Consider the following 112,895-nt stretch of genomic DNA (forward strand, 5'->3'; position numbering starts at 1 on the left):
CTTCTGGGCGACGGAAGCCGCCTTGGGCTTTGCGATGCTGGCCTACAACTTGATGAGCCTGTTTCGTCAGGCCGTGTTGCGTTCCCGAATCCAGCATACCCTCTCCACTCTGCATGGCCTGGTGTTGGCCATCGGCGGCTCTTGGCACCCGGATGTCAAACAGAACAAGCTGATGCTATCCGTACCCCGTCGAAAACGTGCTTGGTTCGCGGGTCTCTGGGCCAATGCATCCGCCCCGCCCGTCATTCATGGGCTGCATGCCGGCTAATGGACAATCTGGGTTCAATTCCCACTTCCCAATTCACCCTTCCCACTTCCTAAAAGTCCCTCCGCTCCCAGAGATCATCCTGCTTCTGCCGCCGGTCCTTGCCGGAGCGGCGCGGATCCTTCTCCGGCTCAAAGCGCACCATCTCACGCCGGTCCTTGCCGGAACGCCGGTCCTTGCCGGAGCGGCGCTCAGGACCCGCGTAGGTGTTGCCGTTGATGATGGGGCTGTCGTCGCTCATGTCAGGCTCCCTGGACGGGGATGCGCCGGCCGAGGGCGCGCAGGTTCTTGGGCAGGGTCACGGTGAGCACACCGTTGTGGTACTTGGCCCTGGCGCCCTGGGAATCCACGGGGATGGGCAGGGGGACCACCCGCTCGAAGCGCCCGTAGGCCCGCTCCATCACGTAGAAACGGCCCCGGGCCTGTTCCCGTTCAAGGTGCTTCTCGCCGCTGACCACCAGGTGATCATCCACCACCTGGATCTCGAAGTCCTTGGACTCCATGCCGGGGATCTCCAGGCCGATGATGAGTGCGTCATCGGTCTCGCGCACCTCCGAGGCCAGCAGGCCCCAGCGGGCCGCGTTGCGGGCCACGCCGGCCTCGACGCTCTCCACAGGACCTTCGGCGGAGCTGGGGTGGAAGCGGGTCAGCGCGCTGCCGGCGCGTTCGCGCAGCTGATGCCAGCCGCGGCTCAGGGTGTCGAGGGCATGGCCGAAGCCTTCTCTGATCTGGTCCAGTGTGCTCATGGGGACGCTCCTGTGTTGGCTCTACAGGGAGTGTAGCCCGGCGCGCCTGCGAATCGTAGGGGCATTACGACCGGGCACATGGCCTGGGCTGCCTATCCGGGCCTGCGCAGTTCTTCCCGCAGGGCCCGAATCTCCTCGCGCAGGGCGCGCAGGTCCTGGTGCAGCTGCTGGTTCTCGCTCTCCACCCGGGTCAGGTCCTGGTGCAGCTGTTCGCTCTCGGCGTGCACCACCGTGGTGATGGTCTTTTCCTCGAAACGCTGCTGCTCCTCGGCCAGGGTCTGCATGGTGTTGACGATGATGGCGATAAACAGGTTGAGGATGGTGAAGGTGGCCACCAGGATGAAGGGCACGAAGAACACCCAGGCGTAGGGATGGGTCTCCATCACCGGCCGGGCGATGCCCATGGACCAGCTTTCCAGGGTCATGACCTGGAAGAGGGTGTACATGGAACGGCCGATTGATCCGAACCAGTCCGGGTGCTGCTCGGCGAACAGGTTGGTGGCGATGACCGCGAACACGTAGAACAGGATGATCAGCAGGCCGAAGATGGAGGCGATGCCCGGGATCGCCCGCAGCAGGGCCTCCACCACGAAGCGCAGCTTGGGGACCATGGACACCAAGCGCAGCAGACGCAGGATACGCAGGACCGCGAAAGGACCCGAGGCCGGGAACAGGGCGATGCCCACCACGAAGAAGTCGAACACGTTCCAGGGATTGCGGAAGAAGCGCAGGCCCTGGGCGTAGAGCTTGATCAGGATCTCCACCACGAACACGCCCAGGATCACCCGGTCGGCGCCGATCAGCCAGTCGCCGATACGGGCCATGATGTCAGGGTCGGTCTCCAGGCCCAGGATGGCGGCGTTGATCAGGATCAGGGCGACGATGACCCGCTGCACCGGGCCGGATTCGATCCAGCGCCCGGCGCGTTCGCGCAGGCCCGGATTCACACCAGGGGTGTGGGACATGGTTGGGTGTCTCCAGAAGGGGGTCGGACTATAAGGCGGGCGGAAGGATAGGGGAAGGCAGTGGCTAGTCTCAAGTGGCTAGTGGCAAGGGGCCCCCACCCCAGCCCTCCCCCGCGTTGCGGGGGAGGGAGTACACCCTGTCTTCTCCCTCTCCCTCAGGGAGAGGGTCGGGGTGAGGGTGGTGTTCCTTGCCACTAGCCACTTGAGACTTGCCACTAGATCTCCATCCCCTCCAGGCTCTCCCGCAGTACGGCGGCCGAGGCATGCAGTCCATCCCGTTCCTCAACCGAGACCTCCGGCGGTACCCGGCATTCCACGCCCCGGGCGCCCACCACGCAGGGGATGCTCAGGCACAGCCCCGGCTCGATGCCGTAGGTTCCGGCCGGGTCCACGCTCACGGGCAGGACGCTCTTCTGGTCCTCCAGGATCACCCGAACCAGGTAGGCGATCACCAGGCCGATGGCGGTGTTGGTGTAGCCTTTGCGGGCGATGATGTCGTAGGCGGCGCCGCGTACCTGCTGGAAGATGCGTTCCATGGCCGCGGCGTCGAAGGGCTTGCAGCTGATCTCGTTGCCCATGATGGGCAGGCCGCCGATGCTGGCGCTGCTCCAGATGGCCACCTCGGAATCGCCGTGCTCGCCCAGGATATAGGCATGCACGGAGCGGGGATTCACGTCGTAGTGTTCCCCCAGCAGGGCGCGGAAGCGGGAGGTGTCCAGCATGGTGCCGGTGCCGATCACCGCCTCCGGCGGGCGCTTGCTCAGGCGCTGCATCACGGTGGTGAGGATGTCCACCGGGTTGGTGGCGATCACCAGCACCGCCTCCGGGGCGTGGCGATCCAGCTGTTCGGCGATCTCCCGGAACACCGCCGCGTTGCGATTGAGCAGGTCCAGGCGGGTCTCACCGGGCTTCTGGCCGACGCCCGCGCAGATCACGATCACCCGGCAGCCGGCCAGGTCCGCGTAGTCGCCGGCGCGCACCGTCACCCGGCCCACCAGGGCCTGGCCGTGCATCAGGTCCATGGCCTCGCCCTCAGCCCGGCGGGGGTCCTTGTCCACCAGCACCAGGCTGCTGGCGATCTGGCGCTGAAACAGGGCATAGGCCGCGGCAATGCCGACGTTGCCCGTGCCGATGATGCCAACCGCGTTCTTGGACATGAGGATTGCCTCCCTTGGGTTTGCGTGTAAAGATTCCGAGAGGTTTATCAGAAAGAACGTTGCAAACGCATGTTCTTGATCACTTGGCCGATTTTTTCTGCTTAAGTTCACAGAAAATGGCCTTTATCCGCGCGCATACTCTATCTCAGTGAGCAACTGAGGTAGGCCAAACGATGAAACACTTCATGCAGTCCTCCGACGACGGTTACAACGAGGCTTCACCGACCCAGCAGATCAGCGCAGAGCGCGTGCGGGCCATGTATGACCTCAGCGCGCGACTCTCCTTGAGCTATGAGGGTGTCGAGCACTGGTTCACGGCAAGCTCCCGGGTGTTCGTGGTGGGCCGCAACCTGGACTGCGATCTGGTGGTCGCGGTACCCGTGGCCTCCCGGCACCATGCCCGATTCATCTACCGCAAGGGCAAGTTCGTGGTCATTGACCAGAGTACCAATGGCACCTATGTGCAGCTCAAGGGCAATGACCAGGTCTGCCTGCTCAACGGTGAGGAGTTCCCCCTGGTGGGCGAGGGCGTGATCAGCCTGGGCCGTCCGGTGGAGGACGGTGACCCCCATCTGATCCATTTCCGCATCCCGGGCCGCTGAGGCGCAAACAGTATGGACACGCAAACGGGCCGCCCTTTGGGCGGCCCGTTTGCGTTGGAGGGGCGTAGGGTGGGGTTATTATTAACCCGGCCTTGAATAACGAGACCATCGCGCAAGCTCCGTAGGCCCGATAGAGCGCAAGCGGTATCGGGCAGCTTGTGCCGGACACCGCTGCGCTTTGTCCGGCCTACGATTCACCATAGGTGGCAAGGTGAGTGAATTAACCCGCATATTTCACCGGGACCGGTGAAATATGCGGGTTAAAGGGCCGCCTTAATAGGCCGAGGCCTTCCCGCCCAATACCGCCACGCCTTCCTCCCGCAGCATGCTTACCAGGGTGATCAGTGGCAGGCCGATCAGGGCGGTGGGATCATCGCCCTCCATGCGCTGGAACAGGGCGATGCCCAGGCCCTCGGACTTGAAGCTGCCGGCGCAGCCGTAGGGCTGCTCCCGGCGCAGGTAGTCCTCGATCATGGCCGAGTCCAGGGTGCGAAAGTGCACGGTGAACGGCACGGTGTGGATCTGGGCACGGCCGGTGTGTGCGTTGAACAGGCACAGGCCAGTGTGAAACACCACGGAGCGGCCCGAGGCGGCGCGCAGTTGCACCACGGCCCGCTCGTGGCTGCCGGGCTTGCCCAGGATACGACCGTCCAGCTCCGCCACCTGGTCGGAGCCGATGATCAGGGCCTCGGGGTGGTGCATGGCCACGGCCCGGGCCTTGTCCCGGGCAAGCCGGGCCACCAGGTCGGCGGGGGATTCGTCGGGCAGGGGGGTTTCGTCCACCTCGGGCGAGTGGCACTGAAACGGCAGTTGCAGGCGCTCCAGCAGTTCCCGTCGAAACGGCGAGGAGGAACCGAGGATCAGGGGGCTCACTCGATCTCCACCAGGGTCTCGTCCGGGTTGACGCTGTCGCCCTTGGCCACGTGCACCGCCTTGACGGTGCCGTCCACCGGGGCCTGTACCTCGGTCTCCATCTTCATGGCCTCGAGTACCAGCACCGCGTCGCCGGCCTTGACCGTCTCGCCTTCCTTGACCAACACGTCGGTGATGCTGCCGGGCATGGAGGTGCTCACGTGTCCGGGCTTGGTGGCCCGGGGGCGCTGGCTGCCCTTGCCGCGGGGGCGGGGCTGGGCGGTGTCGCCGCCCTCGGCGGACACCAGCAGTTCATCCAGGGTCTCCACCTGGATCTCTTCGGGCATGCCATCCACGGTGACGTAGAAGGGGCGCATGTCCTCGCGCTTGTGGCCGGTGCCGGTGACCTTGATGTGGTAGGTCTCGCCGTGCAGGGTGACGCGGAATTCCACCGGCGCGGCCTGTTCCTCCTTCTTGCCGCCGTTGGCAGGCAGTAGGGGTTCGGGCACCAGGTGGCCGTCGCGGCGCTGCTGCAGGAACTCCCGGCCCACCTCGGGGAACATGGCGTAGATCAGCACGTCCTCCTCGCTCTGGGCCAGCTCGCCGGCCTGCTCGCGCAGGTTATCCAGTTCGTCCTCCAGCAGGTCGGCAGGGCGGCAGTCGATCACCTCGGCGTTGCCGATGGCCTTCTGGCGCACCACCGCGTTCACCGTGCCCAGGGTGCGGCCGTAGCGGCCCTGGAGGTAGAGCTTCACCTCGTTGGTGATGGTCTTGTAGCGCTCGCCGGTGAGCACGTTCATCACCGCCTGGGTGCCCACGATCTGGGAGGTGGGGGTGACCAGGGGCGGGTAGCCCAGGTCCTCGCGCACCCGGGGGATCTCCTTCATCACCTGGTTCATCTTGTCCAGGGCGCCCTGTTCCCGCAGCTGGTTGGCCAGGTTGGAGATCATGCCGCCGGGTACCTGGGTGGTCTGTACACGGGTATCGATGCCGGTGAACTCGCTTTCGTACTGACGGTACTTCTTGCGCACCTCGTGGAAGTAGAAGCCGATCTCCTGCAGGGCCTCCAGGTCCAGGCCGGTGTCGTACGCCGTGCCCTTGAGGGCCGCCACCATGCTCTCGGTGGGCGCGTGGCTGGTGCCGCCGGCGAAGGCGGACATGGCGGTGTCGATCACGCTCACGCCGTGCTCGATGGCCTTGAGGTGGCACATCTCGGCGAGCCCCGAGGTGGCGTGGGTGTGCAGGTGCACGGGTACCTTGACCGCCGCCACCAGCTCGCTCACCAGTTCCGCGGTGGTGGACGGGGTCAGCAGGCCGGCCATGTCCTTGATGGCGATGCTGTCGCAGCCCATGTCCACCATCTCCCGGGCCATGGCAACGAACTGCGCGATGTTGTGCACCGGGCTGGTGGTGTAGCTGATGGTGCCCTGGGCGTGCTTGTTCTCCTGCTTCACCGCCTCGATGGACACGCGCAGATTGCGGGTGTCGTTCATGGCGTCGAAGATGCGGAATACGTCCATGCCGTTGGCGGCGGAGCGGGCCACGAAGCTGCGCACCACGTCGTCGGCGTAGTGGCGGTAGCCCAACAGGTTCTGCCCGCGCAGCAACATCTGCAGGCGGGTGTTGGGCAGGGCCTCGCGCAGCTTGCGCAGGCGTTCCCAGGGGTCTTCCTTGAGGAAGCGGACGCAGGCGTCGAAGGTGGCGCCGCCCCAGACCTCCATGGACCAGAAGCCGATCCGGTCCATGCGCTCGCATATCGGCAGCATGTCCTCGGTGCGCATGCGCGTGGCGATCAGGCTCTGGTGGCCGTCGCGCAGGGTGAGATCGGTGATCATGATCTTGGACATGGCGTTACCTTATGGCTTACAGGCCCTTGTGGGCGGCGATGGCGGCGGCGATCACGGCCGCCAGTTCACGGACCGGGCGGCGCACCGAGTAGTCGGTGAGTTCCGGGTGGGCCTCCACGAAGCCCGTGTCGAAGCGCCCCGACTGGAATTCCGCGTTGCCGAGGATCTCCAGGTGATAGGGGATGGTGGTCTTCACGCCGAACACACCGATGTCCTGCAGGGCCCGGCGGGCGCGGCGGATCAGGCTTTCCCAGTCCAGGGCCCAGACGATGAGCTTGGCGCACATGGAGTCGTAGTGGGGCGGAATGTGGTAACCGGTGTAGATGGCGCCATCGGTGCGCACGCCCGGGCCGCCCGGGGCGAAGTAGCGGGTGATGCGACCGAAGCTCGGCAGGAAGTCGTTCTTGGGATCTTCGGCGTTGATGCGGAACTCGATGGCAAAGCCGCGGCGCTGTACCTGCGCCTGGGCGTAGGTCATGGGCAGGCCCGAGGCGATGCGGATCTGTTCCTGGACGATGTCCACGCCGGTGATCATCTCGGTGACCGGGTGTTCCACCTGCAGGCGGGTGTTCATTTCCATGAAGTAGAAGTTGTCCTCGTGATCCATGAGGAACTCCACCGTGCCGGCGTTCTCGTAGCCCACCGCCCTGGCGGCGCGCACCGCCAGCTCGCCCACGTAGGCGCGTTGTGCATCGCTCAACTGGGGGGAGGGGGCGATCTCCACCAGCTTCTGGTGACGGCGCTGGATGGAACAGTCGCGCTCGAACAGGTGGATGGCGTTGCCGTGGCTGTCGGCCAGCACCTGCACCTCGATGTGGCGCGGGTTGATGATGGCCTTCTCCATGAAGATCTCGGTGTTGCCGAAGGCCTTGGTGGCCTCGGAGCGCACCCGCTCGTAGTTGCTGCGCAGCTGGGCCGGGTCGTCGCAGCGGCGGATGCCGCGCCCGCCGCCGCCGGTGGTGGCCTTGAGCATCACCGGGTAGCCGATCTGCTCGGCCAGGGCCAGGGCCTCGTCCACGTTGGCCAGGTTGCCCTCGCTGCCGGGCACCACCGGCACCCCGGCGGCGATCATGGAACGCCGCGCCTGGACCTTGTCGCCCATGGCGTGGATCACCTCCGCCGAGGGGCCGATGAAGCGCACCCCGCGCTGGGCGCAGGTGCGGGCGAACTGGGGGTTTTCCGACAGGAAGCCGTAGCCGGGGTGGATGGCATCGCAGCCCACGGCCCGGGCCACGTTGACCATGCGGTGCACGTTGAGATAGCCGGCCAGGGAATCGGGGCCGATGGAGTAGGCCTCGTTGGCCTTCTTCACATGCAGGCTGTGGCGGTCCGCGTCGGTGTACACGGCCACCGAGGTGATCCCCATTTCGGCGCAGGCACGGATGATGCGCACGGCGATCTCGCCGCGGTTGGCAATCAGGATCTTGCGTATCACGGGGTGCCGCCACCTTGGGAATACGGGGCCCGAAAACCGGGTGATCCCGGAGTATCCGTGATTTGCCGTCGGCATTTCAAGCCAAGCCCCGGATTCACAAGGCAAAATCAAGGCAAAATCGTCTTTGACAGCGGGCTGTCCCGGGGCGTAAAATTGCCGGCTTATGTTTGACGCCTTGCCCGACTGGATCGACTCGGCCCGGCTGTCTGCCAGGGCGGGCGAGGTGGCGGGTACGCTGCCCCTGTCACAGCTGACCCGGCTTGCCGGGGAACTGGTGGATACCGAGGGGGAGGCCAGTGTCCGTTTCCGCTTCGACAGGGCGCCCGGCGGCGGTGACCGGGTTCGAGGTCATGTCCGGGCCACCCTGCATCTGCGATGCCAGCGCTGTCTGGAGCGCATGGACCACCCGGTGGACCATGACTTCGAGGCCCGGCTGGTGGCCGATGAGAAGGCCCTGGAGGCACTGCCCGATGACCAGGACGCTGTCTGGGTGGAGGAACGGGGCCTGAGCCTGCACAGTCTCCTTGAAGAGGAGCTGCTGCTGGCACTACCGGTGGTGTCCCTGCATCCCCAGGGCAGCCCCTGCGCCGAGGGCGGATACCGGGAGTTCGCCGACGGGGACATCTCCCGCAGCCGGCGCGAAGTCGACAACCCATTCGCTGTCCTGAAGGGACTCAAGACAGACGAGAACAAACCCTAACCCGGTCACGTTGACCGGGGACTGGTTCAAGCAAACGCTTTACGGAGATCTTTATCATGGCAGTTCAACAGGCCCGTACCACCCCCTCGAAGCGCGGCATGCGTCGTTCCCACGATGCGCTCAAGAACGCTGCGCTCTCCATCGAGCCCACCACCGGTGAAGTGCACCGTCGGCACCACATCAGCCCCGATGGTTTCTACCGCGGGCGCCAGGTGATCAAGGCCAAGGAGCAGGACGAGGAGTAAAACCCTCGCCGCTTCGCTGAACGGGGGCACAGGCGCCCGTTCAGCGCCTCACGCAAGATGTAACCAGACATCGCGGGATGGACACATCCCGCGTCGTCATTTACGGGCAGGCGAAAATCGTCGACGACTGAATGAGCGGACTCTTCACCATCGCACTGGACGCCATGGGCGGTGATCACGGCCCGGGTGTCGTGGTCCCGGCCGCCGTCGGGGCACTGGGCAAATACCCCGATATCGAGCTGGTGCTGGTGGGTGATGAATCCATGCTCGGCGCCGAGATCGCCCGCCACCCCGGACAGTCTTCCGAGCGGCTTCGCATCCACCACGCCAGCCAGGTGGTGGGCATGGACGAGCCGCCCGCACAGGCCCTGCGCAACAAGAAAGACTCCTCCATGCGCGTGGCCATCAACCTGGTCAAGGACGGCAAGGCCCACGCCTGCGTGAGCGCCGGCAACACCGGCGCGCTCATGGCCACTGCCCGCTACGTGCTCAAGACCCTGCCCGGCATCGACCGCCCGGCCATCAGCACCGCCATCCCCTCCATCCACGGCCACACCCACATGCTGGACCTGGGCGCCAACGTAGACTGCACCGCGGAACACCTGTTCCAGTTCGCGGTGATGGGCTCGGTGCTGGTGAGTGCCGTGGACAACAATCCCAGCCCCAAGGTGGGACTGCTCAACATCGGCCAGGAAGAGATCAAGGGCAGCGACCAGATCAAGGAAGCAGGCCGTCTGCTGGAGGCCAGCAACCTCAACTACATCGGCTTCGTGGAAGGCGACGACATCTTCTGCGGCGACGTGGACGTGGTGGTCTGCGACGGCTTCGTGGGCAACGTCTCGCTGAAGACCAGCGAGGGTGTGGCGCGCATGGTGTCCCACTTCATCCGCGCCGAGTTCAAGCGCAACCTGTTCAGCCGCTTCGCCGCGTTGTTCGCCCTGCCAGTACTCGGCAACCTAAAGAAGCGCATCGATCCGCGCCTGTACAACGGTGCCAGCCTCCTGGGCCTGCAGGGCATCGTCATCAAGAGCCATGGCGGTGCCGACGCGTTTTCCTTTGAAAACGCCATCCGCATCGCCCGCCTCGAGGTGGAGAAGAACATCGCGCAACGCATCGACAAGCAGCTGGAACAGCTGCTGACGGAAAGGGAAGCATCGTGACCTACGCCCGGATCACCGGCACCGGGGGCTGTCTCCCGGAGAAAATCCTCACCAACCACGATCTGGAAAAGATGGTGGAGACCACGGATGAGTGGATCCAGGAGCGCACCGGCATCAAGAAGCGCCACGTGGCGGGCCCCGAGGAGACCACCTGCGACCTGGCCGAGCGGGCCGCGCGCCGCGCCATGGAGATGGCCGGGCGCGGCAGCGCCGACATCGACCTGATCATCGTCGCCACCACCACCCCGGATCGCGTGTTCCCCAGCACCGCCTGCCTGCTGCAGAAGCGCCTGGAGATCCACGGCTGCGCCGCCTTCGACGTGCAGGCGGTGTGCACCGGCTTCGTCTACGCCCTGGGCGTGGCCGATCGCTTCATCCGCACCGGCGGCGCGAAGTGTGCCCTGGTGGTGGGTGCCGAGACCCTGTCGCGCATCGTGGACTGGACCGACCGCACCACCTGCGTCCTGTTCGGCGACGGCGCCGGTGCCGTGGTCCTGGAGGCCAGCGAGGAGCAGGGCATCCTCTCCACCCACCTTCACGCCGACGGCCGCTTCGATAACCTGCTGCATGTACCCAAGGGGGTTTCCACCGCCTACAGCGAGGTGCTGGCGGGCGAGGCCTACATCGAGATGAAGGGCAACGAGGTCTTCAAGGTGGCGGTCAACACCCTGGGCCGAATCGTGGACGAGACCCTGGAATACAACGACATCGACCAGGCGGAGATCGACTGGCTGATCCCGCACCAGGCCAACATCCGCATCATCCAGGCCACCGCGCGCAAGCTGAAGATGCCCATGGACCGGGTGGTGGTCACCGTGGGTGAACACGGCAATACCTCCGCCGCCTCCATCCCCCTGGCCCTGGACGTGGCCGTGCGCGACGGGCGGGTGCGCCCCGGGGACCTGCTGATGATGGAGGCCTTCGGCGGCGGCTTCACCTGGGGTTCGGCCCTGCTGCGCTTCTGATCCTGGCGGCCAGCGGTTTCCCGCTGGCCGGATCAGGTAGAATGTCTGCCGTCCTGACCGGACCGCGACGGCCCGGCCAACACGAGACGATCCATGGGCCTGGAAATCGAACGCAAGTTTCTGGTGGTGGGTGAGAGCTGGAAGAAAAGCGTCTCTCGGCGCATCCACTTTCGTCAGGGTTACCTGTGCGGCAATCGCCACGCCTCCATCCGTGTGCGGGTGACCGACGAGGACGCCCGGCTCAACATCAAGAGCGCCACCCTGGGCGTTGAGCGTGAGGAGTTCGAGTATTCGATCCCGCCCGAAGAGGCCCGCCGCATGCTGGAGGCCCTGTGCGAAGGCCCGCTGATCGAAAAGACCCGGCACTTCGTGGAACATCAGGGGCATGTCTGGGAAGTGGACGTGTTCGAGGGCCGCAATGAGGGGCTGATCGTGGCCGAGATCGAGCTCACCGCCAGCGACGAGGTCTTCGAGCGACCGGACTGGGTCGGCGAGGAGGTCTCCCATGACCCGCGTTATTACAATACCAGCCTGGTCAAACATCCTTTCAGTGAATGGTGAACCGCCGACCGTGAATCGTCTCCCGGCAAACCGTCATCGAATCTCCAGCCGCCGCACCCCGGGTGCGCCGGGGGGCGGGGCATGATCGACGTCCTGCTGGTGGACGATCACGAACTGGTTCGCATGGGCATCCGCGGCCTGCTGGATGAGCGCGCCGCCGTGACCGGTATCCAGGTGGTGGGCGAGGCCTCCTCCGGCGAGGAGGCCCTGCTGGAGGCCAAGCGCCTCAAGCCGGACGTGGTGCTCATGGACATCAACATGCCGGGCATCGGCGGGCTCGTGGCCACCCGGCGCATCGTGGAGGCCCAGCCGTCGGTGAAGGTGCTGGTGCTCACGGCCATGGACGAAGGTCCCGTGCCCCGCTGGGTGCTGGAGGCCGGCGCCAGTGGCTATCTCACCAAGGGTTGCCGCATCGAGGAGATGATCGCCGCCATCCAGGGCGCCATGCAGGGTGAGCGCCACATCAGCCCGGCGGTGGCACAGCGCCTGGCCCTGGGCGGGATTGACAGGGACCAGGCCAACCCCTTTGACGAGCTCTCCGGACGGGAACGCCAGATCCTGTTGATGATCCTCCAGGGCCAGACACCCCAGGCCATCGCCACCGCCCTGAACATCAGTCCCAAGACGGTGAGCACCTACAAGTGCCGGGTGATGGGCAAGCTGGGTATCAGCAACGACCTGCAACTGGTGACCCTGGCCGCGCAGCACGGTCTGATCGCTTCCCGGGAAGTGGGCGACAACTAGCAGAAGTCCGTCCAAGGTCTTCTGCCCCGGCCGGCAGGTCCCACTGCCGTGGTAGCATGACGCCATGGAAACCCACTTCGATCCCCACTGCACCCGTTGCCCGCGCCTGAGCGATTTCCTGGCTGACCTGCGCCAGAAACACCCCGGGTATCACAATGCCCCCGTGGCGCCTTTCGGTGATCCCGAAGCCCGGCTGCTGATCGTCGGCCTGGCCCCGGGCATGCACGGCGCCAACGCCTCGGGACGGCCCTTCACCGGCGACTACGCCGGCATCCTGCTCTACGAGACCCTGCACCGCTTCGGCTTCGCCAGTCGCCCGGAATCGGTGTCCGCCGACGACGGGCTGGTGCTCAGTGATTGCCGCATCACCAATGCGGTGAAGTGCCTGCCACCGGCCAACAAGCCGGAGACCGGCGAGGTGGTGAGCTGCAACGATTACCTGGCCGTGGAACTCAAGGGCCTGCCCCGGGACGCGGTGGTGCTGGCCCTGGGCACCATCGCCCACAATGCCGTCCTGCGCGCCCTGGGGATCAAGGCCAGCGCGTACCGCTTCGGCCATGGCGCTGAACATGAACTCGACGGCCTGACCCTGATCGATTCCTACCACTGCAGCCGCTACAACACCCAGACCCGGCGCCTGACCCCCGAGATGTTCCAGGCGGTGTTCGCCCGTATCCGCGAGCGGCTGCCCGGGCCGCAGGTCCGGCAGCGGCGCGCCTGACAACCGACACCAGCGTCCATGAGCGAGCAGCACGAGGCCGCACCCTTCGATCCCGCCAGCTTCCTGCGCACCCTGACCCATCGTCCGGGGGTGTACCGGATGCTGGGCGGAGCGGGGGAGGTGCTCTACGTGGGCAAGGCCAAGGACCTGAAGAAACGGGTCGCCAGCTATTTCCGCAGCAACGTAAGCAGCGCGCGGATCCGCTCCATGGTGAGCCAGATCCACAACATCGAGGTCACCGTCACCCGCACCGAGGCCGAGGCCCTGCTGCTGGAGAGCAACCTCATCAAGGAGCACCGGCCCCGCTACAACGTGCTGCTGCGCGACGACAAGAGTTACCCCTACATCCTGGTCACCGACCACGCCTTCCCGCGCCTGACCTTCCACCGGGGCGCGCGCAAGCCCGGCGGCCGCTACTTCGGTCCCTATCCCTCGGCGGGGGCGGTGCGCGAGACCCTGAACCTGCTGCAGAAGCTGTTCCTGGTGCGCCAGTGCGAGGACAGCTTCTTCCAGAACCGCTCCCGGCCCTGCCTGCAGTACCAGATCCGGCGCTGCACCGCGCCCTGCGTGGGGCTTGTCAACGAGGCCACCTACCGGCAGGACGTGGAACACGCGGTGCAGTTCCTGGAGGGCAAGAGCGAGGCGGTGATCCGCGACCTGGTAGTGCGCATGGAGCAGGCCTCCGAGCGGCTCGCCTTCGAGGAGGCGGCCCGTTACCGGGACCAGATCACCCGGCTGCGCCAGATCTCCGAGCAGCAGTACATCAGCGGCGCGGGTGGCGACGTGGACATCATCGCCTGTCACCAGGCCTCCGGTCAGGCCTGCGTGCAGGTGTTCTTCGTGCGCGGCGGGCACCACCTGGGCAACAAGGCCCTGTTCCCCAGCGTGCCCGAGGACACCAGTGCCGAGGAACTGATCAGCGCCTTCCTGGCCCAGTATTACCTGAGCCGCGAGGTGCCCGCGGAGATCATCCTGAGCCATGCCCCGGAGGATGCCGAACTGCTCACGGAGGTGCTCGGCCAGCGCCGGGGCAGGGCGGTGGGCCTGAGCTGGAACGTGCGCGGCGAGCGCGCCCGCTGGCTGGAGATGGCCGAGCGCAACGCGGAACTGGCCCTGCGCACCCGGCTCGCCAGCCGCGCCGGCATGCGCGAGCGCCTGGAGGCCCTGGCCGAGGCCCTGGACCTGGACGAGTTGCCTTCGCGGATGGAGTGTTTCGACATCAGCCACACCCAGGGAGAGCTCACCGTGGCCTCCTGCGTGGTGTTCGATGCCGAGGGGCCGGTGAAGTCCGACTACCGGCGCTTCAACATCGAGGGCATCACCCCGGGGGATGACTATGCCGCCATGCGCCAGGCCCTGCAGCGGCGCTACACGCGCCTCAAGGAGGGCGAGGGGCGCCTGCCGGACGTGCTGTTCATCGACGGCGGCAAGGGCCAGGTGCGCCAGGCCCTGGAGGTGCTGGAGGAACTGCAGGTCCAGGGGGTGAGCGTGGTGGGCGTGGCCAAGGGGGCGGACCGCAAGCCGGGGCTCGAGACCCTCGTGTTGAGCGACTCCGAGCGCCCGACTATACTGCCGCCGGGCTCCAGTGCCCTGCATCTCATCCAACAGATCCGCGACGAGGCGCACCGATTCGCCATCACTGGCCACCGCCAGCGACGTGCCAAGGCGCGCACCACTTCTCCCCTGGAGCAGATCCCCGGCATGGGCCCGAAGCGTCGCCAGCAGTTACTCAAGCATTTCGGCGGGCTGCGCGGCGTGAGCCGGGCCGGCGTGGCCGAGCTGTCCAAGGTCCCGGGCATCAGCCGGAAGCTGGCACAGCAGATCTACGACAGCTTTCATGAAGGCTGAATCTCGATGACCTTGAACATACCCAACCTGCTCACCTGGCTGCGCATCGCCCTCATCCCCCTGATCGTGGTGGTGTTCTACCTGCCCGTGTCCTGGTCCGGGCCGGCCAGCGCCGCCATCTTCGCCCTGGCCGGCCTGACCGACTGGCTGGACGGGTACCTGGCGCGCAAGCTGGGCCAGACCTCCCGCTTCGGTGCCTTCCTCGATCCCGTGGCGGACAAGCTGATGGTGGCCGCGGCCCTGGTGCTGCTGGTGGATAAGATGGGCGGTGTGCTGCTGGCCGCCGCGGCCATCGTCATCATCGGCCGGGAGATCGCCATCTCCGCCCTGCGGGAATGGATGGCGGAGATCGGTCAGCGGGGCAAGGTAGCGGTCTCGAGCCTGGGCAAGGTGAAGACCACCGCGCAGATGGTGGCCATCTTCCTGCTGCTCTATCAGCAGCCGGTGCTGGGGTATGACCTACACACCCTGGGCCTGGTGCTGCTCTACGCGGCTGCTGCCCTGACCCTGTGGTCCATGATCCAGTACCTGCGCGCCGCACTGCACAGGGTAAATGCCGCCTGATGAGGTCAACCGTGCGTTTTTGCCTTCATCCTTCGTCCTTCATCCTTCATCCTTGTAAGAATCCCCCCTTGACACAAAACTGCAAGGATCCATAGAATACGCGCTCCCAAGCGGGAATAGCTCAGTTGGTAGAGCACAACCTTGCCAAGGTTGGGGTCGCGAGTTCGAGTCTCGTTTCCCGCTCCAGATTCTCAAACCTCGGTTCTGCCGAGGTTTTTTGTTTTCGGGACAGGGGTGCTATGATTTGCGCCTCTTCCCGCACCCGGCTGGGTGGCAGAGTGGTTATGCAGCGGCCTGCAAAGCCGTGTACGCCGGTTCGATTCCGACCCCAGCCTCCACTTTTCCCTGATGTCTTTCGCGCGGTCCGCTGCAAGCGGCTACAATGCCGTCTGCCTGCCTTTTCGATTCAGCCCGGATGGCGGAACTGGTAGACGCAGGGGACTTAAAATCCCCCGGCTTTTGCCGTGCCGGTTCGACTCCGGCTCCGGGCACCATTCCAACAAGCCATGACATGCGCCGTCTTTTCGGTCCCTGGTGGCATGATATAGTCGATGCACGGGCAGTTGCTGTACAGCGGCCCGCGATTGGCCCTATAGCTCCCTGCCCAAGGAATCGTCACAGCGTGGTATCTCGCGAGTACCGCCCAGAACCCTCGCCAAGGCGCCGACCCGCCCCCATGACCCTGTGTCAACCCGAGCCATGTCGTTGAAGGTCTCGCGCTGGTCCCTGTTGGCGGGTTGCCTTGCGGGCGGTCTGATGCTGCTGGTCCTATTCAGCCTGCTGCAGGTCTGGAAGCAGCGGGTCCAGGACGAGACCCGCACCGAGTTGGTGGGCCAACTGGGCAATCTCCGTGCCCGGCTCGAATCCGAACTCAATGCAGTGATCCACGTCACCGACGGTCTGGTCACCTACATCATGTTCAACCCGGACCTGGGCGAGACGGAGTTCGATGCCATCGCCTCCATGCTCATGGAACGCAGGCCGGGGCTGATCAGCCACTTCACCGCTGCGCCCGACAACGTCATCCGTTATCTGCATCCCCTGGAAGGCAACCGTGCGGCCCTGGGCCTGGATCTCATGAGCCACCCGGAGCAGTCCGCTTCGGTGCTGGACATGATCGAACGCCGCTCGACGGTGCTCGCCGGTCCCTGGGAACTGGTACAGGGCGGTCTGCGCCTGATCATCCGCACGCCTATCTTCGTGCCTGCCCACGTGGCCGGGACCGAGGACGACCGCTACTGGGGCCTGGTCTCCATCCCCGTGGACATGCAGCGCCTGTACGAGGCGGCCGGGCTGGGTTACTTCGAGCGCAGCATGGACATCGCCATCCGCGGGCGGGATGGTCTGGGTGCCCGGGGTGAGACCTTCTACGGTGATCCGGCGCTGTTTCGCCGCGACAGCCTGCGCCAGACGGTGACCATGCTGGGGGGCGAGTGGGAACTGGCCGCCGAACCCAGCGGCGGCTGGCAGGCGGTGACACCCGTCGGCGGCCTCTGGGGGCTGATTTGGTTGATCTCGCTGCTCACGGGCGCGCTGGCCTGGTATCTGAGCCTGCAGGGACAGCGCCTGCGCCACTCGGAGGTCAAGTACCGGGCGCTGATGGAGAACCTGAGCGACGGCGCGTGCATCGTCCAGGACGGCTGGCTGCGTTACGTGAATCCCCGCTTCCGGGACATCTTCGGCCATGACGAGGAACTCCTGCTGTCTCATCAGCTGAGTGACTTCCTGGTCGCCGAGGACCGCGATCTGCTCGCGAGGCTCATGTCCAGGGTGATCGCCGATCCCGCCCGCTCCGGGCCGCTGGAGACGGAGCTTCGCATCCGTACCGGTGATGCGGGACACAGCTATGTGCGCATCAATTTGAGCGCCATGGCGTGGGAGGACGGGCCGGCGATACTGGCGACGGTCTCCGACATCGATGACCGCAAGCGCCTGGCCAACCAGCTGCTCGACAGCCACGAGCGGCTCAACGCCATCATCCGGGCACTGCCGGACATCGGCTTCATCATCGACGACCAGGGGCAGTACCGGGATGTCTTCGGCGGCCTGGACAGCCAGCTGTATCACCGGGGTCAGGCGCTGATCGGCAAGCGCCTGCACGAGGTACTGCCGCTGGAGCTGGCGGACCGCTTCCTGTCCGTGGTGCACAAGGCCCTGGAGACCTCGAGCCTGCAGACCCTGGAATATGCCCTGAGCGCCGAGCAGATCAGCATCCCGCCCAAGGGTGGTCCCGAGGGCACACTGTGGTTCGAGGGACGCGTGATGGCCATGGGGGCCAGGGTCTTCGACCGCCCCGCGGTGATCTGGCTGGCCATGAATGTCACCGCGCGCAAGCGCCTGGAGGAATCCATGCGCCTCAACGCCCGGGTGTTCGAGGACAGCAACGAGGGGATCTTCATCACCGATGCGGGCAACCGCATCATCTCCGCCAACACGGCCTTCACGCGCATCACCGGCTACGAGGCCGCCGAGGTGATCGGCCGCAATCCGGGACTGCTCAGCTCCGGCATGCACGACGAGGCCTTCTATCAGTCCCTGTGGGAACAGGTGCTGTTGCACGGGCGCTGGGAAGGGGAGATCTGGAACCGGCGCAAGGACGGCCGCGTGTATCCCCAGAACCTGTCCATCAGCGTGGTGCGCGATGGCGAGGGACACATCAGCCACCACATCGCCATCTTCTCCGACATCACCCGGCGCAAGGAGGCCGAGGCCCAGGTCCGGCACATGGCGCTGCACGACAACCTCACCGGACTGGCCAACCGCACCCTGTTGCGGGATCGCCTGACACAGGCCATCGAACAGGCGCGCCGCGACAAGAACAGCCTGGCGCTGTTGTTCATCGATCTGGACGATTTCAAGCCGGTCAATGATACCCACGGCCACGAGGCGGGGGACCGGGTGCTCAAGGAAGTGGCTCAGCGTCTGCGGGCCGCGGTGCGCCGGGTGGACACCGTGGCGCGCATGGGCGGGGACGAGTTCGTGGTCCTGCTACAGGCCCTGGAGCAGGAGGACATGGCCATACAGGTGGCCGAGAAGATCATCGATTCGCTGTCCAGGCCCATACAGCTCAACGGCCAGACATGCCTGCTGGGGGCCAGCGTCGGCATCGCCCTGTATCCCCGCCATGGCGAGGACCACGACAGCCTGATGCGGGCCGCCGACCAGGCCCTTTACCAGGCCAAGTCGGCAGGCAAGAACCGCTACCAGGTCGCCGGGTACTGAGGTCTCAGTCCACGCCCTCCACGGACTGCACCCACACGCCCCGGTCGCAGCGCAGCAGCATGCCGCCGCTGTTGACGTAATCGCCGTGCTGGTAGGCGATGTCATTGAAGTAGCACGCGGGTTCCCCCGGCACCTCCTGCTTGAGCACATCGGACTCCTCGTCCATCTCCATGGCGATGGGGGAGTTGCGCAGTTCGGGATCCTGCGCGCCCACGTGGGGCGGGGTATGGCTGTTGCTCATCGGGTTCTCCGGTTCCTTATGCAATGTCTCTGGTCAAGCCTTCTGCGCAGTATGGGTGATGTCCGGCGACCTGGTTTGACCGTCGTCAGGTAAACAGGCCGCTTGGGCACCGGATGGCAGGCAGCGCTAACAACTTGTGTTATTAGTCTACAACGTCAACCGCCACCGTCACACAGGAACCGCAACATCATGGGCAAGCCCACCGACGAAGAACTCAAGGCCGCGCTGACCGAGGCCGCGCGCATGCGCGAGCATGGCGAGGATCCCCACTTTCTCGCCAAGTGTCTGCTCAACCTCAACTACCGGATCAAGCAGCTGGAACGGGTGCTCAGCGCCTCGGAGCGTTACCTGCATTCGGGCCTTGCCGAGCACAACCACGCGGAACTGGTGCGCACCATCGAGGCCTACAAGCGCGCCGAGGCCCGGGGCACCTACGAGGAAGAGAAAGAACCCTGGCTCGAATAAGCGAATTCAAGATTCAAAGTTCAAGATTCAAAGGGCAGATGCCTATCCCTTTGAATTTTGAATCTTGAATTTTGAATCCTCAAAAGAGTGCTTCTCACCGCGCTCTTTTGAGTTCCCTGACCCGGTCCCGCGCCGGATGCAGGGCCTCCACCAGGTCACGGGGCAGGGGCAGGGGATCGCCATGCATCAGCGAGGCCAGCAGTTCGGCGCTCAGGGGGGCGGTGGTCAGGCCCCGCGAGCCATGGGCCAGGCTGGTGTAGACGCCGGGCAGCAGGGGCGCCCCGGGATAACTGTCGGGGCGACGGCCGTGATGCAGTTCCCCGTAGCAGCGTTCGAAGGCCACCATGCCCGGCAGCGGCCCCGCAAGCGGCAGGCGGCCCGGGGCGTTGAAGCGCAGCGCCGCCCGTCCGGCCATGGGCGGGTCCAACTCCCCCAGTGCGTCCGGCCAGACCCGGCGCAGACCCGCCAGGTTGCTGGCATGTTCTTCGGGTCGCAGCCGGGTATCCCGGTCACCACGCACGAAGCTCGCGCCGCAGACATGGCCGCTTCGGGTTGCGGGTGTCAGGTAGCCCTCGTAACACAGCACCCTTTTCAACCCCCGCGTGATGCGGCTTGCTTCAATCACGCTCAGCTGGCCGCGCAGGGGCCTGGGTTCGATGCCCGGATGCAGCCCTGGCATGCCCGCGCCGTTGGCCAGCACCACCCGGGGTGCGCGTGTGATCGCCACGCCATGCTCATCTTCCAGCAGCCAGTCTTGTCCGTCACGGGTGAGGCGTGACACCGGTCGTCCCAGGCGCAGTTCCACGCCCGCCTTCGCCATCTGGGCTCGGCACAGGGCCGCCGGGTCCACCCAGCCTGCCCGGGGCAGGAACAGGCACGGAAGCTCAAGCGGCACGCCGGCCAGTTCGCTGGCCTCGGCGGCATCAACCGCCCGCATCAGTTCCGGGGGCAGGGGCAGGCGTTCACGGATGCGTTCCAGGCGCTGCGCCAGGCGCTTGCCGTCGGCCAGCCACAGCGCGCCGCACCAGTCCCGCGGCAGGTCCTCGACCGTCAGGCCTAGGGATTCGATCCAGTCGCGTGAAAACTCCGAAGCCATCAGCGTGAAGCGGCTCACCACCCCGTGATCGGCGCTCAGGTGCGGCATGAGGATGCCGGCCGGGTTACCGGAGGCACCGGCGGCGACCTGATCCGCGCCATCCACCACCGTGACCTGCCAGCCCCGGCGCGCCAGCGCCAAGGCCACGGCGCTGCCGGCAAGGCCTGCGCCGAGTACCGCCGCCTCGCGTTCGGCGGGTGCGGCGGGGGGCGGGTTCGAGAACCAGGGCGGGGTGGGGTCGGGGGTCGCTGCCTGTGCGTTTCTCAGGCCGCGGATGCGCTCCCGCTTGTGGCCAAAGCCCGGCAGGCGCTGGATGTCAAAGCCCGCGTTCTCCAGGCCGCGACGCACATGGCCGGCGGCGGTGAAACTGGCGAGTGACCCGCCCGCCGGTGTGAGTCGTGCCAGCTGCGCGTACAGCGCCTCCTGCCACAGGGCTTGGTTGCGCGCCGGGGCAAAGCCGTCCAGGTACCAGGCATCCACCTGCGCCTGGCACTGGCGCAGGCAGTCCACGGCATCGCCGAACATCAGGGTGAGGCTCAGACGTTCCCCGGGGAACACCAGCCGGTGAAAGCCGGGCACCGGCGCCGGGTACTGGGCCAACAGCGACTCTCCCAGATGACGCAATGCCTGCGGCAGCGCAGAGATCAGACGGGCCAGGTCCTCGCGGGTGAAGGGATGCAGTTCCACGCTCAGGTAGTGCAGCCAGCCGGCTCCCGGCCGGCTGCGCCACAGGTCCCAGGTCAGCAGGAAGTTGAGCCCGGTGCCAAAGCCGGTCTCGGCGATGGTGAACACATCGCGGTCGAGCCAGCGCTCGGGCAGGCCGTTGGCGTCAAGGAACACGGTGCGGGATTCCTCGGCGCCATGGCCGTGGCTGAAGTACACGTCACCGTAGCGGGACGACCAGGGCGTGCCGTCGCGAAATTCCAGCGCCGCCGGCTCCAGGGGCTGGAATCCGGCGCCTGTGTCAGTTGCGGATGCCATGCCCCTTGTTGAGCAGGTACAGGCTGAAGGAGAACAGCGCGGCGATGAAACCCAGGATGATGGCGTAGGAGAGCCACAGGTTGATGTCGCTCACCCCCAGCAGCCCGTAGCGGAAGGCATTGACCATGTACAGGATGGGATTGAGGTGTGAGACCCCCTGCCAGAACTCCGGCAGCATGGTGATGGAGTAGAACACGCCGCCCAGGTAGGTGAGCGGGGTGAGCACGAAGGTGGGGATGATGGAGATGTCGTCGAAGCTCTTGGCGTAGATGCCGTTGATCAGCCCCGCCAGGGAGAACAGCACGGAGGTGAGCAGCACCACCGAGAGCGTCACGCCCAGGTTGTGCATGCTGAAGGGACTGAACAGCAGCGACACCAGGGTGACCGCCACGCCAACGGTGAGCCCCCGGCACACGCCGCCGGCCACGAAGCCCAGGATGATGAGCGCGTTGGGGATAGGCGCCACCAGCATCTCCTCGATGTGATGCTGGAACTTGGAGCCGTAGAAGGATGACACCACGTTGGCGTAGGAGTTGGTGATGATGGTCATCATGATCAGGCCGGGGACGATGAAGTCCATGTAGCGCAGCCCGTCCATCTCGCCGATGCGCGAACCGATCAGGCCGCCGAAGATGATGAAGTAGAGCGCCGTGGTGATGGCCGGCGGCAGCACGGTCTGCACCCAGATGCGCATGAAGCGCAGCACTTCCTTGATGACGATGGTCTGGAAGGCGATCCAGTTGCGACGCAGGTTCATGAGGGACGGTTCTCCTTCACCAGGTTCATGAACAGCTGCTCCAGGCGGTTGGTCTTGTTGCGCAGGCTCAGCACCTGCACGTCAGCGGCGGCCAGATCCGTGAACAGCTGGTTGACGCTGTCCTCCTTGCGGATGTCCGCCTCCAGCGTGAGTTCATCCACCCAGCGCAGCGTGTGCCTGGGCAGTTGCGGCAGCTGGGCCAGGGGGCGGGCCAGGTCGAGCACGAAGGTCTCCACGTTGAGCTTGCCCAGCAGGCCCTTCATGGTGGTGTTCTCGACGATCTCGCCATGGTCGATGATGGCGATGTTACGGCACAGGTTCTCCGCCTCTTCCAGGTAGTGGGTGGTGAGGATGATGGTGCGACCCTCGGCGTTGATCTTGCGCAGGAAGGCCCACATGGAGCGGCGGATCTCGATGTCCACCCCGGCGGTGGGTTCGTCCAGGATCAGCAGTTGCGGTTCGTGCACCAGGGCCCGGGCGATCATGAGGCGGCGCTTCATACCCCCCGACAGGGTGCGTGCAGTCTCGTGGCGCTTTTCCCAAAGGCCCAGTTCCTTGAGATAGCGCTCGGCCCTCTCATAAGCCTGGCGACGGGGGATGCCGTAATAACCGGCCTGGTTGACCACGATCTCCACCACCGGCTCGAAGCTGTTGAAGTTGAATTCCTGGGGCACCAGGCCGAGGCAGGCCTTGGCGGCATCCTTCTCCCGGTCCAGGTCGTGGCCGAAGATAGAGACCTCACCCCCGGTCTTGTTCACCAGGGAGGCGATGATGCCGATGGTGGTGGACTTGCCTGCGCCGTTGGGGCCCAGCAGGGCGAAGAAATCCCCGGGCTCAACGTCCAGGTCGATGCCCTTGAGCGCCTGGAAGCCATTGCGGTAGGTCTTGGTCAGATTTCGGATCGAGAGGGCTTTGGGCATTGTTTTTAAGGGATTTTTGCGGGGCTGTCATAAGCCGTTAATGCTAACATGAGAGCCGACGTGAGGGGTGGGGCGAGAGACGGCAGGTGCACCACGCCTTGCCGAAACCTGTGTTCTGAATGTCTGAATAGGTGATCTGATGCGCGCGTGTTTCAGCCATGATGCCAAGGCCGAGACGATTCCTCTGGTTCCCCTGACCCCGGACACCCTGTCCGCCTGGCTCGAGGCCCATCCCCCACGGGTCAGGGCCTGGGTGGAGGCCAACGGTTTCAAGGGCAAGCCCAACACGCTCTGCACCCTGCCCGACGAGCATGGCCGTATCCAGTGCGTGCTAGTGGGCCTGGACACCGAGGCGCCCGTCTGGAGCGTGGCGGGCGCGGCACGCAAGCTTTGCCCGGGCGCCTACCGCCTGGAGACCGAACAGGACAGCGACTGGCTCACCCAGGCCTGCATCGGCTGGGGTCTGGGTGCCTACCGTTTCGACCGTTACAAGGCTTCCGACAAACCGGCGCCAGTGCTGGTGTTGCCGGAGGCCGTGGATGTGGACGAGGTGCTGCGGGTCGTGGACGCCACCGCCCTGGTGCGCGACCTGGTCAATACCCCGGCCCAGGACATGATGCCCGAGCACCTGGCGGAGGCGGCGCGCATGCTGGCCGATGCCCATGGCGCCAAGTTCACCACCGTGGAAGGGGAGGCCCTGCTGAGCGAAAACTTCCCCTGCATTCATGCCGTGGGCCGTGCCAGCAGCCACGCACCCCGCAAGGTGGAACTGAACTGGGGCGATGACAGCCATCCCCATGTGACCCTGGTCGGCAAGGGCGTGTGCTTCGACAGCGGCGGCCTGGACATCAAGCCTTCCAATGGCATGCGCCAGATGAAGAAGGACATGGGCGGCGCCGCCCACGTGCTGGGCCTGGCGCAGATGATCATGGCCGCGAAGCTGCCCGTGCGTCTGCGGGTGCTGATCGGCGCGGTGGAGAACGCCATCTCCGGCGATGCCTTCCGACCGGGGGACGTGCTCACTTCCCGCAAGGGCCTGAGCATCGAGATCGAGAACACCGACGCCGAGGGACGCCTGGTGCTCTGCGACCTGCTCACCGAGGCCTGCGAGGGTGAACGCAAGCCGGACCTGCTGGTGGATTTCGCGACGCTCACCGGTGCCGCCCGTGTGGCCGTGGGCACTGAGATCGCCGCCACCTTCACCGACGACACGGCGCTTTACCAGGAGGTGGAGGAAGCTGCTTCGAGGCTGGGCGATCCGGTCTGGCGTCTGCCCCTGCACAAACCTTACCGCAGCAGCCTGGACAGCTCGGTGGCGGACATCGCCAACTGCGGCTCCGGTCCCTACGGTGGAGCGATCACTGCTGCCCTGTTCCTGCAGGAGTTCGTGGACCCGAAGGTGCCGTGGGTCCACTTCGACGTCATGGCCTTCAACATCCGCGGTCGTCCCGGCCGCCCCAAGGGCGGCGAGGCCATGGGGCTGCGCGCCATGTTCGAGGTGATCCGCGCGCGCTTCGGTGGCCGCAGTAGAAGGGTGGTGAGATATGCGGGCTAGACCACACCCAGATCCAGGTTCGCCCGGGCGATCTTCTGGATGGCGATGCGGTAGGCGGCAGTGCGGTAGTCGAACTTGCTGTTCTGGCGGGCCTCCTGGATCTCCTGGAAGGCGGTGCGCATGGTGTCGTCCAGGCCCGAACGCACCAGGTCGGTCTCGTGGGCGCCGCGCACCAGGGCCTCGTGCATCCATTCCGGCACCTGTTCGCCGGTCATCAGCTCCAGGGCCGAGACCATGTGCTGGCCGCGCACCTCGTCGAAGCGTCGTTGCAGGCGGCCGAGACGGATGTGGGAGAGGTTCCTGATCCACTCGAAATAGGAGACCACCACGCCGCCGGCGTTCATGAACACATCGGGCAGGATCATGATGCCGCGCTTGCGCAGGATCTCGTCGGCCTCGTAGGTGACCGGACCATTGGCGCCCTCGGCGATGAGTTTTGCCTGGATACGCTCGGCGTTGCTGCTGGTGATCACGCCCTCCAGGGCCGCGGGTACCAGGATGTCGCATTCCTTCTCCAGAACCCGGGCCCCTGGCGGGACGAATTCCACGCCGGGGAAGCCTTCCACGCCGCCGGTCTTGGTGATGAACTGGCGTACCTCCTCGACGGGCAGCCCGGCATCGCTCACCAGGGCGCCATCCTGTTCAATGATACCGGTGATCAGTGCCCCGTCTTCCTCCTGCAGGGCCTTGGCCAGGTGGTAGCCCACGTTGCCGAGACCCTGAACGATTACCCGCTTGCCCTCCAGGGAACCGGACAGGCCCGCTTCATTGAGCGCGGCGGGATGGCGGAAGAATTCACGTAGGGCGTATTGGATGCCCCGTCCGGTGGCCTCCACGCGTCCGCGGATGCCGCCGAACTGGATGGGCTTGCCGGTGACACAGGCGGCGTGATTGAGGTCCTCCGGGTAGAGGTTCTTGTAGGTGTCCATGATCCAGGCCATCTCCCGCTGCCCGGTGCCCAGGTCCGGGGCGGGCACGTTGGTGGCGGGACTGAGGAAACCCTTGCGTGCCAGTTCGCGGGCGAAGCGGCGCGTGATCTGCTCCATCTCGTCCCGGTCGTACTGACTGGGGTCGATGCACAGACCGCCCTTGGAGCCGCCGAAGGGCACGTCCACCAGGGCGCACTTGTAGGTCATCAGCGCGGCCAGGGCCTCGGTGGTCTCCTGGTCCAGGGTGGGGGAGTAACGCAGGCCGCCCTTGGCGGGCAGCTTGTGGGTGCTGTGCACCGCCCGCCAGCCGGTGAACACCCGGATCTCGCCGCGAATGCGCAGGGGGAATGACACCTGCAGGATCGACTCGCAGGACTTGAGCGCGCGATCCGCGCCGGGGGGCAGATCGAGACCGTCCAGGGCGTGGTCGATCATCAGCGCCACGTTCTGCATGAAGTTGGGGGAGGGTGCGGTATCTCCGGGCATCTGGGGACCTCTTGCGTAGGCATTCAGTTACAATCTAGCAGACTTGAGCGCCTGGCCGCTCGCCCGGTTGCGCCCTGACACGTTCCCTACTTATGTCTGTTTCCCTGCCCGGCAGTTACGATGCTTCCCTCGCGCATGCCTTGTCGCGGCGCGTGAGCGTGGCGCCGATGATGGACTGGACCGACCGGCACTGCCGTTATTTCCTGCGCCTGATCAGCCGTCACACGCTGCTGTACACGGAGATGGTGACCACCGGCGCCTTGTTGCACGGCGACCGGGAACGCTTCCTGGCTTTCGATCCCGACGAGCATCCCCTGGCCCTGCAACTGGGCGGCAGTGAACCGGAGGAACTGGCGGCCTGCGCGCGCATGGCCGAGGACCATGGCTACGACGAGGTGAACCTCAACGTGGGCTGTCCCTCGGACCGGGTGCAGTCCGGCCGTTTCGGCGCCTGCCTGATGGCGGAGCCGGCACTGGTGGCGGAATGTGTCGCCGCCATGCGCTCAGCCTGCAGCCTGCCGGTCACCGTGAAGACCCGCATCGGCATCGACGACCGGGACAGCTACCCGGAGCTTACCGAATTCATCGATACCGTGCAGCGCAGTGGTTGCCGGACCTTCATCATTCATGCCCGCAAGGCCTGGCTGCAGGGCCTGAGCCCCAGGGAAAACCGCGAGGTGCCACCGCTTCGCCATGACTGGGTGTATCGGCTGAAGCAGGACTTCCCGGCGCTCGAGATCATTCTCAACGGCGGCGTGAAGGATCTGGACACGGTGAGTGATGCGCTGCGCCAGGTGGATGGCGTCATGCTGGGCCGGGAGGCGTATCACAACCCCTACGTGCTGGCGCAGGTGGACGCGCGTTTCTACGGAGATGATCATCCAGTGCCTACGCGTCACCAGGTGGTGGAACGCTTCCTGCCCTACGTGGAGGCGCGGCTTGCGCAAGGCGTACCCTTGCAGGCCATGACCCGCCACATCCTCGGGTTGTTCCAGGGCGTGCCCGGCGCCCGCGCCTGGCGCAGGACCATCAGCGAGAACGCCCACCGGCAGGGAGCCGGAATCGAGGTGCTCATGGAAGCGGCAGATCGGGTGCCTCAATAACGCTCGCTACTTGCCAGTGTCATTCAGTGACCGGCAGCAGAACGCCGGCCTCGCAAAGCTTCCTCAGCAATCCCTCTCCATCCTTGTAGCTTGTACAGAGCTGCATGAGCATGCGGGCCTCATAGGTCTGTTGACCGCAGAGATATCGAACCAATGCTTCGGCATCACTCGGTAGTAGATGCTCCTGGCCATTGACGAACAAACAGAATCCTTCATCTGCTCGGATCCACGCCATGCGTGCGGCGCCGTGGCGTTCCAGGATCCCGCTGCCTTCCAGCATTGCACTCACTGCGTCGTCGGTCAGCGGTTCGGGCAAGCACATGTGCTCTAGCAGTTCAGCCTTAGGTTCGGTGAGTACGCTCCCCAACCAGCGGGCGAGTTCGGCGTCATCGACCGCCATGGCCCGGCGCAGGCCGGCGATCAGGCGGGCGAGGGCGGGGGAGGAGATCTCCCCCGGGTTGTCCTGGGGTTCCAGGCCGGGATCGGTGTAGCGGTCCTGGGGCGCGAGGGTTTCGTAGCGCTGGTCCACCCAGGCGGCCAGGAGATCCCGCCAGGCCGGGGCCCGAAAGCCCACGGACCAGGTCATGCAGGGGCCCACGGCGACGCCATGATGGGGGATGCGCGGGGGCAGGTAGAGCATGTCGCCGGGCTCCAGGATCCACTCCTGGTCCGGCTGGAAATCCCGCAGGATGCGCAGTTCAATCCCGGGCAGGAAGTCATCGCCGCTCACCGTCTGACTGGCGATCTGCCAGCGGCGTCGGCCCTGGGCCTGGAGCAGGAACACGTCGTACTCGTCCACGTGGGGCCCCACGGAACCCTCCGGCGCGGCATAGCTCACCATCAGGTCGTCCATGCGCCAGTCGGGGATGAAGCGGAAGGGTTCCAGGGAGGCCCGCAGTTCCGGCAGGTGTTTCTCCATGTCCGAGACCAGCAGGGTCCAGTGGCTCTCGGGCAGGGAGGTGAAGTCGTCTTCGTCGAAGGGACCGGTGCGCAATGCCCAGGGCCCGGTCTCGCCCCGTTCGCGCACCAGGCGACTGATCACCCCTTCCTCGCAGGCCAGCCCCGCCAGTTCCTCGGGTGAGAGGGGCGACTCGAACCCAGGGATCGCCTGACGCACCAGCAGCGGTTTCTGCTGCCAGTACTCGCGCAGAAACGCCCGGGCGGTCAGCCCCCCCAGCAGCGTCAGCGGTTCATCGGGGTTCATGGTCATCGGGTGGCTCAGTCTGCGGAAAATCTTTCAACGCAAAGACGCAAAGAACGCAAAAAAGCTTTTGAAGTTACTTCAAAAAATCCTTTGCGCCCTTTGCGTCTTCGCGCCTTTGCGTTGAATTCTTTTGTGCGATGTCAGATATGCCGCGCCTGCTCGGCGGCGTTGCCGATGTAGGTGGCCGGGGTGAGTTCACGCAGGCGGGCCTTTTCGGACTCGGGGATGTCGAGACCATCCACGAACGCGCGCAGGGCGGTGGCGTCCACCCGCTGGCCTCGGGTCAGTTCCTTGAGCTTCTCGTAGGGTTTCTCGATGCCGTAGCGGCGCATCACGGTCTGGATGGGCTCGGCGAGCACCTCCCAGTTGGCGTCGAGATCCGCGTTGAGTTGCGCCGCATTCACCTCCAGCTTGCCAATGCCCTTGAGCGCCGCCTGGTAGGCGATGCTGGACCAGGCGAAGCCCATGCCGATGTTGCGCAGCACGGTGGAGTCGGTGAGGTCCCGCTGCCAGCGGGAGATGGGCAGCTTGCCGGCCAGGTGCTCGAACACGGCGTTGGCCAGACCCAGGTTGCCCTCGGCGTTCTCGAAGTCGATGGGGTTGACCTTGTGGGGCATGGTGGAGGAACCCACCTCGCCGGCCACCACCTTCTGCTTGAAGTAGCCGAGCGAGATGTAGCCCCACACGTCCCGGCAGAAATCGATCAGGATGGTGTTGAAGCGCGACACGCCGTGGAACAGTTCGGCCATGTAGTCGTGGGGCTCGATCTGGATGGTGTAGGGGTTCCATTCAAGCCCCAGGCCGGTGACGAAGGCCTCGGCGAAGGCCGGCCAGTCCACGTCGGGATAGGCGGACAGGTGGGCGTTGTAGTTGCCCACGGCGCCGTTGATCTTGCCCAGCAGGGCCACGCCGGCCACCTGGTCCCGCTGGCGCTTCAGGCGATGGGCCACGTTGGCCATCTCCTTGCCGAGCGTGGTCGGGGAGGCGGGCTGGCCATGGGTACGCGACAGCATGGGCTGGGCGGCGTGTTCGTGGGCCAGGCGCTTCACGGCATCGATCACCTCGTCCATCTGGGGCAGCAGCACCTCGCTGCGCCCGTCGCGCAGCATCAGGGCGTAGGAGAGGTTGTTGATGTCCTCGGAGGTGCAGGCGAAGTGGATGAACTCGGAGACCGCCTCCAGTTCGTGATTGCCGGCGATCTTCTCCTTGAGGAAGTACTCCACCGCCTTCACGTCGTGGTTGGTGGTGCGCTCGATGTTCTTGACCCGGTGCGCGTCCTCCTCGCTGAAGCCGGTCACGATCTCGTCCAGCAGGTTCAGGGCGTGGCCGCTCAGTGCCGGGACCTCGGCGATGCCTTCATGGGCGGCGAGCGCCTTGAGCCAGGCCACCTCCACCTGCACCCGGTAGCGGATCAGGCCGAATTCACTGAACACCGGGCGCAGGGCCTCGGTGCGGGCGCCGTAGCGGCCGTCCACGGGTGAGATGGCGGTGAGGGCTGACAGATCCATGCGGCGACTCCGGTTTCAAACGCGTGAAGGCGCTGGATTATACTACAGCCTACCTGTAGAGACGCCGTGACCCGGAGGCCCCCATGAGTGACCAGCAGACCCGAACCGAACGCGATAGCATGGGCACGGTGGAGGTCCCCGCGGATGCGCTCTACGGGGCCCAGACCCAGCGGGCGGTGGACAACTTCCCGGTCAGCGGTCTGCCCATGCCGCCCGGTTTCATTCATGCCCTGGGGCACATCAAGGGTGCCTGTGCCCGGGCCAACGCGGCCCTGGGCGGCCTGGACGCGGACGTGGCCAAGGCCATCGATGCCGCCGCCCGGGAGGTGGCCGAGGGCGGTCACGACCAACAGTTCCCGGTGGACGTGTTCCAGACCGGTTCCGGCACCAGTTCCAACATGAACGTCAACGAGGTGATCGCCCGGCTGGCCAGCCAGCGCCTGGGCAAGCCCGTGCATCCCAACGACCACGTCAACCGGGGCCAGAGCTCCAATGACGTGGTGCCCACCGCCATCCACGTCTCCGCCCGCCTGGCCCTGGTCAACCACCTGCTGCCGTCCCTGGACCACCTGGCCCTGACCCTGGAGCGTCGCGCCAGCGAACTGCGCGACGTGGTCAAGACCGGCCGCACCCACCTGATGGACGCCATGCCCGTGACCCTGGGCCAGGAACTGGGCGGATGGGCGCGGCAGGTGCGCAATGGTCTGGCGCGCCTGGAACGCAGCGGCGAGGGCCTGCTGGAGCTGGCCCTGGGCGGCACCGCCGTGGGCACCGGCGTCAACGCCGAGCCCGGTTTTGCCAAACTGGTGGCGGAGGAACTGCAGCAGACCACCGGCGAGATCTTCCGCAGCAAGCCGGATTTCTTCGAGGGCCTGAGCGCCCAGGACACGGCAGTGGAGATGAGCGGCCAGCTGCGCACCGTGGCCGTGAGCCTGATGAAGATCGCCAACGATCTGCGCTGGATGAACTCCGGCCCCCTGGCGGGGCTCGGCGAGATCAGCCTGCCGTCCCTGCAGCCCGGCAGCAGCATCATGCCCGGCAAGGTGAACCCGGTGATCCCGGAGTCGGTGGCCATGGTCTGCGCCCAGGTGATGGGCAATGACGTGACCGTGACCGTGGCCGGCCAGTCCGGCAGCTTTCAGTTGAACGTGATGCTGCCGGTGATCGCGCTGAACCTCTTGCAGAGCACCGAGCTGCTGGCCAATGCCGCCCGCCTGCTGGCGGACCGGGCCATCGCCGGTTTCACGGTCAACGAGGAACGCATCCGCGAGGCCCTGGACCGCAACCCCATCCTGGTCACGGCACTGAACCCCATCATCGGCTACGAGAAGGGCGCGGCCATCGCCAAAAAGGCCTACGCCCAGGGCCGCCCGGTGCTGGACGTGGCGCTGGAGGAGACGGATCTTTCGGAAGAGGAACTGCGCCGGCTGCTGGACCCGGGCAAGCTCGTATAGGAAGTCAGAAGTGTGAATTGGGAAATTGGAAGTAAAATGCTCAAACTTCGCACTTCTCAAATCGCACTTCTCACTTCACATCCCATTTCCCAATTCACACTTCTGACTTGCCTTTAAGGTATTCCCTGAACCCCTCGAACGGCAGCGGCCTGCTGAAGAAGTAGCCCTGCACGATCTCGCATCCCAGTCGTTTGAGGAAGCCGAGCTGTTCCCGGGTCTCCACGCCTTCGGCCACCACCTCCAGTTCCAGGCTCTTGGCCAGGGCCACGATGGCGGTGACGATGGCCTCATCGTCCCGGTCGCCGGGGATGTCGCGCACGAAGGACTTGTCGATCTTCAGGGTGTCGATGGGGAAGTGCTTGAGGTTGTTGAGCGACGAATAGCCGGTGCCGAAATCATCGATGGCCAGGCGCACGCCCAGGGCATTGAGCTGGCGCAGCATGCCCACGGCGATATCGATGTCCTTCATGATGGTGCTTTCGGTCAGTTCCAGCTCGATGTAGGCGGGGGCGATTCCGGCCGCCTTGAGGGTGTTGCGGCATTGTTCCACCAGGTCGGACTGACGGAACTGGCGCGCCGAGAGGTTGATGGAGATGCGCGGGATCCGGTATCCGTCCCGGGTGAGTTGCCGGATGTCCTGACAGACCTTCTGCAGCACCCAGGCGCCCAGGCCCTCGATGATGCCTGTCTCCTCGGCGATGGCGATGAAATTGGCCGGCGGCTGCAGACCCTTCTCCGGGTGCCGCCAGCGCACCAGGGCCTCGGCGCCCACCACCTGCCCAGAGATCACGTCCACCTGGGGCTGGTAGTGCACCTCGAATTCCTCCCGGGCCAGGGCCTTGACCAGCTGGTTTTCCAGGATCAGCTGGCGGTAGGTCTGGGAGTTGATGTCCTTGGTGTAGAACTGAAAGCTGTTGCGTCCGCGCTGCTTGGCGTCGTACATGGCCGCGTCGGCGTTCTTGATCAGGGTGTCGGCGTCGTCGCCGTCGTAGGGGAACACGCTGATGCCCACGCTGCAGGTGAGAAACACCTGGTGTCCGTCAATGTCGTGTTCCCGGCTGATCACCTCGATCAGGTGCTGCACGATGCGCACCACCAGGTCCAGTGAATCCACTTCGTCCAGGATGATGCCGAATTCGTCACCGCCGAGGCGGGAGAGGGTGATGCTGGAGGCCTCGATGCCGTAGCGTCGCGCCAGCTCGTTGCCCAGGAATACCTTGCGCAGGTCTTCGCCCAGCTGCTTGATCAGCAGGTCGCCGCTCTTGTGGCCTAGCGAATCGTTGACTCGCTTGAAGTTGTCCAGGTCAAGCAGGATCACCGCCAGGTGTGCATCGCGGCTGGCGCGCCGGCCGATGCTCTGCTCCAGTCGGTCCACGAACAGGATGCGGTTGGGCAGGTTGGTGAGCAGGTCGTGGCTGTACTGGTGCACCAGTTCCTTGGACTGGCGTTCGGTGATCTTCTTGAGCGTGCGTTGCTGCTGCTCCATGAGGGCGTACAGTGCCGCGCTCTCCAGGGCGTAGGCGGTATTGAACAGCACGATCGACAGCAGCTTGAGCGCCGACTCCGTGGTGCCCACCCGTTCCTCGCCCAGACGCCCGGCGAACATGCCGCGGATGCGGGTGCGGGTGGAGATCACGTGCAGGATGATGGTGGACTGGCGATCCCGGGAAGGCAGGCACACCGGGTGATTCTGGTTGATGGCCCAGGAGAACATGCCGTTGCGGATGAAGACCTCCACCTCGGCCTCGATGCTGGTCTTGTCCTCCTGGGACGGGGCATAGACCAGGTTGAAGCTGGATTCGTCGTCGACGATGTAATAACCGGTCTGCTGGAAATCCAGGATCCGGTCGATGCATTCGTGGGCGTTCTTGAGGATCGAGGCGGTGTCGCGGTTGCGCGCGCTGTCACCGAATATCGCGGTCATGGACGCAAGCACGTCCATGGCGTAGCTGTGCCACTGGGTGGTCTGTTCCAGGTATTCGACCCTGCGCTTGAGGAACTCCATTTCCGGCAGTGGGTGGTTGCCGTTCTCGGCCATGTTGTATGGCATGCGTTCCGTCTGTGGCGGTCCGAGGATGTGTCAACTGTCCTGTTGTGCTGCTCAACACGCCAGGAAGACTTCGACGGCCTGTTGATAATGCTGCTCAGTATACTCGATCACCTGCTCAAGAATGCCACCCGGCAGTGCAATTCGATTCCAGGCCACAGGGTCGACGGGTGGCACGAACCTTTCGCCGCTGGTGCCCATGCGCAGGGCATTGGCGATGCTGTCGGCCACATGGACCACGGCGGCCTCGACGGGGTAGTTGCTGGCCTCACCAGGATTGTGGTGAAACCGCACCGCCTCGCTGAACGCCGGCGGCAGGCGCCAGGCCTCCAGCAGGGCGCCACCCAGGGCGGCATGGTCGAATCCGAGGATCTGCTGTTCCACCTTGAACAGCAGTTCGCTCATCTCGTCGCGGCGTTTGAGCAGCAGGGTCAGCTTGCCTTCCAGGTGCATGAACATGACCAGCCGGCCCAGGTCGTGCAGCAGACCGCACACGTAGAAGCGCTCCACGTTGGGTTCGCGCCGGAAGGTGGCGATGGCGCGGCTCACCAACCCGCAGGCGATGCTGTGACGCCAGAAACTCTCCATGTTCACCTGGCCCAGGGGGAGCTCGTTGAAGAAGCGGATCACCGTGGCCGCCAGCACCACGTCGCGCAGCTGCTGGGTGCCGATGATGCTCACGGCGCGCGCCACGGACTGGATCTTGTAGGGGAAGCCGTACAGCGGACTGTTGGCGAGCTTGAGCACCTGGGCGGTGAGGGCGGGATCGTGTTCGATGAGCCGGGCCATGGCATCGAAAGAGCTGGTGGGGTCGTTGACCGCCTCCTCGATGCGGTGATAGACGTCCGGCAGGCTGCCGAGCTCGATGTGTTCCCTGATCAGCTCCTGGCAGATGGGATGGGTCATGGGCTGCCCTTGTTGCGTCCGGCCTCTGCGGCTATGCGCCGTAGGGACGCCTCGTAGAGGGTCTGGCTGACCGGAAGACTCATGTCGCAATGTCTGAACAGGTCATCGGCCACCGGGGCCAGGCGGCTGCGAAGGGCGGGATCGAGGACGGGTGTTGCCGGGTCGGCGTCGGAATGGCCGGGTTGCTCGTCGTTGTCGGGCTGGGTTTCGGTCCAGATGGTGACCTCGGTGACACCCCAGGTCATGAGCACGCGCAGATGGCGTTCCTTGAGGGGCAGGCCGGCGGGCATCAGCAGTCGACCGGTGCGGTCGTGGATGTCCTCGGCCAAAACCTGGCCCGGAACTAGGTAAATCGTACGCAGTTTCTGCTTATTGTTCATAAGCCCATGAATTCTAAGCCCCGCACGTAAACTACAGCCTGTGGTTTCTGGCTGCAAGTGTTTCCTTCACCGGGCATCGCTGCGCGACACCCGGTGAAGGATATGTGACTGCCGGAGGCTCAGGCCACCAGCTGGCGCAGCACGTAGGGCAGGATGCCGCCATGACGGTAGTAATCCACCTCCTGGGGGGTGTCCAGACGCACCCGCGCCTTGAAGCGGGTGACCTTGCCGTCCTCGGCGGTGGCGGTCACGGTGACCTCTTTGGCCGAGCCGTCACCCAGGCCGGAGATGTCGATGATCTCGCGGCCGGTGAGACCCAGGGACTGGGCGTTCTGACCGTCCATGAAGGTCAGCGGCAGCACGCCCATGCCCACCAGGTTGGAGCGGTGGATGCGCTCGAAGCTCTCCACGATCACCGCGCGCACCCCCAGCAGCCGGGAGCCCTTGGCGGCCCAGTCGCGGGAGGAGCCGGAGCCGTATTCCTTGCCGGCGATCACCACCAGGGGCGTGCCTTCGTCCTTGTACTTCATGGCGGCATCGTAGATGGACATCTGCCCGCCGTCGGGCAGGTGCAGGGTCACGCCGCCCTCGGTGCCCGGCGCCAGCCGGTTGCGCAGGCGCACGTTGGCGAAGGTGCCGCGCATCATCACCTCGTGGTTGCCACGGCGCGAGCCGTAGGAGTTGAAGTCCGCGGGCTTCACGCCGTGCTCGGTGAGGTATTTGCCGGCCGGGCTGTCGGTCTTGATGTTGCCGGCCGGGGAGATGTGGTCGGTGGTGACGCTGTCGCCCAGCAGGGCCAGCACCCGGGCCGCGCTGATGTCGGTGACCGGCTCGGGCGTCATGCCCATGCCCTCGAAGTAGGGCGGGTTGCGCACGTAGGTGGAGTCGTCCTGCCAGTCGAAGCGCTGGCCGGCGGGGGCCGGCAGGCTGCTCCAGCGGGTCTCGCCCTGGAACACGTTGTCGTAGGCGGCGCGGAACTTGGCGGCGTCCACGTTCTGGCTCACCACGGTGCGAATCTCTTCCTGGGTGGGCCAGATGTCGCGCAGGTACACCGGCTTGCCGTCCTTGTCCTCGCCCAGGGGCTGGTTGTAGATGTCGATGTTCATGCGTCCGGCGATCGCGTAGGCCACCACCAGGGGCGGGGAGGCCAGGAAGTTCATGCGGATCTCCGAGTGGATGCGGCCCTCGAAGTTGCGGTTGCCGGAGAGCACGGAGCTGACGATCAGGTCGTCCTTGAGGATGGCCTCGCTGACCGGCTCGGGCAGCGGGCCGGAGTTGCCGATGCAGGTGGTGCAGCCGTAGCCCACCACGTGAAAGCCCATGGCCTCCAGGTCATTGAGCAGGCCGGACTGGGTCAGGTACTCGGTCACCACCCGGGAACCGGGGGCGAGCGAGGTCTTCACCCAGGGCTTGACGGTCAGGCCGCGTTCCCGTGCCTTGCGGGCCACCAGGCCTGCGCCCAGCATCACGGACGGGTTGGAGGTGTTGGTGCAGGAGGTGATGGCGGCGATCACCACCGCGCCGTGGTCCAGGCTGAACTCGTGGCCGTTCATCTTCACCAGGTGTTTGGGCGGTGTGGCATCGGCCTGATGCTCCACGCCCACGGCGGTGTGGCCACCCTCCGCCTCGAAACGCTCCGCCTCGGCGGGGGCCGCCGCGGCCGGCTTGCGCTCGTCCAGCAGGGTCTTGATGGCCTTCTCCACCACCTGACCCGCCTCGCCCAGGCGGATGCGGTCCTGGGGACGCTTGGGGCCGGCCAGCGACGGCTCCACGGTGGAGAGATCCAGTTCCAGGACGCTGGTGTAGCGGGCCTCGGCATCGCCGGCCTGGCGGAACATGCCCTGCTCGCGGGCGTAGGCCTCCACCAGGGCGATGGAATGGGCGTCGCGGCCGGAGAGACGCAGGTATGCCAGGGTCTCCTCGTCGATGGGGAAGATGCCGCAGGTGGCACCGTACTCGGGCGCCATGTTGGCGATGGTGGCGCGGTCGGCGAGCGGCAGGTGGGCCAGGCCGTCGCCGAAGAATTCCACGAACTTGCCGACCACGCCGTGCTTGCGCAGCATCTGCACGATCATCAGCACCAGGTCGGTGGCGGTGGCGCCCTCGGCCAGGTCGCCCACCAGGCGGAAGCCCACTACCTGCGGGATCAGCATGGAGATGGGCTGGCCCAGCATGGCCGCCTCGGCCTCGATGCCGCCCACGCCCCAGCCCAGCACGCCCAGGCCGTTGATCATGGTGGTGTGGGAATCGGTGCCCACCAGGGTATCCGGGTAGGCCACCAGGGAGACGTCCGCCTGTGTCTGGGCGAACACGGTGCGCGCCAGGTATTCCAGGTTCACCTGGTGCACGATGCCGGTGTCCGGCGGCACCACGGCGAAGTTGGAGAAGGCCTGCTGGCCCCACTTGAGGAAGCTGTAGCGCTCCCGGTTGCGGGAGTATTCCAGCTCAGCGTTCAGATTGAAGGCGTTGGGATTGCCGAAGCTGTCCACCTGCACCGAGTGGTCGATGACCAGTTCCGCCGGCTGCAGGGGATTGATCTTGGCCGGGTCGCCGCCCAGGGCCACCACGGCGTCACGCATGGCGGCCAGATCCACCACCGCGGGTACACCGGTGAAGTCCTGCAGCAACACGCGCGCCGGGCGGAAGGCGATCTCCTTGCTGGGCTCGGCCTTGGGATCCCAGTCGAGCAGGGCCTGGATGTCCTCGGGGTTGACCGTCTTGCCATCCTCGCAGCGCAGCAGGTTCTCCAGCAGGATCTTCAGGGAGAAGGGCAGGGTGGCGGCGCCGGGCAGGTCGCGCAGGCGGTAGACGGTGTAGGTCTTGTCCTCGACGCCCAGGGTGGTGCGGGTCTTGAAGCTGTCGGTCATGGAGGGATCCCCGTGGTGATGTGTATTGGAATGGTTCAGTGGGCCAGCAGGGCGCGCGCCTCGCGCAGCAGTCCGGCCCGCGAGAACAGCAGCCGCCAGCGGGAACCGCCTGCCTGGCGCCAGAGCACCGCGGCGCGGATGCCCGAGAGCAGCAGGGTGCGGATGCGCGCGGCGTTGTCGCTGTTGGACAGGTGGGCCTGTTCGCCCTGCACGATGATGCGCGGACCCAGCTGGCTGATGGTGTCCTGGTAGGTCTGGGCCAGGGCGGCGATGACGCTCTCGTGGGTCGGGTCGTCGAAATAGTCGCGCTGGCGCTCGGCGCCCTGGATGCCCTCGCGCACCGCCTGGATCATGTGGGGCTGTTTCATGAGCTTGCGCTCCAGGAACAGCAGTCCGATCACGTAGCGGGTCAGCTCCATGTCGTTGCCCGAGCCCCGGTTCTCCAGCTGGCTGGCCAGGGCCTGCAGGCCGCGGCGCAGGCGGTGCACGTTGCCGTAGATGCCCTCGATGTCCGAGGCCTCGAAGCTGAACAGGCTGCCCACCATGGTGCGGAACTCGTCCGGGTCGCAGCGCCCGTGCCAGGCCACGTCCTTGACCAGTGAGGCCGCCTGGAACAGGGCGGCGAGGGCGATCACACGGTTGCGTTGGCTGGCTTCCACGAGCGGTCAGGCCTTGTCTTGGGGTCGGGTATCGGGTGGGGGCAGCACCCCCGGGTCATCTATATCACTATACCGTGAAACGGCACGTCGGATGAACGTCAGCCCGTGATTTTGACGCAGGTTTTCAGGGATGGAATCGGCGCACGATGATGCCCCCGCCCAGGCAGCGATCCTCCTGGTAGAAGACCACCGACTGCCCCGGTGCGATGGCCCGCTGGGCCTCGTCGAACAGCACCCGCACCCGGCCGTCGGCGAGCGGCTCCACCCGGCAGGCCTGCAGCGGCTGGCGATGGCGGATGCGCGCCCGGCAGGAGAAGGCCTCCCGGGGGGCTTCGCCCGACACCCAGTGCAGGTCCTGGGCCTCCAGGCCCCGGTGGTGCATCAGGGGGTGGTCATGGCCCTGGGCGACGATCAGGCGGTTGTGCGCCATGTCCTTGTCCACCACGTACCAGGGGGCCTCGTCTGCGTCGTGCACGCCGCCGATGCCCAGGCCCTGGCGCTGGCCCAGGGTGTAGTACATGAGCCCCTGGTGTTCCCCCAGCCGGATGCCCTCCGGGTCGACGATCTCCCCGGGTCGGGCGGGCAGGTAGGTCTGCAGGAAATCCCTGAAACGGCGCTCGCCGATGAAACAGATGCCGGTGCTGTCCTTCTTGGCGAACACCGGCAGGCCGTGCGCCCGGGCCAGTTCCCGGACCCGGGGCTTCTCCAGCTCGCCGATGGGGAACAGGGACCTAGAGAGCTGTTCCTGGCCCAGGGTGTAGAGGAAGTAGGTCTGGTCCTTGTTGGCATCCCGGCCGGCCAGCAGGGTATATGAGGCATCGTCGCGGCCGATGCGGGCGTAGTGGCCGGTGGCGATGCCGTCGGCGCCCAGTTGCCGGGCGTAGTCCAGGAAGGCCCGGAACTTGATCTCCTTGTTGCACAGGATGTCCGGGTTGGGGGTGCGGCCGGCCTGGTATTCGTCCAGAAAGTGACTGAACACCCGGTGCCAGTAGTCGGCGGAGAAGTTCACCTTGTGCAGGGGGATCTCGAGCACTTCGCAGACGGCCTTGGCATCGGCCAGGTCCTCGGCGGCGGCGCAGTAGCCGGGCTCGTCGTCCTCCTCCCAGTTCTTCATGAACAGGCCTTCCACCCGGTAGCCGGCCTGGATCAGCAGCAGGGCGGCCACGGAGGAGTCCACGCCCCCGGACATGCCCACGATGATGCGTCGCGACCCGCTCATGGGCTCGGCAGGTCCTGCAGGAGTGCCAGGGGGTAGCGCCGTCCGGCCAGGTAGTCGTCCACGCAGCGCAGCACCAGGGGGCTTCGCAGGCGCGCGCGCTCCGTGACCAGGGTGTCCCGGTCCAGCCACAGGGTGCGAAGGATGTCCGGGTCCAGGGTGCGCGTGCCGTCCTGGTCATGGACCGCGCCGGCGAAGGCGAAGCGCAGGAAGGTCTCGCCGCCCGGGTGGCGCCAGCGGTAGATGCCCACCAGGGCCTCGGGGCGGAAATGCCAGGCGGTCTCCTCCAGGGTCTCCCGGATCACCGCCTGGAGCAGGGATTCGCCGTCCTCCAGGTGCCCCGCAGGCTGGTTCAGGCGCAGGCCGCCATCCACCTGTTCCTCCACCATCAGGAATCGCCCGTCCCGTTCCACCACGGCGGCCACGGTGGCCCGGGGTGTCCAGGGGCGGGCGGTGGTTTGATGGTCGGCTGACGGCATGGCGGGGCGGGTGAGTGACGCAGGCGGGCAGATTATCACAGGAACCTCTGGCCGGGGCGCCGGGGCCCACCACCCCAGGGATGCGGCCGGGTGTATAATGATAATAAGTACTTTACCGCGATCCACACTCAGGGAGACCCCATGGCCTACGAACACATCAAGATCCCCGACAATGGCGAGAAGATCACCGCCAATGACGACAATTCCCTGAATATCCCCGATCATCCCATCATCCCCTACATCGAGGGCGACGGCATCGGCGTGGACATCACCCCGGTGATGAAGAAGGTGGTGGATACCGCGGTGGACAAGGCCTACGGCGGCAAGCGCGCCATCGCCTGGATGGAGATCTATGCCGGCGAGAAGGCCACCAAGGTCTATGACAAGGACACCTGGCTGCCGGCGGAGACCCTGGATGCGGTGCGCGAGTACGTGGTGTCCATCAAGGGCCCGCTGACCACCCCCGTGGGCGGCGGCATCCGTTCCCTGAACGTGGCCCTGCGCCAGGAACTGGACCTGTACGTCTGCCTGCGCCCGGTGCGCTACTTCAACGGTACCCCCAGCCCGGTGAAGGAACCGGAGAAGACCGACATGGTGATCTTCCGGGAGAACTCCGAGGACATCTACGCCGGCATCGAGTGGGAATCCGGTTCTGCCGAGGCCCAGCGGGTGATCGACTTCCTGATCAACGAGATGGGCGTGCACAAGATCCGCTTCCCGGACACCAGCGGCATCGGTATCAAGCCCGTCTCCAGCCAGGGCACCCAGCGCCTGGTGCGCAAGGCCATCCAGTACGCCATCGACAACGACCGCGACTCGGTGACCCTGGTGCACAAGGGCAACATCATGAAATTCACCGAGGGGGCCTTCAAGAGCTGGGGCTATGCACTGGCCAAGGAGGAGTTCGGCGCCAAGGAGATCGACGGCGGCCCCTGGTGCAGCTTCAAGAACCCCAGGACCGGCAAGGAGATCGTCATCAAGGATGTGATCGCCGACGCCTTCCTGCAGCAGATCCTGCTGCGCCCGGCGGAGTACAGCGTGATCGCCACCCTGAACCTCAACGGCGACTACATCTCCGATGCCCTGGCCGCCCAGGTGGGTGGTATCGGCATCGCCCCAGGCGCCAACCTGTCCGACAAGGTGGCCATGTTCGAGGCCACCCACGGCACCGCGCCCAAGTACGCGGGCCAGGACAAGGTCAACCCCGGCTCCCTGATCCTGTCCGCGGAGATGATGCTGCGCCACATGGGCTGGACCGAGGCGGCGGACCTGATCATCAAGGGGCTGGAGGGCGCCATCGAGTCCAAACAGGTGACCTACGACTTTGCCCGCCTGATGGACGGCGCCACGGAACTGTCCTGCTCCGCCTTCGGCGACAACATGATCAAGCACATGGGCTGACACCGGCCGGCAAACCCTCTCCCGCTGTGTGGGAGAGGGCTTGCCTGTGCCCCGCTGGGCTATACTCGAGGCATCCGGAATCGGCGATTTCCCGGCTCCGGGACTCCCTCAATCCTCCGGGCAATCTGCCCCATTGAACCGTTCAGAGAAAACAGCGCTCAAAGCATTATGGGAGACGAAAGGAAAGACACACCCGACCGGGGTCTGGCCGTCGAGGAGGCTCGACCGAAACTCAAGCCACCACCGCAGTATCAGGTCGTACTGCTCAACGATGACTACACTCCTATGGAGTTTGTGGTTGAGGTCCTGGAGAGTTTTTTCGGCATGGACCGGGAGAAGGCCACGCGCATCATGCTGCACGTGCATACCCGGGGTAAGGGTGTGTGTGGCATCTACCCCCGCGACATCGCCGAGACCAAGGTGGCCCAGGTAAACGATTACGCCCGTCAGCACCAGCATCCGCTGCTGTGCGCGATGGAGCAGGCCTGACAACGGCACATAACGGGGTTTACGCCATGCTCAACAAGGAACTCGAATTCTCACTCAACCTGGCCTTCAAGGCCGCTCGCGAGAAACGTCACGAGTTCATGACCGTCGAGCACCTGCTGCTCGCCCTCACGGAAAACCCCACCGCCGCCTCGGTGCTGCGCGCCTGCGGCGTGAACCTGGACAAGCTGCGCGGCGAACTGGCGGAGTTCGTGGACGCCAACACCCCGCGCCTGCCCCCCAACGACCCCCGCGACACCCAGCCCACCCTGGGCTTCCAGCGTGTGCTGCAGCGGGCGGTGTTCCACGTGCAGTCCTCCGGCCGCAAGGAGGTCACCGGCGCCAACGTGCTGGTGGCCATCTTCGGTGAGCAGGAATCCCATGCCGTGTACCTGCTGTCCCAGCACGACGTGGCCCGACTGGACGTGGTGAACTACATCTCCCACGGCATCTCCAAGGTGCCCGAGGAGCATCCTGACGAGGAGGCCTCGAGCCAGCAGGAGGCCCCCGCCGAAGGCGAGGAGAGCCGCCAGAACCCGCTGGAGGCCTACGCCACCAACCTCAACGAACAGGCCCGCAAGGGCAAGATCGACCCGCTCATCGGCCGTGCCCACGAGCTGGAGCGCACGGTGCAGATCCTGTGCCGCCGGCGCAAGAACAACCCGCTGTACGTGGGCGAGGCGGGCGTGGGCAAGACCGCCATTGCCGAGGGTCTGGCCAAGAAGATCGTCGACGGGGAGGTGCCCGAGATCCTCAAGGACGCGGTGATCTACTCCCTGGACCTGGGTGCCCTGGTGGCGGGCACCAAGTACCGGGGTGATTTCGAGAAGCGCCTCAAGGGCGTGCTGGCCCAGCTCAAGCGCCGCAAGGGCTCGGTGCTGTTCATCGACGAGATCCACACCATCATCGGCGCCGGCGCCGCCTCCGGCGGCGTCATGGACGCCTCCAACCTGATCAAGCCCATGCTGGCCTCCGGCGAGTTGAAGTGCATCGGCTCCACCACCTACCAGGAATACCGGGGCATCTTCGAGAAGGACCGGGCGCTGGCACGTCGCTTCCAGAAGATCGACGTGAACGAGCCCACGGTGGACGAGACCTACGAGATCCTCAAGGGGCTCAAGTCGCGTTTCGAGTCACACCACGACGTGCGCTACACCAACAAGGCACTCCGGGCGGCCGCGGAGCTGGCCAGCCGCTACATCACCGACCGCCACCTGCCGGACAAGGCCATCGACGTGATCGACGAGGCCGGCGCCAACCGCCGCCTGCAGCCGGCCAGCACGCGCAAGAAGACCATCTCCGTGCACGACGTGGAGGCCATCGTCGCCAAGATTGCGCGCATCCCGCCCAAGAGCGTCTCCGCCTCCGACATGGAGACCCTCAAGAACCTGGAGCGCAACCTGAACATGGTGGTGTTCGGCCAGGACGAGGCCATCTCCACCCTGGCCGCCGCCATCAAGATGGCCCGCTCGGGCCTCGGCGACGGGCAGAAGCCCATCGGCTCCTTCCTGTTCGCCGGTCCCACCGGCGTGGGCAAGACCGAGGTGACCCGCCAGCTGGCCGACCTGCTCGGCATCGAGCTGGTGCGCTTCGACATGTCCGAGTACATGGAGCGGCACACGGTATCGCGCCTGATCGGCGCGCCGCCCGGCTACGTGGGCTATGACGAGGGCGGCCTGCTCACCGACGCGATCCTCAAGCACCCCCACGCGGTGCTGCTGCTGGACGAGGTGGAAAAGGCCCACCCGGATGTGTTCAACCTGCTGCTGCAGGTGATGGACCACGGCACGCTTACTGACACCAACGGCCGCAAGGTGGATTTCCGCAACGTCATCCTGGTGATGACCAGCAACGTGGGCGCGGATGTCTCCAGCCGCGCCACCATGGGGTTCACCCGCCAGGATCATTCCAGCGATGCCATGGAAGTGCTCAAGCGCACCTTCACGCCCGAGTTCCGCAACCGCCTGGACGCTATCATCCAGTTCCGCCCCCTGGCGCCGGAGACCATCGCCAGCGTGGTGGACAAGTTCCTCACCCAGCTCCAGGCGCAGCTGGACGAGAAGAAGGTGGTGCTGGACGTGGACGAGGAGGCACGCACCTGGCTGGCCGAACATGGCTACGACCCGAAGATGGGCGCCCGGCCCATGGCACGCGTGATCCAGGAGCACATCAAGAAGCCGCTCGCCGAGGAGATCCTGTTCGGCCGCCTGGCCGGCGGCGGCGAGGTGAGCGTCACCGTGCGCGACGGTGCCCTGGCGCTGGAGTACGAAGAAGAGCCGGTGGCATCATAAATCTGCCGAAATGACAAAGCCGCCGCAGAGACGCGAAGGCGCAGAGATTGAATCAGAAGGGCAACGTGACACCGTGAGGGGGCTGGTTATCCAGTCCTCAAGCTGGTGGTTTCTGACTCGGGATTTACTCTGCGCCTCCGCGTCTCTGCGGCGGCTTTTCAATGGTGCGAGGCTGAATTCGACAGGGACTTACTTGTTGCGGTAGGTGATGCGGCCCTTGGTGAGGTCGTAAGGGGTCATCTGCACCGTGACACGGTCGCCGGTGAGGATGCGGATGTAATTCTTGCGCATGCGTCCGGAGATGTGGGCCGTGACGATGTGGCCGTTGTCCAGCTGTACACGAAACATGGTGTTGGGCAGGGTGTCCAGCACCGTGCCTTCCATTTCAATGTGGTCTTCTTTGGCCATATACCTGCAGTCGGTCGGGTCGAGTCAAGCGGCCCATTATCAACAACCGGGCCGATAAAACAAGGGTCTGGTGAACCTTGTTCACAACGCCGTGCGACCGATTTGCCCGCATGCGGATGGATTGCCTAAACTACGCGGCCTGATTTCCCTCCCTAAACAGAGGCCATTCCCCCATGACCTTCGCCTGCGTGTTCCCCGGCCAGGGCTCCCAGTCCCTTGGCATGCTGAGCGCCCTGTCCGATGCCCATCCCCAGGTTCGCGAGACCTTCCAGGAGGCCTCCGACGTGCTGGGCTTCGACCTGTGGAGCCTGGTGCAGAACGGGCCCGAGGAGGACCTGAACCGCACCGAGAACACCCAGCCGGCCATGCTGGCGGCCGGCGTGGCCGTGTGGCGGGTCTGGCAGGCGGCGGGCGGACCGGCGCCTGCGGTGATGGCGGGCCACAGCCTGGGCGAGTACACCGCGCTGGTGTGTGCGGGTGCCCTGGGCTTCAGTGATGCCGCGGGCCTGGTGGCCGAACGCGGCCGGCTGATGCAGGGCGCCGTGGCGCCGGGGCAGGGGGCCATGGCCGCGATCCTGGGCCTGGATGACGCCCAGGTGATCGAGGTCTGCGCCCGGGCCGCCGAGGGCGGCGTGGTCGAGGCGGTGAACTTCAATTCCCCGGGCCAGGTGGTGATCGCCGGCGAGAGCGCCGCGGTGGACCGGGCCGTGGCCCTGGCCGCCGAGGCCGGCGCCAAGCGCAGCGTGAAACTGCCGGTGAGCGTGCCGTCCCACTGCCGGCTCATGGCGGGCGCGGCCGAGCAGCTCGCCGAACGCCTGGCCTCGGTCGCGATCGTCTCCCCGCCCATTCCCGTGATCCACAATGTGGATGTGGCCAGTCACACGGACCCGGCGCAGATCCGCGCCGTGCTCGCGGCGCAGCTGCACCGTCCGGTGCGCTGGGTGGAGTCGGTGCAGAAGATGGCCGCCGATGGCAACACCACTGTGCTGGAGCTGGGCCCGGGCAAGGTGCTCACGGGCCTCAACAAGCGCATCGACAAGACCCTCGCGCTCGCCTGCGTGCAGGATCCCGAGAGCCTCGCCCAGGCCCTAGGAGCCTGTCGGACTTAGGCTGCGCCTACTGCGCTGGTGGGAGAGCGGTCCATTTTTCCGATCCCTTTCGTCGAATAGCGACGGCTATTCTCCTCAAACGATCGAAAAAATGGCCTCACTCTCCCATTCAGCTCGCTACGGGCACCTAAGTCCGACAGGCTCCTAGGGCAGGTGCAGGGCTGAGTCTGTCGAACATTTAATATATCGGACTGCCCAAAGCGGCCCGCATCATCGTCAGGAGAAGTCTTCATGAATCTGGAAAACGAGATCGCATTGGTCACCGGCGCGAGCCGCGGCATCGGCAAGGCCATCGCCATGGCGCTGGCGGAGCAGGGCGCCACCGTGGTGGGTACCGCCACCAGCGAATCCGGCGCCGAGGCCATCACCGCCTATCTGCGCGAGGCGGGCCTGAAGGGTCGGGGCATGGCCCTGAACGTGACCGATGCCGAGGCGGTCGAGGCGGCCATCAAGCAGATCAGCGACGATCTCGGTGGCATCTCCATCCTGGTCAACAACGCGGGCATCACCCGGGACAACCTGATGATGCGCATGAAGGACGAGGAGTGGGATGACATCATCCAGACCAACCTGACCGCCGTGTGGCGCGTCACCCGGGGCGTGCTGCGGGGCATGATGAAGGCCCGCAAGGGTCGCATCATCAACGTTGGCTCCGTGGTGGGTTCCAGCGGCAATGCCGGGCAGACCAACTACGCCGCCGCCAAGGCGGGTCTGCTGGGCCTGGGCAAGTCGCTCGCCCGGGAAGTGGGCTCCCGGGGCATCACCGTGAATACTGTGGCCCCCGGCTTCATCGACACCGACATGACCCGTGGCCTGCCCCAGGCCCAGCGTGATGCCCTGCTGGGACAGATCCCCCTGGGCCGCCTGGGCCGCCCGGAAGAGATCGCCTCCGTGGTGGCCTTCCTGGCCTCGCCGGCCGCCGCCTACATCACGGGCGAGACCCTGCACATCAATGGCGGCATGTACATGGCCTGATCGCCCTGCACATGAGAAAGCTGCTGTAACGAACTAAACAGAAAGGTCTTTTGGTCTTCATTACGCTGCCGGACCCGGCGCAGGAAAGTGACTTGCGGTGGTTTACAGCGGACATGGGGCCGGGCGATACTCGCGCCCCTCGAAGACTTGCAATGCCGGACCGGCGGTTCGCGCCAGCCACTTCAGGTGGAACGGTCTGGGGGATTTATCTAGAATAGCTGCCCAGCTTCGGCTGCTTATCCAACAAGGGGATTGTCAAACCATGAGCAACATTGAAGAACGCGTCAAGAAAATCGTTGTGGAACAGCTGGGCGTGAAGGAAGAAGAGGTCACCAACAGCGCTTCCTTCGTCGAAGATCTGGGCGCGGATTCTCTGGACACCGTGGAACTCGTCATGGCCCTCGAAGAAGAATTCGAGACCGAGATTCCTGACGAGGAAGCGGAAAAGATCACCACCGTGCAGCAGGCGATTGATTACATCAACGCCCACGCTCAGGGTTGATTGAAACCGGAACGCCGCTTCCGGTTCATTACCTCGACACCGTGGCCGCGACCAGTGCAGACTGCTCGCGGCCACGGGTGTTTTTGAACCGCCTGGAAACTTAAATCTCCGAGGGCAAGAGCTTGTCTAAACGGCGCGTCGTCATCACTGGACTGGGGATCGTCTCCCCGGTCGGCTCCACCATCCAGTCCGCCTGGGACAACATCACCGCAGGCCGCAGCGGGATTACACCCATTGACGTCTTTGACGCCTCAGAGATGCCGGTGCGCATCTCCGGCGCGGTGCGGGACTTCAATGCCGACGATTACATCACCCCCAAGGACCAGCGCAAGATGGACACCTTCGTCCATTACGGTATTGCCGCTGGCCTGCAGGCCATCAAGGATTCCGGCCTGGAGGTGACCGAGCAGAACGCCGAACGCATCGGCGTGGCCATCGGTTCCGGCATCGGCGGTCTGCCCTACATCGAGAAGAGCCACACGGCCTACCTCAATGGTGGTGCCCGCAAGATCTCGCCCTTCTTCGTGCCCAGCGCGATCATCAACATGGTGGCCGGCAACCTGTCCATCATGTGTGGCCTCAAGGGCCCGAACATCTCCATCGTCTCCGCCTGCGCCACCGGCACCCACAACATCGGTGACGCCGCGCGCATGATCATGTACGGCGACGTGGACGTGATGGTCGCCGGTGGCGCCGAGATGGCCACCACGCCGCTGGGCATCGGCGGCTTCGCTGCCGCGCGCGCCCTGTCCACCCGCAACGACGATCCCGCCCGTGCCAGTCGTCCCTGGGACAAGGACCGGGACGGCTTCGTGCTGGGCGATGGCGCCGGCGCGCTGGTGCTGGAAGAGTACGAACACGCCAAGGCCCGTGGTGCGCAGATCTACTGCGAGCTGGCCGGTTTCGGCTGGAACAGTGACGCCTACCACATGACCCAGCCGTCCGCGGGCGGCGAGGGTGCGGCCAAGTGCATGCTCATGGCCCTGAAGGATGCCGGTCTCAACCCCACGGACGTGGACTACATCAACGCCCACGGCACCTCCACCCCGGCCGGTGACGTGGCCGAGACGGCCGCGGCCAAGCGCGCCCTGGGTGACCATGCCTACAAGGTGGCCATCAGCTCCACCAAGTCCATGACCGGCCACCTGCTGGGTGCCGCCGGCGGCGTGGAGGCGGTGTTCCTGGCCCTGGCCATGAAGCACGGCGTGATCCCCCCCACCATCAACCTGGACAACCCGGACCCCGAGTGCGATCTGGACTACGTGCCCAATACCGCCCGCGAGATGAAGATCAACGTGGGCCTGTCCAATTCCTTCGGATTTGGTGGCACCAACGGCACCCTCGTCTTCCGGATGCTCTGATCCGATCCAGGCAGGGGGCGCGGCCCCCTGCCTGGATGCGGTGACGGACCTGCTGGCGCTGCACCGGCGCTGGCCCGGCAGATATCCCCATCTCCTGGAAAGCGCGCTCAAGGGCACGCCCCAGGCCCGTTACAGCATCCTGTTCGCCTTCCCGGGCCAGACCCTAAGACTGGACGCCGACGGCGGTTCCGGGGATTTCCTGCGTGCCCTGGATGCCTGGTGGCAGCGCGAGCGTGTCGCGCCCCTGAACGATGCCGCCGACCCCTTGCCGTTTCGCGGCGGCTGGTTCCTGTTCCTGGCTTACGAGCTGGCCGCGCAGGTGGAGCCGGTGCTGGATCTGCCCCCGGATCCCTGCGCACTGCCCGTGGCCTTCGCCCAGCGCTTCCCCTGTGCCCTGGTGGTGGACCACGAACAGGGCCTGACCCACCTGGTGGCCGAACCGGGTCATGAGTCGGCACTGGAACAGATGCGCGCCGATCTGGCCGCACTGGATGGAAGCGATGCCGCTGCCACGCCCCTGGTGCTCGAATCCCTGGAGGAGGACGAGCCCCGACGCTACCTGGGTGGTGTGGAGCGCATCATCGACTACATCCGCGAGGGTGACGTGTTCCAGGTGAACCTGTCCCGTGCCTGGCAGGCCCGCTTGCGCGAGTCGGTGGCGGCGGCGGAGCTCTATGACCGCCTGCGCACCCGCAACCCGGCCCCCTTCGCGGCGCTGGCCAGCCTGCCCGGCGGGCACATCGTCAGTTCCTCGCCGGAACGCCTGGTGCGGGTGCGCGGCGAACGGGTGGACACCCGGCCCATCGCCGGCACCCGTCCCCGGGGCGAGGCCCTGGAATCGGACCGGGCCCTGGCCACCCAGCTGCTGGCCCATCCCAAGGAGCGCGCCGAGCACATCATGCTGCTGGACCTGGAGCGCAACGACCTGGGCCGGCTGTGCGTGCCGGGCAGCATCCGCGTGGATGAACTGATGACGCTCGAGACCTATCCCCACGTGCACCACATCGTCTCCAACGTCACCGGCCGGCTTCGCCCCGGCATCAGCCCCGGCGAGGTGATCCGGGCGGTGTTTCCCGGCGGCACCATCACCGGCTGCCCCAAGGTGCGCTGCATGGAGATCATCGCCGAGCTCGAAGGGGAAGGGCGGGGCGCCTACACCGGCTCCCTGGGCTACCTCAACCGGGACGGCGACATGGACCTCAACATCCTCATCCGCACCCTGGTGCAGCGGGGCAACCAGGTGCACTTTCGCACCGGCGCCGGCATCGTTGCCGACTCCGATCCTCTGCGGGAGCTGGAAGAGACCCGCCACAAGGCGGAAGGCCTGCTACGGGCCCTGCGCGCATGATCCTGGTCAACGGACAAGCGGTAGACACCCTGCCGGTCCAGGACCGGGGGCTGGCCTACGGGGACGGCCTGTTCGAGACCCTGGCGGTGCGCGACGGCAAGCCCCTGCACTGGGACCGGCACATGGCGCGGATGGCCGAGGGCTGTGCGCGCCTTGGCCTGCCCGCGCCGGATGCCGGTCTGTGGCTGGCCGAGGCGCACCGGGTGTTGGCCGGCGGCGGGTTCGGGACCCTGAAGCTGATCCTGACCCGGGGCGTCGGCCCCCGGGGCTATCGCCCGCCTTTGAAGCCCGAGCCGACCCGGGTGGTGATGGGTGTCGAGACCTCAGGATTTCCCGCGGCCTGGTCGGAAGAGGGCGTGGAGGTCTGGCTGTGCCGGACCCGTCTCGGCCGCAATCCGCTGCTTGCGGGCATCAAGCATCTCAACCGCCTGGAGCAGGTGTTGGGACGCAGTGAATGGCAGGATGAATGCCAGGAAGGCATCATGCTGGATACCGAGGACCATGTGGTGGAAGGCACCATGAGCAACCTGTTCCTGATCCGGGACGACCAGACCCTCATCACGCCGGTGCTGGATCAGTGCGGCGTGGCGGGGATCACCCGTGCCCGGGTGCTGGATGCGGCCCGGGCGCTGGGCGTCTCCTGTCACGAGGCGCGGCTCACGGTCGCGGACCTGTTCAAGGCCCGGGGCCTGTTCCTCACCAACACCCTGATCGGGCTCTGGCCCGTGCGCCGGCTCGACGGGCGCGAGATCCCGCGCCATGAGCTGGTGGCGCGCCTGCGCCGGGTGCTCACGGAGGGCATGGCGTGAGGCGTCTGCTGCTGGGTGTCCTGTTCCTGCTGGTGCTGGCCCTGGTGGCCGCCGCCGGGCTCGGCTACGACTACCTGCGTTTCATGGATGAGCCCCTGGCGCTCAGCGAGACCCAGGTCTACGAGGTGCCCCCCGGGGCCTCGGTGCGCCGGGTCGCCCGCGATCTGCACGAAGCGGGCTGGCTGGAGCGGCCGGCCTACTGGGAATTCCACGCCCGGGTGGAGGCGGAGTCCGCCACCATCCGCGCCGGCGAGTACCGCCTGGAGCCGGGGCTCACGCCGCGCAGCCTGCTGGCCCTGTTCACCGCCGGACGCACGGTGCAGTACAGCCTCACCATCCCCGAGGGCTGGACCTTCGCCCAGATGATGGCGGCGGTGCGCGCCCACCCGCAGATCCGCCAGACCCTGGATCCGGCCGGGGACATGGAGATCATGGACCGGCTGGGTCGGCCTGGCGAGCATCCCGAGGGCTGGTTCTTCCCAGACACCTACCTGTTTCCCCGGGACACCACCGACATCGCCTTCCTGGAGCGCGCCCACCGGCGCATGGTGGAGTTCCTGGACGCCGCCTGGGCGGAGCGCCAGGAGGGTCTGCCCATCGAGAGTCCCTACCAGGCCCTGATCCTGGCCTCCATCGTGGAGAAGGAGACCGGCCATCCCGACGAACGGGACCTGGTGGCGGCGGTGTTCAACACCCGTCTCAAGCGCGGCATGCGGCTGCAGACCGACCCTGCGGTCATGTACGGCGCCGGCATCACCAACGGACGCCTGCGCACGCGGGATCTGCGCACCGACACCCCCTACAACACCTACACCCGCGCCGGCCTGCCGCCTACGCCCATCGCCCTGCCAGGCGGCGCCTCCATCCGCGCGACCCTGAACCCGGCGGATACAGAGGTGCTGTTCTTCGTCTCCCGGGGCGACGGCAGCCACCACTTCTCCACCACCTACCGGGAGCACCGGGAGGCGGTGATCCGTTACCAGCTGGGCGGCGACGCCAGTCGTTACCCGGGGAGTCGACGATGAACCAGCCAACCACGGCACGGGGCCGTTTCATCACCCTGGAGGGTGCCGAGGGGGTGGGCAAGTCCACCCAGATCCAGGCGCTGCAGGCGTTCCTGGAAAGCCGGGGCGTGCCCCTGCTGGTGACCCGCGAGCCCGGCGGCACGCCGTTGGCGGAACGGATCCGGGAACTGCTGCTGTCCCGGGACCACCCGCCCATGCACCCGGACACCGAACTGCTGCTCATGTTCGCCGCCCGGGCCGAACATCTGCGAACCCGCATCCTCCCGGCGCTGGAGGCCGGCACCTGGGTGCTCTGCGACCGTTTCACCGACGCCACCTACGCCTACCAGGGCGGCGGCCGGGGACTGGACCCGGCGCGCATCGCCGTGCTGGAGGACTGGGTGCAGGGACCGGTGCGCCCGGACCTGACCCTGCTGCTGGACGTGGACGTGCGCACGGGGCTGGCCCGGGCCCGGGGGCGGGGGGAGGCGGACCGCTTCGAGCAGGAGGCGGTGGACTTCTTTGAACGGGTACGCCAGTGCTACCTTGAGCGGGCCCGGGCCGAGCCGGCCCGCTACCGGGTCATCAATGCCGGCCAGTCCCTGGAGGCGGTGACCCGGGATCTGCAGGCGGCCCTGGTGCCCCTGCTGCAGGCCAACGGGGTGAAGCCGTGAGCGCCCCCTATCCCTGGCTGGAGGATGCCTACCGGCAGCAACTGGCGCGCCTGGCCTCCGGGCGCATGCCCCACGCGCTGCTGCTCACCGGCCCCGTGGGGATCGGCAAGCGGGCGCTGGCCGAATCCCTGGCCCTGGCCGCTCTGTGCAATGCGCCCGGTGTCGAGGGCGCGCCCTGCGGACACTGCGACAGCTGCCGCCTGTACCGCGCCGACACCCACCCGGACCTGACCCGGGTCACCATCCCCGAGGACAAGACCCAGATCGTCGTTGACCAGATCCGGGAGTTGTCCGAGACCATGGGGCTCAGTCGCTCCATGGGCGCCCATCGGGTGGCGCTGCTCTGGCCGGCGGAGGCCATGAATCCCAATGCCGCCAACAGCCTGCTCAAGACCCTGGAGGAGCCGCCGGAGCGCACGCTGATGATCCTGGTGAGCGCCGAGCCCTCGCGCCTGCCGGCCACCATCCGCAGCCGTTGCCAGACCCTGGCCGTGCCCCTGCCGCCGGACGAGATCACCCGCGCGTGGCTGGCGGGGCAGGGGATACAGGCCGGGCAGGTGGACGCGCTGCTGTGTCTCGCCCGGGGCGCGCCCCTGGTGGCGCGGGATCTGGCCGAGGAGGGCGCGCTGGAGCAGTGGCACGCCCTGCTGGGTGATCTGTCGCAACTGACCCGGGGCAAGACGGGCACGGTCGCCCTGGCGGAGCGCTGGAAGGCCCAGGACACCGAGCGCCTGATCCGCTGGGTCCAGATCGCCCTGTGGGAGTCCGCGCGGATCGCCTTCACCGGACGGGCCGCTGCGGGACGGGAGGATTTGCAGCCCCTGGCAAAGACGTTAGACTTGGGTCGCATCTTTCAATTACATGACCGCCTGACCGAATGGCGTCGCCTGGCCCGCACCACCGTCAATCCGCAGATGCTGCTGGAAGAGGTGTTCGCCGGCCTCGCGCCCGGCAGGGCATAGGAGAGTCACCGCATGTCGGCAGGACAGGGCATTCTCTCGCTGGCCATCAAGGACAAGAACTCCTTGTATGCCGCCTACATGCCGTTCGTGAAAAACGGCGGTCTGTTCATCCCCACCCAGAAGCCCTACAAGCTGGGCGACGAGGTGTTCATGCTGCTGACCCTCATGGAAGAGCGCGAGCGCATGCCGGTGGCGGGCAAGATCATCTGGGTCACCCCGCCCCGCGCCCAGGGCAACCGCACCCCGGGCATCGGCGTGCAGTTCAACCCCCAGGACAACGGCGCCACCCGCAACAAGATCGAAGGCCTGCTGGCCGGCGCCCTTCAGGCGGACCGCCCGACGCACACCATGTAAACCGAAATTCAACGTTCAAAATTCAAGATTCAAAGTCGCTGCACCTTTGAATTTTGAACGTTGAATGTTGAATTGCCCCATATGCTCATCGACTCCCACTGCCATCTGGATCGCATCGATCTGGAGCCCTTCGACGGTTCCCTGGACAAGGTCATGGACAGCGCCCGCGCCGCCGGGGTGGACCACATGCTGTGCGTGAGCATCTCCCTGGAGGAATACCCCACGGTGCGGGGCATCGCTGAGCGCTACGCGGATGTGTCCTGCTCCGTGGGCGTGCATCCGGGCGAGACCGAGGGAGCCGATCCCACGGTCGAGGACCTGGTGAGCCGGGGTCGCGATTCCCTTGTCGTGGCCATCGGCGAGACGGGGCTGGACTATCACTACCACCCCGAGGACAACGAGTGGCAGCGGGAGCGCTTTCGCACCCACATCCGCGCAGCCCGGGAGGTGGGCAAGCCGCTCATCATCCACACCCGTGACGCCCGGGAGGACACCATCAGGATCCTCAAGGAGGAGGGCGCCGATCAGGTGCGCGGTGTGATGCACTGCTTCACCGAGACCTGGGAGATGGCGCAAGCCGCCCTGGATCTGGGCTTCTATATCTCTTTCTCCGGCATCGTTACCTTCCGCAACGCCGAGGAACTGCGCGAGGTGGCCCGCCAGGTCCCCGACGACCGCCTGCTGGTGGAGACCGACTCTCCGTATCTTGCGCCGGTGCCTCACCGCGGCAAGGGCAACCACCCCGCCTGGGTGCGTGACGTGGCCGCGAAGGTGGCCGAGGTGCGCGGCAGCGACCTTGAAAGCATCGCGGCGCTCACGACGCGCAACTATCAGCAGCTGTTTGGCGCGTTATAGGGATTAAGGCGGGTTTGCCACGGAAGGCACAGAGGGAAAAAATCGAAACCTCAAGGACATGGCAGCGGCCGTCGTTTGCCTCTCTCGCCCGCCACCGTTAAAGTCGGGGCAAAGAAGACAGACAGGGAGTCTGGTCATCCATGAAGCCGCCCAATGCATCCCCTTCAGCCTGCATCCAGCGGGCTGCGCACGGCCAGACCGCCGCGGTTCAGCACATGGGTGTAGATCTGAGTCGTGGACACGTCCGCGTGTCCCAGCAGTTCCTGCACCGTGCGGATGTCGTAGCCGCTCTCCAGCAGATGGGTGGCGAAGCTATGGCGCAGCGTGTGGCAACTGGCCCGCTTCGCGATACCCGCCCGCCGGGCCGCCGAAACGACAGCCTTCTGCACCGCCGTCTCGTGCAGATGATGTCGTCGCGTCGCATCACTGCGCGGATCCCTGGACAGCCGGCCACTGGGAAACACGAACTGCCAGCGCCACTCCCGGGGCGCGCTGGGATACTTGCGTGCCAGGGCATCCGGCAGCATGGCCTCGCCGTAGCCCGCGTCCAGGTCCCGCTGATGCAGCGCCCGCACCTCTCTCAAGTGACGGGCAAGCGGGCCGGCCAGGGATTCAGGCAGTGGCACGATGCGATCCTTGTCCCCCTTGCCGCGCCGCACCACGATCAAGCCCCGGTCGAACTCCAGATCCTGCACCCTCAGACGCAGTGCCTCCATGAGCCGCATGCCCGTGCCGTAGAGCAGGGAAGCGATCAGCCACTGCATGCCATCCAGTTCCGAAAGCAGTCGATTCACCTCATTGCGGGACAGCACCACCGGCAGGCGCCTCGGGCGCCGGGATCGTCTGAATGCCCCCAGATCACCCAGAGGTTGTTCGAGCACCTTGTCATAGAGGAACACCAGCTCATCCGGTGCCCGGGCGTCGAAGTGCAGGAGAAATCGGCAGACCCAGCCGAGATAAGTCTTTTCCGTGCGGATCGACATGCCCCGGGTGCGTATGCCCGAGGCCAGGCGCACGAAGGCGTCCAGGTGCTTGTGTATGAGTGGGGCAAAGCGAGTATCGCCGATACGGCCCGCATAATCCTCGGGCGTCACCGGGGCGAATTCACGTGCAGTGGTGGCGTGTTGCGCTTCGAGGGTGCGGGCCGAATCCCGCCAGAAATCCCAATCCGGCGGCACGGGCCATTCTGTGCGCACGATGCTATACAGAGTCTGTATAGCATCGACCGACTGGCGGAACTGCCAGGCCTGCAAATTGGGTTTTTGCCCCAGCCGGGCCAGGTAGTCGGAGACGTCGTTCGCCTCCAGTTCCGCCAGACGCCGGCCCGGAAAGGCACGGATTAACTGCTCCGCCCGCATCACATACCAGCGTACCGATGCGGGCTTAACGCCCTGAGAGATCAGAATATTCCGGTAAAGATCCCAAAACCGGCGTTCCTGCTCGGCGCGACTCCCTGTCGCCATAAGGCACCTCCCTGTGTGCACGAAGCTCCTGAACAGGATTCATGCTGCCGCAACGCACACCGGAGAGGCAAGAGTTCCGCGTACTATACGGAATCCGCATATCATCGATATGGCAGAATCCGTCTAATCAACTGTTAGCACTGGAAGAAATTAGGTATGAAGCTATTTTGCTTTGCATCAAAGAACGTCGAGAACATCCAAATTGGCATTGACCGTCAGTTGTGGGCAGTGGGCACGCTTCTGAATCAACAGTCGATGGCCGGGCGTATCACAAAGGCAGAAAAATACCTTCGCCCTGGTGATCTCGGGGTTCTTTACTGCAATCCCACGCATTCATTTACCACCCCATTCATTGTCCGTTCACACGCAGATCCCAATGAGGTAGTTCTGGATGTTTGGCCTGAACCATGGTGTTTGCCTTTCAAGATCGAAACCCTCGGCGATTTGTCGAGGCAAATATCGGGAGATCTCGCTGCCAAGCATTGGCCAGTTTTGAAACGAAGGCTTGAGGCGAATCACGGGCGCGGTGGAGTAAGCGCAGCCATGAACATTACCGGTACAACCGTTTTCGTTCCTGTGGAAATTACTGGCGAAGACTGGGAGGCCATCCTTGAAGATTTGGCAAAACCAAAATAGTGCTAACAAGGGGCTCCAGGCGACCCCAAAAACGCTGGCGCGTTTTCGGGTCGCCTGAGCCCAATGCGTTGGGCAACCAAGGAGAAGCAATGACGTCTGCTGAAAATGAAAAAAGGAAGACTTTGGCATTAACTGCCATCAAAAACGCCTTCGGAACCGAGGAAGGTGAAGGCAACGTTAATTTGTTTGTTGAGCATCATCTTGGGGAGTTGCCACAAAGTTATTGGCAGCAGCATCTTGGTGCTAGCTCGCCAGAACCGAAGTCTGTAGTGGGGCTTCTCCAACTTCGTTCATCCTGGGGAGACAAAGGCATTGAATATTTTGACTTCAAGCTTCCTGGCGAGGTAACGGACTACGTTGTTTCGGTGCGTTTTGATGATTCAGGTAATATCGATGGCATCTCAATGGAAAGTTGAACCGGGCATGCCCAACAAGGCGCTTGTGTGGGACGCTGCACTGCGTTGCGGCTTGCGCCCCACAGCTTGTCGTTAGCCACTACACGAGGGAGGATAGGAATTGGCCGTCTGGATAGTCTCAGCAGGTTCGTCCGGGCGCGACTACGCCGACGCGTTCTACAAGTTCGGCATGGCGTTCGTGGGTGGGGGCAATCAGTGCTCTGCTATGGGCCGCGTGCAAGAGGGCGATATCATTCTATTGAAGCGCGGCGTCTCTGAGTTCTTGTCCGCGGGCATCGTCGTCAACCGGAACGGCGTCGTTTCTGGCAATGGAGATAAGGACTGGCTCCGAGATTTCGATGGCTGGGACTTGCCAGCGTATTGCCACGTTGAATGGCATGTCTCGCCTCAGCCGGTACCAGCCCAAGGATTGCGGCAGGGAACTATCTACAAAAGTTCGCAACCGCAGCATCTGGCGGCGGCTCAGGCGCTGCTAGCCGGTCCCGCCGCGCCTCCTGCCTCAGAACCCGGGGCAACGGAAGCAATCGACGACGAGAAGCTCCTGTCGTACCTAATCCAAATTGGGCTTCCCGTTTCCAGCGCAGATGAGCTAACTGAGGCGCTCCGACGCATCCGCTTGCTTGCTCACTACTACTACACCAACTGGGACTGGGCTGAGATTCGAGAGCACGAGACGCGGACTTTCCTAGTCACGCCACTGCTTCTTGCGCTGGGCTGGTCAGAACAACAGCTCAAGATCGAACTCCCCGCGCCCGGCGGCCGGGTAGACGTCGCTTGCTTTGCTGGTCCGTACTCCGGCAAGGCTGAGGACGTCGTCGCCCTGCTCGAGACCAAGGGGTTTTCGCAGGGCCTTTTCTACGCGGCCGATCAGGCGAGAGGGTACGCTACTCATTTCCCGCGATGTAAGGCGGTAATCATCACAAACGGATTCTGCTACAAGACGTTCGTCAGAGGAGACGACGGAGCCTTTCCCGCGTCACCCTCGGCGTACTTGAACTTGTTGAGACCTCGTAGCCGCTATCCATTGGATCCTGAACATGTCGGGGGAGCACTCGATGCGCTCGATTGCTTACTTCCTGCAAAGCTGTTGCGTGGTGGCTAACAATGGCTTCCGGCGGACGGCGCTTCGCGCCGCCGCTGAAGCCGAGCGTTATACGATCAAGGATGATGAGGTGACTACGTAATATGCCAACGATGCTCAATATTGGGCCCTATCGGTTCTTTTTCTATAGTAATGAAAGAGGGGAACCGCCCCATATTCATGTGCAGAGAGAACGGTTTCTTGCTAAGTTTTGGTTAAGTCCTGTTGCGTTGGCTGGCTCGAAACGGTTTGCTTCGCACGAGCTGCGAGCAATATAGAAGCATGTTGATGAAAACAGGGAAATATTCCTGGAGGCGTGGAATGAGCACATTGGCAGTTGAAACACATCCCCTGGCTCAGAATGTCGAGTTTACAGATGATGATCTAGTTGTGTCATTGGTGGATGGGCGAAAGGTTACAGTCCCATTGGTTTGGTTTCCGCGTTTGGCTGGAGCCAAGAAAGCGCAATTAGAGAACTACGAGCTTCTGGGTGATGGCGAAGGTATCCATTGGCCGGAAATGGATGAAGATCTGAGCGTAGCCGGATTGCTACGCGGAGATCATTAGTATTCATCGCATAACAAACCCATCGAGCCGACGCTAAAAATCAGCGCGGCTCATGGTGCCGTCCGGCGAGAACCATTGCGGGGAATATTCGCATGAAGGAGGACAATAAAGATGTCCACAAAGATCAGTAAAGACGAAGCCCACAGGCTGGTGGATCAATTGCCTGCCGATGCGACGTGGGATGACCTGATGCGTGAAATATACGTACGCGAGGCAATTGAAAAGGGGCTAAGCGACAGTATTGCAGGAAGAACAAAGGCTGTAGAAGAGGTCAGGAAAAAGTACGGATTACCTGAATGAGAGTGCATTGGACCGAAACGGCCGAGGCCCATTTGGACGCGATATATGGGTATATTGCACAGGATTCGGAAACCTATGCTCTTCGGACGGTTGATCAGATCACAAGAAAATCCCAGCAGATCGGCGCGTTCCCCTTGTCGGGGCGTCGGGTATCAGAATACGGCATGGATCAGATAAGGGAAGTGTTCTCAGGTCCATTCAGGATTATCTACTACATTAAGGCTGATCAGATCGACGTTCTTGCTGTAATTCACGGTGCGATGAATGTATTGCGGGATGAGCAAGAATAGGGAAGGCCGAACAATCTGCTCCAGACGTCGCTTGACAGCTTTCTCCATTCGCTATCGCTCCGGTCGGTCGCCGTCATGCGCGTCTGAGCACAAGCGTTAGGCGGCACATGGTGGCCCTGTGAGACCACTTGATCGAACGTACCCAGCTGGCAATTAGCCGTTTTCTCTGTGTCCTCTGCAGCTCAATCATCCGCCCTTCACGCCGCTGGCATCGGCAAGACCCCCTCCACCAGAAACCTTTCCACCGGCAGCACGTGCACCTGGGTCTCCGTCTCACCCAGGAAGCGCACGTGCGCGCCGTCCGTTTCGCACAGCCAGTGTTCCTGTGACCTGGGCCGGGCATCGGCCAGGGCCCTGGGGGTGAACAGGGCGACATTGATGCCCTCATCCCGCGCCGAGCGGTACTCGAAGGCCTGCACCCCCGCCTCGCGCAGGGCCGTGCCCAGTTGCTGGGTGGCGCGGTAGTCGGCGGGGTGGGTGAGTGCCACCCGGAAGGCGTCGAAGGGCGGGTCCTGGAGTCTCAGTCCCCGGCGGCTGCGGTAGGCGGCCTCGAACACCGTGTGCCGGGTCACCAGGGCGCTGGCGGGCGGGATTGTCATGCCGTACCAGAAATAGAAGCGGTAGAAGGCGGCTTCCGCGAGCAGGGTGGGCAGGCTCAGCGAGCCGTAGAACAGGCTCGGCTCGAAGCGGCGGCCGAACCGGGAGCCGTGGCGCAGGGGCGGGTAGCGGAACGGGGTGACGAGCAGGTAGTGGCGCGGCCCTTCGGCGGGCAGGGGCGGCTTGGTGGCCTCCAGCAGGGCCTCGAGAGTGGCCTGCTCCTCCAGGGAGTCCACCAGCCGGTTGGTGGCCACCTGTTCCTGGCTTTCCACCAGGCGCAGCAGGGTGCCCTTGAGCGGGCCCGGCGCGGCGGTCTCCCGACAGGCGGACCAGATATCAGGATACACTCAGACTTTGCCTCGCATGGCGTCGAGGTATTCTGTCACTCTGACCAGACCCTGGGCCGTGAGCACCTGCTCGGCCGGGACGCCGCCGGTGTGGTGGTTGGCCGTGTGCATCCAGTGGCGCAGCTGTTCGGGGTCGCCGCCCACCAGCACGAACAGGGCCCGGTAGCAGCGCACCAGCAGCAGCGCCAGTTCCCCGGCCTTGCTGTCGGGATCGATCTGGCCCCGGGTGAGGGTGCTGCGGTCCTTCCCGATCACCTGGCCCAGGGCGGCGCGGTTGAGTCCCAGTTCCTTGCCGGCATTGAGAAACGCCTTGGTGAGCACTTGGGCGGGATCTGTGCGGGTCGCGGTGGCAAGCTGGCTCATGGCAGCCTCCAAACATGATGCATATGCACATTATTAGACTATAAAAATGCGAATGCAACGAATCATCTTTTACGGAGATCCCCACGGGGACTTCTCTGGCCTGATCCGGGCCGCCGAGGCCCGGCGACCGGAGGCGGTGGTGATCCTGGGGGATTTGGGCCTGGCGGAGGCCTCCCTGGACCGGGTGCTGGCGCCGCTGGTGGAGGCGGGCATCCAGGTGGCCTGGGTGCACGGCAACCATGAATCCGACTCGGTCCGGGAACATGACCACGCCTTCCTGTGCCGGCTGGGGAATCTCAATCTCCATGGCCGGGTGATGGAGGTGGGCGGCCTGCGCATGGCGGGCCTGGGCGGGGTGTTCCGGGGCAAGGTCTGGTATCCGGGCACCGAGCCGGTGTTCCGCACCCGCAGTGCCCACCTGGCCAGCTTCCCGAAACGGGACCACTGGCGGGCGGGTTTGCCGCTTCGCCACCGCACCACCATCTACCCCGAGGACCTGGACCTTCTCGCCAGCCTGGAGGCTGACGTGCTGGTGTGTCACGAGGCGCCCGGCTGCCATCCCCACGGATTCGGCGTGATCGACGAACTGGCCCGCGCCATGGGTGCGGGGCTGATCGTGCACGGCCACCAGCATGTGGACTACGAGGACAGCATCGGCGGGGTGCGGGTGCGTGGTGTGGCCGAGGCCACCGCGGTGATCATGGATGAGGCGATGCGTTTCGAGGCCTGTTGAATGGCAAGTGCTTTGGAATGGACAGGATGTACAGGATGAAAACATGATTTACAGGATTTAATTGAATGCGTTTTATCCTGTTCATCCTGTCCAAAGATTTTGATCGTGACCTTCTCTCCTGACTCCAAAAAATCCTGTTCATCCTGTCCCTTCGAGTTATCCGGCCTCGCCGAGGAACTCGGCTTCTACAGGAGCTCCAGGGCCGCGTCGATATCCGCTTGCGGGGTGTAGAAATGCGGGCTGAAACGCACCCCGCCGCCCCGGTGGGCACACAGCACCCCGGCGGCCATGAGGCGCTGATGCAGGGCCGCCATGTCCTGACCCGGGTGACGGAAGGTGAGGATGCCGGCGCGATGCGCCGGGGTCTTCGGAGTGATGATCTCGAAGCCTTTTGATTCAATAGAATCAATAAGATAAGAAATCTTTCCAGAAATACTCTCAGCTATATTCTCAAGCCCGGTCGCAAGCAGCAGGTCCAGGCTCGCCGCCAGGGCGTGGATGGCCAGCATGTTGGGGCTGCCGCATTCGAACCGGCGTGCCGATTCGGCCGGCGCCCAGTCCTCCCGGTCGTAATCCCCGAGGGCCTCCACCATGTGCCAGCCGTACTGGTTGAGCTTCAGCCAGTCGCGGATCTCCGCGCGCACGTAGAACACCGCCAGGCCTTCCGGGCCCAGCATCCACTTGTGACCGTCGGCGGCCACGAAGTCCGCGTGGCAGGCCTGGGCATCGAAGGGCAGGGCGCCCAGTTGCTGGATGGCGTCCACGCAGAACAGCACGTCCCGCTTGCGGCAGGCCTCGCCCAGACGTTCCAGGTCCAGGCGCAGGCCGCTGGCGTACTGCACGGCACTCACCGACAGCAGCCGGGTATTGGCATCCATGGCCTCGATCAGGGCGGCCTCCGGGTCCGCCGCGCCGGCGAGATCCACCCGCCGGGCCTCGATCCCGAAACGGGGCTCCAGAGACTCCCAGACCATGCGGTTGGACGGAAACTCCTCCCGGGGGAACACCACGTTGTCGCCCCGCACCCAGTCCAGGCCGTAGGCCACCACCGACAGGGCCTCGGAGGTGTTCTTGAGCAAGGCGATGTCGTCAGGGGAGGAGGCGTTGATCAGCCGTGCCAGCAGTCCCCGCAGGCGGGTTTCCTCCCGGGTCCAGGCGGGGTAGTCCCGGGAGCCGTGGGTCATGTTGGCCTCGGCAAAGCGGTGCACCGCCTCCGCCGTGCGCCGGGGCCAGGGGCCCACGGCGGCGTGGTTCAGGTGGATCAGGCCGGGTTCGAGGGGGAATTCGGGGTGCATAAGGGCCAGGTCGGGTGAGGTGTGAGGGGGGCAGGTGATAGGAGTGTAAACCCTGGGAGCCTGCCGGACTTAGCGTGAAAGTCACGGTGCCTCCCTAGCCCGCATATCTCACCACCCTTCTACTGCGGCCGCCGATCTACTCGCTGTGACGGGGCGTGCTCACTTCAGCCGGCTTGACGTAGTGTCGGCTACGCCGGCGCCGTCTTCCGTTCCGCGCGCCCCGTCACAGCGGCATCTCGACGCCCTCGCTACGAACGCTGGTGAGATATGCGGGCCAAGCCCGATAGAGCGAAGCGGTATCGGGCAGGTAGTGCCGGACACCGCTGCGCTTTGTCCGGCCTACGATTCACTTAACGGGAATGTCGGCCAGCCGGTTTGCATTATGCAACGCCCCTTTGTTACTTTGGGCGGCTAACCGGGTCGACGGCACAGGATCTCAGTAGCGATCTGCGTTATCTCGTCGGCCTTCCCATGTCCGGTCTTGCACGCCTGCGGGGGCCGGACAGCACACTGGGTCCGAAGGGGGCTTAACCCGAATGTTTCATGAATTGCGCACGCCCTCGCTTGTCTCTTGTCCGCACAGGAGATTTTCCTCAGTCGGCCGTATAGCCCGATACGGCGCTCCCTCGGAAAATCCCCTGTGCGGCCAATATCCTGCGCGATCATCGCACGAATTCATGAAACATTCGGGTTAAGTTCCCCGGGCCCCGGCAGCATCGGAGGCGCACTGCATGAGTTCCGTTCTCAAGTTCTACAGCGATACCGACCTGGGTGCGATCGAGGCCCGCCCCTTCAAGGTCTTCAACGAGCGCAGCCTGGAGAAGATCCCCCAGCTGGCGAAGCTCACCGAGGCCCAGCGCTTCGAGATGAAGGTGGTGGCCAGCGTGCTGCCGTTCCGGGTCAACGAGTACGTCATCAACGAGCTGATCGACTGGAGCGACATCCCCGCCGATCCCATCTTCCAGCTCACCTTCCCCCAGAAGGGCATGCTGGCCCCCGAGAGCTACGAGCGCATGGCCGAGCTGCACCGCCGCGGCGCCGACAAGGCGCAGATCTCGGCCCTGGCCAAGGAACTGCGCGACGGCCTCAACCCCCATCCCGCCGGGCAGCTGGAGATGAACCTGCCCCGGGTCAACGGGGAGGTGGTGGAAGGACTGCAGCACAAGTACCGGGAGACGGTGCTGTTCTTCCCCAGCCAGGGCCAGACCTGCCATTCCTACTGCACCTTCTGCTTCCGCTGGGCCCAGTTCGTGGGCGACAAGGACCTGCGCATCGCCTCCAACCAGAAGGACCAGGTGCTCGGCTACCTGCGCGAACACCCCCAGGTCACGGACCTGCTGGTCACCGGCGGCGATCCCATGGTCATGAAGACCAAGAACCTGGCCCAGTACCTGGAGCCGCTCATGGAGGATGACAGCCTGGCCCACGTGCAGACCGTGCGCATCGGCACCAAGGCGCTCACCTTCTGGCCCTACCGCTTCGTCACCGACAACGACGCTGACGAGCTGCTGGGCCTGCTCACCCGCCTGGTGAAGTCCGGCCGCCACGTGGCCATCATGGCCCACTACAACCACTGGCGGGAGCTGGAGACGCCCATCGCCCGTGAGGCCATCCGCCGCCTGCGCGAGACCGGCGTGGAGATCCGCAGCCAGGGTCCGCTGCTGGCCCACATCAACGACGACCCCGCCGTGTGGGCACGCCTGTGGAAGACCCAGGTGCAACTGGGGATCATCCCCTACTACATGTTCGTGGAGCGCGACACCGGCGCCCGGCACTACTTCGAGGTGCCGCTGGCGAAAGCAGCGAACATCTACCGGGAGGCCATGAAGCAGGTCTCCGGCCTGGGCCGCACCGCCCGTGGCCCGTCCATGAGCGCCGGCCCCGGCAAGGTGGAGATCCAGGGCGTGGCCGAGATCCAGGGCGAGAAGGTGTTCGTGCTGCGCTTCATCCAGGCCCGCAACCCCGACTGGGTGCAGCGCCCGTTCTTCGCCAAATATGATGAACAGGCCACCTGGCTGAACCACCTCAAGCCCGCCTTCGGGGAAGAGAAGTTCTTCTTCGAAGACGAGTACGAGGCCATGCAGGCGGGTAGCGGCTGAAAAAAGATTGCCGCAGAGACGCGGAGGCGCAGAGAAACGAGAGGGAGTAAATGAGAAATCCCCCATTCGTTCCTTACCTCTGCGCCTCCGCGTCTCTGCGGCAAATCCGTTCTTTGATAGGCCACACCCGACGCCCAGGCCCCTGATAGAATCCGGGCCATGACGCGCAACGACGAACTTACCCGCCGCGACCTGTCCGTGGTCTGGCATCCCTGCACCCAGATGAAGGATCACGAGCGCCTGCCCATGATCCCGATCCGCCGGGGGGAGGGGGTCTGGCTGGAGGACTTCGACGGCAAGCGCTACATCGATGCCGTCAGCTCCTGGTGGGTCAACCTGTTCGGCCACGCCAACCCCCATATCAACCAGGTTATCCGCGACCAGCTGGATGAGCTGGAGCACGTGATCCTCGCCGGCTTCACCCACGAGCCGGTGATCCGCCTCTCCGAGAAGCTGGTCAACATCACCCCGCCGGGACTCACCCGCTGCTTCTACGCCGACAACGGCTCCTCCGCCGTGGAGGTGGCGCTCAAGATGAGCTTCCACTACTGGCTCAACCGGGGGCAGCGGGACAAGACCCGCTTCATGTGCCTGTCCAACAGCTACCACGGTGAGACCCTGGGTGCCCTGGCGGTGGGAGATGTTGCTTTATATAAAGAGACTTACAAGCCTCTTTTAATGCAACCTATCACCGTCGAGGCCCCCGACTGCTACCACCGGGAGCCGGGCGAGACCTGTGAACAGGTGGCCGAACGGCAGTTCCGGCACATGGAGCAGGCCCTGGCCGAGCACGCCCACGAGACCTGCGCGGTGATCGTCGAGCCCCTGGTGCAATGCGCCGGTTCCATGCGCATGTACCACCCCCGCTACCTCACCCTGCTTCGGGAGGCCTGCGACCGTCATGGGGTGCACCTGATCGCCGACGAGATCGCCGTGGGCTTCGGCCGCACCGGCACGATGTTCGCCTGCGAACAGGCGGGCATCAGCCCCGACTTCATGTGCCTCTCCAAGGGCCTGACCGGCGGCTACCTGCCGCTCTCCGCCGTGCTCACCACCGAGGACGTCTACCAGGCCTTCTACGACGAGTACGAAAAGCTCAGCGCCTTCCTGCATTCCCATTCCTACACCGGCAATGCCCTGGCCTGCGCCGCCGCCCTGGGCACCCTGGACCTGTTCGAGCGCGAGGACGTGATCGGCAACAACCGGCGCCTTGCCGCCGTCATGGCCGAGGCCCTGGCGCCGCTCAAGGACCACCCCCACGTGGCCGACGTGCGCCAGACCGGCATGATCGCCGCCGTGGAGATGGTCAGGGACAAGGGCCGTCGGGAGCCCTATCCCTGGCAGGAGCGGCGAGGCCTGAAGATCTACCAGCATGCCCTCAAGCGCGGTGCCCTGCTGCGGCCCCTAGGGAACGTCAGTTACCTGATGCCGCCCTACGTGATCACCGAAGAGCAGATCCGGTTTCTGGCCCAGGTGATGGGGGAGGGGATTGATCTGGCGACTGCTGAATAGGGGAATGGACAGGATTCACAGGATTAAGAGCGGATGATCAGGATTGCCCCTTTGTTGGGAAAAGGCGCTCGGGCCACGGTGACGCATATTGGGCGTATCTGGCGCGGGCTACATGGCGTTCGTATTGACGTACGTACTTAAAAGCGTACCATGATGGTCAGTTGAGCACTCTGGAGGTGTGTCATGGCCGGCATTACGGCTACCGAGGCGCGTAGCAATCTTTATCGGCTGATTGATGAAACTGCCGAGTCCCACCAGCCCATCGTCATCATGGGCAAGCGGAACAGGGCCGTGTTGGTTTCCGAAGAGGACTGGGCAGCGATCCAGGAGACCTTGTACCTGTTGTCCGTGCCCGGCATGCGGGAGTCCATTCGCGAGGGCATGGAGTGCCCTGTCGATGAATGCGCAGAGGACCTGGACTGGTGACCTGGAGGCTGGTCTACACCAGACAGGCACAGAAGGACGCTAAAAAGCTCGCTTCAAGTGGCCTCAAACCGAAGGCCCAGGAATTGCTGGCGCTGATTTCAGAAGACCCCTATCGTAAACCGCCCCCGTTCGAAAAGCTGGTCGGCGATCTTGTGGGGGCGTACTCACGCAGGATCAATATCCAACATCGTCTGGTCTACCAGGTGCTCGAAGATGAGCGGGTGGTGAAAGTTCTCCGGCTCTGGAGTCACTACGAATAGTCTATTTGGCGTCGACCCCTTTTCGTTTGTTGATGAGCCACGCTTCCTGGTCATTGGTCGGATCAAGGGGAAGCACTGGTCGGCAGTCATCACGCACAGGCGCAGCCGTATCCGAATCATCTCTGTTCGTCGGGCCCGGGCCGAAGAGGTAGCCCTTTATGAAAGCGAAGACATTTGATAGCAAATTTGACAACGGCGAGGACGTCACAGACCACCTGGACGTTGCAAAGGCCCGCCGCCCACTCCAGAAGCAGCGAAGAGTCAATGTGGACTTCCCGGACTGGATGATCGAATCCCTGGACCGGGAGGCCAGTCGCCTTGGCGTCACGCGTCAATCGATCATCAAGGTCTGGTTGGCCGAACGCCTTGAGCAGACTGCCGCCAAGCGGACGTGACTCATGAAAGCGGCGTAGCAGCACAGACCGCTTTTCATTTCATCCCAAAGTATCCAATCGCTCTCTTGTCCCTTCAGGGCGTCTCGACCGATTGCCTCTGAAGCGCATCGATCAGCGGACAGTTCACGTTGCCCTTCTTGCTACGACATCGGGTCACCAGGCGCGAGAGGGCCTGCTCGATGCGCGTGAGATCCTCCAGTCTTTCCCGGATGTCGGTCAGTTTGCCTTCGGCGAGCGCTCGGGCCTCGCTGCACTGGGCACCATCTTCGAGACGCAACAGTTCGGCCACCTCGTCCAGGGAGAAACCCAGGCGCTGGGCGCTCTTGATGAATCTCACCCGCGCCACGTCCTTGGCGCCGTAACGGCGAATGCCGCCCAGCGGTCGCGTGGGCTCCGGGAGCAGGCCCCTGCGCTGGTAGAAACGGATGGTCTCCACGTTCACACCGGCTGCCTTGGCAAAGGCGCCAATGGTCAGATCTTCCTGTTGCCCCATGGCCTTGACTCCGTACTTGGCTACGGAAGTAAGTTTACGGCGTCATGGGTCAAGGGCACAGGAGTCTGTCCATGTTTCGCAAGTCACATCTCGACGACCAGTTGACCGACGAACTGGAACTGGCCGCGGCCACCGATGCCGTGGGTTTCCCGTCGCGAGTGAAAGACTAGGGCGCGACCATGGCCATGCATGAGATCAAACTGACGGGCATGACCTGCCCGTCCTGCGCATCCCATGTGCAGGCAGCCCTGGCCCAGGTGCCGGGTGTCAGTAACGCGGATGTGAACTATCCGAAGGCGCTTGCCCGGGTGGAGGTCCAGGCGGATGTGTCTGGGACAGCGCTGCTGAGTGCCGTGACCGCCTTGGGCTATGGGGCGGAGCTTGCCGATGCGGCCGTGAGGAGGGTGCAATCCGGCGCCGCCGAAGACGGTCTGCACGTGGCCATCCTCGGCAGTGGCGGTGCGGCCATGGCGGCGGCCCTCAGGGCGGTGGAGCGGGGCGCCCGGGTGACCCTGATCGAGCGCAGCACCCTGGGTGGGACGTGTGTGAACGTGGGCTGCGTGCCCTCCAAGATCTTCATCCGTGCCGCCCAGGTGGCGCGGATGCGCCAGTCCAGCCCCTTCGACGAGGGGATCGCGCCCTGCCATCCTGCCATCGACCGGGGTGCACTGTTCGCCCAGCAACAGGGACGGGTGGAGGAACTGCGTCAGGCGAAGTACGCGTCCATCCTGGCGGGCACCCCCGGAATCACCCTCATACGGGGCAGCGCCCGTTTCGAGTCCCAGCATAGACTCAGGATCATGAATTCAGACGGGCAGGACCAGACCATCGATTTCGATCGTTGTCTGATCGCCACCGGCGCCGGTGCGGCCGTCCCCCCCATCCCCGGTCTTGCGCAAACCCCGTACTGGACCTCCACGGAGGCATTGGAAAGCGAACAGATCCCCGAGCGTCTGGCGGTAATCGGGTCTTCGGTGGTGGCCATGGAACTGGCCCAGGCCTTCGCCCGTCTGGGCAGCCGGGTCACGGTGCTGGCCCGTCGCACCCTGTTCTACCGGGAAGATCCGGCCATCGGCGAACACATGACGGCGGTCCTGAGGGAAGAGGGCATCGAGATACTGGAAAACACCCAGGCACATCGTGTGACCCACGAGAACGGGGAGTTCCTGTTGCAGACCGGCAACGGTGAAGTGCGGGCCGACCGGTTGCTGGTGGCTGCGGGGCGGCGCCCCAATACCGGGGAGCTGGGTCTGGATCGTGCTGGCGTGGAGACCTCTGCGGGCGGTGCCATCCTGGTGGACGATCAACTGCGCACCAGCGCCGCGCACATCTACGCGGCGGGGGATTGCACCGATCAACCCCAATACGTGTATGTGGTGGCGGCTGCCGGTACCCGCGCCGCCATCAATATGACCGGTGGTACCGCACGCCTGGACCTGCGCGTCGTACCCGCCGTGGTGTTTACCGATCCGCAGGTGGCCACCGTGGGCCTGAGCGAGGCTGAGGCACGAGCCCAAGGCCTCAAGCCGGAGAGCCGTACCCTGGGACTTGAGAACGTCCCCCGGGCACTGGCCAATTTCGATGCCAGAGGTTTCATCAAGCTGGTGGCGGAGGCGGACAGCGGACGCCTGCTGGGTGCGCAGGTGGTCGCCCCCGAGGCGGGCGAGATCATCCAGAGCGCCGCCATCGCCCTGCGGGCAGGGATGACGGTCACGGAACTTGCCGATCAGCTGTTCCCGTATCTGACCATGGTCGAGGGCATCAAGCTGGCCGCCCAAACCTTCAGTCAGGATGTCGCGAAACTCTCCTGCTGCGCGGGATAAGGAACGGTCGGCGACAAAGGAATCCTCGCCGGCAGCAGGCTGCCTGCGAGCGGGGACGCGGGTGATCCCGCGGGTGCGTACCTTACAGAGCGACCGAGGCTGGAGTACCGGATTCCACAACGGTCATCTCCCCGTCAGGGCCTCCCTATCAATCGTACTGCGTCCCTTTTCGTATCCCCCCGGGGGGGATATGATGCGCGCCATGGCCAAACATCGACACACCACCCATCCCGCCATCGTCAAACGCCTGCGCCGCGCCGAGGGACACCTGCGCCATGTCATCGCAATGATCGAGTCCGAGGAGCCCTGCCTCGACATCGCCCGACAGTTGCAGGCCGTGGAATCGGCGTTGACCGCGGCCAAGCGCACCCTGATCCACGACCATATCGACCATTGCCTGTCCGAAGGTGATGCACTCGACGAACTGAAGGCGCTGGCCAAACTCCTGTGAGGACTTCCTATGCTGCGCATCGTGGCCAATCGCACCTTCCGTCACCTGTTCGCCGCGCAAGTCATCGCGCTGTTGGGCACCGGGCTTCTGACCATCGCGCTGGCCCTGCTGGCCTGGGATCTGGCTGGCCCCGATGCGGGGCAGGTGCTGGGTACGGCACTGGCCATCAAGATGGTGGCTTACGTGGGACTTGCCCCCGTGGCAGCCGCCTTCGCCCAACGCGCGCCCCGGAAGGCCATGCTGGTCACGCTTGACCTGATCCGTGCCGGGGTAGCGCTCATGCTGCCCTTCGTCACCGAGGTCTGGCAGATCTATGTTCTGATCTTCCTGTTGCAGGCGGCTTCCGCGGGCTTCACGCCCACCTTCCAGGCCACCATCCCCGACGTGCTGCCCGACGAACGGGACTACACACGCGCACTGTCCCTGTCGCGGCTGGCCTACGATCTGGAGAACCTGGTGTCACCCATGCTGGCGGCTGCATTGCTGATGTTCGTGACCTATTCGGTGCTGTTCACCGGTACGGTGTTCGGCTTTCTGGCCTCGGCGGTGTTGGTCCTGTCGGTCGTCCTGCCCAGCCCGCATCCCGGCAGGCCGCGCGGCATCTGGGATCGAACCACTCGCGGCCTTCGCCTCTATGTGGCCTCGCCACGTTTGCGCGGGCTGCTGGCGCTTAACCTGTCCGTCGCCGCAGCGGGATCGATGGTGATCGTCAACACGGTCGTGATCGTGCAGGCAGGTTTCGGGTTGGCGTCTTCCCACGTGGCGTTGGCCATGGCGGCCTTCGGGGGCGGTTCGATGATCGCCGCGCTCACTCTACCGCGGCTGCTGGACCGCGTTGCCGACCGCCCCGTGATGCTGGCCGGGGCCGCGCTGCTGGTCGTCGGCCTGGGTGCCGGGTCGTTTCTTGCGGAGGCAGGCTTCGCAACGCTTCTAGCCCTCTGTGCGGTACTGGGCGTTGGATATGCCGTGGTGCAGACACCCAGCGGGCGGCTGCTGCGCCGTTCGTCGATGCCCGAGGATCGCGCGGCGGTCTTTGCCGCGCAGTTCGCCCTCTCCCATCTGTGCTGGTTGATCACCTATCCGCTGGCCGGTGTGTTGGGCACGCAGATCGGCATGGCTGCAACGTTTGGCACACTTGCTCTACTTGCCGGCGTTTCCGTCACACTGGCGGTTACACTATGGCCGAGCGTTGAAGAAGTACCGGTCGCGCACGGGCATCCCGAATTGCCAGCCGACCACCCGCATCTGCGCGAGCATGGGCGATACCTTGGACATCGACATCCACCCATGCCGGGTGAAGCCCATTCGGGACGGGCAAGCGCTTGAGACCCAATGTCCCGCAAGCACCATGACGCAACTGCCGCTTGGCGGGGCCACTGACACGAAGTGGCACTGCCAGGCCAACGCATTGCTCACGACAGGGTGTTCTTGAAGAGACTCCCGCCCTTCATGATCAACCGCAGCTTGCCCGCCGGATCCTCAAGCCAGCCAAGATCGGTTACCGGATCGCCATCCACCACCAACAGATCGGCCAGCGCCCCTTCGGTGATGACGCCGAGGCGGCCGTCGTAGGGGGCACGATCACCGGACAGCGCCAGCAGTCGGCCGGCCGCGCCGGTGGCCATGTGCAGGGCCTCGAGCGGTTTCATGAAGCGCGCGAGCTTGGCGAGCTGGCGACCCTGGCTGGCGCCGCCCGCGGCGCTGAACAGGATGTCGGTGCCGAAGGCCATGGGCACGCCGTGTTTGCGGCCCAGTTCAAAGGCCCGCACGGTGCCCTCCGACACCTGGAGCTGCTTGGCCCGGGAGACGGGATCGCTTTTGGGGTTGGCGTCCTCGTCGTCCAGAAAGGGCTGGATGCTCCACCACACGCCTTCATCCGCCATCATGCGCACGGTGTCCTCGTCCGCCAGCTGACCGTGCTCGATGGATTTGACCCCGGCGCGGATGGCGCGCTGGATGCCCGTGGGGGTGTAGACGTGGGCACACACGTAGGTGCCCCAGTCCTCGGCGGCGCGCACGGCGGCACGCATTTCCTCTTCCAGGAACTGGGCCGTATCCAGGGGATCGTACAGGCTGGAGACGCCCCCGCCGGCCATGATCTTGATCTGGCTGGCGCCCTTCATGAGCTGTTCCCGGGTGCGGCGCAGGACTTCATCAACACCGTCTGCAATGGCCGCCACGCCGCTAGTCTCGATATGGCTCGCCGGCGTGCCGGGCATGCGCGGCAGCTCGTGCAGGTGCCGGAAATCGCCGTGTCCGGAGGTCTGGGAGATCATCGCGCCGGAGGGAAAGATGCGCGGGCCGCTGACCATGCCCCGGTCGATGGCCATCTTCAGGCCGAAGGCCGGTCCGCCCACGTCGCGTACGGTGGTGAAGCCGCGCATCAGGGTCGCGCCCGCCTCGCGGCCCGCCATCAGGTGCAGGAAGCCCACGTCGGCGGTCATGGCCACCATCTGGCTCACGCCCGCCAGGGTGGCGTGCCAGTGTGCGTCGATCAGGCCGGGGATCACCGCCCGTCCGCCACAGTCGATCACCTGGGTGTCGACGGGGCGCTGTCCGCGGCGGGGCAGGGCGGCGATGCGGCCGCCTTCGATCAGGATGTCAACGTCGTCCCGCAGGGAGAGCGTCTCGCCGTCGAACAGGCGCAGATGGGTGAGCAGCAGTGGCTGGCCCGGCGCCTGGGCCCGGACCTCACGGGGCGCGAGACCGAAGCCCGCGAACATGCCCAGTACGGCGGCGGCACCGCCCAGAAACTGACGACGTGTCAGATCGGCCTCGATGCGCCTGAAGGCGTTCTGAGTATGGGGCGCGCCACAGTGGCAGGGATTGATGCCGCTCGCGGCGGCATGTGGCGAACAACACGAGATACCCATGGCTGAATGCTCTGTCTCGTCGATGGCTTCCGGATGTGCACGGAAGTATTGCATGGGAGCCGACTGTGCGCACCGAATGACCCCTGAGGCGGATGGGTGCTTGAGTTTTGCCTGGTGTCTTAGGTAGTGCAGACAGAGCTCACAAGGCTTGTCGCTGTCTTGCCGGTTTTCCTCTGTATGGAGTGCCGCGATCTTCTTCGTGGCAGCTGGACATAGGCTACCCTGACCCCCTGAGTCTAGTTCGCATAATGTATATGATCTTCCGCTTCCAAGTGCCTGTGATATAAAGCAAAAGTGCTGGCTGGAAGGCGGCCTCAGCCGTGCCGCCGCTGCCCGGCTGTGCGGGGTGTCCGAGCGCAGCTGGCGGGCCTACGAGGCCGGAGAGCGGCCGATCCCGCTATCCGTCTGGGCGCTGCTGTGCCTGCACGTGGACGGCGTGCCCCTTGGCCGGGAGTGGGCCGGGTGGCGCATTCAGGGGGATGCGCTGGTCTCGCCGGACGGGATCGAGTTCAGCGCCAAGCAGGTTCAGGAGCTGCCGTGGGTGCGCCAGGTGCTGCGCGGTCAGCAGAACTCCCAGCCCTACGAGCGTGCCGCACGGATCGCGCTTGATCCCGAAAACCCCCGCCCGGTGGAACTGATCGCGCAGCTCGAGCTGGTGGGGATGCTCACGGCGATGATCTACACCAGCCTGCTGACCGATGAATCCCCGGCGGCCAGGCAGCTGGCCGATGGGGTGCAGGCCCTGATGGTGGGGATCGCCCATAGCCAACGCGAAACAGCCAGCTTCGCTGGGGTTTGGCGTGGCGCGGGCAGCCGGGTAGGGCGCCCGCAGTCTGGTGGCCGCGCCAATGCCCTGCCTCAAGCCCCTGGCACCTCAAAGAGCGCCGTCCATGGGTCAGCGTCCGTCCGTAGACAGGGCCGCCGTCCTGGCGGCCCGAGCGCGCGTCCTGCGCGCTCTCAAAAGGCACAGGGGGTGAAGCCATGAACCTCGATGACCTGATGCACAAGGAACGCGTCGCGTTCCTGCGTGAGCACCTGTACTTCCTGGGCAGCTGGGCCGATGAGTTGCCGGACGGCTGGATGGGCCTTGGCTACGCCTTCCAGAAGCTGATCGTGGAGATCGGCATGGCCGACACGCCCAGCCAGGCCGAAGAGACGCTGATGGCCATCGATGCCCAGCAGGTAGAACACCGCCTGGCGATGCGCCAGGCAGAGATCGAGGCCCGTCGGGCCCGGTTCCGTGTGATCCACAACGATGAGGAGAAACGCTCATGACATCCGAACCCACGCTTGACCAAGCAGAGCTGCGCCGCCTGTGGGATGCACTTCACGACCCGTGCCACAAATTCTGGGGCCTCGTGGAGGTCCTCGAGTCGGTTCAAAAATCCTGTGACCACAAGGACTGGAGGGAGCACGTCAACGACGTCATGCAAGCAATGGAACTGCTCGATAGTGACAGCTTCCCTGATGCTTGGTACGACGAAACAGACCGAGAGGAGTCCACTCATGAGACTTGAGAGCCGCATTCCCGCTTGGGGTGTGAAACCGGCCAGCATGGCCGCTTACAGCGGCCACCTTGGCCGGTTTCCGGTCCCTGGACGGAGATTCACCCAACCCGCAGGGCGCATTGTGCCGTCCCGGACTGGCCAAAATGGCCAGATCCGGCGATGCTTTGCCGTGATGAGTGGCCATTCTGACAATCCGGCAGACGTCGTGAGACCCCAAAACAGGGGGGTGACTCCCACCCATGGGAGTAAGTGGCGGTGTTACAAGGACCGCCACCCCAAATCCAGCCCGCTGGCGGGCGCAGGCGCTGTCGCTGCCTGTGCGCCCGCCAGCCCCCGAGCGGTCCGCAAGGGACCCGAAGCACGGAGGGCCGCCCGGTGAAGTCCGCCCTGTCTAGTTCGCATAATGTATATTATGTTAAATAAAAGATAAGTGCGGATGGCTTCCATGTGGCAGCAGTCCCTTCCCTGAGTCCCTTCGGCTGGTTTACTGGCAGGCTGCACGACTAATATTCTGCATAAAGTATGCTGCGTATCTTTATGTTTATAGATAACTAATTTCATTTATTCATCCGCTCTTCGCGTTCTTCTCTGAGATGACTCACTTGTCACGACTCAATCGCAAGCTTCGCACTCGCCATTTGTGTGCAAATCCCCGCCATCACACATAATCAGGGTACGCGGTGCGCGGCATGCAGGTGCCGTCCACTTCATTCACGCCAGATACCCGACAAGGCGGCCCCATGGACAAGACCACCCTCGACCAGGCGGCGCTCGACTACCACGCGCTGCCGACCCCGGGAAAACTCGCCGTTGTACCCACCAAGGGGCTGACCAACCAGCGGGACCTGGCCCTCGCCTACTCGCCGGGTGTGGCGGCCGCCTCCCGAGCCATTGCAGGGGATCCCGCCGAGGCGGCGCGGCTGACGGCCCGAAGCAACCTGGTGGGCGTGGTCACCAACGGCACGGCGGTGCTGGGACTTGGACAGATCGGCCCCCTGGCCGCCAAGCCGGTGATGGAGGGCAAGGCGGTCCTGTTCAAGAAGTTCGCCAACATCGACGTGTTCGACCTGGAACTGAACGAGCGCGACCCTGACAAGCTGGTGGAGATGATCGCGGCCTTGGAGCCCACCTTCGGTGGGATCAACCTGGAGGACATCAAGGCCCCGGAGTGCTTCCAGATCGAGAGCCGGCTGCGGGAGCGCATGAATATCCCGGTATTCCACGACGACCAGCACGGCACGGCCATCGTGGTGGCGGCGGCGGTGCTCAATGCCATGACCCTGGCCAGCAAGGATCTGAAGCGGGTCAAGCTGGTCACCTCCGGTGCCGGTGCGGCCGCCCTGGCCTGCCTGGACCTGCTGGTGACCCTGGGGCTGCCCGAGGAGAACATCTGGGTCACCGACATCGAGGGGTTGGTCTACGAGGGGCGGACCGCGGAGATGGACCCCTACAAGGCCCGCTTTGCCAAGCGCACCGAGGCCCGCGGGCTGGGGGAGGTGATCCAGGACGCCGACGTGTTCCTCGGGCTCTCGGCCGGCGGGGTGCTCAAGCCCGAGATGGTGGCGCGCATGGCCCCCTTCCCGCTCATCATGGCCCTGGCCAATCCCGATCCGGAGATCCTGCCGGAAGAGGTGGTCAAGGTGCGCCAGGACGCCCTGATCGCCACCGGGCGCTCGGACTATCCGAACCAGGTGAACAACGTGCTGTGTTTTCCGTTCATCTTCCGCGGCGCCCTGGACGTGGGGGCGCGCACCATCAGCGACGAGATGAAGGTGGCCGCCGTGCACGCGCTGGCGGAACTGGCCCGCGCCCAGCCTTCCGACGTGGTGGCCCAGGCCTATGGAGAGACCAACCTGCGTTTCGGTCCCACCTACCTGATCCCCAAGCCCTTCGATCCACGCCTGATCGTGAAGATCGCGCCCATGGTGGCCAGGGCGGCCATGGACTCGGGCGTGGCCACCACGCCCATCGAGGACCTGGAGGCCTACCGGGATCACCTGAGCAACTTCGTCTACCAGTCCGGCTTCGTCATGAAGCCGGTGTTCGCGGCGGCCAAGCTCGCGCCCCGGCGCGTGGTGTTCGCCGAGGGCGAGGACGAGCGGGTGCTGCACGCGGTGCAGACGGTGCTGGAGGAAGGGCTTGCGCACCCCATCCTCATCGGACGGCCCGAGGTGGTGCAGATGCGTATCGAGCGCATCGGTCTGCAACTGGAGCCAGGCAAGGACTTCGAGCTGGTCAACCCGGATTCCGACCCGCGCTACCGGCCGCTCTGGACCGACTACCACGCGCTGCTGGGACGCAGGGGCGTCACGCCGGACATCGCCAAGAAACTCATGCGCAGCGACACCACCCTGATCGGCTGCATGCTGCTGCGCCACGGCTATGCGGATGCCCTGATCTGCGGCGTCACCGGGCGGCTTTCCCATCACCTGCGGCATGTCTCCGATGTCATCGGCCGTGCCCCGGGGCGGCATCACTTCGCCGCCATGAGCGTGCTGCTCCTGCCGGGTCGCACCCTGTTCATCAGCGACACCTACGTCAACGAGAACCCCGACGCCGCCACCATTGCCGAGATCACGCTCATGGCGGCCGACGCGGTGCGCCGTTTCGGTGTCACCCCCAAGGTGGCCCTGCTCTCCTACTCCAGCTTCGGCAGCGAGCACTACCCCGGAGCGCGCAAGCTGGCGGAGGCCCGCGCCATGATCGAACGCCTGGACCCGGACCTGGAGGTGGACGGCGAGATGCAGGCCGATGCCGCCCTGCGCGAGGAGGTGCGCGAGCGCCTCTACCAGGGATGCCGTCTCACGGGCGAGGCGAATCTGCTCATCATGCCCAACGTGGATGCCGCCAACATCGCCTTCAACCTGCTCAAGGCCGCCAGTGGCGAGGGTGTCAGTGTCGGCCCGATCCTGCTCGGCGCCGCCCGCCCGGTGCACATCCTCACGGAGACGGCCTCGGTGCGTCGCCTGGTCAACATGACCGCCCTGGCGGTGGTCGAGGCCCAGCAGGAGCACCCGGGCGCCCTGCCCTGATCCCCGTCGCCCACGCCCTCGTCGCGTGGGGCAGTGTTTCCTGCCCCACGCCTGGGTGTGCTCTGGCACAATCAGTGAACATCCGCGCAGCCGGTCTGTCGCATTCCTCGTGTGATCTTGTGCCGGGGTCAACCAGACCCGTGGCTGATGCGTTAGACGTCTAATACGCAGTTACGACACCGTCCAACAAACGAAACGAATAACATGAAAAAACTGATCCTCCCCGCCCTGCTTCTCGTCGCCTTTGCCGCTGTCCTGTGGTGGCTCAATGCCCCCGAGGCCCCCGACGCCACGGCCCCGGGCGCCGCGCCCGGCGCCGTGCAGGGTTCCTCGCGGGCGGTGGCGGTGACGGTGGCGGAGGTGCAGACCCGGGAGATGCGTGAGGTGCTGCGCTTTACCGGCTCCCTGGTCGCCGCCAGCCGGGTGGAGATCACACCCCGGGTGGCGGGACGGCTTGACCGTGTGTTCGTGGACATCGGCGACACCGTGCGCCGGGGTGATCTGCTGGCGCGACTGGACACCGATGCCTTCGAGCAGGAATTGCAGCAGTCCCGGGCTGAACTGGCGGTGGCCCGTGCCGGGCTGGCCGAGGCGGAGGCCTCCCTGGAGGCGGCGCGGCGCGCCCTGGTGCGCACCCGGGAACTGCGTGCCCAGCGGGTCGCTTCACAGTCGGAACTGGAGGCTGCCGAGACCGAGGTTCAGGCCCAGGCGGCACGTCTGGAGCTGGCCCGTTCCCAGATCCAGCAGCGGGAGGCGGCCCTGGCCGGGGCGCAAATCCGCTTGTCCTACACGGAGTTGCGTGCCCAGTGGCACGGCGATGACACCGAGCGCCTGGTGGCCGAACGTTACGCCGACGAGGGCGTCATTCTCCAGGCCAACAGCCCGGTGCTGGCCCTGGTGGAGCCCAATCCCCTGCGCGCGGTGGTGTTCGTCACCGAGCGTGACTACACCCGCCTTGCCCCGGGGCAGGAGGTAATCCTGCGTGCGGAGGCCTTTCCCGGAGAACGATTCACCGGCACGCTCTCCCGGCTTGCGCCGGAGTTCCGTGAGACCTCGCGACAGGCGCGGGTCGAGATCAGCGTGCCCAATGAAGATTTGCGCCTGCGCCCCGGCATGTTCGTGGAGGCCAGCATCCAGGTGAGCCGCGTTGAGCATGCCACGGTGGTGCCCCTGGACGCCCTGGTGGAACGGGAAGGTGCGCCAGGTGTATTCCTGCTGGATGAGTCCGGCGAGGCGCCCCTGGCGCGCTTCGTGCCGGTGGGCACGGGGGTGCGTGAGGGCGACTGGGTGGAGATCCGCAGTCCAGAGTTGCATGGCCGAGTGGTGACCCTGGGCCACCACCTGCTCAGTGACGGCGGCCGGGTGCGCGTGGTGGACGCCGAGCAGGTGGACGGCCGGGGCGCCCGTCGATGAACGTCGCCCGCTTCACCGTCCCCCGTCCGGTGTTCACCGTGATGGTGACCCTCATCGTGGTCACCCTCGGTCTCATGGCACTGCTGCGTCTGCCCATCGATCTGCTGCCGGACATCACCTACCCCACCATCACCGTCACCACCAGCTATGCCAACGCCGGCCCCGAAGAGGTGGAACAACTGGTGACCCGCCCCATCGAGGAAGTGGTCGCCGCGGTCCCCGGGGTGCTGGAGATCACCTCCACCTCCTCCGAGGGTAGAAGTAGCGTGCGCATCGCCTTCGACTGGGGTGCCAACCTGGACGAGGCCACCAACGACGTGCGCGACCGGCTGGAGCGCATCATCAATCGCCTGCCCGAGAACGCCGAGCGTCCCAGGGTCCGTAGGTTCGACACCGCCATGTCGCCGGTGATGCTGGTGGGTGTCGCCGGACGCCTGGATCCGCTGGAGATGCGCCAGATCATCGATGACCGTATCCGGCCGCGTCTCGAGCGGGTGCCCGGCGTGGCGGCCCTGGACGTGTGGGGCGGGCTTGAGCGCGAGGTGCGCGTGGAGGTCTTCCCCGAACGCCTGCAGGCCCTGGGCCTGAGCCTGGAGGACATCCGCAACGCCATCCGGGATGCCAATGTGAACGTGCCCGCCGGCGAGATCGCCATGGGGCGCCTGGATCTGCGCGTGCGCACACCGGGTGAATTCGAGAGCCTGGAGGAACTGCGCGCCACCGTGGTGGCTGTGCGTGACGGCGCGCCCATCACCCTGCACCAGGTGGCCCAGGTGCGCGATACCCACCAGCGCATTACCCGCATCATCCGCATCAACGGTGAACCGGGCGTGCGCCTGGCGGTGCGCAAGCAGTCGGACGCCAATACCGTGGAAGTGGCCCGTGCCGTGCAGCAGGAGATCCGCCGACTCAACGCGGACTTCCCGCAGCTGAGCATCACGGTGCCCATCAACAATGCCCGTTATATCGAGCGCTCCATCGAGAACGTCAGTCGTTCCATTCTCTATGGTGGCAGTCTCGCCCTGCTGGTGTTGCTGTTCTTCCTCAGAAACCTGCGCTTCACCCTGGTGGCCGCCACCGCCATCCCGGTCTCGGTGATCGCCACCTTCGGGCTGATCTATTTCGGCGGCTTCACCCTGAACCTCATGACCCTGGGCGGCCTGGCCCTGGGCGTCGGTCTGATGGTGGACAACGCCATCGTGGTGATCGAGAACATCGCCCGCCGGCGCACGGAAGACGGCCTGGCCCCGCTCGATGCCGCAGTCCATGGCACCGGCGATGTCTCTGCCGCCATCATCGCCAGTACCCTGACCACGCTCGCCATCTTCATGCCCATGTTCTTCGCCCAGGACCTGGCGGGCATCCTGTTCAAGCAGCTGGCCTTCGTGGTGGCCTTCTCCCTATTCTGTTCCCTATTGGTGGCCCTGACCCTGGTACCCATGCTCATGGGCCGACGCCTGACCATCGCCACGCGCCAGAGCATCGCGCCGGTGGCCGCGCTGGGCCGCACCGCGCGCCGGCTGGTGAAGGCCATCGAGTCCGGATACCTGTTCCTGCTCGAGCGCAGTCAGCAGCAGCGCTGGTTCATCATCATGCTGAGCATTGGCCTGTTTGCCGTGGCGCTCTCGCTGATCCCCCGTCTGGGCACCGAATTCATGCCGCCCACCGATGAGGGTGAGATTCGGGTCAACATCGAGATGGAGGCCGGGACCCGGCTCGAGGTGCTGGACGCCCAGGTGGTGCGCATCGAGCAGATCCTGCTGGAGCGGGTGCCGGAGCTGCGCAGCACCATCGTCAGCGTGGGCCCCAACAATTTTGCACGCATCCAGGTGGGCCTCACGGAGCTTGCCGAGCGCAGCCGTTCCAGCGAGGAGATCGCCGCCGAGCTGCGTCGCCACCTCACCGGCATAGCCGGCACCACGGTGCGCGTGCGTGCCAGCCAGGGCATGGTGATCCGAGGCCTGGGTGGCGAGGACGGCGAACGGCTGACCGTGGAGGTGCGCGGATTTGATCTTGCGCAGCTGGACATGATCGCCCGGGAGGTCTCAACGCGGCTGCGTACGGTTGAAGGCATCACCGATGTGCGCCTGGGCCGGGACGATGGCCTGCCCCAGCAGATGGTGCGCATCGATCGGGCCCGGGCCGCGGATCTGGGCGTGAGCGTGGCACAGGTGGCGCGCACGCTCGAGACCGCGCTTGGCGGGGCAAGCGCCGGTGAATTCCGCTACGCAGGCACGGAGTCCCGCATCCTGGTGCAGCTCAACAACGCCGAGCGCCTCACCCTGGAGGACATCCTTCAGCTGACCCTGCCCGGACGCGGTGGAGAGCCCGTGTCCCTGCGCAACCTGGTGAGCTTCGAGATGGGCCTCGGGCCCACCAGCATCCAGCGCAAGGAACAGCAGCGCATCAACACCGTCTCGGCCAACATCGCCGGGCGGGATCTTGGTTCCGTGGTGGCGGATGCGCGGGCCAGCATCGCGGACCTTCCCCTGCCCCGCAACGTGGACGTGATCTTTGCCGGTGATTTCGAGGAACAGCAGCGCGCCTTCACGGAACTGTCCATCGCCCTGATCATGGCCATAGCACTCGTGTACATGGTGATGGCGAGCCTGTACGAATCCCTGCGCGATCCGCTCATCGTGATGATGTCCGTGCCCTTGGCGCTCATCGGCGTGGTGGGCCTGCTGTTGGCCACCGACTCCACCATCAACGTACAGTCCATGATCGGCGTGATCATGCTGGTGGGCATTGCGGTGAACAACGCCATCCTCCTGGTGGATCAGAGCGCGCGCCTGCACCGGGACGAGGGATGGGCGGTCATGGACGCGGTGCGCGAGGCCGGACGCCGGCGCCTGCGTCCCATCCTGATGACCTCGCTGACCACCATCCTGGCCCTGATTCCCCTGGCCCTGGGTGTGGGTGAAGGTGGCGAGGCCCAGGCGCCCATGGCCCGTGCTGTGATCGGCGGGCTGCTCAGCTCCACCCTGATCACCCTGCTACTGATCCCGGCGCTCTACACCCTGTTCCATCGCGACCGGCCACGCACAGAACAAGGACAAGCCCCATGCACCAACGCCTGATTCCCCTGCTCTGTGCGCTGTGCCTCCCTGCCCTGTCCATGGCGCAGGACACCGGCAATGCGTCGCGTCCCGGCGATGCCGGGCGCAGCCAGATCGAGACCCGCGCCGTGGACATCAACGCACCGCGGGTGGACGATCAGGAACTGCGCCTGGACAAGGGCAGTCCAGTGGCCTCCGATGGCGTGCGTGGACAGGGGCTGAGGCTAGCCCGCATATCTCACCACCCTTCTACTGCGGCCGCCGATCTGCTCGCTGTGACGGGGCGTGCTCACTTCAGCCGGCTTGACGTAGTGTCGGCTACGCCGGCGCCGTCTTGCGCTCCGCGCGCCCCGTCACAGCGGCATCTCGACGCCCTCGCTACGAACGGTGGTGAGATATGCGGGCTAGATATCCCCGAGGGCTGGTCGCCTGTGACCGGCGATAGCGAGACCCTGTCGCTGTCCGTGGAGAACGCGGTGTTCCTGGCCCTGCGTCAAAACCGGGCGCTGTCCATCCAGCAGCTTCGGCCGCTGATCACCGGCACCTTCGAGGCCACCGAGCGCGCGGTGTTCGACCCGGTGCTGTTTGCCGAGGCCAGCCATTCGGGTGATCGGGTGGTCAGGCAGCTGGTGGAGGTCGAGGAAGTCGATCTCGTGACCTCGGATCGGGATCTTCTCGAGGCCGGCGTGCGTCAGCAGTTTCCCACCGGTACCCAGGTGGAGCTCAGTCTGAGAAGCGTGCGCAGCGGCTCCAGCCGACTCGATGACGACCAGTTCAGCGCCCGTGCCGGCATCACCCTGACCCAGGCCCTGCTGCGCGGTGCACGGATGGAATCCAACCTGGCCCGTCTGCGCCAGGCAGAGCTGGATACCCTGGCCTCGGAGTACGAGTTGCGCGGATTCGCCGAGGCCCTGGTGGCGGACGTGGAGCGCGCCTACTGGGACTTCGTACTGGCGAGTCGCCGCACGGAGATCTTCGCCGAGGCCCTGGCCGTGGCCGAGCAGCAGCTCTCCGATACCCGCAGCCGCATCCGCGTCGGTCAGCGTGCCGAGACCGAGGAGACCGCGGCACTTGCCGAGGTGGCCCTGCGACGCCAGGGACTCATCAATGCCCGGGCCCAGCAGGCCACCACGCGCATGCGCCTGTTGCAGCTGGTCAACCCCGCCGGTGCCAGTTGGGATACGCGCATCGAACTGGAGCAGCGTCCGGAGATCTCCACCAGCGTGATGGATCCGGTGGACCTGCATGTGCGGCTGGCCCGGCAGTTGCGACCGGATCTCAACGAATCCCGCATCCGCGCCCGGCGGGGTGAGCTGGAGGTCATCCGCACACGACAGGGTCTGTTGCCGCGTCTGGATCTGTTCATCACCCTGGGCGAGTCAGGCTACGCCGATGCCTTCGGCCGTGCCTGGCGGGATCTGGACGGCCCCGGTTACGACTACAGCCTGGGCCTGCGTTTCGAGATGCCCTTCGGCAACAGGGCCGCCCAGGCGGAGACGCGCAGGGCCCGGCTGAGTCGGCAGCAGGCCCTGGAGGCCGTGGCCAACCTGGCGCAGCTTGCGGCACTGGACGTGCAGACGGCCTGGCTCGAGGCGGAACGCACCCGTGAACAGATCAATGCCACGAAGGTGACCCGCGAGTTGCAGGAAGAGGTATTGCGCGCGGAGCAGGCGCGTTTCGCCGTGGGCACCGGCACCGCCTTGGCCCTTGCCCAGGCGCAGCGGGATCTGCTGGAAAGCCAGCTGGAGGAAGTGGAGGCGCTGATCCGCCACCGCCAGGCCCTCACCGACCTGTATCGTCAGAGCGGAACCCTGCTGATCCGCAGGGGCATCAACGCGGCGGGTGATGAGGAAGTGGTGTTGTGAGTGTGAGGTGTGAGGCGTCAGGTGTGAGGCGTCAGGTGTGAGGCGTCAGGTGTGAGGCGTCAGGTGTGAGGCGGCGGCCTGCTGGCCGCCACCTCTGTCTTGAACACGCCTATCCCCTCACGCCTATCCCCTCACGCTCAGAGCGAATAGGCCACCATGCGACGGATGCCGTCGATGCGGTTGTCCTCCTGGTAGAGCACGAAGACCGCATCCCTGGCCTCGTCGGAGAGCTTCAGATAGAGCAGATGGGTGCCCAGGAATCGCTCGCTCAGTTCCTGTTCGAACGCGTTCCTGTCCAGACCCGGCGTCAGGGCGCTGCGGCCGGAGGGCGCAGTGACATCCGAGTGGATCGCCTGGGTCGAGTTGTCCAGAGCGGCAAGTTGCTGGAACTGTTCCGCCTCGCCCTGGCTGGCATGGACGAAACCGATGATGAAGAAGGCGGCGGTGGTAACAACAGTCCGTGTGATCTTCCGTGTAAACATTTTCTTATCTCCCGGGCGGTGCCCAATCATCAGGTCAACTTCACTGTCACTCTGGCAGTGATCCGGACCCCTGTGCCGAGATTCTCGTCACAACTGTGAATCCGGTTGCTGCGGTGTCTTCAGTCAGTCGATCGTCAGACACTGAGTGGGAGGCTAGCGGGAAGAAATGCATTTGAGGGGGCACTGAGGATGAGGTGGTGCTTTTCGCGGACGGGCTGTGAGCCGGCTTTCCAATGTGTGACCGGGCTCGCAGGCAAAGTGTGATGGCTATCGTCTGACTTTTTTGCTGGCCGATGAACGTTCCGGGTCAATGGCATACGAACCATCGCTCAGGGCGATCACTAGTATCTTTCCGGGCGATGAATGTGCGCTCGCCGGCCGGATCCCGCGTCAAGCCATGCGGCTCAGCAAGCCAGCCCCTGGACTGCATGTGCCAGGTTGTCCATTCAGGTAAGATAACCCATCCGAAGGACTTAACCTTTCACCTGATGTGGATGAATCAGGCCTGGATCTTGCCGATGAGGGCCGATTGATCATGAACGAGTCGATCAGCACGCCGGATCTCCACCACGGCCCCCTGTACAAACGGGTCAAGCGCCTGCTGACCCAGGGACTCGCGGCGGGCGAGTGGAAACCCAACGAGGCCATCCCCAGCGAGTCGAAACTGGCGCAACGCTTCAACGTCAGCATCGGCACGGTGCGCAAGGCCATCGACGAGCTGGCTGCCGAGAACATCCTGGTGCGCCAGCAGGGCCGTGGCACCTTCGTGGCCACCCACTCCGTGAACCGCTACCTGTATCACTTCTACCATGTGATCAACGAAGACGGGACAAAGCACCTGCCCGTCCCGGAGCTGCTGCAATACCGGCGCATCAAGGCCGATGCCCGCCTCGCCACCCGCCTGAACCTGGAGCGGGGTGATCGAGTCATCCACGTGCGCAACCTGTTGCGCATGGAAGGCAAGCCGGTGGAGGTCTACGACATCTACCTCGATGCCGCGCGGTTCGATGCCCTGGACAGGGAGAGCTTCGAGCGGCGCACGGGACCCGTCTACCAGCTCTACCAGGAGCGACTGGGCCTGAACGTGATCCGGACCTCGGAGCAGTTGCGCGCGGTGGGCGTGGGGCCGGAAGAAGCGCAGTTGCTCGGCGTGGCGGTCAACACGCCGGTGCTGCAGGTCGAACGCATTGCCTACACATACCACGACACCCCCGTGGAATACCGCTGCTCCCTGGTGAACACCACCGCGCACGTGTACCAGAGCGTTCAGGAAGCCAGGCCTTGATCGCCGCTCCAGGTCGCGGCGCATGCCCGGCCCTGTCATCGTAGAGCGGCCATCAATCCATGAATGTCATCGGTCTGCTCCTGCCGACCATTGCCCTGGTCCTGATCGGTTACCTGTTGCGCCGTTACGGGGTGTTCGGCCAGTCCTTCTGGCCGGACCTGGAACGGCTCACCTACTATATCCTCTTCCCTGCCCTGCTGTTCGGCACCCTGGCCAGCCGGCCGCTGCAACTGGATCAGGCCAGTCCCATGATCTACACCGGCGTGCTGTTCATGGGCGCGGGCATGATCCTGGGTTACGCCGCCCGCTGGCTGTTCAGGATGCCCACGGTGTCGTTCGGCTCGGCGTTCCAGTGCAGCTTCCGCTTCAACAGCTACATCGGCTTCGCAATCCTGGGCGCCCTGTATGCCCAGGATGGCATCGCCAGCTTCGGCCTGCTCGCGGGTTTCATGATCCCCCTGGTGAACGTGGCCTCGGTGTGGGTCCTGGCCCATCACGGCGGCGGCGGGGTGTTCAGGGAAATCCTGGGCAATCCGCTGATCCTCTCCACCTTCGCGGGCCTGGCCTGGGCGGCATTGGGCATCCCGGTGCCGGAGGTGCTCGACGTCACCCTGGGTTTCCTGGGGGGTGCGGCCCTGCCCCTGGGCCTGATCGCGGTGGGCGCGGGTTTGCGCCTGGTGATTCCAGGGCGGCAGGTGGGCGTGGTGGTCTATCTCAGCGCGGTGAAGCTGCTCGCCGTGCCGGCGATGGCCTGGTGGGTGGGAGGCATGTTCGGTCTGCAGGGGGAATACCTGGCCGCGGCGGTGGTGATGGCCGCGCTGCCCACCGCTTCGTCGGCCTACATCCTCGCCGTGCGCATGGGCGGCGACGGCCCGTTGGTGGCGTCCATCACCGCGGTGAACATGCTGGCGGCGATTGCCACGCTGCCGATCTGGCTGGCACTGCTGAAATGAAGTAGGAAGTGTGAATTGGGAAGTCGGAACTCAAGGCCATTGACTTCGCACTTCCCAATTCACACTTCCTACTTCTCAAAGCGCTTCTATCGTGGTCTCCAGCACATGCCGCACGTTGGACATGGCGGCGGCGATGTTCTCCTGCACCTCGTCCATGGTGATCTCCCCTTCCCCGCGTCCGGCGGCCCAGTTGGCGATCACGGCGCAGGTGGCGTAGGGCAGTTCCAGTTCCCGGGCGAGCACCGCCTCGGGCATGCCGGTCATGCCCACCATGTCGCAGCCGTCGCGCTCCAGGCGGTTGATCTCGGCGGCGGTCTCCAGGCGCGGACCCTGGGTGGCGGCGTAGGTGCCCCGTTCCACGGCGTCGACACCGATACTGCGCGCGGCGGCGATGAGGCGCTGGCGCAGGGACGGGTCATAGGGCTCGGTGAAATCCACGTGGGTCACGTGGGTGAGGTCCTGGTCGAAAAAGGTGTGAGCCCGTGACCAGGTGTAGTCAATGATCTGGTCCGGGAAGGCGATGCGCCGCGGCGCCATCTCGGCGGTGATGCCGCCCACCGCGGCCACAGCCACCACACCGTGCACGCCCGCATGCTTGAGCGCCCAGATGTTGGCCCGGTAATTCACCTGGTGGGGCGGAATGGTGTGGCTGTAGCCATGACGGGCCAGGAACACCACCTCGCGACCGGCGAGCAGTCCATGGGTCAGGGGGCCGGAGGGCTCACCATAGGGGGTGTGCATCACCTCGCGGCGGGTGATCTCCAGTCCCTTGAGCGTGGTCAGTCCGGTGCCACCGATGATGGCCAGTGTGGTTTGGGTCATGGCGTGGTATCCAGGGCAGATTGCGAGCGACTATCGCGATGCGGAAAGGGTCATTCTGTGATCAATCCTGCGGCATCCTGCCTTGCCTGTCCATGTCGGGAGCGTTACATGCCCTTCACGGCGTAGATGCCCGGGGCATTGCGCAGGTACTCCTTGTAGTCCATGCCGTAACCGAACACGTAGCGGTCCTCCACTTCCACGCCCACGAAGTCGGCCTTCATGTTCGGGTCGCGGCGGTCGTGGTTCTTGAGCACCAGCATGGCGGTGTGCACAGAACTGGCCCCGTGCTGGCGGCAGTAGTCGATGATGCCGGCCAGGGTGTGGCCTTCGTCGAGGATGTCGTCGACCACCAGTACGGCGCGGCCTTCGAGGGGGGTCTGGGGACGCACCAGCCAGTGCAACTCGGCGGCGCCTTTCACGTCACCGCGGTAGCGGGTGGCGTGCAGGTAATCCACTTGCAGGGGGAAATTCAGGCGGGTCAGGAGATGACCGGCGGCGACAACGCCGCCGGTCATGACACACAGTACGAGCGGATCACGTCCGCCAAGGCTTGCGGTGATCTCCCGGGCCATGCGGTCCAGGGCCTTCTCTACCGAGGCCTGGTCGTGGAGGCAGTCCGCCTCACGCCAGACCTGCTCAGCCTGTTCGGCGCTTACCGCCATGGTGCCACCGCGCCGCGGTCGGTCTGGTTGGCACCATGCTTCACCATCATCAGTAGGTGAAGGTGACGGTGTCGTCGTCCATGGCCTCGCTGATCACGTAGGCGCCACCGACGGTCTCTTCGATCTCGGGGATCAGGTCGTCGCCCCACAGGTCCAGGGTCGGGGTGCAGACCTTGAACTTCACGCCGGCTTCGGCGGCGTCCTTGATGAACTCGTACACGGACTTGGGGCTGCCTTCCTGCACGAACAGCTTTTCGGCAACACCCTTCTTGGCCAGTTCGCCGGCACGGCCGGTCATGACCACTTCCACGTCATATTCCATGGCGGCTGCCACGGTGGCCTGGAAGAACGGGGCACCCAGTTCGGAGGGGTTGGTGGGATCGGTGTTGACCATGACGATCAGCAGCTTGTCAGCCATTTGAGTAATCTCCAGCAGTGAGTCGTGCTTGAAAGAAAGTGCGGCATTATAGGGACGTGTTCCCCGCAAAGCCAGTCACCTTACAAGGTCCGTGGGAGCGCAAAATCACCTGATGCGGGCATAAATTATAGCTCTGCTCCGGCGCTTTGCCGGCCGGTTCAGACATCCAGTTCCATCAGGGGTGAATCGTCCAGGGCGCCGATCACCGCCTTGGCCTTCTGCCACTCATCGGAGTCCGTCAGCTCCCCCCAGCTTATGCCCTTGCGTCCGTGCATGCGGGCCAGCCGGGCGATGGAGACCGGGTCCGGTTCGTCGTCCAGGGCGTCCAGCACCCGGGCAGCCTGTTCCGGATGGTTGCAGACCAGCACCATGTCGCAGCCGGCCTTGAGTGCCGCGCGGGCCCGGTCCGGGTAATCCCCCATGCACTCGGCACCGGCCATGCTCAGGTCGTCGCTGAAGATCACGCCCTCGAAGCCCAGCCGGTCACGCAGTTCGCCGCGCAGCCAGTAGCTGGAAAAGCCTGCCGGCAGGAGGTTGCAGCGTTCGTAGACCACGTGGGCGGGCATGATCCCCGCCAGGCCGAAACGCACCATGCGTTCGAAGGGCAGGATGTCCGTGTAGAGATCCGCCGGGGTGCGTCGATCCACCGGCAGGGCGAGATGGGAGTCCTCGCGCACCCCGCCATGCCCCGGAAAGTGCTTGCCCACGGCGGCCATGCCCGCGTGCTGCATGCCGCTCATGTAGTGATGCGCCAGGTCCGCCACCACCTCGGGGTCCCTGTGGAAGGCACGGTCGCCGATCACGCCGCTGACCCCGTGGGCCAGGTCCAGCACCGGGGCAAAGCTGAAATCCACACCCACGGCGCGCAGCTCGGCGGCCATCAGCCAGCCGGCCATCTGCGCCAGTTCCCTGCCACGGGCATGGTTGCGGTCGTACTGCTCGCCGAAGCGGGCTGCGGCCGGCAGGCGCGTGAAGCCCTCGCGAAAGCGCTGCACCCGCCCACCCTCGTGGTCCACGGCCACCAGCAGTCGGGGCGTGCGCAGGGCATGGATCTCGCGCACCAGTTCCGTGAGTTGTCCCAGGGACTCGAAGTTGCGGGTGAACAGGATCACCCCGCCGGCCCGGGGATGGGTCAGCAGGCGGCGTTCCGTCTCGGTGAGCGCGGTGCCCTCCAGGTCCAGCATGACGGGGCCCAGTGACATGGATGGTTCCTTTCAGTTGGGTGGGGTCGTGACTAGCTCGCATATCTCACCGGTCGGACACCGGCTGGCGCGCAACAGGTTGACACATTAGTCAAACACATCGAAATGGTTGCCGACCTCAGCATGACAGTCTGTTCCCGCCGGAGTCCTATCGCGGTTCAGGCTCGTCTTCGCGCCCGTAGGCTTGCTCTTCACTCAACCCATAGCGATTGCTATGGGTTTCGCTCCAGAGCGGCGCCTACAGACACGAATCCTTCGCCTGCTCCCGCGATCCCGGTGAGATATGCGAGCTAGCCGGTCAGGATCGTGGGCCGATTGTAGCGGAAGCAGCGGCGCCGGCGGCGCTTGCTCAAATGCACGATTCCGTGCAGGCGCGCACCACTATGGTGCGTGGACTTGGCCGGGCAAGCCATTCAGGGCTGTAGAGCGCGGTGTTCGGACTGGCCCGAAGGGTGCATGGCGCCCTGTGAATGCCCAGATCCTGCACGGGAGCACCCGCAAGCATGTCCGAAAACCTCGAACGCGCCGTCTCTGTCCACGACCTCGGCCCGCGCACCCAGCGCCCCCGCGTTGCGCTGGTCAATGCCGGCGGGCACAACATCAATGCCCGCTTTGTGCTGGCCCGGCTGGCCGCCTACCTGCGCGGCCTGGAACAGGGAGATCCGTCGGTCCCGGGCAGACTGCGCCAACGGGTTCTGGTGGTGCCTTCCGGGCAGCCGGAGGTGCTCCCGGACGAGGTGCTGGTCCAGGCGGGTCAGGCCTGGCACCGGGTGGTGCTGGACACCGGCTGCCGGGGCATGGACGCCCTGCCCCAGGTTCGCCTGGGCGCACGTCCCTCCGATGACGAGCGCGCCTCGGCCTGCCTGTTCGGCCTGCCCTCGGTGTGCGAGGCCGATGACACCCATACGGATGGCCATGGCGTGCCTTGGCTGGAGCACCTGGACGGCGCCTCCGGGGAGCGCTACATGGTCATTGCCGGCCATGGCGAGGATCTGCAGCCGGCCCTGTGTGAACGTCTGTTCCGGGCACTGATCGCCTTCCTGCTGCGGGTGGAGGCCATCCAGGGCATCGAACTGGCGGACGAGGAGGACGACCTGCACTACTTCGGCAGCGACCAGGTGTTTCGCTTCACCAGCCAGCAGCCGGGCCTGTTCGTGTTTCGCCAGGTGCCCGGCCAATGGCTGCAGGCTGGAGACCTGCTGGGCTACCTCTACGACGAGCACGACGGAACCCTGCTGGAGGAATTGCGCGCGCCGGTCGCGGGCCTGCTGGCAAGCCTTCGGCGCAGTCCCCTGGTGAGTGAGGGTGCCGTGCTGGCGCTGATACACCGGCGTTGATGAAGGGGGGTGTTTCAGTCAATGACGCCCAGGTGGCCGCAGCAATTGTTCAGGTCCACTGGGGTATAGGAAGGATCCGTAGGTCGGGCTTCAGCCCGACTGCCGGTGCCCACCGAAGCCGTGTTTGTCGGGCTGAAGCCCGACCTACGACACGAGCAGTGATTATGCAAAAGCGCCCTAGAGCGCACTCCTGAGGCGCTGATACTCCGGATCCGCGTTCGAGCCGAACAGGGGGTCCGTGGCCTGTTCCTCGGCCAAATCCATGTCATCCCAGTCCTTGGTGCTGATGTGGGTCCGGGCCATGGGAAAGATGGTGGTTTCCTCGAAATCCAGGTGCCGGCGCTGGTGCAGCAGGTAGTCCTGCGCCACCTCCAGGAAGCTGCGTCGTTCCATGGCGGCTTCGCTCTCCACGTCCCGCACCGCGTCGCGGAAGGCCTTGCCCTTGGCATAGAGGGCCTCGTGCTCCTCCCGAAGCCGGTTGACCGCCTCGCGGGTGGAAGGATTGACTTCCTCCAGTCGGGCGAAGACCCGGTCCTCTAGGGGATGATGACAGCGATCCCCGTGCTGGGTCAGGTAATGCAGACCGTCATAGATGAGCGACAGGTCCGCCGGCAGGTTGCCGTTGAAGCGCTTGAGTTCGCGCTCGATCAGGTCGAGCACGCGGGCCATGTGGACATGGTCCTGGTGAAGGTGTTCGAGTATCTGGCTCACGACCTGACTCCCGGAGTATCCGCATTCCAGCCCGAGCGGGATGAAACACGCAATGTGGCACCTGTCTGGAGTATCAGACCCGCCCCTGGGGGCGTCAAGGTGGCTCATTGGGATCTGTGCTGCTCCCCCTCTTTGCCGGGCCATCCCCTGCGGTGACTCAGCAGAATGGATTCGGCGCGCGCACCCAGATAGACGTAGATGCCCAGACCGATCAACAGGCCCACGGCGGCAAACATCATCCACACTGCTTCGAGCATCAGGTCTGTGTCCGACAGGGCCGACTTGAACATCAGCAGCAGGGCCTCGATGGACACCGCGATCAGGATGGCGGCGATGAAGCGTGTGATGGTGCGCCGGGTGGAGCTGTGCCGGAAGATGTCCTTGTGCAGCAGCACCTCTTCCTCCAGCACGGTCTTGCCCAGGTCGAAAACTGCCAGCGCCAGGGTCAGGAAGATGATCACCCCAAAGGGCAGCAGATGACGCTCGGTCGTTCTGCCATCGCTGCCCAGCAGGCTTGAGAGTTCCGCGAAGGCGGTGAACAACAGCACGCCGACCACCAGCAAGAGACCGATGACAATCAGGCTGTAGACGCCGCGAAACAGCGGCTGAAACCGCCGCCGCACGCGGTCGCCCATGATGAACTCGATCAGTGTGCTCAGGCCGGCGTCGAGGACCACGTAGCCGATGATGCGGCCTTCCCGGTCGCGGCAGGCCATGGTTGCGCTCAGGCACAGGTCGCGGCTGGCGCTGGAGAGATAGGGATCGGTGACGATGGCCGCCCCGCCCGAGTTCACCGCCAGGCGGTAGTAGGGTCGCTGGCTGCGGTCCACGCCCTGTCCCTCGCCCAGCAAGTTGGCACATCGGCCACGCCCCAGGTTCTCGCCCACCTGGATGCCGTCCGGGTCCAGGGCGTAGAGCAATTCAACGAAGGGATAGCGTTCACCGAGGCAGCGGATGACCTTGTGTCGCGCCTCGGCATCGGTTACCAGCGCGGCACTGGCCACACCCTGGATGATGGAGGCGAGCAGGTCGCGGATGGCCTCGCGGTGCTCGTGGTAACGCTCCAGGGTACTGAGAAAGCTTGCCGTCCCCATGGATGCACTCTCCAAAAAAATGGGGTGCGTGATGCACCCCAAAGCAGGAGGAGTTGAGACATGGCCAACAAGAGCGGAAGGTCCGTCAAGTTAGTCACGACTGGAGTAATGCATTCGGCGTGCCAACTATGAATTTATCGATAAAACATGGGCTTGAGAAATATGCTCCAGATCGGGGTGCGCCAGGGATGCACAAGGAGCGATAAAACTGCGCCGGCTTGGTGCATTGCGCAAAAGAGCAATGTGCTTTCGTGCCGAATGCAAACTGGGACGCGGGTCGTGTAAGCCTGCCAGAAGCCTGCTAAGATCACCGCAAGTCAGGGATTTACCGCATTTTATCGGCGGCCAGGTGGCCGCGTCTTCAACCCACCCATTGTTCATCAGTCCAGGGAGAGTTCGATGTCCACTAAGCTGATCCGTTTGAGTGTTCTGTCCGGCCTGGTCCTGTCCGCCGCCCTGCTGGGTGGTTGTGCCACCACCTCGGATCTGGCCGAGGTTCGCGCCACGGCCGACGAGGCCAAGGCCGCAGCCGCCCGTGCCCAGAGCGATGCCGCCCAGGCACGCACCGCTGCCGACGCCGCCACCCGCACCGCCAACGAGGCCCGCAACCTGGCCGTCGAGGCCAACCGTAAGGCGGACGCGGCCCTGGAAGAGTATGCCCGTCTCAAGGAAAGCATGGAGCGCATGTACCAGCGCAGCCCTGCCAAGTAACTCGGATTGAAGTCATCGGACCGGCGAGCCACGGCGAGCCGGTCCGGTTTCTCATCGGCCTGCGTATGATCGCCCGGAGGGCTTCATGCTTAGGCGACCCTGATTGCGCCCGATTTCGGGCGTTTTTTGTGGGTGGGCATATAGCTTGAAAGGCTTAAACGGCCTGATCTCTCGCTAAGACGCGAAGGCGCGAAGAAATCTCTTTGGAGAGTTCTCCCCGTGGCTCCGTGTCTCCGTGAGAGAACATGGTCTTGGTGTAAGTCCGCAAAAACCAATGTTCTCGCGGAGACGCTGAGTCGCAGAGAAAATCTTTTCAATATGATGAGTTGCTTTTCTTGGCGCCTTCGCGTCTTGGCGAGAGGTCTAGGTCTTTTGGGTTTTGTCCGCGCCACAGCTCAAAACCGGCCCTCTCACGGAGACACGGGGCCACGGGGATCAAGCGATTGAAGAATTTGTTTCCCCCGCGCCTCCGCGCCTCCGCGAGAGAATGATCTTTCGCTATTCAGTAGACCGAGATTACTCGCCGGCCCCCCGCAGATTCAGCAGGTGTCCCTTGAGGCCCACGGCCTCCTCCAGCAGGGTGACCAGTGCCTTGGCGTCGTTGGCATTCTGCTCCGGTCCGACCAGCACACGGGTCATGGCCCGCTCGCCGGGGGTGTGGTCCTGCAGGTGAGCACTGAAGCCCGCCTCTTCCAGGCGCAGGGCCAGGCGTCGGGCATTGCCCGCATCGCCGAAACTGCCCAGCTGCACATACCAGCCCCCTTCGATCCCCACACCTTCAGTCACCCGGGCGCTCGGCGCCGGCGCGGGCGCCATGGCGGTTTGGATCTCCACCGGGACCGGGGCGCGTTCCTCGTCCGCCAAGGCCCTGGCGATGCCCACCGCCTCCGGTATGCCGGTGCGCGCGTTGGCGATGCGGGTCACGGCGGCCCAGTCCACCTCGGCCGGGCGAGCGCCGGTGGCCCGAACCACGGCACGCACCGCGGGGGTGAGGTTGTTGGGCTCCTGGAGCTCTTCCAGCACCGGGTGTGCCTCCAGGTAGAGGGTGTCGCCGTCCCAGCCCGCCTTCACCGGTTCGTTGACGATGTGCACCGGTGTGCCCACCGGGATGCGCGAGAACAGGTGCTCGATGTCCGAGGGGGCCAGGCGGATGCAGCCGTGGGTGGCGCGCATGCCGATGCCCTCGGGCCAGTTGGTGCCGTGGATCAGGTAGCTGGGGTTGCTCAGGCGCATGGCGAATTCGCCCAGCGGGTTGTCCGGCCCCGGCGGCACCACCGCCGGCAGGGACTCGCCCCGGGCGGCATAGGCCTGCCGGATGGAGGCCGGCGGGGTCCAGGTGGGCTGCTCGGTCTTCTGGATGACCCTGAGCGTGCCGAGCGGCGTGGACCAGTCCATGCGCCCGATGCTGATGGCATAGGTCATGATGTGGTCCTGGCCGGCGGTGTAGTCGTAGAGACGCATCTCCGGCAGGTTGATGACGATGCCCGAGCGGTGCTGCCGGGGCAGGATGTGCCGGCGGGGCAGGATCACCTCGGTGCCCTCCCCCGGGATCCAGGCGTCCACCCCGGGGTTGGCGTTGCGGATCGCGTGGTAGCCCAGGCCGTGGGCGCGGGCGATGTCGATCAGGGTGTCCTCGTAGCGGGAACGCACCGTCTCCACGCTGCCCACCAGCTCAGAATCCGGGTTCAGGGCGCGCAGGGCCTGTTCGGCCGGGTCCGCAGCCAGGGTGCCGCCCCAGGTGACGGCCAGCAGTGCCGCCGTGATCAGCAGGGTTCTCATGATCCTCATCCGTTTGCGGTCTCCGGCATGCCCAGGGAGCCCTTGCGCAGGTGCTCGATGCGGTCGCGCAGGCGCGCGGCCTCCTCGAACTCCAGGTTGCGGGCATGCTCATACATCTGGCTTTCCAGCCGGGCGATCTCCTTGACCGCCTTCTCCGGCGGCAGGCCGTAGGCGATCTCCTCCTCGGCCACCTTGGCGAAACGCCTGGGCGAGGCCATGGACCCGCCTGCGTAGGCGCCTTCCATGATGTCGGCGATGCGCTTCTCCACGCTCCTGGGCGTGATGCCGTGCTCCAGGTTGTGGGCGAGCTGTTTCTCCCGGCGTCGCTCGGTCTCCTCCATGGCCCGCGCCATGGAGCCGGTGATCCGGTCGGCGTACAGGATGGCCTTGCCATGGAGGTTGCGGGCGGCACGGCCGATGGTCTGGATCAGGGAGCGGTCGGAACGCAGGAAGCCCTCCTTGTCCGCGTCCAGGATGGCCACCAGGGAGACCTCGGGCATGTCCAGGCCCTCGCGCAGCAGGTTGATGCCCACCAGCACGTCGAATTCGCCCAGGCGCAGGTCGCGGATGATCTCGACCCGCTCCACGGTCTCGATGTCCGAGTGCAGGTAACGCACCCGCACGTCGTGCTCGTGCAGGTATTCGGTCAGGTCCTCGGCCATGCGCTTGGTCAGGGTGGTGATCAGCACCCGCTGGTTGACCGCCACCCGTGCGCGGATCTCCGAGAGCACGTCGTCCACCTGGTGGGTGGCCGGGCGCACCTCCACCTCCGGGTCCACCAGACCGGTGGGGCGCACCACCTGCTCCACCACCTGGCCCGCGTGCTCCAGTTCGTAGGGGCCCGGGGTGGCGGAGACGTAGATGGCCTGGGGCGAGAGGGCCTCGAATTCCTCGAAGCGCAGGGGGCGGTTGTCCAGGGCCGAGGGCAGGCGGAAGCCGTATTCCACCAGAGTCTCCTTGCGGGAGCGGTCGCCCCGGTACATGCCGCCCAGCTGGGGGATGGTCACGTGGCTCTCGTCCACCACCAGCAGGGCGTCCTTGGGCAGGTAATCGAAGAAGCACGGCGGCGGCTCGCCGGGCTTGCGGCCGGAGAGGTAGCGGGAGTAGTTCTCGATGCCCGAGCAGTAGCCCACCTCCAGCATCATCTCGATGTCGAAGAGGGTGCGCTGCTCTAGGCGTTGGGCCTCCACCAGCTTCTCCACCGAGCGCAGCTGTTCCAGGCGCTCGCGAAGCTCCACCTTGATCTGCTCCACGGCATTCAGGATGGTCTCGCGGGGGGTGACGTAGTGGGTCTTGGGGTAGACCGTGAGCCGGGCGACGCGTTTGAGGATCTCGCCGGTGAGCGGGTCGAAATAGGACAGCTGTTCGATCTCGTCGTCGAACAGCTCGATGCGCACCGCCTCGCGCTCGGATTCCGCCGGGTGGATGTCGATCACCTCGCCGCGCACCCGGTAGGTGCCCCGGCGCAGCTCCATGTCGTTGCGGGTGTACTGCAATTCCGCCAGGCGGCGCAGGATGTCCCGCTGGTCCACCCGGTCGCCGCGCTTCAGGTGCAGCACCATCTGCATGTAGGCGTTCACGTCCCCCAGGCCGTAGATGGCCGAGACGCTGGCCACGATGATGGCGTCGCGCCGCTCCAGCAGGGCCCGGGTGGCGGACAGGCGCATCTGCTCGATGTGGTCGTTGATGGAGGCGTCCTTCTCGATGAAGGTGTCCGAGGCCGGCACGTAGGCCTCCGGCTGGTAGTAGTCGTAGTAGGAGACGAAGTACTCCACCGCGTTGTCCGGGAAGAACTCCTTCATCTCCCCGTACAGCTGCGCGGCCAGGGTCTTGTTGGGCGCCAGGATGATGGTGGGCCGCTGGGTGCGCTGGATGACGTTGGCGATGGTGAAGGTCTTGCCGGAGCCGGTTACGCCGAGCAGGACCTGGTGGGCGAGGCCGTCTTCCAGGCCTTCCACCAGCTTTTCGATGGCGGCGGGCTGGTCGCCGGCCGGGGTGTAGCCGGTCTTGAGGGTAAATTGCTGGGTCATTGGGCTTATTTTAACCGACGTGATTGCGTATCATGTAAGGTGTTTTGCGCAGTCGCCCGGCGCCGGTCCCTGCGGCCCCGCCTGCGCCCGTTTTCAACCAACCAGACTCACCGGACACGACCTTGGACATCAAGCTTTCCGCCCGCGTTCAGCGCATCAAGCCCTCCCCCACCCTGGCGGTGACCGCCCTGGCCGCCCAGCTCAAGGCCCAGGGACGCGATATCATCGGCCTCGGCGCCGGCGAGCCGGACTTCGATACCCCGGAGCACATCAAGGAGGCGGCCATCGCCGCCCTGCATGCGGGCAAGACCAAGTACACCGCCGTGGACGGTACCCCGGGCCTGAAGCTGGCCATCATCGACAAGTTCGTGCGCGACAACGGCCACAGCTACGAGCCGGACCAGATCCTGGTCTCCTGCGGTGGCAAGCACAGCATCTTCAACCTGTTCGAGGCCCTGCTGGACGAGGGTGACGAGGTCATCATCCCCGCCCCCTACTGGGTCTCCTACCCGGACATGACCCTGCTGGCCGACGGCAAGCCGGTGATCGTGCAGACCGACCAGGCCCAGGGTTTCAAGATGAGCCCCGAGCAGCTGGAGGCCGCCATCACGCCGCGCACCCGGCTGCTGATGCTCAACAGTCCCTCCAACCCCACCGGCGTGGCCTACACCCGTGACGAACTGCGCGCCCTGGCCGAGGTGCTGCTGCGCCACCCCCACGTGCTGGTGGCCACCGACGACATGTACGAGCACATCATGTTCCGGGGCCAGGCCTTCTGTAACATCCTGATGGCCTGCCCGGACCTCTACGAGCGCACCATCGTGCTCAACGGTGTCTCCAAGGCCTACTCCATGACCGGCTGGCGCATCGGCTATGCCGGCGGCCCGAAGAAGCTCATCGGCGCCATGAAGAAGATCCAGTCCCAGAGCACCTCCAACCCCACCTCCATCGCCCAGGCGGCGGCCGAGGCGGCGCTCAAGGGCGACCAGAGCTGCGTGGTATCCATGCGCAACGCCTTCGAGCAGCGCCACGAGTACCTGGTGGAGGCCCTGAACGCCATCCCCGGCGTCAACTGCCTGCCCTCCGATGGCACCTTCTACTGCCTGCCCAGCGTCAAGGGCGCCATGGAAAAGCTGGGTCTGGACACCGACGCCGCCTTCTCCGAGCGCCTGCTGGATCACGGCGTCGCCCTGGTGCCCGGCTCCGCCTTCGGCGCCGACGGCCACGTGCGCATCTCGTTTGCCACCAGCATGGACAACCTCAAGCAGGCCGTCGCCCGCATCCGCCAGGCGGTGGAAGGCTGAGACCCCCGGGCCGGTCCGGTCCGGGCTCTGCCTTGACCCTGCCCGGCCGCTTCCTATAAGATGCGCGGCTTCACCGATTCCCCGGTAGCTCAGTCGGTAGAGCGGGTGACTGTTAATCACTAGGTCGGCGGTTCGAGCCCGTCCCGGGGAGCCAAATAAAACAAGGGCTTACGAAACCCGCCTCAAGGCGGGTTTTTCGTTGGGTCACAGAATAGTCACAGCAGTGGTCAGGGTCTGCCCGCAGTCTGCTTACTAGCCTTCTACACTTCCCAACGGGCCGCCTTCGCCAACCACAAGTCGCGATGCACCGATCAGGGAAGTCAGCGCACCGCGTTGGCGGCCCTCTCACCCCAGCACCCGGCGGCGGTTGAATACGCCCCAATCCCTGACCTGGTAACGTCCTGTCGTCGGGCTGGATGTTTCGCGGGACCACTCGATGCCGCACCCCGTAGTCCTCGCGCATGGCGTTGAAGGAGCGCCTCAGCGTTGCCCGGCTCACGCCCAGCTGCAAGGCCAGCTCGTCGGCGGTCGCCCATGGGTCGGCGTGGATCAATCTAAGCAGGGCCAGCACAAGCGGCCCCGACGTGCCCTTGGTCCTGTAAGTCACCGCGCAACCCCTCCAGTCGGTTCGTGCCCGAGGATAGCGCAGGGGGTGGCTCACCGCATGAGCCCGCACAATCCCGCCGACCATCCCGACCCGCACCACCAGGGCGTGGCAGTCCCGGCGCGGGCTGCGGGCTGATTCAGGGGGGGTCGGCAATGGTGGGAACGTTTATTGCTTGGTGGAACGGTAATTGCATTAATGCACAAATTATTCCATCAAGCATAATTCGGGCCAAACAAGCCTGAACGGCACCCGGGGTCAGGGGGTCGGCGTTGCGCTCGAGCAGACCCGCAGCCCAGGCGCGGCGAGGCCTTCACGCAGGGCCGTGGCAACCGCCGGCAGTCGGGGTCGGTGAGACCTCCCCAGCTGGCTGGCAAATGCTGCCCAAGAGCAGCATTTGGCAACGGCCGACAGTTGGGGGGGGTGAGTCTCCCTGGTGATTAACTGCTAACCGAACCAGAATTGGCAGCTCCCAAGAAAAACCCCGGCACATTGGCCGGGGTCTGGTCTACTCCAGCCCATGCGGGCCAGGCGGATCAAGGTCTCGAGGGACCAGTAGTGCCAAATCCTTGACCAAGATCCGAACGCCCGGGCCGGTGATGCGCCAGAAGTTCCGAAGCCGCTCCAACCGTAGAGCCTTGCGCCTCTTGATGCTGGCAATGATCGCCTCGCGGCGACGCTCGGCGGTGGCAGGCTTCATGCGTTACTCCATCTGAGGCATAACGCCTTCCCAATGCGGCGGCATAGCTTTTTGGGGTGCTCCGCGACGATCAGCCGGTGCCAGTGGGGCAGGAGCGTGATTTTCGACCACACCAACTCACCACAACGATGATACCGGACCACCGGATAAACAAGCTCAGGCTGGATCCGGATGCTTTGTCCAGAGGGGCCCTTGACTGTGATGGGCGGCACGATGCGGCGCCTCTGAATTCGCTGACCGAAGGCGTCTGGCGTGGACAGCGTCACAGGTGGGCGGGTTTTAGGGTCGGCCATTCTCGTTCTCTTGGGCAACCCAACGGCGATATGACCTGAGCGGATCATCCACCGCGTGCCGTCGCATTTCGCGGTTAATAGAATCGAGCGATCCGTACACATCTTCGGGTGTAAGCGACGAAATGACCACAAGCTCAGCTATTGCGTGTGCGAACGCCACCATGGCTTGGCTAGGTGACACCTTTTTCTGCACGTAAAGTTCAGCGACTTCTGACAAAAAATCCTGCACCTCAGAGTCGTAGGGCTTGCGTGTAGACGCACTCATCACCGCCTCCCGTGCTTGAGCGATGCCAACGCCAGAACCCTCTGCACGTGGTCGATCTGGTCGTTAGTGCCCGAGAGGGTGAAGGAGTCACCGCTCGGCAGGTGGATGTGTACTGGCGTGCCGCCACCGCCAGCGCCCATCACCGGACTCGGCACGGACGGCACGCGCAGGTTGTTCACCAGGCCGCCGTTGGCGAACTTCGGCAGGCGCATCATGCGCAGGCGCTCCAGGTATTCCAGCCCGTAGTAGCGCACCGCGTTGGCCGGCAGTACGTACTCACCATTGGACAGCCGCGCCAGGATCGAATCTGAGCGCGAGCTGCCGGGGCCGCGGATGAAACCGCCCGAAGCATAGCCGGGGGTGCGGTTGCCGCCGCTCTCCAGGGCCTGCACCACCACCGGCACCTGCACCGGCTTGAGCGCGAATTGCTGCTGGAGCAGCTCCCGCAGGGCGTCGGCGTTCTCCACCGCGCCGGCCTCGTCGAAGGAGATCTCAAGGTTGGAGAGTTCGGCGGCCTGCTCGGTGAGTTCGCGGATCTTGTCCTGGATGGCCTCCAGCCGGGCGGCGGCCTCGGCCTCGCGGCCTGCGCCGATGCCTTCCCACACCCGGGCCACCTCGCCAACCAGGCGCTTCATTTCGAGGCTGGAGAGGCTGCCCTCTTCCTTGGCCCTGCGCAGGCGCTCCTCGAGACGCTCGGCGCCCTTGGCGGCGGTATCCCAGTCGCCGGACTCCAGCGCCCGCAGCAGCTCGGGGAATTCCCGGTATAGGGCCACTACGTTGGCCGCGGCGCTTTCCTCTGCACTGGCCCCGGCAAACTCCTGGCGCAGATCGGCGGCCCGCTGTTCCAATTGCAGGCGTTCGCGCTGGGCCTGCTCGAAAGCACGGTTGGCTTCGCGGTAGGCGTCTACCTGCTGGCCCAGGGCGCGCTTGATGTCGTTGGTCTCTTGCAGCTTGATCTCAGTCAAGGCGCTGGCACTCTGCCTTTCTTCGCGGTCGCGCTCAGCCCGATCACTGATCATCAACCAATAGATGTCGGCGAGCTCGCTCCTCTCCATGCGCAAGGCATCGATGCGCGCCTGAATCGCCTCATCGCTGGCCCAACCGCCGATCAGGTTGGGGTCGGTAGTCAGGCGCATGGCCCGGGGCCGGCGCAACAGCGACTCCAGCTTGTTCAGCTGGCCGTCGATCTTGCGGATTTCATCATCCAACCGCAGGAGACCATCGGAGGGGCCGAACAGCACCAGGTTCAGCCCGGTGACGATCTGCGCGGCCTTGCCGAATCCTGAAATCAAGGCGCTGGTGATGTTGTTGATGGCATCCACCACCATGGGATCCTGCAGCAGGCGGGTGAGCTCCTCCACGGAATCCTTGGCATCATCGAGACCGCTCTTGGCTTCCAGAAGATCGCCGAATGCGTTGCGCAGCCCCGTCAAAGCGCCGCCGAACGTGTCACGTAGGCGCCTCGCTGCGCCGCCATATCGCGTCGCCAGTTCATCGAGGATTACCCGCTGCGCGCCGGCCAGGTCGCCCATCTGTATCAGGGTGCGTATGGTGTTCCTCTGCTCATTGGTGAACTGCACGCCAGCGCGGGAGAGAGCCGAAAGGCCTGCGATGGGATCATTCAATGCGCGGCCCACCTGCTGCGCGGCGCTGCGCAGGTCCATGTTCATGGCGGCAGCCAGGTCGGTGACAGCCTGGGTCGCCTCTCGAAACATGTCGGCGCCCTGGATTCTGGTGAAGCTCAGGAGCACGGATTGCGCGTCAAGAATGGCCTCGTCGCCAAAGGTGGTGATGTTCTGAAACTCGCCGGCCATCTTCGCCAGTTGGTCCGCAGTGACGCCAGCGGCACCGCCTGTGGACTTGATGCGGGCCTCAATGTTCGCCATGGCCCGCTCCTGGGCAATCGTGGCATCGAGAATACCCTTGATGGAGACTCCGATGCCGATGGCGGCCAGCACGTTGCGGAAGGTTCTCCCGGCACGGGAAATTCCCTGCATGCGGCGCTCGACTTCTTGCAGGCTGCGCTGCAGGTCAACCATGTTTCGGGCGGACTCCTGGCCGGCGCGGCCCACGCCGCCGATCTCGCGCCGTGCATTGCGCATCTCGCGCACAGCTTGTGCGATGTCGGCGCGCAGCTGAATGGCTATGGATTGATCCATTGAGTTCTACCTCCCAAACCGTCCAAGACTTCAATAAACTGCGCCCCGATTAATCCGGGGCCGTCGATGGTTCGTCGGACGCACCAACGCCTGCCATGCCCTCCGAGCTAAAGTGCCTACCGCGTGGGGTCAGGTCTTCCACCGCAGGCGGTCGGTTTGCAGAGGCCGGGGACCGACGACCCCGGGGTTGGTAGGTAGGTCGCCGAGGGCCAATCCGTGACCCGGGCACACCACCTGACGGCCCAGCATCAACAAGCGCGTGCCTCTCGCAGGTGATGCGCCATGGCAGAATCGCAACACCCGCGTTGGTCGATCTCCGATGCGACCCGCATCACCCAATCCCATGTTTCGTCATGCGTCAGCATCCAAAGGGTGTGTCTCCACGCGAGCCACAAGGGCCCGCCATGATGCTCCGGCCAGCCGAACGCCAGAAAGCGAGACGCGTTCTGAAGGTCCGGATAGTCCTCGAGATGGGGCCATCCAACTACCTCATCCACGCAGTCATGGAACAGTACCTCCGCAGCGAGTCCGGCCATGTACACGGCGGCTCGATTGAGCGCCGCCGGTCTCCAGAACTCCGGGTCCGGCAAAACAGGCGGGTGATCGATCATCCCGCCCGCAGCGCTGACTCGCTTGCCGCTGCGCCATGTCTCCACTGCGCCCGAACCAGTGGGGGAAACCCTCGCCACGTACTGCGTGTCCCGCGAGTCCCTATCCACCTTGAGTGCCAGCACGAGGTGCGCGGCCTCATGCACGGCAACCGTCATGCTGTTCCGGGGATAGACCGGCCAGGAGGGTTGCCTGGGAATCGCAGCCGTGGCGAGTTCCATCGTTGGAGCAGTGAACCGCCATCTCGACGCGCGTCGCGCTGCATGACTTGGCGCTTCCATTTCAAAAATCAATGCCCGCTTCCCGGGCCTCATTGACGAGGGCCGCGATCTTCGCGCTTAGGCCCCGGATCTGATCGTCCAGTTCCTGCAATCGTGCGGACCTCTCCGCCATCGGCAGACCCACCTGGTCAGGGTAAGGCATGCTCTCCATGATCTCGCGCAGACGCTGCTTGATCACGGTCGGGCCCAGCAGGCCCATGAGCGAATGGATTTTCGCCCCTTCCATGTAAAGGCGTTCGCCAACGAACGGGGCTTGATTTCTCAGCACGCCCCCTCGGATGTCTTCGTCTCCGCTGATCGAGAGCGGGTTGATGACGACGTTAGGTGAGTCATACAAACGCCCAGGATCTGACAGACTGAGCAGGGCGAGTCTGACCCGTTCTTCGTAGGGCTCCTGCCAGTGGTCAATCAGCGCTTCCATCCGCCGGATCGCATCTTCCCGGGGGATCGGCAGGTGCCTGACTTCCTCTCGTTCCCGCATCAGGGTTTCGCGTTGGGACTCCAGGCTATCGATCTCTGCCTCGATGTCATTGCGAAATTTTCGGATGGATTCGAATGCTTTAGCCAATGTGCTCATGATCTGCATGCCTCATCTCTCTGGCTTGTGGTTCGTGGAATTCTTGTGCTCCTGACTGCATTAAGCGGAGGCCCGCCGCTGAAGTACTCACGAATGACGCAGGGGAGTGATCCTCACTTTTTGGCGAAAGTGAGCAATTCACTTTTCTGACCTACATCTTGGTTGGTTTCCTGCAAAATCTGAACAGGCTGGATTTCCATGCCTTTGAGAATGTTTCGAAGCTGCTCGGGTGTGGATGGGAGAGGGCCAAGGCGCCGAGCATTGAACAGGCATGACCTGAGTTCAGATGCGTCTTCTGGTGCGGCCACCAATGTGCGCCACCCCACCCAGATGATGGCCTCGAAGCGGTTGATCTCCTGACTCAACGCCTTACAGCGGGCCCACGGCGTGTTGCCTTCCACCTGGCGCATGGCTCGGCAAAGCCAAAAGTTGCGGGCAGCCTCTCTCGCGCGCCGCCCCTCGGTGCCGGCCAGACCGATGGCTTCTCGCGGATCATCGCCACATAGGAGTGCCGAGACGCTGCGCTCCAGGACTGCACGCACGTCCCGGTCGGGTATTCGGTCCACGTAGCGGGCGAAACGCTCAAGCGCCGATATGGGATCGGGTAGGCTCACAGCACCCAATCCTCCTTACCCAAGCCGGCGCCGTGCTTTCGGGGCCGCCCCTTGTTCTCCTGGCGGCGCCAGCGATAGGTCGTGCTTGGATGTACTCCGACCGCCTTTGCAGCAGATTCGGGGCTCGCGCCTTTTCGTATCATGTCGAGCGCCTGGCGGCGGCGATGGTTGGCTAGGCAGGGTATGTAGGGCCGTTCGCCGCCAAAGTCGGTGCGCACCCGCAGGTCAACGCGGCGCGCGATCTCATCGGAGATTTCATTCGGAACACCAAGCGCGACGCACGCCGCACGGATCTCCTCGGTGATGGTACTGAGGATAGTCGGGTCGTCGGCGCTCACAGCGTCCAGTCCTCGCGCCCCAGGCCGACCCACGATCGGCGCTTTCTCTTCCGGGGTGCGACAGGCTTTTCCTGCGTCACCTTCGGATCAGGATCACGGGAGGGCCTGTTCTCCTGCGTTGGGCATCTGGAGAAAAGATCTGATTGCAGGGTCTGGCGCTCCAGTCGCTCCCACTGCCCAGGCGTCCATGTATGCACCTTCAGGGCACGTGCGGCATGCAGGGCATAGATCTCGCAATCCAGGAACTCATTGGGTCGTCCAGCCTTCTTCTGCCAGACCAGGCGATTCCTATGCCGCCTGGAAGGCGCCTTGACTTCGGCGGACAGGTGGTCCCAGTAATCGGCCCGAACGTCGCGGTACACATGGAAACGCCCAGGGCCATTACCCGAGAGGCGCAGCCGGCCGGCACGCTCATCGCCGCCCAGCAGCAGATCCTTGGCTTTGTTGACCCCGACTATGAACACCCTCAGGCCCCATCGATCGGCCTTGGTGGGCGTGCGGTGATCCACGGTCCTCGGCAGGCTGAAGATCTCGCGCTCCATATTCCGGTCGCTGGAGCCCTTCACGGGCATGATGGTCACGCCCGGGTACCGGCGCTTCATGTCTCGCACCCAACTGTATACCAGGTCGCTGGTGACGCCATCGCCGGCATCGATGGACACGGCCTTGGCGCGGGCCTCCTGGCCACTCGCGCGCTGGAACGCACCAAAGACTGTCTGCTCCAACTCCTGCCATACGGGATCGGTCTTATCTGTCACCGTGCCAAACAACTCGGCAGCGTACACAAGCCAGGACTCTTCCCCACGCCCCCACGCGCGCACCACCAACGCGAAGCGGTTATGCTGTACGTCCACGCCCACTGTCAGCACCAAGCCGCCATTGGGTACCGTGCGCTCGGGGTAGTCCAGAGCAAGGGCCTCGAGCTCTTCGCGCGGTAGCTGGCCCTCCCCGAATTCATACGGGAGCCCCAAGACTGAATTCCAGAAGGCAACCAGCTCGCCGGAGTCGCCCTGCGCCGCCTTATGCTTCGCCTGCAGGTATCGACGCACCAAGTTCGACATGCGGGAGGCGTCCCAGCTGACATAGAGCTCCGAGAGGTAGTATCCGGCTACGCCCTCAAAGGGCTGCGTAGCTCGCCATCTGCGTTCCCGAACGGCGCGCCGAACCGCCTCGTTCTTTTGGTGATCGTCCCAAGTGGCGCCGCAGTGCGGACAGACATAGAAGGCCGTCTCCGGTAGGGCGTGACCATAGACCTCGTGGTTATGGTCAGGATCCTCCCGCCAGCGTACGTTGCCCCAGTCAAGCACGTGCTCCTCGCCGCAGTGCGGGCACGGGACGAACAGCTTGCGCTGGTCGGAGTTGAGATAGGCCCATTCGATGGAGCTCAGGCCCTTGAGGGTCGGCGTGCCGCCATAGACAATCTTGGCGCTCGGGTGCGTCTTGGCGCGATCCTCCAGCAGGCGGATGGAATCGCCCTGGCCCTTGAGATCCCGGCTTGCATCGTCGGGCTCTTCAACGATCAGGACAGGTGCCGAGGATGACTTCACGCTGCGAGGTGAATTCGACCCGACGAACTTGAGAAACCCTCCCGCGAATTTCTTGAAGCTCCAGCGATTGCCGCTTCGCCGCGTGGTCGAGACATCGATCTTGCCATGCAGGCGTGGGGTCACGTCGACCGTCGGGATAAACTTCTCGACGTTGAACTCCTTGGCGGCTTCCATCGTCGGGAACATTACCACGATGGGTGATGGGTCCAGGTCGATACGGCGCAGGATGTAGGGCATCACGACCCCTGCGGTCCAGCCGATCTGCGCCGACTTCATGACCACCAGCTTCTTGATGCGCGGATCGTCTACCGCCTCCTGGATCTCGCGCAGCCAGGGCGTCACCTGGCTGCGGTACTTGCCGTGCCGCGCAGCGCCGGAGTCCGCGGACAGGTACATGAACTGGTCGGCCCACTCCCGGGTGGTCATGCGCGGTGGTGGCGCCCAGCAGCGCCAGACCCGGGCCAGCAGTCTCCGGGCCACTTTTCGGGTGTCCAGGAACTCCGGGACCTGTGCCATGGGGTTGCCGCTCATTCGTCGCCCGCCTCTTCTTCAAGGTCCGCCAGATCAAGCGTCTCATCCGAGTCGTCATTCTCCGGAGGCTGCTCGGAAAGCTTGCTCAGGGTGGCATCCACGGCGGCCGCATAGATCTCGGCATCCGTCTCCAGGCCGTAGCGGCTGTCGATCTCCGCTCGCAGCCGATCCGCCCAGGCTCGGAACTCTGCACGTGCAGCCAGGATGGCTCCGGACCAAACCGGTTCAATGTCGGCAACGGCAACCAGGTTGCCCGCGTCCTTGGCAAGCTTGATCTCCAGCAGATCCCCCTCGAGACGATCGCGCCGCTCGCGCGCGGTCTCTCGCTTCTCGCCAGCCAGGGCGCGCTGGATCTGCCACTCGATCACCTGCGCGGTGTCGTACTGGTTCGATCCGCCGCGGCCGGCGTTGAGGACCATCGGCAGGCCTTCGCGCTGCCAGTCGGTGAGCGTCCGCTCACTCACGCCTAGGATGTCAGAGAGCTGCTTCTTGTTGACGATCACTTCAGTGCCTCAGAACAAGAATGGAAAAGTTCATGTAACCTACTGAATCTACTAGAAAGGAAGCCTATAGAGACCTTGGCGGTGGGCGGAAAACGCGGTTTGGATTACCCGCGTGCGCGACTCGTCGGAAGGACCCGCAACACTCCAGTGACTGGGGCTGCCTGCACACGGTGGCCCTGGCAGACCGCGCGGCGCTTCATGGCAATAGCGCGCAACCGCACCATCGCAAATCCGGCCCATGGGCCGGATTTGCCAGCCTCCTGGCGCACCCTCTACGAACTCACGCGGTGTGACATCCGGGAGGGGTGATGGGGGCGATGGGGGGACGATTCCCCGCTCATCTATTTTTTTTGTCACTGACATTTTTTCGCGCGTATATATAAACATCACCCCTATTACCCCCCATCACCCCCAAGAGAGGGAAAGGCATCACACAGTAACGACACGCCACCCGGCCACCTTGGCGGGGCCGTAGCGGGCCTCGCTCTGCAACTGCAGCCCGTCTGCTATCCGACCCCGGTACCGACGTAGCGCGTAGCCTAGCCGCCTGGCGTCTACTCGATCCCCGCAAACCTGGCGGACGGCATCATGGAGAGCCGGGTGATCGTAGGCATAGCCGTCGCCTGCATATCGGGGGGCGCCCCGAGCTGCATCGTCGATGATGTCGGCCGCCGTCACAGTACGGTCGCCATAGGTTTCTGCCATCGCGGTGAGCAGCGCCACCATTGCGGCGCGGTCCGGATCATCGTTCCTGATGTCGGCCGTAGGCCCTAGCGGATCGTCAAGGCCGGCCCACACCAACGGACGGCGTACGAGGCGATCCCAGTCGTGGAATCCACCCAGCGGGGACACGGGGACGACGGGACAGCCTGCACGGTGGTAGGCGACGGTCACGGTTATCGCTGCGGCTATGAGCTCCGACCGGCTGTGCAGGAGATCGGCCAGAATGTCACCCTCGTACTCGCGGGTCTCGGGGCGCTCCAGCTTCGCGTCAATGCGGATCATCATGACCCGCCGAGTCAAGTCGCCGCGAATCACCAGGTTGTTGCCGGTTGCTGCCAGCGCCGTGCGTGAGGGCACTCGTACAGGTGTAGACGTGCCGAGGGGCCGTATCGACAGCCACGGCTGCGTGATCGCCTGGCATAGCAGCTCATCCCCGAGAGGGGTCTCTACATTGTCCGCGACCAGCGGGCTATCCCCCGCGAGCAAGCCCGCGGCTAGGCGCTTGCCGGCCTCGGTTGGGTCCCGGCCCAGGGATACCACCGCCGCACGGCGCCCGGTCGCAATGATCGACCCAGCATCAACGAGGAGTGACTTGCCGGTTCCCGGTGTCGGGGCGGTCACACAGGCCATGGGGACGGCATCGACCGACCGTGCATACAACATCGTCATGATCATCGCCACGGCTGCAGAGAGGTCACCGCTATCCACATACGGCCACGAACTAACAGCAGCAGCCAGCGCGCGCGCAGATTCCACGGCATTTTCATGGGTGGGTGTTGAGATGAGCTCAACCTGCGGAGAACCAGGCACCAGGTAGAGCCCAGTCGCCTCGTCGTAACCCGGGGCAGTGATGGGGGTGCCGTCCGCGCGCACGGTCGGTGCTTCGATGTAGCCTATAAGCTCGCGAAGTGACCACCGCCCGCGATCGATCAGGGCGGCGGCCACGGCCACGGGACAGTCCACTGGGCGCATTGCCTGAGCTCGGGCATCATATCGCAGCCACTGCGCGGCACGGGTCAGGACTTCCCGGAGGTGGATCGGTGTCACGGGCACCAAGCGCGGCGCACCTTCGATGCGTCTTACAGAGCTGCGGCGTCGCGATGGATCCGTGTGACCGATCGCCACCAGGCGGCCACCCGACTGATAGATGTCGCAGCCCTCTGCGAGGAGCGCATCTTCTGCAGCATCCACAATGGCCGGGAGCTCTCCGGACTTGATCTCGATGACAGGGCGTTTGCGCTCTCCCGGATCTTTGCCGCGGGGCACGTCGAGGTCCACCGTCTGGCCGATGATTTCCGGTTGGTCACGGTAATCGTTCACGTCCTTCTGGCCTTCTGGGCCTTTCGGTAACTGAACACGGCGGACGGTCATGCGGCATCCTCGATGATCAGGATCTCGCACGGACAGAAGTACACGTCCACGGCGTGAGCCACGGGCTCCATGCGGCCCTTGCCGAACGCGGCAGCGGCAACGGCGTTGCCGCGGTGCCACCCGAAAACAAAGGTGACCGCGTCTGCCCAGCCCTCCACCACGGCCCACGGGATGTTCGGGTCCTTGGTGTTGCCAAGGATCAGGCAGCCCTGACTCTTTGAACCAAAGGACTGCTTGGCGCCGGCGGTGTTGATGCACTCCACGCCAACCAGTACGCCGGAGAGGGTTCGCACGGGGATCACCAGGCAATCCGCATCGCGTCCAACCAGGCGCCCGGTGACCCGACCACGCCCAGCGCCTGCGGCATGGGTGATGCCCTTCTTTTGGGCATAGGGGTGTGAGGCCACAGCACGGTCGTCCCGGTTCACGCTCGCCCACAGCTCATGAGCGTATGCCTGCGTCGGTGACGGCTCGGCTGATATCGGTGTCGGTATTTTGGGTGTTGTGGGGCGCCGGTTAAGGGTGAGCGGCCGGTCAGGCTGCCAGCCGTTTTCCCGGGCCATGTGGACCAGAGTGCCAATGGTGATGGGGCCGTCCTTGATGCTGCGCCACACGTCCCTGGCGGCCCTGGCGTCGTAGTTATCGGCGGTCTGGCTCCAGCTATCCCAGATCCCAAAGCCATCGTTGCCCAGCTCAGCCTTGACGGCCATGGCCATGCGGACCCAGGTCTCGCGGTCATGCGCGTCCACGAAACTCAGCATGGCCCGGATCTCGTCTGCCTGGAGATGTTGTGCCGAGCTCATTTCTGCCGTCTGTTCGGCCTGGGCGGCTGGAGCCCGGTCTCGTCGCAGAGGATCTCCATCGCAGCGGCCATCACCACGTTCGTGAGGGTGGCGGCGAGGCGGTTCACGGCGTCGCTATGATGGCCCCAATAATCTACACTCATCAGGCCGCCTCCTGTTCACGCACAGGGATGACCTTACGGCCCTCAAGCCAAGCGTCCACGTCTCGCTTGCGGTAGAGCACGCGATGGCCAGCTTTGATATATGGGGGGCCCTTGCCCTCGTTTCGCCAGCGGATCAGGGTGCGGGGGGAAGTGTGGATATATTCCGACGTCTCGTCAGTTTCGGCCAGGTAGTCTCGCGGCTTGTCGTGCATGTGATCGCCTCCTATGTCACCTGGAGGCACAATGCCACAACAATAGCGGCGCACCTTGGATAATGGCGGATAATTTTATGGGGCGGTCAGATCCGCCATAATTTGATTAGCGCCGAAGCGTGTCGGCCACCTCCTGAGGCGATATGTCGGCGCACAAGAGGATCGATGCGATGCGGGCGACAATCTTGTTGTTTCCATAGCCGGTCCGTATGTCGTCCGTACTCTCGCGGGGCACCCATTCTGAAGGCAAGCGCTTGCGGATATCCTCGTCATCCCAGATCCATTCAGCCCGCTGGTTCACGATGTAGTGAACTCGTCGGATGATGAAGCGCTTCAGATTTCGCGACTCGCGGCCAGCTGGTACGGCATCACCCACCATCCAAGATAGATCATCCTGTTCGGCGTCCCGAATTCCCGCTACCAATGCGCGCAGATGGCTCTCAAGGGTGCATTCGACGGGTGATTCCTGATCTTCGGGCAACTCCAGGACGCGGTATGCGTCAGAGAGTCCCGAGTCTTTCAAGGCGTCGGCAAGCTTTTCGGCAGCGGCTGCGATCTTTGCCTTGCGTTTCTGAAATTCTGGCCAATTCACAAGGCGAAGCCAGTACTCAATGAGCGAAAAAGCGGCGTCGCTTCCCAATCCTGGGGGCACGCCGGCCGCATCGAGACGTCGCTCGGCCTCATCCATGAAAAGCCACCACTCGCGCCGGGCGCCAGCCTCCCTTGAGCGCGCGAGTAGCCCATTGAGGCGGTCTCGATATTCCGTATCGTTCATCTGCCTACACCTCCCTGCAGCCGAATAGTTCGGCCTCTGCAAGCCCAAGGGCAGCACAGACCCGCTCTCTCTGCTTGCGCTGTGTCGGCATGCTCCGGCCGCTCAGGTAATGCTCGGCGGTCTCTTTGCCGCAGACCCCCATCTCGACCAGGTATTGCACCTGGTGCTGGTGCTCCCTGTGGCCGCGCGCGATCAGGAGCGCAATCAGCCGGCCCATGAAGGCGTGGCGGGCGGTCCGCCTGGCATCCTCGGGGTCCGGGCGCCAGGGCTCTAGGCCCAGCCTCTTCATGGAGACGAACCCCTCCTCCCCAAGCACCAGGTGATCGAGCAGTCGCACCTCGATCAACTCCAGAACGTCCCGGATCTTCGCAGTAATCCACTCATCAGCCCGGCTCGGTTGCGGATCTCCCGAGGGGTGATTGTGGGCGAGCAGCATGGCGGCGGCGTTGTGGCGCAGCGCAGCCCGGGCCACCTCGCGCGGGTGAACGGTGGCGGTGTTGATGGTGCCGAGGCTCAGGGTCTCAGGGGCGATCAGTCGGTGCTTGTTGTCCAGGAACAAGCAGACGAACACTTCCCGTTCTTCAGCCCCGATGTGCAGCCGGGCCAGGGTGGCGGCATCCTCAGGGCAGGTGATCGCCTGTCCCGGGTGCCTGAGTCGTCGCTTGAGGATCGCCAGGGCCTCATCGATGGTGGCCCTTTCCTGGTGCGTCTCGCGGCGCCGGGCTTTGGTAGAATGGGCAACAGCCATGATTGATCTCCTATGCAGATCGGTTGTGGTTTGCGCAGGATTTGCCAGCCAGCTGGCGCACCCTACGCCTGCCGCAATGGCACGACGTTGTCATCCACCGTCCTGCCCTCAATGATGCGATGCAGGCGGCGCTCCCAGGCCTCCAGGGCGGTGCGTTTCTCCAGGTCGTAGCGGTGCAGATCGTAGACGGCGGCAATGCCTTTGCGGGTGTGCCCGATGGTGGCTTCTGCGACAGTCTCGGAGACCCCAAGAGCGGCCAATCCGGTGCGGCAGGTGCGACGCAGGTCATGGGGTGTCCAGTGCCCACCCTCAGGCTTGTTCTGGTTGCCCAGGGCCTCGACAAAGCGCCCCACAGCCCGACCCAGGGCGGCAGTGGTCACCGGGGTCCCGGGTCTTGCTTCGAAGACAAATCCAGCGGCCCGCTTGCGGCGTTTGGCAAGCCGCTGCCCCTCTGCCCTCGCCTGCTTCAATATCTCAAGTGCGGTGGTAGTCAGCGGGACGGTATGTGACGTGTCGGTTTTGCCGCGCCTGCTGGCTGGGATGGTCCAGAGGTTCCCATCCACCTCGCTCCAGCTCATGCCGGCCACCTCGCCAGGGCGTTGACCGGTGATCAGAATCAGC

110 protein-coding genes, 4 tRNA genes and 1 pseudogene (1 of these 115 running past the window's edge) are annotated in these 112,895 nt (G+C 65.0%); 63 read left to right on the plus strand and 52 right to left on the minus strand.

Features of this window, described 5'->3' with window-relative positions; all coding sequences use genetic code 11:
- Positions 1-268: hypothetical protein (locus D580_RS16635; RefSeq protein WP_018952392.1), on the plus strand; the 268-nt coding region annotated here is incomplete at its 5' end.
- Between the two features lie 49 nt (positions 269-317).
- On the opposite strand, the gene D580_RS0100010 is transcribed toward D580_RS16635, so the two are convergent.
- The 4 genes from D580_RS0100010 to D580_RS0100025 form a co-directional block, all read right to left on the minus strand.
- Entirely contained in the window at positions 318-506 is a 189-nt protein-coding gene (locus D580_RS0100010) for a hypothetical protein (protein ID WP_012638482.1), read from the minus strand.
- 1 nt (position 507) lies between these two features.
- A complete protein-coding gene (locus tag D580_RS0100015; RefSeq protein ID WP_018952393.1) occupies positions 508-1,011 on the minus strand; it encodes an Hsp20/alpha crystallin family protein in 504 nt (167 codons plus the stop codon).
- A gap of 92 nt (positions 1,012-1,103) precedes the next feature.
- Complete coding sequence (locus D580_RS0100020) at positions 1,104-1,976, minus strand: ion transporter (RefSeq protein WP_018952394.1); 873 nt, start codon at positions 1,974-1,976, stop codon at positions 1,104-1,106.
- 215 nt (positions 1,977-2,191) lie between these two features.
- Entirely contained in the window at positions 2,192-3,133 is a 942-nt protein-coding gene (locus D580_RS0100025; RefSeq protein ID WP_018952395.1) for an L-lactate dehydrogenase, read from the minus strand.
- A 185-nt stretch (positions 3,134-3,318) separates the two neighbouring features.
- On the opposite strand from D580_RS0100025, the gene D580_RS0100030 reads away from it, so the two are divergent.
- On the plus strand, positions 3,319-3,735 hold the full coding sequence (locus tag D580_RS0100030; RefSeq protein WP_231363459.1) for an FHA domain-containing protein: 417 nt from the start codon (positions 3,319-3,321) through the stop codon (positions 3,733-3,735).
- A gap of 273 nt (positions 3,736-4,008) precedes the next feature.
- Here the strand turns inward: D580_RS0100030 and D580_RS0100035 are convergent, their stop codons facing one another.
- From D580_RS0100035 to D580_RS0100045, 3 genes are read right to left on the minus strand one after another with little or no spacing between them, the layout of a single operon-like run.
- Positions 4,009-4,608, minus strand: coding sequence for a Maf family protein (locus tag D580_RS0100035; protein WP_018952397.1), 600 nt, complete (start codon positions 4,606-4,608; stop codon positions 4,009-4,011).
- Positions 4,605-6,434, minus strand: a complete 1,830-nt coding sequence (oadA, locus tag D580_RS0100040; RefSeq protein WP_018952398.1) for a sodium-extruding oxaloacetate decarboxylase subunit alpha — start codon at positions 6,432-6,434, stop codon at positions 4,605-4,607. The genes D580_RS0100035 and oadA overlap by 4 nt, the downstream gene beginning before the upstream one ends.
- A gap of 16 nt (positions 6,435-6,450) precedes the next feature.
- Positions 6,451-7,869 (minus strand): acetyl-CoA carboxylase biotin carboxylase subunit, encoded by a 1,419-nt coding sequence (locus D580_RS0100045; protein WP_018952399.1) that lies wholly within the window; start codon positions 7,867-7,869, stop codon positions 6,451-6,453.
- Positions 7,870-8,032: 163 nt separating this feature from the next.
- Here D580_RS0100045 and D580_RS0100050 point away from each other — a divergent pair, with 163 nt between their 5' ends.
- The 13 genes from D580_RS0100050 to D580_RS0100110 all read left to right on the plus strand — a co-directional run bounded on the left by D580_RS0100050 (position 8,033) and on the right by D580_RS0100110 (position 18,599).
- Positions 8,033-8,569, plus strand: a complete 537-nt coding sequence (locus tag D580_RS0100050) for a YceD family protein (RefSeq protein WP_018952400.1) — start codon at positions 8,033-8,035, stop codon at positions 8,567-8,569.
- 56 nt (positions 8,570-8,625) lie between these two features.
- Positions 8,626-8,814 (plus strand): 50S ribosomal protein L32, encoded by a 189-nt coding sequence (gene rpmF, locus D580_RS0100055; protein ID WP_012638473.1) that lies wholly within the window; start codon positions 8,626-8,628, stop codon positions 8,812-8,814.
- A 131-nt stretch (positions 8,815-8,945) separates the two neighbouring features.
- Positions 8,946-9,974, plus strand: a complete 1,029-nt coding sequence (plsX, locus tag D580_RS0100060; protein ID WP_018952401.1) for a phosphate acyltransferase PlsX — start codon at positions 8,946-8,948, stop codon at positions 9,972-9,974.
- Complete coding sequence (locus tag D580_RS0100065) at positions 9,971-10,939, plus strand: beta-ketoacyl-ACP synthase III (protein WP_018952402.1); 969 nt, start codon at positions 9,971-9,973, stop codon at positions 10,937-10,939. The genes plsX and D580_RS0100065 overlap by 4 nt, the downstream gene beginning before the upstream one ends.
- Before the next feature lie 93 nt (positions 10,940-11,032).
- Entirely contained in the window at positions 11,033-11,500 is a 468-nt protein-coding gene (locus tag D580_RS0100070) for a CYTH domain-containing protein (protein WP_018952403.1), read from the plus strand.
- Positions 11,501-11,581: 81 nt separating this feature from the next.
- Positions 11,582-12,244 (plus strand): response regulator, encoded by a 663-nt coding sequence (locus tag D580_RS0100075; RefSeq protein ID WP_018952404.1) that lies wholly within the window; start codon positions 11,582-11,584, stop codon positions 12,242-12,244.
- Positions 12,245-12,308: 64 nt separating this feature from the next.
- Positions 12,309-12,965: a uracil-DNA glycosylase gene (locus D580_RS0100080; protein WP_018952405.1), complete on the plus strand. Its 657-nt coding sequence runs from the start codon at positions 12,309-12,311 to the stop codon at positions 12,963-12,965.
- An 18-nt stretch (positions 12,966-12,983) separates the two neighbouring features.
- Complete coding sequence (uvrC, locus tag D580_RS0100085) at positions 12,984-14,813, plus strand: excinuclease ABC subunit UvrC (RefSeq protein WP_018952406.1); 1,830 nt, start codon at positions 12,984-12,986, stop codon at positions 14,811-14,813.
- Positions 14,814-14,819: 6 nt separating this feature from the next.
- Positions 14,820-15,377, plus strand: a complete 558-nt coding sequence (gene pgsA / locus D580_RS0100090; RefSeq protein ID WP_018952407.1) for a CDP-diacylglycerol--glycerol-3-phosphate 3-phosphatidyltransferase — start codon at positions 14,820-14,822, stop codon at positions 15,375-15,377.
- Positions 15,378-15,487: 110 nt separating this feature from the next.
- Positions 15,488-15,563 (plus strand) — tRNA-Gly (locus D580_RS0100095).
- A 78-nt stretch (positions 15,564-15,641) separates the two neighbouring features.
- Positions 15,642-15,715, plus strand: a tRNA-Cys gene (locus tag D580_RS0100100).
- 71 nt (positions 15,716-15,786) lie between these two features.
- Positions 15,787-15,871: transfer RNA gene (locus tag D580_RS0100105), tRNA-Leu, on the plus strand.
- A gap of 205 nt (positions 15,872-16,076) precedes the next feature.
- Entirely contained in the window at positions 16,077-18,599 is a 2,523-nt protein-coding gene (locus D580_RS0100110; RefSeq protein ID WP_231363460.1) for a diguanylate cyclase domain-containing protein, read from the plus strand.
- A gap of 4 nt (positions 18,600-18,603) precedes the next feature.
- Here D580_RS0100110 and D580_RS0100115 read toward each other — a convergent pair whose 3' ends face one another.
- Positions 18,604-18,840 carry a DUF1496 domain-containing protein gene (locus D580_RS0100115; protein WP_018952409.1) on the minus strand — a complete coding sequence of 79 codons (237 nt, stop codon included), beginning with the start codon at positions 18,838-18,840 and terminating at the stop codon, positions 18,604-18,606.
- 189 nt (positions 18,841-19,029) lie between these two features.
- Here D580_RS0100115 and D580_RS0100120 point away from each other — a divergent pair, with 189 nt between their 5' ends.
- Entirely contained in the window at positions 19,030-19,305 is a 276-nt protein-coding gene (locus D580_RS0100120; protein ID WP_018952410.1) for a hypothetical protein, read from the plus strand.
- 94 nt (positions 19,306-19,399) lie between these two features.
- Here D580_RS0100120 and mnmC read toward each other — a convergent pair whose 3' ends face one another.
- The 3 genes from mnmC to D580_RS0100135 are packed head-to-tail and all read right to left on the minus strand — an operon-like array spanning position 19,400 to position 23,059.
- Entirely contained in the window at positions 19,400-21,382 is a 1,983-nt protein-coding gene (gene mnmC, locus D580_RS0100125; protein WP_018952411.1) for a bifunctional tRNA (5-methylaminomethyl-2-thiouridine)(34)-methyltransferase MnmD/FAD-dependent 5-carboxymethylaminomethyl-2-thiouridine(34) oxidoreductase MnmC, read from the minus strand.
- Entirely contained in the window at positions 21,366-22,139 is a 774-nt protein-coding gene (locus D580_RS0100130; RefSeq protein WP_018952412.1) for an ABC transporter permease, read from the minus strand. Before D580_RS0100130 ends, mnmC begins: the two co-directional genes overlap by 17 nt.
- Positions 22,136-23,059: an ABC transporter ATP-binding protein gene (locus D580_RS0100135; protein ID WP_018952413.1), complete on the minus strand. Its 924-nt coding sequence runs from the start codon at positions 23,057-23,059 to the stop codon at positions 22,136-22,138. Before D580_RS0100135 ends, D580_RS0100130 begins: the two co-directional genes overlap by 4 nt.
- A 139-nt stretch (positions 23,060-23,198) precedes the next feature.
- On the opposite strand from D580_RS0100135, the gene D580_RS0100140 reads away from it, so the two are divergent.
- The gene (locus D580_RS0100140) at positions 23,199-24,614 is read left to right on the plus strand and encodes a leucyl aminopeptidase family protein (protein ID WP_018952414.1); all 1,416 of its coding nucleotides are present in this window, start codon (positions 23,199-23,201) and stop codon (positions 24,612-24,614) included.
- Here D580_RS0100140 and D580_RS0100145 read toward each other — a convergent pair.
- Positions 24,611-26,029 (minus strand): Glu/Leu/Phe/Val family dehydrogenase, encoded by a 1,419-nt coding sequence (locus tag D580_RS0100145; RefSeq protein WP_038042878.1) that lies wholly within the window; start codon positions 26,027-26,029, stop codon positions 24,611-24,613. The genes D580_RS0100140 and D580_RS0100145 overlap by 4 nt on opposite strands.
- 92 nt (positions 26,030-26,121) lie before the next feature.
- Here D580_RS0100145 and dusA point away from each other — a divergent pair, with 92 nt between their 5' ends.
- Entirely contained in the window at positions 26,122-27,132 is a 1,011-nt protein-coding gene (gene dusA, locus D580_RS0100150; protein WP_051081721.1) for a tRNA dihydrouridine(20/20a) synthase DusA, read from the plus strand.
- A gap of 19 nt (positions 27,133-27,151) precedes the next feature.
- Here the strand turns inward: dusA and D580_RS14945 are convergent, their stop codons facing one another.
- The gene (locus D580_RS14945; RefSeq protein WP_081617203.1) at positions 27,152-28,336 is read right to left on the minus strand and encodes a cupin domain-containing protein; all 1,185 of its coding nucleotides are present in this window, start codon (positions 28,334-28,336) and stop codon (positions 27,152-27,154) included.
- A gap of 140 nt (positions 28,337-28,476) precedes the next feature.
- Positions 28,477-29,844 (minus strand): adenylosuccinate lyase, encoded by a 1,368-nt coding sequence (purB, locus tag D580_RS0100160; RefSeq protein WP_018952418.1) that lies wholly within the window; start codon positions 29,842-29,844, stop codon positions 28,477-28,479.
- 83 nt (positions 29,845-29,927) lie between these two features.
- On the opposite strand from purB, the gene D580_RS0100165 reads away from it, so the two are divergent.
- A complete protein-coding gene (locus tag D580_RS0100165; RefSeq protein WP_018952419.1) occupies positions 29,928-31,298 on the plus strand; it encodes a class II fumarate hydratase in 1,371 nt (456 codons plus the stop codon).
- A gap of 94 nt (positions 31,299-31,392) precedes the next feature.
- On the opposite strand, the gene D580_RS0100170 is transcribed toward D580_RS0100165, so the two are convergent.
- The 7 genes from D580_RS0100170 to D580_RS0100200 form a co-directional block, all read right to left on the minus strand.
- Positions 31,393-33,348 (minus strand): EAL domain-containing protein, encoded by a 1,956-nt coding sequence (locus D580_RS0100170; RefSeq protein WP_018952420.1) that lies wholly within the window; start codon positions 33,346-33,348, stop codon positions 31,393-31,395.
- Positions 33,349-33,399: 51 nt separating this feature from the next.
- On the minus strand, positions 33,400-34,251 hold the full coding sequence (locus tag D580_RS0100175) for an HDOD domain-containing protein (RefSeq protein ID WP_018952421.1): 852 nt from the start codon (positions 34,249-34,251) through the stop codon (positions 33,400-33,402).
- Positions 34,248-34,631, minus strand: a complete 384-nt coding sequence (locus D580_RS0100180) for a hypothetical protein (RefSeq protein ID WP_012638408.1) — start codon at positions 34,629-34,631, stop codon at positions 34,248-34,250. The genes D580_RS0100175 and D580_RS0100180 overlap by 4 nt, the downstream gene beginning before the upstream one ends.
- Before the next feature lie 119 nt (positions 34,632-34,750).
- The gene (acnA, locus tag D580_RS0100185; RefSeq protein WP_018952423.1) at positions 34,751-37,498 is read right to left on the minus strand and encodes an aconitate hydratase AcnA; all 2,748 of its coding nucleotides are present in this window, start codon (positions 37,496-37,498) and stop codon (positions 34,751-34,753) included.
- A 35-nt stretch (positions 37,499-37,533) separates the two neighbouring features.
- Positions 37,534-38,157, minus strand: a complete 624-nt coding sequence (gene hflD / locus D580_RS0100190; RefSeq protein WP_018952424.1) for a high frequency lysogenization protein HflD — start codon at positions 38,155-38,157, stop codon at positions 37,534-37,536.
- Between the two features lie 124 nt (positions 38,158-38,281).
- On the minus strand, positions 38,282-39,376 hold the full coding sequence (mnmA, locus tag D580_RS0100195) for a tRNA 2-thiouridine(34) synthase MnmA (RefSeq protein ID WP_018952425.1): 1,095 nt from the start codon (positions 39,374-39,376) through the stop codon (positions 38,282-38,284).
- The gene (locus D580_RS0100200; protein ID WP_018952426.1) at positions 39,373-39,852 is read right to left on the minus strand and encodes an NUDIX hydrolase; all 480 of its coding nucleotides are present in this window, start codon (positions 39,850-39,852) and stop codon (positions 39,373-39,375) included. Before D580_RS0100200 ends, mnmA begins: the two co-directional genes overlap by 4 nt.
- Before the next feature lie 141 nt (positions 39,853-39,993).
- Between D580_RS0100200 and icd the strand changes: the two genes are divergently transcribed.
- The 3 genes from icd to clpA all read left to right on the plus strand — a co-directional run bounded on the left by icd (position 39,994) and on the right by clpA (position 44,030).
- A complete protein-coding gene (gene icd, locus D580_RS0100205; protein WP_018952427.1) occupies positions 39,994-41,253 on the plus strand; it encodes an NADP-dependent isocitrate dehydrogenase in 1,260 nt (419 codons plus the stop codon).
- Positions 41,254-41,421: 168 nt separating this feature from the next.
- Positions 41,422-41,742 (plus strand): ATP-dependent Clp protease adapter ClpS, encoded by a 321-nt coding sequence (clpS, locus tag D580_RS0100210; RefSeq protein ID WP_026289555.1) that lies wholly within the window; start codon positions 41,422-41,424, stop codon positions 41,740-41,742.
- A gap of 26 nt (positions 41,743-41,768) precedes the next feature.
- Positions 41,769-44,030 (plus strand): ATP-dependent Clp protease ATP-binding subunit ClpA, encoded by a 2,262-nt coding sequence (gene clpA, locus D580_RS0100215; RefSeq protein ID WP_018952429.1) that lies wholly within the window; start codon positions 41,769-41,771, stop codon positions 44,028-44,030.
- Between the two features lie 189 nt (positions 44,031-44,219).
- Here the strand turns inward: clpA and infA are convergent, their stop codons facing one another.
- Complete coding sequence (gene infA / locus D580_RS0100220) at positions 44,220-44,438, minus strand: translation initiation factor IF-1 (protein ID WP_012638400.1); 219 nt, start codon at positions 44,436-44,438, stop codon at positions 44,220-44,222.
- A 173-nt stretch (positions 44,439-44,611) separates the two neighbouring features.
- Between infA and fabD the strand changes: the two genes are divergently transcribed.
- The 11 genes from fabD to D580_RS0100275 all read left to right on the plus strand — a co-directional run bounded on the left by fabD (position 44,612) and on the right by D580_RS0100275 (position 54,391).
- A complete protein-coding gene (gene fabD / locus D580_RS0100225; protein WP_018952430.1) occupies positions 44,612-45,547 on the plus strand; it encodes an ACP S-malonyltransferase in 936 nt (311 codons plus the stop codon).
- Between the two features lie 231 nt (positions 45,548-45,778).
- Complete coding sequence (gene fabG / locus D580_RS0100230; protein ID WP_018952431.1) at positions 45,779-46,522, plus strand: 3-oxoacyl-ACP reductase FabG; 744 nt, start codon at positions 45,779-45,781, stop codon at positions 46,520-46,522.
- A gap of 262 nt (positions 46,523-46,784) precedes the next feature.
- Complete coding sequence (acpP, locus tag D580_RS0100235; RefSeq protein WP_012638397.1) at positions 46,785-47,024, plus strand: acyl carrier protein; 240 nt, start codon at positions 46,785-46,787, stop codon at positions 47,022-47,024.
- A gap of 122 nt (positions 47,025-47,146) precedes the next feature.
- On the plus strand, positions 47,147-48,385 hold the full coding sequence (gene fabF / locus D580_RS0100240) for a beta-ketoacyl-ACP synthase II (protein WP_026289556.1): 1,239 nt from the start codon (positions 47,147-47,149) through the stop codon (positions 48,383-48,385).
- Between the two features lie 40 nt (positions 48,386-48,425).
- A complete protein-coding gene (locus tag D580_RS0100245) occupies positions 48,426-49,733 on the plus strand; it encodes an aminodeoxychorismate synthase component I (protein ID WP_018952434.1) in 1,308 nt (435 codons plus the stop codon).
- The gene (pabC, locus tag D580_RS0100250; protein WP_018952435.1) at positions 49,730-50,542 is read left to right on the plus strand and encodes an aminodeoxychorismate lyase; all 813 of its coding nucleotides are present in this window, start codon (positions 49,730-49,732) and stop codon (positions 50,540-50,542) included. Before D580_RS0100245 ends, pabC begins: the two co-directional genes overlap by 4 nt.
- Positions 50,539-51,567 (plus strand): endolytic transglycosylase MltG, encoded by a 1,029-nt coding sequence (gene mltG, locus D580_RS0100255; protein WP_018952436.1) that lies wholly within the window; start codon positions 50,539-50,541, stop codon positions 51,565-51,567. The genes pabC and mltG overlap by 4 nt, the downstream gene beginning before the upstream one ends.
- Positions 51,564-52,220: a dTMP kinase gene (tmk, locus tag D580_RS0100260; RefSeq protein WP_018952437.1), complete on the plus strand. Its 657-nt coding sequence runs from the start codon at positions 51,564-51,566 to the stop codon at positions 52,218-52,220. Before mltG ends, tmk begins: the two co-directional genes overlap by 4 nt.
- The gene (locus D580_RS0100265) at positions 52,217-53,182 is read left to right on the plus strand and encodes a DNA polymerase III subunit delta' (protein WP_018952438.1); all 966 of its coding nucleotides are present in this window, start codon (positions 52,217-52,219) and stop codon (positions 53,180-53,182) included. The genes tmk and D580_RS0100265 overlap by 4 nt, the downstream gene beginning before the upstream one ends.
- Positions 53,183-53,194: 12 nt before the next feature.
- Positions 53,195-53,536 carry a PilZ domain-containing protein gene (locus tag D580_RS0100270; RefSeq protein ID WP_012638390.1) on the plus strand — a complete coding sequence of 114 codons (342 nt, stop codon included), beginning with the start codon at positions 53,195-53,197 and terminating at the stop codon, positions 53,534-53,536.
- Positions 53,537-53,617: 81 nt separating this feature from the next.
- Complete coding sequence (locus D580_RS0100275) at positions 53,618-54,391, plus strand: TatD family hydrolase (RefSeq protein ID WP_018952439.1); 774 nt, start codon at positions 53,618-53,620, stop codon at positions 54,389-54,391.
- Between the two features lie 164 nt (positions 54,392-54,555).
- On the opposite strand, the gene D580_RS0100280 is transcribed toward D580_RS0100275, so the two are convergent.
- Complete coding sequence (locus D580_RS0100280; protein WP_026289557.1) at positions 54,556-55,752, minus strand: integron integrase; 1,197 nt, start codon at positions 55,750-55,752, stop codon at positions 54,556-54,558.
- A 258-nt stretch (positions 55,753-56,010) separates the two neighbouring features.
- Between D580_RS0100280 and D580_RS16475 the strand changes: the two genes are divergently transcribed.
- The 7 genes from D580_RS16475 (at position 56,011) to D580_RS0100295 (ending at position 59,144) form a co-directional block, all read left to right on the plus strand.
- Positions 56,011-56,490, plus strand: a complete 480-nt coding sequence (locus D580_RS16475; RefSeq protein ID WP_155999606.1) for a hypothetical protein — start codon at positions 56,011-56,013, stop codon at positions 56,488-56,490.
- Positions 56,491-56,579: 89 nt separating this feature from the next.
- Entirely contained in the window at positions 56,580-56,906 is a 327-nt protein-coding gene (locus D580_RS15915; protein ID WP_081617195.1) for a DUF2004 domain-containing protein, read from the plus strand.
- 100 nt (positions 56,907-57,006) lie between these two features.
- Entirely contained in the window at positions 57,007-58,008 is a 1,002-nt protein-coding gene (locus D580_RS0100290; RefSeq protein WP_018952442.1) for a hypothetical protein, read from the plus strand.
- Positions 58,009-58,100: 92 nt separating this feature from the next.
- Positions 58,101-58,265 carry a DUF4160 domain-containing protein gene (locus D580_RS15920; RefSeq protein WP_231363466.1) on the plus strand — a complete coding sequence of 55 codons (165 nt, stop codon included), beginning with the start codon at positions 58,101-58,103 and terminating at the stop codon, positions 58,263-58,265.
- Between the two features lie 43 nt (positions 58,266-58,308).
- The gene (locus D580_RS15925) at positions 58,309-58,554 is read left to right on the plus strand and encodes a DUF2442 domain-containing protein (protein WP_081617197.1); all 246 of its coding nucleotides are present in this window, start codon (positions 58,309-58,311) and stop codon (positions 58,552-58,554) included.
- Between the two features lie 111 nt (positions 58,555-58,665).
- On the plus strand, positions 58,666-58,854 hold the full coding sequence (locus D580_RS15930; protein WP_006748097.1) for a hypothetical protein: 189 nt from the start codon (positions 58,666-58,668) through the stop codon (positions 58,852-58,854).
- Positions 58,851-59,144 (plus strand): type II toxin-antitoxin system RelE/ParE family toxin, encoded by a 294-nt coding sequence (locus tag D580_RS0100295; RefSeq protein WP_018952443.1) that lies wholly within the window; start codon positions 58,851-58,853, stop codon positions 59,142-59,144. The genes D580_RS15930 and D580_RS0100295 overlap by 4 nt, the downstream gene beginning before the upstream one ends.
- A 197-nt stretch (positions 59,145-59,341) precedes the next feature.
- Here the strand turns inward: D580_RS0100295 and D580_RS0100300 are convergent, their stop codons facing one another.
- Both D580_RS0100300 and D580_RS0100305 read right to left on the minus strand, forming a co-directional pair.
- Entirely contained in the window at positions 59,342-60,088 is a 747-nt protein-coding gene (locus D580_RS0100300) for an RES family NAD+ phosphorylase (RefSeq protein WP_018952444.1), read from the minus strand.
- Positions 60,089-60,451: an MbcA/ParS/Xre antitoxin family protein gene (locus D580_RS0100305; protein ID WP_018952445.1), complete on the minus strand. Its 363-nt coding sequence runs from the start codon at positions 60,449-60,451 to the stop codon at positions 60,089-60,091.
- Between the two features lie 52 nt (positions 60,452-60,503).
- Between D580_RS0100305 and D580_RS0100310 the strand changes: the two genes are divergently transcribed.
- Positions 60,504-61,184, plus strand: a complete 681-nt coding sequence (locus tag D580_RS0100310; RefSeq protein ID WP_018952446.1) for a metallophosphoesterase family protein — start codon at positions 60,504-60,506, stop codon at positions 61,182-61,184.
- A gap of 185 nt (positions 61,185-61,369) precedes the next feature.
- Here D580_RS0100310 and D580_RS0100315 read toward each other — a convergent pair whose 3' ends face one another.
- On the minus strand, positions 61,370-62,479 hold the full coding sequence (locus D580_RS0100315; RefSeq protein WP_018952447.1) for an aminotransferase class V-fold PLP-dependent enzyme: 1,110 nt from the start codon (positions 62,477-62,479) through the stop codon (positions 61,370-61,372).
- Positions 62,480-63,210: 731 nt separating this feature from the next.
- Between D580_RS0100315 and D580_RS0100320 the strand changes: the two genes are divergently transcribed.
- The 6 genes and pseudogenes from D580_RS0100320 (at position 63,211) to brnA (ending at position 67,171) form a co-directional block, all read left to right on the plus strand.
- Complete coding sequence (locus tag D580_RS0100320; RefSeq protein WP_018952448.1) at positions 63,211-64,578, plus strand: KamA family radical SAM protein; 1,368 nt, start codon at positions 63,211-63,213, stop codon at positions 64,576-64,578.
- Between the two features lie 159 nt (positions 64,579-64,737).
- The gene (locus D580_RS0100325) at positions 64,738-66,090 is read left to right on the plus strand and encodes an adenosylmethionine--8-amino-7-oxononanoate transaminase (RefSeq protein WP_018952449.1); all 1,353 of its coding nucleotides are present in this window, start codon (positions 64,738-64,740) and stop codon (positions 66,088-66,090) included.
- 183 nt (positions 66,091-66,273) lie between these two features.
- Positions 66,274-66,516 (plus strand): type II toxin-antitoxin system Phd/YefM family antitoxin, encoded by a 243-nt coding sequence (locus D580_RS0100330; RefSeq protein WP_018952450.1) that lies wholly within the window; start codon positions 66,274-66,276, stop codon positions 66,514-66,516.
- Positions 66,513-66,776: a Txe/YoeB family addiction module toxin gene (locus D580_RS0100335; RefSeq protein ID WP_018952451.1), complete on the plus strand. Its 264-nt coding sequence runs from the start codon at positions 66,513-66,515 to the stop codon at positions 66,774-66,776. Before D580_RS0100330 ends, D580_RS0100335 begins: the two co-directional genes overlap by 4 nt.
- Before the next feature lie 31 nt (positions 66,777-66,807).
- Positions 66,808-66,954: pseudogene (locus D580_RS15940) on the plus strand (BrnT family toxin); the annotation flags it as partial.
- Positions 66,935-67,171, plus strand: a complete 237-nt coding sequence (brnA, locus tag D580_RS0100340; protein ID WP_012638288.1) for a type II toxin-antitoxin system BrnA family antitoxin — start codon at positions 66,935-66,937, stop codon at positions 67,169-67,171. The pseudogene D580_RS15940 and the gene brnA, both read left to right, overlap by 20 nt.
- Positions 67,172-67,244: 73 nt before the next feature.
- Here brnA and merR read toward each other — a convergent pair whose 3' ends face one another.
- Complete coding sequence (gene merR / locus D580_RS0100345) at positions 67,245-67,664, minus strand: Hg(II)-responsive transcriptional regulator (RefSeq protein WP_018952452.1); 420 nt, start codon at positions 67,662-67,664, stop codon at positions 67,245-67,247.
- Between the two features lie 185 nt (positions 67,665-67,849).
- Between merR and merA the strand changes: the two genes are divergently transcribed.
- The 3 genes from merA to D580_RS0100365 all read left to right on the plus strand — a co-directional run bounded on the left by merA (position 67,850) and on the right by D580_RS0100365 (position 71,264).
- Positions 67,850-69,487 (plus strand): mercury(II) reductase, encoded by a 1,638-nt coding sequence (gene merA / locus D580_RS0100355; protein WP_026289558.1) that lies wholly within the window; start codon positions 67,850-67,852, stop codon positions 69,485-69,487.
- Between the two features lie 193 nt (positions 69,488-69,680).
- Complete coding sequence (locus D580_RS0100360) at positions 69,681-69,938, plus strand: metal-sensing transcriptional repressor (RefSeq protein ID WP_018952455.1); 258 nt, start codon at positions 69,681-69,683, stop codon at positions 69,936-69,938.
- 9 nt (positions 69,939-69,947) lie between these two features.
- A complete protein-coding gene (locus tag D580_RS0100365) occupies positions 69,948-71,264 on the plus strand; it encodes an MFS transporter (RefSeq protein ID WP_018952456.1) in 1,317 nt (438 codons plus the stop codon).
- Between the two features lie 86 nt (positions 71,265-71,350).
- Here the strand turns inward: D580_RS0100365 and D580_RS0100370 are convergent, their stop codons facing one another.
- A complete protein-coding gene (locus D580_RS0100370; protein WP_018952457.1) occupies positions 71,351-72,811 on the minus strand; it encodes a metal-dependent hydrolase family protein in 1,461 nt (486 codons plus the stop codon).
- 301 nt (positions 72,812-73,112) lie between these two features.
- On the opposite strand from D580_RS0100370, the gene D580_RS0100375 reads away from it, so the two are divergent.
- The 7 genes from D580_RS0100375 to D580_RS0100405 all read left to right on the plus strand — a co-directional run bounded on the left by D580_RS0100375 (position 73,113) and on the right by D580_RS0100405 (position 83,688).
- The gene (locus D580_RS0100375; protein ID WP_269208086.1) at positions 73,113-73,796 is read left to right on the plus strand and encodes a DUF3653 domain-containing protein; all 684 of its coding nucleotides are present in this window, start codon (positions 73,113-73,115) and stop codon (positions 73,794-73,796) included.
- Positions 73,793-74,086 carry a hypothetical protein gene (locus tag D580_RS0100380; protein ID WP_018952459.1) on the plus strand — a complete coding sequence of 98 codons (294 nt, stop codon included), beginning with the start codon at positions 73,793-73,795 and terminating at the stop codon, positions 74,084-74,086. The genes D580_RS0100375 and D580_RS0100380 overlap by 4 nt, the downstream gene beginning before the upstream one ends.
- Positions 74,083-74,328 carry a hypothetical protein gene (locus D580_RS0100385; protein WP_018952460.1) on the plus strand — a complete coding sequence of 82 codons (246 nt, stop codon included), beginning with the start codon at positions 74,083-74,085 and terminating at the stop codon, positions 74,326-74,328. Before D580_RS0100380 ends, D580_RS0100385 begins: the two co-directional genes overlap by 4 nt.
- A 731-nt stretch (positions 74,329-75,059) precedes the next feature.
- Positions 75,060-77,351, plus strand: coding sequence for an NADP-dependent malic enzyme (locus D580_RS0100390; RefSeq protein ID WP_018952461.1), 2,292 nt, complete (start codon positions 75,060-75,062; stop codon positions 77,349-77,351).
- A gap of 204 nt (positions 77,352-77,555) precedes the next feature.
- On the plus strand, positions 77,556-78,764 hold the full coding sequence (locus D580_RS0100395; protein ID WP_018952462.1) for an efflux RND transporter periplasmic adaptor subunit: 1,209 nt from the start codon (positions 77,556-77,558) through the stop codon (positions 78,762-78,764).
- Complete coding sequence (locus tag D580_RS0100400) at positions 78,761-81,844, plus strand: efflux RND transporter permease subunit (protein WP_018952463.1); 3,084 nt, start codon at positions 78,761-78,763, stop codon at positions 81,842-81,844. The genes D580_RS0100395 and D580_RS0100400 overlap by 4 nt, the downstream gene beginning before the upstream one ends.
- A complete protein-coding gene (locus D580_RS0100405) occupies positions 81,829-83,688 on the plus strand; it encodes a TolC family protein (RefSeq protein ID WP_231363461.1) in 1,860 nt (619 codons plus the stop codon). The genes D580_RS0100400 and D580_RS0100405 overlap by 16 nt, the downstream gene beginning before the upstream one ends.
- A gap of 137 nt (positions 83,689-83,825) precedes the next feature.
- On the opposite strand, the gene D580_RS0100410 is transcribed toward D580_RS0100405, so the two are convergent.
- Positions 83,826-84,170 carry a hypothetical protein gene (locus D580_RS0100410; RefSeq protein WP_018952465.1) on the minus strand — a complete coding sequence of 115 codons (345 nt, stop codon included), beginning with the start codon at positions 84,168-84,170 and terminating at the stop codon, positions 83,826-83,828.
- A gap of 535 nt (positions 84,171-84,705) precedes the next feature.
- On the opposite strand from D580_RS0100410, the gene D580_RS0100415 reads away from it, so the two are divergent.
- Both D580_RS0100415 and D580_RS0100420 read left to right on the plus strand, forming a co-directional pair.
- A complete protein-coding gene (locus D580_RS0100415; RefSeq protein WP_038042900.1) occupies positions 84,706-85,455 on the plus strand; it encodes a GntR family transcriptional regulator in 750 nt (249 codons plus the stop codon).
- 59 nt (positions 85,456-85,514) lie between these two features.
- Positions 85,515-86,408, plus strand: a complete 894-nt coding sequence (locus D580_RS0100420; RefSeq protein WP_018952467.1) for an AEC family transporter — start codon at positions 85,515-85,517, stop codon at positions 86,406-86,408.
- Between the two features lie 75 nt (positions 86,409-86,483).
- Here D580_RS0100420 and D580_RS0100425 read toward each other — a convergent pair whose 3' ends face one another.
- The 4 genes from D580_RS0100425 to nagZ form a co-directional block, all read right to left on the minus strand.
- The gene (locus D580_RS0100425) at positions 86,484-87,230 is read right to left on the minus strand and encodes an S-methyl-5'-thioinosine phosphorylase (protein WP_018952468.1); all 747 of its coding nucleotides are present in this window, start codon (positions 87,228-87,230) and stop codon (positions 86,484-86,486) included.
- Between the two features lie 104 nt (positions 87,231-87,334).
- Positions 87,335-87,892, minus strand: a complete 558-nt coding sequence (locus tag D580_RS0100430) for a hypoxanthine-guanine phosphoribosyltransferase (RefSeq protein ID WP_018952469.1) — start codon at positions 87,890-87,892, stop codon at positions 87,335-87,337.
- A gap of 49 nt (positions 87,893-87,941) precedes the next feature.
- Entirely contained in the window at positions 87,942-88,310 is a 369-nt protein-coding gene (locus D580_RS0100435; protein ID WP_018952470.1) for a DsrE/DsrF/DrsH-like family protein, read from the minus strand.
- A gap of 158 nt (positions 88,311-88,468) precedes the next feature.
- Complete coding sequence (nagZ, locus tag D580_RS0100440; protein ID WP_018952471.1) at positions 88,469-89,512, minus strand: beta-N-acetylhexosaminidase; 1,044 nt, start codon at positions 89,510-89,512, stop codon at positions 88,469-88,471.
- A gap of 503 nt (positions 89,513-90,015) precedes the next feature.
- On the opposite strand from nagZ, the gene D580_RS0100445 reads away from it, so the two are divergent.
- Positions 90,016-90,849 (plus strand): succinylglutamate desuccinylase/aspartoacylase family protein, encoded by an 834-nt coding sequence (locus D580_RS0100445; protein WP_018952472.1) that lies wholly within the window; start codon positions 90,016-90,018, stop codon positions 90,847-90,849.
- Positions 90,850-91,026: 177 nt separating this feature from the next.
- Here the strand turns inward: D580_RS0100445 and D580_RS0100450 are convergent, their stop codons facing one another.
- Both D580_RS0100450 and D580_RS0100455 read right to left on the minus strand, forming a co-directional pair.
- On the minus strand, positions 91,027-91,560 hold the full coding sequence (locus tag D580_RS0100450; protein WP_018952473.1) for a hemerythrin domain-containing protein: 534 nt from the start codon (positions 91,558-91,560) through the stop codon (positions 91,027-91,029).
- Between the two features lie 104 nt (positions 91,561-91,664).
- Positions 91,665-92,654 (minus strand): hypothetical protein, encoded by a 990-nt coding sequence (locus D580_RS0100455; protein ID WP_018952474.1) that lies wholly within the window; start codon positions 92,652-92,654, stop codon positions 91,665-91,667.
- Between the two features lie 399 nt (positions 92,655-93,053).
- Here D580_RS0100455 and D580_RS0100460 point away from each other — a divergent pair, with 399 nt between their 5' ends.
- Positions 93,054-93,365 carry an Lpp/OprI family alanine-zipper lipoprotein gene (locus D580_RS0100460; RefSeq protein ID WP_018952475.1) on the plus strand — a complete coding sequence of 104 codons (312 nt, stop codon included), beginning with the start codon at positions 93,054-93,056 and terminating at the stop codon, positions 93,363-93,365.
- 516 nt (positions 93,366-93,881) lie between these two features.
- Here D580_RS0100460 and D580_RS0100465 read toward each other — a convergent pair.
- Together D580_RS0100465 and uvrB are read right to left on the minus strand one after the other, a co-directional pair.
- Positions 93,882-95,144 carry a L,D-transpeptidase family protein gene (locus D580_RS0100465; protein WP_231363462.1) on the minus strand — a complete coding sequence of 421 codons (1,263 nt, stop codon included), beginning with the start codon at positions 95,142-95,144 and terminating at the stop codon, positions 93,882-93,884.
- A 5-nt stretch (positions 95,145-95,149) separates the two neighbouring features.
- Positions 95,150-97,174 (minus strand): excinuclease ABC subunit UvrB, encoded by a 2,025-nt coding sequence (uvrB, locus tag D580_RS0100470; protein WP_018952477.1) that lies wholly within the window; start codon positions 97,172-97,174, stop codon positions 95,150-95,152.
- Between the two features lie 122 nt (positions 97,175-97,296).
- Here uvrB and D580_RS0100475 point away from each other — a divergent pair, with 122 nt between their 5' ends.
- Entirely contained in the window at positions 97,297-98,478 is a 1,182-nt protein-coding gene (locus D580_RS0100475; protein WP_018952478.1) for a pyridoxal phosphate-dependent aminotransferase, read from the plus strand.
- Between the two features lie 78 nt (positions 98,479-98,556).
- Positions 98,557-98,632 (plus strand) — tRNA-Asn (locus D580_RS0100480).
- Between the two features lie 958 nt (positions 98,633-99,590).
- Here the strand turns inward: D580_RS0100480 and D580_RS0100485 are convergent.
- From D580_RS0100485 to D580_RS0100555, 15 genes are all read right to left on the minus strand, one after another.
- Positions 99,591-99,782, minus strand: a complete 192-nt coding sequence (locus tag D580_RS0100485; RefSeq protein ID WP_018952480.1) for a hypothetical protein — start codon at positions 99,780-99,782, stop codon at positions 99,591-99,593.
- A gap of 557 nt (positions 99,783-100,339) precedes the next feature.
- Positions 100,340-102,499, minus strand: coding sequence for a phage tail length tape measure family protein (locus tag D580_RS0100490; RefSeq protein ID WP_018952482.1), 2,160 nt, complete (start codon positions 102,497-102,499; stop codon positions 100,340-100,342).
- Between the two features lie 248 nt (positions 102,500-102,747).
- Complete coding sequence (locus D580_RS0100495; RefSeq protein ID WP_018952483.1) at positions 102,748-103,266, minus strand: hypothetical protein; 519 nt, start codon at positions 103,264-103,266, stop codon at positions 102,748-102,750.
- 124 nt (positions 103,267-103,390) lie between these two features.
- Positions 103,391-103,975: a hypothetical protein gene (locus tag D580_RS0100500; protein ID WP_018952484.1), complete on the minus strand. Its 585-nt coding sequence runs from the start codon at positions 103,973-103,975 to the stop codon at positions 103,391-103,393.
- A 104-nt stretch (positions 103,976-104,079) separates the two neighbouring features.
- A complete protein-coding gene (locus D580_RS0100505) occupies positions 104,080-104,580 on the minus strand; it encodes a hypothetical protein (protein ID WP_018952485.1) in 501 nt (166 codons plus the stop codon).
- Positions 104,577-104,918 carry a helix-turn-helix domain-containing protein gene (locus D580_RS0100510; RefSeq protein ID WP_018952486.1) on the minus strand — a complete coding sequence of 114 codons (342 nt, stop codon included), beginning with the start codon at positions 104,916-104,918 and terminating at the stop codon, positions 104,577-104,579. Before D580_RS0100510 ends, D580_RS0100505 begins: the two co-directional genes overlap by 4 nt.
- Positions 104,915-106,996, minus strand: coding sequence for a phage terminase large subunit family protein (locus tag D580_RS14950; protein WP_018952487.1), 2,082 nt, complete (start codon positions 106,994-106,996; stop codon positions 104,915-104,917). Before D580_RS14950 ends, D580_RS0100510 begins: the two co-directional genes overlap by 4 nt.
- Positions 106,993-107,499, minus strand: coding sequence for a terminase small subunit (locus D580_RS0100520; RefSeq protein ID WP_018952488.1), 507 nt, complete (start codon positions 107,497-107,499; stop codon positions 106,993-106,995). The genes D580_RS14950 and D580_RS0100520 overlap by 4 nt, the downstream gene beginning before the upstream one ends.
- 429 nt (positions 107,500-107,928) lie before the next feature.
- The gene (locus D580_RS14955) at positions 107,929-109,593 is read right to left on the minus strand and encodes a hypothetical protein (protein WP_018952489.1); all 1,665 of its coding nucleotides are present in this window, start codon (positions 109,591-109,593) and stop codon (positions 107,929-107,931) included.
- Positions 109,590-110,396, minus strand: coding sequence for a PriCT-2 domain-containing protein (locus D580_RS0100530; protein ID WP_018952490.1), 807 nt, complete (start codon positions 110,394-110,396; stop codon positions 109,590-109,592). Before D580_RS0100530 ends, D580_RS14955 begins: the two co-directional genes overlap by 4 nt.
- Positions 110,393-110,539, minus strand: coding sequence for a hypothetical protein (locus tag D580_RS16485; protein ID WP_018952491.1), 147 nt, complete (start codon positions 110,537-110,539; stop codon positions 110,393-110,395). Before D580_RS16485 ends, D580_RS0100530 begins: the two co-directional genes overlap by 4 nt.
- A complete protein-coding gene (locus tag D580_RS0100540; protein ID WP_018952492.1) occupies positions 110,539-110,751 on the minus strand; it encodes a helix-turn-helix transcriptional regulator in 213 nt (70 codons plus the stop codon). The genes D580_RS16485 and D580_RS0100540 overlap by 1 nt, the downstream gene beginning before the upstream one ends.
- A 106-nt stretch (positions 110,752-110,857) precedes the next feature.
- Positions 110,858-111,526, minus strand: coding sequence for a hypothetical protein (locus tag D580_RS0100545; protein ID WP_018952493.1), 669 nt, complete (start codon positions 111,524-111,526; stop codon positions 110,858-110,860).
- 4 nt (positions 111,527-111,530) lie between these two features.
- On the minus strand, positions 111,531-112,274 hold the full coding sequence (locus tag D580_RS16930) for a JAB domain-containing protein (protein WP_018952494.1): 744 nt from the start codon (positions 112,272-112,274) through the stop codon (positions 111,531-111,533).
- 62 nt (positions 112,275-112,336) lie between these two features.
- Positions 112,337-112,895, minus strand: the end of a protein-coding gene (locus tag D580_RS0100555; RefSeq protein ID WP_018952495.1) for a tyrosine-type recombinase/integrase. 704 nt of this gene lie beyond the right edge of the window; 559 of the gene's 1,263 nt are visible here — the last part of the coding sequence; the start codon falls outside the window, past its right edge; its stop codon occupies positions 112,337-112,339.

The organism is Thioalkalivibrio sulfidiphilus (assembly GCF_000377945.1).
In the GTDB taxonomy this organism is placed as follows: Bacteria; Pseudomonadota; Gammaproteobacteria; order Ectothiorhodospirales; family Ectothiorhodospiraceae; genus Thioalkalivibrio_A; species Thioalkalivibrio_A sulfidiphilus_A.

Excerpts from the sequence above, each read along its gene's own strand:
- D580_RS0100010 (WP_012638482.1), bottom strand. The coding sequence starts at position 506 with ATGAGCGACGACAGCCCCATCATCAACGGCAACACCTACGCGGGTCCT.
- D580_RS0100015 (WP_018952393.1), bottom strand. The coding sequence starts at position 1,011 with ATGAGCACACTGGACCAGATCAGAGAAGGCTTCGGCCATGCCCTCGAC.
- D580_RS0100020 (WP_018952394.1), bottom strand. The coding sequence starts at position 1,976 with ATGTCCCACACCCCTGGTGTGAATCCGGGCCTGCGCGAACGCGCCGGG.
- D580_RS0100025 (WP_018952395.1), bottom strand. The coding sequence starts at position 3,133 with ATGTCCAAGAACGCGGTTGGCATCATCGGCACGGGCAACGTCGGCATT.
- D580_RS0100030 (WP_231363459.1), top strand. The coding sequence starts at position 3,319 with ATGCAGTCCTCCGACGACGGTTACAACGAGGCTTCACCGACCCAGCAG.
- oadA (WP_018952398.1), bottom strand. The coding sequence starts at position 6,434 with ATGTCCAAGATCATGATCACCGATCTCACCCTGCGCGACGGCCACCAG.
- D580_RS0100050 (WP_018952400.1), top strand. The coding sequence starts at position 8,033 with ATGTTTGACGCCTTGCCCGACTGGATCGACTCGGCCCGGCTGTCTGCC.
- rpmF (WP_012638473.1), top strand. The coding sequence starts at position 8,626 with ATGGCAGTTCAACAGGCCCGTACCACCCCCTCGAAGCGCGGCATGCGT.
- plsX (WP_018952401.1), top strand. The coding sequence starts at position 8,946 with ATGAGCGGACTCTTCACCATCGCACTGGACGCCATGGGCGGTGATCAC.
- D580_RS0100070 (WP_018952403.1), top strand. The coding sequence starts at position 11,033 with ATGGGCCTGGAAATCGAACGCAAGTTTCTGGTGGTGGGTGAGAGCTGG.
- D580_RS0100075 (WP_018952404.1), top strand. The coding sequence starts at position 11,582 with ATGATCGACGTCCTGCTGGTGGACGATCACGAACTGGTTCGCATGGGC.
- D580_RS0100080 (WP_018952405.1), top strand. The coding sequence starts at position 12,309 with ATGGAAACCCACTTCGATCCCCACTGCACCCGTTGCCCGCGCCTGAGC.
- uvrC (WP_018952406.1), top strand. The coding sequence starts at position 12,984 with ATGAGCGAGCAGCACGAGGCCGCACCCTTCGATCCCGCCAGCTTCCTG.
- pgsA (WP_018952407.1), top strand. The coding sequence starts at position 14,820 with ATGACCTTGAACATACCCAACCTGCTCACCTGGCTGCGCATCGCCCTC.
- D580_RS0100110 (WP_231363460.1), top strand. The coding sequence starts at position 16,077 with ATGTCGTTGAAGGTCTCGCGCTGGTCCCTGTTGGCGGGTTGCCTTGCG.
- D580_RS0100115 (WP_018952409.1), bottom strand. The coding sequence starts at position 18,840 with ATGAGCAACAGCCATACCCCGCCCCACGTGGGCGCGCAGGATCCCGAA.
- D580_RS0100120 (WP_018952410.1), top strand. The coding sequence starts at position 19,030 with ATGGGCAAGCCCACCGACGAAGAACTCAAGGCCGCGCTGACCGAGGCC.
- mnmC (WP_018952411.1), bottom strand. The coding sequence starts at position 21,382 with ATGGCATCCGCAACTGACACAGGCGCCGGATTCCAGCCCCTGGAGCCG.
- D580_RS0100130 (WP_018952412.1), bottom strand. The coding sequence starts at position 22,139 with ATGAACCTGCGTCGCAACTGGATCGCCTTCCAGACCATCGTCATCAAG.
- D580_RS0100135 (WP_018952413.1), bottom strand. The coding sequence starts at position 23,059 with ATGCCCAAAGCCCTCTCGATCCGAAATCTGACCAAGACCTACCGCAAT.
- D580_RS0100140 (WP_018952414.1), top strand. The coding sequence starts at position 23,199 with ATGCGCGCGTGTTTCAGCCATGATGCCAAGGCCGAGACGATTCCTCTG.
- D580_RS0100145 (WP_038042878.1), bottom strand. The coding sequence starts at position 26,029 with ATGCCCGGAGATACCGCACCCTCCCCCAACTTCATGCAGAACGTGGCG.
- dusA (WP_051081721.1), top strand. The coding sequence starts at position 26,122 with ATGTCTGTTTCCCTGCCCGGCAGTTACGATGCTTCCCTCGCGCATGCC.
- D580_RS14945 (WP_081617203.1), bottom strand. The coding sequence starts at position 28,336 with ATGAACCCCGATGAACCGCTGACGCTGCTGGGGGGGCTGACCGCCCGG.
- purB (WP_018952418.1), bottom strand. The coding sequence starts at position 29,844 with ATGGATCTGTCAGCCCTCACCGCCATCTCACCCGTGGACGGCCGCTAC.
- D580_RS0100165 (WP_018952419.1), top strand. The coding sequence starts at position 29,928 with ATGAGTGACCAGCAGACCCGAACCGAACGCGATAGCATGGGCACGGTG.
- D580_RS0100170 (WP_018952420.1), bottom strand. The coding sequence starts at position 33,348 with ATGCCATACAACATGGCCGAGAACGGCAACCACCCACTGCCGGAAATG.
- D580_RS0100175 (WP_018952421.1), bottom strand. The coding sequence starts at position 34,251 with ATGACCCATCCCATCTGCCAGGAGCTGATCAGGGAACACATCGAGCTC.
- D580_RS0100180 (WP_012638408.1), bottom strand. The coding sequence starts at position 34,631 with ATGAACAATAAGCAGAAACTGCGTACGATTTACCTAGTTCCGGGCCAG.
- acnA (WP_018952423.1), bottom strand. The coding sequence starts at position 37,498 with ATGACCGACAGCTTCAAGACCCGCACCACCCTGGGCGTCGAGGACAAG.
- mnmA (WP_018952425.1), bottom strand. The coding sequence starts at position 39,376 with ATGAGCGGGTCGCGACGCATCATCGTGGGCATGTCCGGGGGCGTGGAC.
- D580_RS0100200 (WP_018952426.1), bottom strand. The coding sequence starts at position 39,852 with ATGCCGTCAGCCGACCATCAAACCACCGCCCGCCCCTGGACACCCCGG.
- icd (WP_018952427.1), top strand. The coding sequence starts at position 39,994 with ATGGCCTACGAACACATCAAGATCCCCGACAATGGCGAGAAGATCACC.
- clpS (WP_026289555.1), top strand. The coding sequence starts at position 41,422 with ATGGGAGACGAAAGGAAAGACACACCCGACCGGGGTCTGGCCGTCGAG.
- clpA (WP_018952429.1), top strand. The coding sequence starts at position 41,769 with ATGCTCAACAAGGAACTCGAATTCTCACTCAACCTGGCCTTCAAGGCC.
- infA (WP_012638400.1), bottom strand. The coding sequence starts at position 44,438 with ATGGCCAAAGAAGACCACATTGAAATGGAAGGCACGGTGCTGGACACC.
- fabD (WP_018952430.1), top strand. The coding sequence starts at position 44,612 with ATGACCTTCGCCTGCGTGTTCCCCGGCCAGGGCTCCCAGTCCCTTGGC.
- fabG (WP_018952431.1), top strand. The coding sequence starts at position 45,779 with ATGAATCTGGAAAACGAGATCGCATTGGTCACCGGCGCGAGCCGCGGC.
- acpP (WP_012638397.1), top strand. The coding sequence starts at position 46,785 with ATGAGCAACATTGAAGAACGCGTCAAGAAAATCGTTGTGGAACAGCTG.
- pabC (WP_018952435.1), top strand. The coding sequence starts at position 49,730 with ATGATCCTGGTCAACGGACAAGCGGTAGACACCCTGCCGGTCCAGGAC.
- tmk (WP_018952437.1), top strand. The coding sequence starts at position 51,564 with ATGAACCAGCCAACCACGGCACGGGGCCGTTTCATCACCCTGGAGGGT.
- D580_RS0100270 (WP_012638390.1), top strand. The coding sequence starts at position 53,195 with ATGTCGGCAGGACAGGGCATTCTCTCGCTGGCCATCAAGGACAAGAAC.
- D580_RS0100275 (WP_018952439.1), top strand. The coding sequence starts at position 53,618 with ATGCTCATCGACTCCCACTGCCATCTGGATCGCATCGATCTGGAGCCC.
- D580_RS16475 (WP_155999606.1), top strand. The coding sequence starts at position 56,011 with ATGAAGCTATTTTGCTTTGCATCAAAGAACGTCGAGAACATCCAAATT.
- D580_RS15915 (WP_081617195.1), top strand. The coding sequence starts at position 56,580 with ATGACGTCTGCTGAAAATGAAAAAAGGAAGACTTTGGCATTAACTGCC.
- D580_RS15920 (WP_231363466.1), top strand. The coding sequence starts at position 58,101 with ATGCTCAATATTGGGCCCTATCGGTTCTTTTTCTATAGTAATGAAAGA.
- D580_RS15925 (WP_081617197.1), top strand. The coding sequence starts at position 58,309 with ATGAGCACATTGGCAGTTGAAACACATCCCCTGGCTCAGAATGTCGAG.
- D580_RS15930 (WP_006748097.1), top strand. The coding sequence starts at position 58,666 with ATGTCCACAAAGATCAGTAAAGACGAAGCCCACAGGCTGGTGGATCAA.
- D580_RS0100295 (WP_018952443.1), top strand. The coding sequence starts at position 58,851 with ATGAGAGTGCATTGGACCGAAACGGCCGAGGCCCATTTGGACGCGATA.
- D580_RS0100305 (WP_018952445.1), bottom strand. The coding sequence starts at position 60,451 with ATGAGCCAGCTTGCCACCGCGACCCGCACAGATCCCGCCCAAGTGCTC.
- D580_RS0100310 (WP_018952446.1), top strand. The coding sequence starts at position 60,504 with ATGCAACGAATCATCTTTTACGGAGATCCCCACGGGGACTTCTCTGGC.
- D580_RS0100315 (WP_018952447.1), bottom strand. The coding sequence starts at position 62,479 with ATGCACCCCGAATTCCCCCTCGAACCCGGCCTGATCCACCTGAACCAC.
- D580_RS0100320 (WP_018952448.1), top strand. The coding sequence starts at position 63,211 with ATGAGTTCCGTTCTCAAGTTCTACAGCGATACCGACCTGGGTGCGATC.
- D580_RS0100325 (WP_018952449.1), top strand. The coding sequence starts at position 64,738 with ATGACGCGCAACGACGAACTTACCCGCCGCGACCTGTCCGTGGTCTGG.
- D580_RS0100330 (WP_018952450.1), top strand. The coding sequence starts at position 66,274 with ATGGCCGGCATTACGGCTACCGAGGCGCGTAGCAATCTTTATCGGCTG.
- brnA (WP_012638288.1), top strand. The coding sequence starts at position 66,935 with ATGAAAGCGAAGACATTTGATAGCAAATTTGACAACGGCGAGGACGTC.
- merR (WP_018952452.1), bottom strand. The coding sequence starts at position 67,664 with ATGGGGCAACAGGAAGATCTGACCATTGGCGCCTTTGCCAAGGCAGCC.
- merA (WP_026289558.1), top strand. The coding sequence starts at position 67,850 with ATGCATGAGATCAAACTGACGGGCATGACCTGCCCGTCCTGCGCATCC.
- D580_RS0100360 (WP_018952455.1), top strand. The coding sequence starts at position 69,681 with ATGCGCGCCATGGCCAAACATCGACACACCACCCATCCCGCCATCGTC.
- D580_RS0100365 (WP_018952456.1), top strand. The coding sequence starts at position 69,948 with ATGCTGCGCATCGTGGCCAATCGCACCTTCCGTCACCTGTTCGCCGCG.
- D580_RS0100370 (WP_018952457.1), bottom strand. The coding sequence starts at position 72,811 with ATGGGTATCTCGTGTTGTTCGCCACATGCCGCCGCGAGCGGCATCAAT.
- D580_RS0100380 (WP_018952459.1), top strand. The coding sequence starts at position 73,793 with ATGAACCTCGATGACCTGATGCACAAGGAACGCGTCGCGTTCCTGCGT.
- D580_RS0100385 (WP_018952460.1), top strand. The coding sequence starts at position 74,083 with ATGACATCCGAACCCACGCTTGACCAAGCAGAGCTGCGCCGCCTGTGG.
- D580_RS0100390 (WP_018952461.1), top strand. The coding sequence starts at position 75,060 with ATGGACAAGACCACCCTCGACCAGGCGGCGCTCGACTACCACGCGCTG.
- D580_RS0100395 (WP_018952462.1), top strand. The coding sequence starts at position 77,556 with ATGAAAAAACTGATCCTCCCCGCCCTGCTTCTCGTCGCCTTTGCCGCT.
- D580_RS0100400 (WP_018952463.1), top strand. The coding sequence starts at position 78,761 with ATGAACGTCGCCCGCTTCACCGTCCCCCGTCCGGTGTTCACCGTGATG.
- D580_RS0100405 (WP_231363461.1), top strand. The coding sequence starts at position 81,829 with ATGCACCAACGCCTGATTCCCCTGCTCTGTGCGCTGTGCCTCCCTGCC.
- D580_RS0100410 (WP_018952465.1), bottom strand. The coding sequence starts at position 84,170 with ATGTTTACACGGAAGATCACACGGACTGTTGTTACCACCGCCGCCTTC.
- D580_RS0100415 (WP_038042900.1), top strand. The coding sequence starts at position 84,706 with ATGAACGAGTCGATCAGCACGCCGGATCTCCACCACGGCCCCCTGTAC.
- D580_RS0100420 (WP_018952467.1), top strand. The coding sequence starts at position 85,515 with ATGAATGTCATCGGTCTGCTCCTGCCGACCATTGCCCTGGTCCTGATC.
- D580_RS0100425 (WP_018952468.1), bottom strand. The coding sequence starts at position 87,230 with ATGACCCAAACCACACTGGCCATCATCGGTGGCACCGGACTGACCACG.
- D580_RS0100430 (WP_018952469.1), bottom strand. The coding sequence starts at position 87,892 with ATGGCGGTAAGCGCCGAACAGGCTGAGCAGGTCTGGCGTGAGGCGGAC.
- D580_RS0100435 (WP_018952470.1), bottom strand. The coding sequence starts at position 88,310 with ATGGCTGACAAGCTGCTGATCGTCATGGTCAACACCGATCCCACCAAC.
- nagZ (WP_018952471.1), bottom strand. The coding sequence starts at position 89,512 with ATGTCACTGGGCCCCGTCATGCTGGACCTGGAGGGCACCGCGCTCACC.
- D580_RS0100445 (WP_018952472.1), top strand. The coding sequence starts at position 90,016 with ATGTCCGAAAACCTCGAACGCGCCGTCTCTGTCCACGACCTCGGCCCG.
- D580_RS0100455 (WP_018952474.1), bottom strand. The coding sequence starts at position 92,654 with ATGGGGACGGCAAGCTTTCTCAGTACCCTGGAGCGTTACCACGAGCAC.
- D580_RS0100460 (WP_018952475.1), top strand. The coding sequence starts at position 93,054 with ATGTCCACTAAGCTGATCCGTTTGAGTGTTCTGTCCGGCCTGGTCCTG.
- D580_RS0100465 (WP_231363462.1), bottom strand. The coding sequence starts at position 95,144 with ATGAGAACCCTGCTGATCACGGCGGCACTGCTGGCCGTCACCTGGGGC.
- uvrB (WP_018952477.1), bottom strand. The coding sequence starts at position 97,174 with ATGACCCAGCAATTTACCCTCAAGACCGGCTACACCCCGGCCGGCGAC.
- D580_RS0100485 (WP_018952480.1), bottom strand. The coding sequence starts at position 99,782 with ATGAAGCCTGCCACCGCCGAGCGTCGCCGCGAGGCGATCATTGCCAGC.
- D580_RS0100490 (WP_018952482.1), bottom strand. The coding sequence starts at position 102,499 with ATGGATCAATCCATAGCCATTCAGCTGCGCGCCGACATCGCACAAGCT.
- D580_RS0100495 (WP_018952483.1), bottom strand. The coding sequence starts at position 103,266 with ATGACGGTTGCCGTGCATGAGGCCGCGCACCTCGTGCTGGCACTCAAG.
- D580_RS0100500 (WP_018952484.1), bottom strand. The coding sequence starts at position 103,975 with ATGCAGATCATGAGCACATTGGCTAAAGCATTCGAATCCATCCGAAAA.
- D580_RS14950 (WP_018952487.1), bottom strand. The coding sequence starts at position 106,996 with ATGAGCGGCAACCCCATGGCACAGGTCCCGGAGTTCCTGGACACCCGA.
- D580_RS14955 (WP_018952489.1), bottom strand. The coding sequence starts at position 109,593 with ATGACCGTCCGCCGTGTTCAGTTACCGAAAGGCCCAGAAGGCCAGAAG.
- D580_RS0100530 (WP_018952490.1), bottom strand. The coding sequence starts at position 110,396 with ATGAGCTCGGCACAACATCTCCAGGCAGACGAGATCCGGGCCATGCTG.
- D580_RS16485 (WP_018952491.1), bottom strand. The coding sequence starts at position 110,539 with ATGAGTGTAGATTATTGGGGCCATCATAGCGACGCCGTGAACCGCCTC.
- D580_RS0100540 (WP_018952492.1), bottom strand. The coding sequence starts at position 110,751 with ATGCACGACAAGCCGCGAGACTACCTGGCCGAAACTGACGAGACGTCG.
- D580_RS0100545 (WP_018952493.1), bottom strand. The coding sequence starts at position 111,526 with ATGAACGATACGGAATATCGAGACCGCCTCAATGGGCTACTCGCGCGC.
- D580_RS16930 (WP_018952494.1), bottom strand. The coding sequence starts at position 112,274 with ATGGCTGTTGCCCATTCTACCAAAGCCCGGCGCCGCGAGACGCACCAG.